92 protein-coding genes, 1 pseudogene and 1 riboswitch (1 of these 94 cut by a window edge) are annotated in these 115,343 nt (G+C 59.9%); of the genes and pseudogenes, 70 read left to right on the plus strand and 23 right to left on the minus strand.

Annotation, left to right across the window (positions count from 1 at the left end):
• Positions 1-354: 354 nt before the first annotated feature.
• The gene (tnpC, locus tag HII33_RS01020; protein ID WP_179393940.1) at positions 355-1,803 is read right to left on the minus strand and encodes an IS66 family transposase; all 1,449 of its coding nucleotides are present in this window, start codon (positions 1,801-1,803) and stop codon (positions 355-357) included.
• Between the two features lie 877 nt (positions 1,804-2,680).
• Between tnpC and HII33_RS01025 the strand changes: the two genes are divergently transcribed.
• From HII33_RS01025 to HII33_RS01040, 4 genes are all read left to right on the plus strand, one after another.
• Positions 2,681-3,967 (plus strand): replication initiation factor domain-containing protein, encoded by a 1,287-nt coding sequence (locus tag HII33_RS01025; protein WP_125708776.1) that lies wholly within the window; start codon positions 2,681-2,683, stop codon positions 3,965-3,967.
• A gap of 99 nt (positions 3,968-4,066) precedes the next feature.
• Entirely contained in the window at positions 4,067-4,309 is a 243-nt protein-coding gene (locus HII33_RS01030) for a DUF3173 family protein (protein WP_051975775.1), read from the plus strand.
• A complete protein-coding gene (locus HII33_RS01035) occupies positions 4,306-5,439 on the plus strand; it encodes a site-specific integrase (RefSeq protein ID WP_125572565.1) in 1,134 nt (377 codons plus the stop codon). Before HII33_RS01030 ends, HII33_RS01035 begins: the two co-directional genes overlap by 4 nt.
• A gap of 192 nt (positions 5,440-5,631) precedes the next feature.
• Positions 5,632-5,835 (plus strand): hypothetical protein, encoded by a 204-nt coding sequence (locus HII33_RS01040; RefSeq protein WP_179393941.1) that lies wholly within the window; start codon positions 5,632-5,634, stop codon positions 5,833-5,835.
• Between the two features lie 195 nt (positions 5,836-6,030).
• Here the strand turns inward: HII33_RS01040 and HII33_RS01045 are convergent, their stop codons facing one another.
• The 3 genes from HII33_RS01045 to HII33_RS01055 form a co-directional block, all read right to left on the minus strand.
• Entirely contained in the window at positions 6,031-6,438 is a 408-nt protein-coding gene (locus HII33_RS01045; protein ID WP_179393942.1) for a pyridoxamine 5'-phosphate oxidase family protein, read from the minus strand.
• Between the two features lie 152 nt (positions 6,439-6,590).
• A complete protein-coding gene (locus tag HII33_RS01050) occupies positions 6,591-7,712 on the minus strand; it encodes an NAD(P)-dependent alcohol dehydrogenase (RefSeq protein ID WP_179393943.1) in 1,122 nt (373 codons plus the stop codon).
• Between the two features lie 167 nt (positions 7,713-7,879).
• Entirely contained in the window at positions 7,880-8,869 is a 990-nt protein-coding gene (locus tag HII33_RS01055) for an AraC family transcriptional regulator (protein WP_179393944.1), read from the minus strand.
• A 214-nt stretch (positions 8,870-9,083) separates the two neighbouring features.
• On the opposite strand from HII33_RS01055, the gene HII33_RS01060 reads away from it, so the two are divergent.
• Together HII33_RS01060 and HII33_RS01065 are read left to right on the plus strand one after the other, a co-directional pair.
• Positions 9,084-9,761, plus strand: a complete 678-nt coding sequence (locus HII33_RS01060) for a WxL domain-containing protein (protein ID WP_179393945.1) — start codon at positions 9,084-9,086, stop codon at positions 9,759-9,761.
• A gap of 72 nt (positions 9,762-9,833) precedes the next feature.
• Positions 9,834-10,823, plus strand: a complete 990-nt coding sequence (locus tag HII33_RS01065; protein WP_179393946.1) for a WxLIP family cell surface protein — start codon at positions 9,834-9,836, stop codon at positions 10,821-10,823.
• 356 nt (positions 10,824-11,179) lie between these two features.
• On the opposite strand, the gene HII33_RS01070 is transcribed toward HII33_RS01065, so the two are convergent.
• Both HII33_RS01070 and HII33_RS01075 read right to left on the minus strand, forming a co-directional pair.
• A complete protein-coding gene (locus tag HII33_RS01070) occupies positions 11,180-12,742 on the minus strand; it encodes a PH domain-containing protein (protein ID WP_179393947.1) in 1,563 nt (520 codons plus the stop codon).
• Entirely contained in the window at positions 12,732-13,196 is a 465-nt protein-coding gene (locus tag HII33_RS01075) for a PH domain-containing protein (RefSeq protein WP_179393948.1), read from the minus strand. The genes HII33_RS01070 and HII33_RS01075 overlap by 11 nt, the downstream gene beginning before the upstream one ends.
• Before the next feature lie 145 nt (positions 13,197-13,341).
• On the opposite strand from HII33_RS01075, the gene HII33_RS01080 reads away from it, so the two are divergent.
• Both HII33_RS01080 and HII33_RS01085 read left to right on the plus strand, forming a co-directional pair.
• The gene (locus HII33_RS01080; RefSeq protein ID WP_179393949.1) at positions 13,342-13,884 is read left to right on the plus strand and encodes a DUF2975 domain-containing protein; all 543 of its coding nucleotides are present in this window, start codon (positions 13,342-13,344) and stop codon (positions 13,882-13,884) included.
• 10 nt (positions 13,885-13,894) lie between these two features.
• On the plus strand, positions 13,895-14,113 hold the full coding sequence (locus tag HII33_RS01085; protein ID WP_179393950.1) for a helix-turn-helix domain-containing protein: 219 nt from the start codon (positions 13,895-13,897) through the stop codon (positions 14,111-14,113).
• A 331-nt stretch (positions 14,114-14,444) separates the two neighbouring features.
• On the opposite strand, the gene HII33_RS01090 is transcribed toward HII33_RS01085, so the two are convergent.
• Positions 14,445-14,768 carry a hypothetical protein gene (locus tag HII33_RS01090; protein WP_179393951.1) on the minus strand — a complete coding sequence of 108 codons (324 nt, stop codon included), beginning with the start codon at positions 14,766-14,768 and terminating at the stop codon, positions 14,445-14,447.
• Positions 14,769-14,866: 98 nt separating this feature from the next.
• Between HII33_RS01090 and HII33_RS01095 the strand changes: the two genes are divergently transcribed.
• The 3 genes from HII33_RS01095 (at position 14,867) to HII33_RS01105 (ending at position 18,147) form a co-directional block, all read left to right on the plus strand.
• A complete protein-coding gene (locus HII33_RS01095; protein ID WP_179393952.1) occupies positions 14,867-15,211 on the plus strand; it encodes an iron-sulfur cluster biosynthesis family protein in 345 nt (114 codons plus the stop codon).
• 192 nt (positions 15,212-15,403) lie between these two features.
• Positions 15,404-17,623, plus strand: a complete 2,220-nt coding sequence (locus tag HII33_RS01100; protein ID WP_179393953.1) for a DEAD/DEAH box helicase — start codon at positions 15,404-15,406, stop codon at positions 17,621-17,623.
• Between the two features lie 80 nt (positions 17,624-17,703).
• Entirely contained in the window at positions 17,704-18,147 is a 444-nt protein-coding gene (locus HII33_RS01105) for a hypothetical protein (protein ID WP_179393954.1), read from the plus strand.
• Between the two features lie 279 nt (positions 18,148-18,426).
• On the opposite strand, the gene HII33_RS01110 is transcribed toward HII33_RS01105, so the two are convergent.
• Both HII33_RS01110 and HII33_RS01115 read right to left on the minus strand, forming a co-directional pair.
• The gene (locus HII33_RS01110) at positions 18,427-21,213 is read right to left on the minus strand and encodes a cation-translocating P-type ATPase (RefSeq protein ID WP_179393955.1); all 2,787 of its coding nucleotides are present in this window, start codon (positions 21,211-21,213) and stop codon (positions 18,427-18,429) included.
• Positions 21,214-21,423: 210 nt separating this feature from the next.
• Positions 21,424-22,812: a hypothetical protein gene (locus HII33_RS01115; protein WP_179393956.1), complete on the minus strand. Its 1,389-nt coding sequence runs from the start codon at positions 22,810-22,812 to the stop codon at positions 21,424-21,426.
• Between the two features lie 163 nt (positions 22,813-22,975).
• Between HII33_RS01115 and HII33_RS01120 the strand changes: the two genes are divergently transcribed.
• The 12 genes from HII33_RS01120 to HII33_RS01175 all read left to right on the plus strand — a co-directional run bounded on the left by HII33_RS01120 (position 22,976) and on the right by HII33_RS01175 (position 48,698).
• Positions 22,976-23,962, plus strand: coding sequence for a LacI family DNA-binding transcriptional regulator (locus tag HII33_RS01120; protein ID WP_179393957.1), 987 nt, complete (start codon positions 22,976-22,978; stop codon positions 23,960-23,962).
• 109 nt (positions 23,963-24,071) lie between these two features.
• Entirely contained in the window at positions 24,072-25,757 is a 1,686-nt protein-coding gene (locus HII33_RS01125; protein ID WP_179393958.1) for a glycoside hydrolase family 66 protein, read from the plus strand.
• Positions 25,758-25,771: 14 nt separating this feature from the next.
• Positions 25,772-27,022 (plus strand): extracellular solute-binding protein, encoded by a 1,251-nt coding sequence (locus tag HII33_RS01130; RefSeq protein WP_179393959.1) that lies wholly within the window; start codon positions 25,772-25,774, stop codon positions 27,020-27,022.
• Between the two features lie 16 nt (positions 27,023-27,038).
• Positions 27,039-27,947: a carbohydrate ABC transporter permease gene (locus HII33_RS01135; protein ID WP_218841885.1), complete on the plus strand. Its 909-nt coding sequence runs from the start codon at positions 27,039-27,041 to the stop codon at positions 27,945-27,947.
• Entirely contained in the window at positions 27,947-28,780 is an 834-nt protein-coding gene (locus HII33_RS01140) for a carbohydrate ABC transporter permease (protein WP_179393961.1), read from the plus strand. Before HII33_RS01135 ends, HII33_RS01140 begins: the two co-directional genes overlap by 1 nt.
• Positions 28,781-28,822: 42 nt before the next feature.
• A complete protein-coding gene (locus HII33_RS01145; RefSeq protein WP_179393962.1) occupies positions 28,823-30,454 on the plus strand; it encodes an alpha-glucosidase in 1,632 nt (543 codons plus the stop codon).
• A gap of 92 nt (positions 30,455-30,546) precedes the next feature.
• Entirely contained in the window at positions 30,547-32,817 is a 2,271-nt protein-coding gene (locus HII33_RS01150) for a glycoside hydrolase family 31 protein (RefSeq protein WP_179393963.1), read from the plus strand.
• Between the two features lie 223 nt (positions 32,818-33,040).
• Positions 33,041-34,528 (plus strand): family 1 glycosylhydrolase, encoded by a 1,488-nt coding sequence (locus tag HII33_RS01155; protein ID WP_179393964.1) that lies wholly within the window; start codon positions 33,041-33,043, stop codon positions 34,526-34,528.
• A 70-nt stretch (positions 34,529-34,598) separates the two neighbouring features.
• Positions 34,599-35,414: a Cof-type HAD-IIB family hydrolase gene (locus tag HII33_RS01160; protein ID WP_179393965.1), complete on the plus strand. Its 816-nt coding sequence runs from the start codon at positions 34,599-34,601 to the stop codon at positions 35,412-35,414.
• Positions 35,415-35,623: 209 nt separating this feature from the next.
• Positions 35,624-37,054, plus strand: coding sequence for a pyruvate kinase (gene pyk / locus HII33_RS01165; RefSeq protein ID WP_179393966.1), 1,431 nt, complete (start codon positions 35,624-35,626; stop codon positions 37,052-37,054).
• Positions 37,055-37,505: 451 nt separating this feature from the next.
• Positions 37,506-46,925 carry a mucin-binding protein gene (locus tag HII33_RS01170; RefSeq protein WP_179393967.1) on the plus strand — a complete coding sequence of 3,140 codons (9,420 nt, stop codon included), beginning with the start codon at positions 37,506-37,508 and terminating at the stop codon, positions 46,923-46,925.
• Between the two features lie 456 nt (positions 46,926-47,381).
• Positions 47,382-48,698, plus strand: coding sequence for an NCS2 family permease (locus HII33_RS01175; RefSeq protein WP_179393968.1), 1,317 nt, complete (start codon positions 47,382-47,384; stop codon positions 48,696-48,698).
• A gap of 127 nt (positions 48,699-48,825) precedes the next feature.
• Here HII33_RS01175 and HII33_RS01180 read toward each other — a convergent pair whose 3' ends face one another.
• Complete coding sequence (locus HII33_RS01180) at positions 48,826-49,689, minus strand: helix-turn-helix transcriptional regulator (RefSeq protein ID WP_179393969.1); 864 nt, start codon at positions 49,687-49,689, stop codon at positions 48,826-48,828.
• Positions 49,690-49,828: 139 nt separating this feature from the next.
• Between HII33_RS01180 and HII33_RS01185 the strand changes: the two genes are divergently transcribed.
• The 11 genes from HII33_RS01185 to HII33_RS01235 all read left to right on the plus strand — a co-directional run bounded on the left by HII33_RS01185 (position 49,829) and on the right by HII33_RS01235 (position 59,767).
• The gene (locus HII33_RS01185) at positions 49,829-50,914 is read left to right on the plus strand and encodes a Gfo/Idh/MocA family protein (RefSeq protein WP_179393970.1); all 1,086 of its coding nucleotides are present in this window, start codon (positions 49,829-49,831) and stop codon (positions 50,912-50,914) included.
• 2 nt (positions 50,915-50,916) lie between these two features.
• Positions 50,917-51,672, plus strand: coding sequence for a sugar phosphate isomerase/epimerase family protein (locus HII33_RS01190; protein WP_179393971.1), 756 nt, complete (start codon positions 50,917-50,919; stop codon positions 51,670-51,672).
• On the plus strand, positions 51,669-52,733 hold the full coding sequence (locus tag HII33_RS01195) for a Gfo/Idh/MocA family protein (RefSeq protein ID WP_179393972.1): 1,065 nt from the start codon (positions 51,669-51,671) through the stop codon (positions 52,731-52,733). Before HII33_RS01190 ends, HII33_RS01195 begins: the two co-directional genes overlap by 4 nt.
• Positions 52,734-52,773: 40 nt before the next feature.
• The gene (locus tag HII33_RS01200; protein WP_179393973.1) at positions 52,774-53,718 is read left to right on the plus strand and encodes a sugar phosphate isomerase/epimerase family protein; all 945 of its coding nucleotides are present in this window, start codon (positions 52,774-52,776) and stop codon (positions 53,716-53,718) included.
• 158 nt (positions 53,719-53,876) lie between these two features.
• Positions 53,877-54,356, plus strand: coding sequence for a PTS sugar transporter subunit IIB (locus HII33_RS01205; protein WP_179393974.1), 480 nt, complete (start codon positions 53,877-53,879; stop codon positions 54,354-54,356).
• An 11-nt stretch (positions 54,357-54,367) separates the two neighbouring features.
• Positions 54,368-55,177 carry a PTS mannose/fructose/sorbose/N-acetylgalactosamine transporter subunit IIC gene (locus HII33_RS01210; protein WP_179393975.1) on the plus strand — a complete coding sequence of 270 codons (810 nt, stop codon included), beginning with the start codon at positions 54,368-54,370 and terminating at the stop codon, positions 55,175-55,177.
• On the plus strand, positions 55,170-55,991 hold the full coding sequence (locus HII33_RS01215) for a PTS system mannose/fructose/sorbose family transporter subunit IID (RefSeq protein WP_246287250.1): 822 nt from the start codon (positions 55,170-55,172) through the stop codon (positions 55,989-55,991). The genes HII33_RS01210 and HII33_RS01215 overlap by 8 nt, the downstream gene beginning before the upstream one ends.
• A 4-nt stretch (positions 55,992-55,995) precedes the next feature.
• Positions 55,996-56,610 carry a YitT family protein gene (locus HII33_RS01220; RefSeq protein WP_179393977.1) on the plus strand — a complete coding sequence of 205 codons (615 nt, stop codon included), beginning with the start codon at positions 55,996-55,998 and terminating at the stop codon, positions 56,608-56,610.
• A gap of 23 nt (positions 56,611-56,633) precedes the next feature.
• A complete protein-coding gene (locus HII33_RS01225) occupies positions 56,634-57,350 on the plus strand; it encodes a GntR family transcriptional regulator (RefSeq protein WP_179393978.1) in 717 nt (238 codons plus the stop codon).
• 11 nt (positions 57,351-57,361) lie between these two features.
• Positions 57,362-58,864 (plus strand): metallophosphoesterase family protein, encoded by a 1,503-nt coding sequence (locus HII33_RS01230; protein ID WP_179393979.1) that lies wholly within the window; start codon positions 57,362-57,364, stop codon positions 58,862-58,864.
• Positions 58,865-59,149: 285 nt separating this feature from the next.
• Positions 59,150-59,767 carry a hypothetical protein gene (locus tag HII33_RS01235; protein WP_179393980.1) on the plus strand — a complete coding sequence of 206 codons (618 nt, stop codon included), beginning with the start codon at positions 59,150-59,152 and terminating at the stop codon, positions 59,765-59,767.
• Positions 59,768-61,431: 1,664 nt separating this feature from the next.
• Here HII33_RS01235 and HII33_RS01240 read toward each other — a convergent pair.
• Together HII33_RS01240 and HII33_RS01245 are read right to left on the minus strand one after the other, a co-directional pair.
• Entirely contained in the window at positions 61,432-62,958 is a 1,527-nt protein-coding gene (locus HII33_RS01240) for a response regulator (RefSeq protein ID WP_179393981.1), read from the minus strand.
• Positions 62,939-64,666 (minus strand): sensor histidine kinase, encoded by a 1,728-nt coding sequence (locus HII33_RS01245; protein WP_179393982.1) that lies wholly within the window; start codon positions 64,664-64,666, stop codon positions 62,939-62,941. Before HII33_RS01245 ends, HII33_RS01240 begins: the two co-directional genes overlap by 20 nt.
• Positions 64,667-64,961: 295 nt before the next feature.
• Here HII33_RS01245 and HII33_RS01250 point away from each other — a divergent pair, with 295 nt between their 5' ends.
• The 8 genes and pseudogenes from HII33_RS01250 to pgmB all read left to right on the plus strand — a co-directional run bounded on the left by HII33_RS01250 (position 64,962) and on the right by pgmB (position 74,393).
• The gene (locus HII33_RS01250; protein WP_179394678.1) at positions 64,962-65,903 is read left to right on the plus strand and encodes an ABC transporter permease; all 942 of its coding nucleotides are present in this window, start codon (positions 64,962-64,964) and stop codon (positions 65,901-65,903) included.
• An 11-nt stretch (positions 65,904-65,914) separates the two neighbouring features.
• Positions 65,915-66,835 carry a carbohydrate ABC transporter permease gene (locus tag HII33_RS01255; protein ID WP_179393983.1) on the plus strand — a complete coding sequence of 307 codons (921 nt, stop codon included), beginning with the start codon at positions 65,915-65,917 and terminating at the stop codon, positions 66,833-66,835.
• A 30-nt stretch (positions 66,836-66,865) separates the two neighbouring features.
• The gene (locus HII33_RS01260) at positions 66,866-68,431 is read left to right on the plus strand and encodes a type 2 periplasmic-binding domain-containing protein (RefSeq protein WP_179393984.1); all 1,566 of its coding nucleotides are present in this window, start codon (positions 66,866-66,868) and stop codon (positions 68,429-68,431) included.
• A 113-nt stretch (positions 68,432-68,544) separates the two neighbouring features.
• Complete coding sequence (locus tag HII33_RS01265) at positions 68,545-69,222, plus strand: DUF624 domain-containing protein (RefSeq protein ID WP_179393985.1); 678 nt, start codon at positions 68,545-68,547, stop codon at positions 69,220-69,222.
• Positions 69,222-71,222 (plus strand): annotated as a pseudogene (locus HII33_RS13735) (glycoside hydrolase family 65 protein); the annotation flags it as partial. The gene HII33_RS01265 and the pseudogene HII33_RS13735, both read left to right, overlap by 1 nt.
• Positions 71,223-71,261: 39 nt before the next feature.
• Positions 71,262-71,411, plus strand: coding sequence for a glycosyl hydrolase family 65 domain-containing protein (locus HII33_RS13740; RefSeq protein WP_343036830.1), 150 nt, complete (start codon positions 71,262-71,264; stop codon positions 71,409-71,411).
• Positions 71,411-73,708 (plus strand): glycoside hydrolase family 65 protein, encoded by a 2,298-nt coding sequence (locus HII33_RS01280; RefSeq protein WP_179393986.1) that lies wholly within the window; start codon positions 71,411-71,413, stop codon positions 73,706-73,708. The genes HII33_RS13740 and HII33_RS01280 overlap by 1 nt, the downstream gene beginning before the upstream one ends.
• A 10-nt stretch (positions 73,709-73,718) precedes the next feature.
• Positions 73,719-74,393 carry a beta-phosphoglucomutase gene (pgmB, locus tag HII33_RS01285; protein WP_179393987.1) on the plus strand — a complete coding sequence of 225 codons (675 nt, stop codon included), beginning with the start codon at positions 73,719-73,721 and terminating at the stop codon, positions 74,391-74,393.
• A 235-nt stretch (positions 74,394-74,628) separates the two neighbouring features.
• On the opposite strand, the gene HII33_RS01290 is transcribed toward pgmB, so the two are convergent.
• Positions 74,629-75,984: a PTS transporter subunit EIIC gene (locus tag HII33_RS01290; RefSeq protein WP_179393988.1), complete on the minus strand. Its 1,356-nt coding sequence runs from the start codon at positions 75,982-75,984 to the stop codon at positions 74,629-74,631.
• Positions 75,981-77,360, minus strand: a complete 1,380-nt coding sequence (locus HII33_RS01295; protein ID WP_179393989.1) for a glycoside hydrolase family 1 protein — start codon at positions 77,358-77,360, stop codon at positions 75,981-75,983. The genes HII33_RS01290 and HII33_RS01295 overlap by 4 nt, the downstream gene beginning before the upstream one ends.
• A gap of 109 nt (positions 77,361-77,469) precedes the next feature.
• Between HII33_RS01295 and HII33_RS01300 the strand changes: the two genes are divergently transcribed.
• Positions 77,470-78,165 (plus strand): DeoR family transcriptional regulator, encoded by a 696-nt coding sequence (locus HII33_RS01300; protein ID WP_179393990.1) that lies wholly within the window; start codon positions 77,470-77,472, stop codon positions 78,163-78,165.
• A gap of 246 nt (positions 78,166-78,411) precedes the next feature.
• Here the strand turns inward: HII33_RS01300 and HII33_RS01305 are convergent, their stop codons facing one another.
• The 5 genes from HII33_RS01305 to HII33_RS01325 form a co-directional block, all read right to left on the minus strand.
• Positions 78,412-79,155 (minus strand): amino acid ABC transporter ATP-binding protein, encoded by a 744-nt coding sequence (locus HII33_RS01305; RefSeq protein WP_179393991.1) that lies wholly within the window; start codon positions 79,153-79,155, stop codon positions 78,412-78,414.
• 1 nt (position 79,156) lies between these two features.
• Entirely contained in the window at positions 79,157-80,725 is a 1,569-nt protein-coding gene (locus tag HII33_RS01310) for an ABC transporter permease subunit (protein WP_425483980.1), read from the minus strand.
• A 126-nt stretch (positions 80,726-80,851) separates the two neighbouring features.
• Positions 80,852-81,023: riboswitch (Lysine riboswitch) on the minus strand.
• A gap of 62 nt (positions 81,024-81,085) precedes the next feature.
• Positions 81,086-81,823 (minus strand): ABC transporter permease, encoded by a 738-nt coding sequence (locus HII33_RS01315; RefSeq protein WP_179393993.1) that lies wholly within the window; start codon positions 81,821-81,823, stop codon positions 81,086-81,088.
• Positions 81,811-82,548, minus strand: a complete 738-nt coding sequence (locus HII33_RS01320; RefSeq protein WP_179393994.1) for an ATP-binding cassette domain-containing protein — start codon at positions 82,546-82,548, stop codon at positions 81,811-81,813. The genes HII33_RS01315 and HII33_RS01320 overlap by 13 nt, the downstream gene beginning before the upstream one ends.
• Entirely contained in the window at positions 82,548-83,510 is a 963-nt protein-coding gene (locus tag HII33_RS01325) for an ABC transporter substrate-binding protein (protein WP_179393995.1), read from the minus strand. Before HII33_RS01325 ends, HII33_RS01320 begins: the two co-directional genes overlap by 1 nt.
• Positions 83,511-83,972: 462 nt before the next feature.
• Between HII33_RS01325 and HII33_RS01330 the strand changes: the two genes are divergently transcribed.
• From HII33_RS01330 to HII33_RS01385, 12 genes are all read left to right on the plus strand, one after another.
• Entirely contained in the window at positions 83,973-84,947 is a 975-nt protein-coding gene (locus tag HII33_RS01330; RefSeq protein ID WP_179393996.1) for a mannose/fructose/sorbose PTS transporter subunit IIA, read from the plus strand.
• A 39-nt stretch (positions 84,948-84,986) separates the two neighbouring features.
• Positions 84,987-85,796, plus strand: coding sequence for a PTS mannose/fructose/sorbose transporter subunit IIC (locus HII33_RS01335; protein WP_179393997.1), 810 nt, complete (start codon positions 84,987-84,989; stop codon positions 85,794-85,796).
• A gap of 17 nt (positions 85,797-85,813) precedes the next feature.
• Positions 85,814-86,725 carry a PTS system mannose/fructose/sorbose family transporter subunit IID gene (locus tag HII33_RS01340; protein ID WP_179393998.1) on the plus strand — a complete coding sequence of 304 codons (912 nt, stop codon included), beginning with the start codon at positions 85,814-85,816 and terminating at the stop codon, positions 86,723-86,725.
• A 128-nt stretch (positions 86,726-86,853) separates the two neighbouring features.
• Positions 86,854-87,279, plus strand: coding sequence for a DUF956 family protein (locus HII33_RS01345; RefSeq protein WP_179393999.1), 426 nt, complete (start codon positions 86,854-86,856; stop codon positions 87,277-87,279).
• Between the two features lie 566 nt (positions 87,280-87,845).
• Positions 87,846-88,532 carry a response regulator transcription factor gene (locus HII33_RS01350; protein WP_179394000.1) on the plus strand — a complete coding sequence of 229 codons (687 nt, stop codon included), beginning with the start codon at positions 87,846-87,848 and terminating at the stop codon, positions 88,530-88,532.
• Positions 88,525-89,901, plus strand: coding sequence for a sensor histidine kinase (locus HII33_RS01355; RefSeq protein WP_179394001.1), 1,377 nt, complete (start codon positions 88,525-88,527; stop codon positions 89,899-89,901). The genes HII33_RS01350 and HII33_RS01355 overlap by 8 nt, the downstream gene beginning before the upstream one ends.
• Before the next feature lie 181 nt (positions 89,902-90,082).
• On the plus strand, positions 90,083-90,229 hold the full coding sequence (locus HII33_RS01360; RefSeq protein ID WP_179394002.1) for a teichoic acid D-Ala incorporation-associated protein DltX: 147 nt from the start codon (positions 90,083-90,085) through the stop codon (positions 90,227-90,229).
• Between the two features lie 6 nt (positions 90,230-90,235).
• Entirely contained in the window at positions 90,236-91,744 is a 1,509-nt protein-coding gene (dltA, locus tag HII33_RS01365; protein WP_179394679.1) for a D-alanine--poly(phosphoribitol) ligase subunit DltA, read from the plus strand.
• Positions 91,744-92,958: a D-alanyl-lipoteichoic acid biosynthesis protein DltB gene (gene dltB / locus HII33_RS01370; RefSeq protein ID WP_179394003.1), complete on the plus strand. Its 1,215-nt coding sequence runs from the start codon at positions 91,744-91,746 to the stop codon at positions 92,956-92,958. The genes dltA and dltB overlap by 1 nt, the downstream gene beginning before the upstream one ends.
• 31 nt (positions 92,959-92,989) lie before the next feature.
• Entirely contained in the window at positions 92,990-93,223 is a 234-nt protein-coding gene (gene dltC, locus HII33_RS01375; RefSeq protein WP_179394004.1) for a D-alanine--poly(phosphoribitol) ligase subunit DltC, read from the plus strand.
• Positions 93,220-94,467, plus strand: a complete 1,248-nt coding sequence (gene dltD / locus HII33_RS01380; protein WP_179394005.1) for a D-alanyl-lipoteichoic acid biosynthesis protein DltD — start codon at positions 93,220-93,222, stop codon at positions 94,465-94,467. The genes dltC and dltD overlap by 4 nt, the downstream gene beginning before the upstream one ends.
• A gap of 3 nt (positions 94,468-94,470) precedes the next feature.
• Complete coding sequence (locus tag HII33_RS01385) at positions 94,471-95,619, plus strand: serine hydrolase domain-containing protein (protein ID WP_179394006.1); 1,149 nt, start codon at positions 94,471-94,473, stop codon at positions 95,617-95,619.
• Between the two features lie 196 nt (positions 95,620-95,815).
• Here HII33_RS01385 and argH read toward each other — a convergent pair whose 3' ends face one another.
• From argH to HII33_RS01405, 4 genes are all read right to left on the minus strand, one after another.
• Positions 95,816-97,198 (minus strand): argininosuccinate lyase, encoded by a 1,383-nt coding sequence (gene argH / locus HII33_RS01390; protein WP_179394007.1) that lies wholly within the window; start codon positions 97,196-97,198, stop codon positions 95,816-95,818.
• Entirely contained in the window at positions 97,198-98,418 is a 1,221-nt protein-coding gene (locus tag HII33_RS01395; RefSeq protein WP_179394008.1) for an argininosuccinate synthase, read from the minus strand. Before HII33_RS01395 ends, argH begins: the two co-directional genes overlap by 1 nt.
• Before the next feature lie 74 nt (positions 98,419-98,492).
• A complete protein-coding gene (locus HII33_RS01400; protein ID WP_179394009.1) occupies positions 98,493-99,938 on the minus strand; it encodes an ABC transporter substrate-binding protein/permease in 1,446 nt (481 codons plus the stop codon).
• 223 nt (positions 99,939-100,161) lie between these two features.
• Positions 100,162-100,830, minus strand: coding sequence for an alpha/beta fold hydrolase (locus HII33_RS01405; RefSeq protein WP_179394010.1), 669 nt, complete (start codon positions 100,828-100,830; stop codon positions 100,162-100,164).
• A 157-nt stretch (positions 100,831-100,987) separates the two neighbouring features.
• Here HII33_RS01405 and yycF point away from each other — a divergent pair, with 157 nt between their 5' ends.
• The 15 genes from yycF to fabF form a co-directional block, all read left to right on the plus strand.
• The gene (yycF, locus tag HII33_RS01410) at positions 100,988-101,701 is read left to right on the plus strand and encodes a response regulator YycF (RefSeq protein WP_179394011.1); all 714 of its coding nucleotides are present in this window, start codon (positions 100,988-100,990) and stop codon (positions 101,699-101,701) included.
• 30 nt (positions 101,702-101,731) lie between these two features.
• Positions 101,732-103,648, plus strand: a complete 1,917-nt coding sequence (walK, locus tag HII33_RS01415; protein ID WP_179394012.1) for a cell wall metabolism sensor histidine kinase WalK — start codon at positions 101,732-101,734, stop codon at positions 103,646-103,648.
• The gene (locus HII33_RS01420; protein ID WP_179394013.1) at positions 103,638-105,008 is read left to right on the plus strand and encodes a YycH family regulatory protein; all 1,371 of its coding nucleotides are present in this window, start codon (positions 103,638-103,640) and stop codon (positions 105,006-105,008) included. Before walK ends, HII33_RS01420 begins: the two co-directional genes overlap by 11 nt.
• 13 nt (positions 105,009-105,021) lie before the next feature.
• A complete protein-coding gene (locus HII33_RS01425; protein ID WP_179394014.1) occupies positions 105,022-105,819 on the plus strand; it encodes a two-component system regulatory protein YycI in 798 nt (265 codons plus the stop codon).
• 36 nt (positions 105,820-105,855) lie between these two features.
• Complete coding sequence (locus HII33_RS01430; RefSeq protein WP_179394015.1) at positions 105,856-106,671, plus strand: MBL fold metallo-hydrolase; 816 nt, start codon at positions 105,856-105,858, stop codon at positions 106,669-106,671.
• A 451-nt stretch (positions 106,672-107,122) separates the two neighbouring features.
• Entirely contained in the window at positions 107,123-108,508 is a 1,386-nt protein-coding gene (locus tag HII33_RS01435; protein WP_179394016.1) for a S1C family serine protease, read from the plus strand.
• A 575-nt stretch (positions 108,509-109,083) separates the two neighbouring features.
• Entirely contained in the window at positions 109,084-109,488 is a 405-nt protein-coding gene (locus tag HII33_RS01440; protein ID WP_179394017.1) for an iron-sulfur cluster biosynthesis family protein, read from the plus strand.
• Positions 109,489-109,769: 281 nt separating this feature from the next.
• Complete coding sequence (locus tag HII33_RS01445) at positions 109,770-110,204, plus strand: 3-hydroxyacyl-ACP dehydratase FabZ family protein (RefSeq protein ID WP_179394018.1); 435 nt, start codon at positions 109,770-109,772, stop codon at positions 110,202-110,204.
• A 60-nt stretch (positions 110,205-110,264) separates the two neighbouring features.
• A complete protein-coding gene (locus HII33_RS01450; RefSeq protein WP_179394019.1) occupies positions 110,265-110,711 on the plus strand; it encodes a MarR family winged helix-turn-helix transcriptional regulator in 447 nt (148 codons plus the stop codon).
• 10 nt (positions 110,712-110,721) lie between these two features.
• Positions 110,722-111,672 (plus strand): beta-ketoacyl-ACP synthase 3, encoded by a 951-nt coding sequence (locus HII33_RS01455; protein ID WP_179394020.1) that lies wholly within the window; start codon positions 110,722-110,724, stop codon positions 111,670-111,672.
• A 16-nt stretch (positions 111,673-111,688) separates the two neighbouring features.
• Positions 111,689-111,919 (plus strand): acyl carrier protein, encoded by a 231-nt coding sequence (locus HII33_RS01460; protein ID WP_179394021.1) that lies wholly within the window; start codon positions 111,689-111,691, stop codon positions 111,917-111,919.
• Positions 111,920-111,929: 10 nt separating this feature from the next.
• Positions 111,930-112,895 carry a DUF561 domain-containing protein gene (locus HII33_RS01465; RefSeq protein WP_179394022.1) on the plus strand — a complete coding sequence of 322 codons (966 nt, stop codon included), beginning with the start codon at positions 111,930-111,932 and terminating at the stop codon, positions 112,893-112,895.
• A complete protein-coding gene (locus HII33_RS01470) occupies positions 112,892-113,767 on the plus strand; it encodes an ACP S-malonyltransferase (RefSeq protein WP_179394023.1) in 876 nt (291 codons plus the stop codon). Before HII33_RS01465 ends, HII33_RS01470 begins: the two co-directional genes overlap by 4 nt.
• 1 nt (position 113,768) lies before the next feature.
• Entirely contained in the window at positions 113,769-114,503 is a 735-nt protein-coding gene (gene fabG / locus HII33_RS01475) for a 3-oxoacyl-[acyl-carrier-protein] reductase (RefSeq protein WP_179394024.1), read from the plus strand.
• A gap of 125 nt (positions 114,504-114,628) precedes the next feature.
• On the plus strand, positions 114,629-115,343 hold the 5' portion of the coding sequence (gene fabF / locus HII33_RS01480; protein ID WP_179394025.1) for a beta-ketoacyl-ACP synthase II. Its footprint extends 509 nt past the window's final position; only the first 715 of its 1,224 coding nucleotides appear in the window; it begins with the start codon at positions 114,629-114,631; the stop codon falls past the right edge of the window.

Consider the following 115,343-nt stretch of genomic DNA (forward strand, 5'->3'; position numbering starts at 1 on the left):
CCTGGATATGGTTATACACTACAACCGTTTTGTTGGTGTCAATCTTAACTTGAAAGGCCTTGGTGGCAGTGCTCAGTGGCGCCCGCCGCTGGTCATCCTCTAATTTGATCCGAACAATCTCAGGTTTCTCATCCATAAAATTACCTCACCAATTTAGATTTGATGAGGCAATCATACTGCCCGGCAAGGGGCAATCATATCCGGTCTGTTATTGGGTGCTTACTATGCCCTTTCATTCGTAAGCACCCAATAACTGACCGCATATGAATCCCGCTCGTAAGGTAGGCACCTAGTAATCGACCGCTGAAATAGGCCCGCAATCTCGTCTTTTGAGATTGCGGGCCTTCGTATTCTTTAAACGATTGATTCTACGTTTGAACTGTTAGTCTTTAAATTCCATGGCAAACACGCCTCCAACGATTCCGTTTTTGCGAATGTTGGTAGCTGTGAGACAATCTCTAACAGTTGTGTGATGTAGTTCCGCGGATCGATCCCATTGGCTTTCGCGGTTTCAACCACGGTCATCCAGATGGCGTTGGCTTCGGCACCTTTTGGACTAGTGCTAAACAGCCAGTTTTTCCGGCCAATCACATAACTCTTCATGTTGCGCTCAGAAGCGTTATTACTTAAATCGATTTCCCCAAATTCTAGGACGCGATTTAATGCGACACGTTGCCCCTGCGCATACGCCAATGCTTTACCTAGACGATCTTTTGGTAAAGTCTCGACATGATCACACCACTCCCAAAAGTGCTCGATCAACGGTTTAAGCACCACTTGACGCTTTTCCAGGCGTGATGCGCTATCTAAGCCTGCCCAATTCCGTTCGAGTTCAAACATCTGATTGAGTAGCTTCAAGCCCAGCGTCATCTTCTTAGTGTTCTTGAAATCATCGAAGAACTTACGCCGTACATGCGCCCAACAACCAACGCGAGTGATTGAATCACCCAGAAGATTGTAGCCGGCGTAGCCGTCGCATTGTAGGACACCAGGAAAGCCACTGTATAAGTTCTGAGCGAATTTCCCGGAGCGAGTATTCGCATAGGCATACATGACGACTGGCGTTTCGCACCGCGTGATACTACGGGCTACCCAAATATACGACTTGCTCTGCGCCGACTTGCCAGGCTCTTGAAGTACCTGATAAGGGGTCTCATCGCCTTGGAGAAAACCTTGGCTCATCAAGTGGCTACGCATCAGGTCATAAACTGGCTTCACTAACTCGGCACACTTGATGACCCAATTTGAGATTGTGGTCTCACTTAATAAGACGCCTGCACGCTGCCAATCCTTTAATTGGCGATAGAGCGGTGTCCCGAGAATGCATTTTTGATGCAAAATCGACGCGATCAACGAAGGCGTCGCAATGCTGTGGGCAATTAATGCCTTCGGCGCGTTACCACGATAGATATGACTACATCCATCTTCAAGTTCGCAAGTCGAGCACTTGTAGGTCTTCTCATAGATTTTCTCGACAAACAAACGCCCTGGGATTCGATGAACGACCTCGCGAACAAAGTGAGTGCCTACCAATTTCAATTCATGACCATGTTCACTGTGTTCATCGGTTTTGGAAACAAAGGTGGTTCTTACCGGTAGATCATTCGCCAACAACTGCTGCCGAGTAGATTTCGGCTTTCTTAGCTGCTGCGGTTCATCATCTGTTACTGCTTCGCTTTGTTGCCCAGTTTGCGACAATATCACCGATATTGTCGTCCGAATCCCCAACATCAATGTAGTTGACAGCGTTGTCCACCGATATAAAGGCATTACCGATTGCTTGCTCCATGTTCCCTTTTCCACAAATCGTAATTTTAGTCATTATACTTCGTCTCTTTCTTTTAGTGAGTTAGGAATATCCTGATTGGCTTATTTAGTCAAGGCGATATTTCGTCAACACCCAAACAACTAGCTTGGAAATTAAATCAATAAGAAGATTTCAGAAGGCTTCGAATTTCCGGCAACAAGTAGTTGTGGCGTCATACCTTAATTGCCTTACATTGGGCCTCACAATACAAATAGCGGGTCTTCCATATGCTTGCCAAATCCTTAATAGTCTGAACTTGAACGGACCTAGGTTGACCTCAACAGCGTCAAATCCGTGATCCGAATCTCTGGTCACTGACTAGAGCAGATAAAGAACGCCGAGCACTTGTTACGAAAAGTGGTAGTAATAAAGCCTTTTAATCCATGTTATTCACTTCGAATGCGTTATAGGACTTACATTCCGTGTATATGTAAGCAGAAATTTGAATTGGCATAAATCGGAATTGCTTACGAGGTGTTCTACAAAGACGGTTAGTGACTTGGTGATTAGTGGAGGCTCAGAATTTTTGAGGAGCGTAAAGTGCCTTAAATATTAGGAAACCATTACATTTCAGAGCTTTGGTTTCAAATACGCTGTAAAAGCTGTCTGTATATGGTGAGAGCAAAAGTTCTCAAATCTTTTTGAAAGGAGGTAGCCTTGCCGCCGTGCGCGGCGTGCAGCGCGAAAGCCGCTAGCGCGAGCGGCGGCGGTCGGCGTTAGCCGGCCGTCATCAGCCCCCAGTGTCTAATAGGGGGGCGATAGTATGACAGAATAAACCTGCTAGGCAGAAATAAACCGCGCAAGACCGGCGTTTTGCTAGAAATATTACGCAAAATTAGCGTCCGATTAGTTCACATCGAAAGGAATGACAAAATGCAAAAGGATTTAACGCTTGTTAATCCACAAAGCTTCTCGTGGTTAGACGAGCTGGAAGAATTCAAAGATGCCTATGGCATCACACAGCAACAATTAGCCGATACAACGGGATATCGTCGCGAGTACATCAACGCCTTAATCAGAGGCCGAAAACAGCTCACAGCGCAAGCTAAGGCCAAATTAACGACCGCAATGCGCGTACTGACCAAACGGAACAACCTAGATTGCTGTATCGACTACTTCCGCGTCACCTTTAAGTCACACGATGCCGAAAACATCATTCAAAAGATATTTCAGATTAGGCCAGAGCACTTCTATCATGAGGACTGGGCGTTTTACGGCTACACGCATAAGCTGATCTGTGGTGAGCTAACGGTGATGCTCTCACAACAGCCAGAACGCCGTCACGGTGAATCAGAAGAAGCGTGGCTAAAACGAGACAAGGGCACGATGATTGAGTTGAGCGGCAAAGGCTGTCGCTATCTGGAAAACTACCTTAGCGGGCAAAAACGCTCGTGGTATGACGTCTTCGTGGCCTGCAAAGAACTACATGGTCACTTCAAGCGAATTGACCTCGCGATCAATGACCGTCATGGCGTCCTCGACATTCCAGAATTGATTGAGAAGTATCGAAACGACGAATACCGCTCGCGTTTCAAAGGTGGCAAAATTCATCGCTCGGATCGTGACCACAAGGAGGGAAACACCTTAGAGTTAGGCTCACGCCAAAGTGGTGTCCACATGGTGATTTACGAAAAGGACTTTGAGCAGTGGCAAAAGCAAAACGTGTTACTAGAAGACAAGTTACCGATTGAAGAACAACCAATTAAGAATCGTTTTGAAGTGCGGCTAACTGATGAACGGGCTGATTCAGGTATTGAGGCGTTACTGTCAACTCGCGACCCTGAAAAGGTTATCTTCGGCATCATCAACCATTATATTTGCTTTCTCACCCCTACCAAAAGTAAGAGTAAGCAAAGCTGGCCGATTGACCCACGATGGGCAACCTTTATTGGTGCTAATCGGGACAAGTTATCCCTAACCGTTGACCCGCAACCCTTCGACTTTACGACAACTGTTGGCTGGCTCAAGAAGCAAGTGAGTTCCTCGCTGAAACTGATTGTGATTTTAGACGAGATGTTAGGAACGCACACGCTTGATGAAATTATTGACGCTGGCAAACTAAGTCCACGGCAAATCGATTTGATTCAGCATTATCAAAATGGCAACTGTGGCGCCTACCTAGACGATTTTGAAGCAAAAGAAAAACAAAGCAACGAATGAACGCGATTGCCGCGCTGACCCGAAACTTTGCCCTAGACAAGCTAAGTATATCATGGTCAGTAAAATGCGGCGATCTCCAATTTGAAAAAGGAGAATATTATGCCAGCATACCTGACCCTGACACGGGCTGATTTAATCAAGCTGGGATACAGTCCAGCGCAAGCAAGCCGTATCATCAAAATGGCAAAAGAGTTGTTGCTCAAACGTGGCCTTGGATGGTACGGTAAGAAAGGCGTAGACCGTGTTCCAGTGGAAGCAGTAGACGCAGTATTAGGCTTGAAACTAAGCCAACTTGAGGGTGCACCAAGTGGCCTTTCCGCAGTTAAGGAGGAACTATCTTGACTACGAAAGACCATATTACAAAACAAGCGGACGGCACTTTTAGCTTCCGCGTGAGCTTAGGAACTGACAAACGGACTGGCAAGCGAATTCAAAAACGCGCCAGCGGCTTCAAAACGAAAACGGAGGCGAAAAAAGCAAGAGTTGCAATGTTGGCAGCTGGGGTCGACGATGATGAGGACATCAAGAAGACGAAGTTTGGCGAGTTTATGGAGGACGTGTTCAAACCTTGGTACAAAACCCAAGTGAAACCACGCACCTACCGCCAACGGTTAGTTTTGATGAACACCGATTATCTGACTAGGTTCAACGACATTATCATTGACCAAATTCGGCCGATTGATGTGCAACATTGGCAAGTCAGCGTACTCAAAGACTGTAAGCAATCCTATGCGCGTACCATCAACATTATGTTAGGCCAAGTGCTTGAACGTGCTAAGGCGCTTGGTATCATCACTGAAAATCCCGTGCGGGTCGTTGGCCTCATCAAAAAGAAGAAAGCAAAAATCAAGTTCTGGACGCAAGCTGACTTCCAAAAGGTACTCGCCAAAACGAATACCGATACGTATACAGGACGCTTTGATCACACGATGTTGTGGTTCATGTTTATGTCTGGCTTGCGAAGCGGTGAAGCACGGGCATTAAAGTGGACAGACGTTGATCTCGAAGCTAAGACCGTGAACGTCAATAAGACGATGGACTATCACAACCGCAACTGGTTTGAAACGCCCGCGCCAAAGACTGCCGCTAGCCGCCGCACCGTGGCGCTTGATGACGATACCGTTACGTGCTTAGGCGCGTGGCAGGACGCACAAGCGGTAATGGTGAATTCCGAGTGGGTATTCTCACTTAATGGAATTCCGTGCTCTGACCAGCAATTTATCGCCATTGTGGACACTTACAGCGATGCGGCCAAGGTTCAGCGGATTACCGTGCACGGCCTCCGCCACTCGCATGTGTCGCTGTTGATCAGCCTTGGTGAAAATCCACTCCAGATTAAAGAGCGTCTGGGGCATGAGGATATCGAAACGACACTCGGTACTTACGGTCATCTCTACCCAAACAGTAACTTTGAAGTCGCAAAAAAGCTCAACGGGATATTCTCCAAAGAGGTGCCCGATGAGCCAAAATAATTTGAAAAGGGTCAAAACTGTGCCACCGTAAAATCGATGGTGCTAGAAACGTTGATACCACGGGACGGGCGCGAAATGCGCGATTGTTCCCGGGAAATACGTGCGGGTGTGAGACGGCCGCGAACACGATGCCGATGGCACGTCGCGGTGGGTGCAGTACAGCTAACTGGCAACTGAATGGAGGTCACAGAGATGGCAACAACGGGTCAATGTCCGTGGTGCGGTGGCACCGATTTTGTCGAAGCGAAGCATATGCCTTACCAGAATATCGCCCCAGAGAGCAGCACGCTGGCGCTCGTCGGCCGGGGCGACTTGCGGTATACGGTGTGCCGCGACTGTGGCACGATCGTCCGGACCTATGTCTCGGATGTCGCGAAAGTCCGGCGGTGGCGCTGACGCGTCGAACATGACAGGGGCTGTGCCATAACGCGGTTTTAGCCCAGAGTATAAGAGAGACCCCCTGCAAAACCCGAACTTAGGTTTTGCAGGGGGTCTCTCTTATACGGCTAGGGCGTTGTGTTATGGCACGTAACGTTCTGGAATAGTCGTGCCACCAGGGGTTATGTCACAATCCCGTTCGTGTGCGATGCGCTAGAAGGTCAGCGTGTCATCGCCGACCTGGGCTTCATCGAAGGTCGCCGCAAAGACAGCCATGTTCTCGCGGTATTCCGGCGAGAAGCGGGCGAAGCTCGGGTACTTCGCGTCCATCGCCGCGAAAAAGGCGCTGCGGTCGGCCGCCGCTTCGCAGTGCGCGCCGGTGACGCGGATGGTCTGGAAGTTGACCGGGACGGTCTCGAAGGAGACCGTCGGGTTGGCCTTCAACTCGGCGACCTTGGCGGCGGTGCCCGCGGTGCCGAAGTAGATCGTGTTGGCCTGATCCGGGAAGTGCATGAAGAAGACGAAGCGAACGCTTGGCGTGTGGCCGGCGGTCGTCTCAGTCGCCAAGGCGATCATTTCAGCGTTGGCGAGCAGGTCGTGGTACGTTTCTTGAGTGGACATCGATAAGCCTCCTGTGGTTAGATTCAGGCTCAGTATAGCACACCGGTAAGCGCAGCCCTCAGCCAAACCTGAGTGCGGGTCTTACTGAGGGCTGCGCTGACACTGTAGGCTAAAACCGCGCTATGGCACAGTCCCTCGAGCCCGTGCCGCGCTTATTCGCCGGGCACGTAGGTCTCGTCGATCACCAGCACGGGCTTGATCGTCTTGCCCGAGCGGGAGTCAGCGTTGGCCTCGTTGATCTGGTCGAAGGAATAGAACTTCTCGGTCTTGTCGAAGTCGAACAGGCCCATTTTGTAGAAGTCGATCAGACGCGGGATGTCGATCTGCGGGATGGAATCGCCCATGTTGACGCCGACGATCTTCTTGTCGTCGACGCACAGGTCGTTCCAGGTGTCCACGTCGATGTGATGCGGGGTGACGGCGATGGTCGCCGTCGTGCCGCCTTGCGCGAGGACTTTGATCGAGCTCTCCATTACCGCGGTGACGCCGGTGGTGTCGACTGCCCAGTCGACGCCGCGGCCACCGGTCAGGTCCTTCACGGCCTGAACGACGTCGATGCCCTTGGAGTTGATCGTGTCCGTCGCGCCGAGTTCCTTGGCCAGCTCGAGGCGGGAATCCACGATATCGATGCCGATGACCTTGACGCAGCCGGAGATCCGGCCAGCCATCATGGCCGCCAGACCGACCGCACCGGTCCCGAACACGGCGATGGTGTCGCCGGGCCGCGGCTTCAGGGTGTTCAAGACGGTGCCGGAGCCGGTCACGTAGCCGCAACCCAGCGGACCGAGCTTGCGCAGATCCAGGGCCTTATCGACTTTGACCGCGTTGCGCTCGCGAACGACGGTCGTGGTGGTGAAGGAGCTCTGGTCGAACATGTCGGCGATGTGCTGGCCGTTTTCGGTAAAGTGGCTGGTGCCATCTGGTCGGATCCCGGATAGGTTGTTGTGCGCGTAGTTCTCGCACTGCGTCGGGATACCCTTCAGGCAGGACTTACAGTTCCCGCAGGCGTAGAAGGACAGGACCACGTGGTCACCGGGCTGGAACTGGGTGACTTCCGGCCCGACCTTCTCCACGATCCCCGAGCCTTCGTGCCCGAGCACGATCGGGTAGTCGATGATGGCGTCGCCGATGCGCAGGGCTTCGTCGGAGTGGCAGATCCCACTGGCGACCATGTGCACCTGGATATCGTCTGGGCCCATCTCGGCCAACTCGATATCGTCTTTGATCTCGAAGTCGGCGTTTTGCTGCTGAACAACTGCTGCTTTGATCTTCATCATGAACACTCCTTTGTGAGGGTTTTACGTGTTCATTATTTCACTTATTCGAAAAATTGCAAGCGTTTCCACTCATGCCTGTCGATCTGCCCTGAGTCATATCCTTTGTTCACCCGACCGATGCCGCACCAGCTCAGGCTTTGCGGCCGATCTATAGTGGAACAAATTTACAGGTCGGGGATGCCGGCTTCACGGTCGGCGGCGGGGGTGCAGCCGAAGCAGGCGGTGTACTTCGAATAAAAAAAGCTGGTGTTCGTCAACCCGACCGCGGCGATGACGTGGCGGATCGGCTGGCGGGTCGTCTGGATCAGCTCGCGGGCGCGCAGTAAGCGCTCCTCCGTCAGGGCCTGGCTGAACGGCTGCCCGACTTCGCGGCGAAACAGGTTGCTGAGGTAGTTGCGGTTGTACGCGAGCTGGTCGGCGAGCTGCGCGAGGGTCACCTGGGCGTAGTCCGTCTGGATCGCGGTCAGCATAGTCATCGCAATGGTCTGCGCCGGGGTCAGCGCCGGCTGCGGTAAGTCGGCCAACCCACGGGCGAGCTGGGCGACCAAGACTGTGGTCTCGGCGGCCATGATCGTCTCCCCCAGCGGGCGGGGCTGCAGGTATTCTTCGATCAGGCGTTGCAGGGTGGCCTGTAGCTCGCCGGTGCGTGCGGCCGGGTAGAGGACGTAGCCCGCAGGCGGGGCGTCGGTGCGCTGGGCACGCTCAAAGGCGGCGCGCACGTTGCGCTGACGCAGCAGGGCGTCGAAGTGGGCGATGGAGAGTTGAGGGTCGTGGAGCAGCACGTTGATCAGCAGGTCGCCTTCACCCAACGCGTCGATCGCGTGCCGGCTGCCGCGGTCGATCAGGAGCAGGTCGCCGGGGCCTAGCGACACGGGGGCCCCGTTGACCTGCTCCTGGGCGTGGCCGGCGAGCATGTAGTTGAGCTCAAGGAAGTCGTGGGCGTGCAGTGGGTACGGCGCGAAGCGGTTGTGCTTGCTGATGACCAGATCGCGGTGGCGAAAAAAGGTCTCGTTGAGGATCGGGATGCGGGCCCGTTCGCTCGATGCGATGTTCAAAACGGTCGGGGGCAAGTCGTCGGCGACCTGCGCGTCGCGACGTTGCGCGATCTCGACCGGGGTCAAGGCGCGTAGGGTCTGCCAAATGATCGGTGCCATAGCGCACCTCCTTCATAATGCCTTCACCGTAGCGCCGCGACCTTGGTGTGTCAACGTTTCGCGCCGATCGCCGGGTTAAATAACAAACTTTTTAATCATAAATTTCTACATATTCGCATTAAAGTTGACGAAAAATAACGTGAGCGATTACACTGGTCCCAACGCCGAGAAAACGGTTTCTCGGCGCAGCAATCAGCCAAAGGAGGCAAGTCAGATGAGGAGAAGCAGTTGGCTCGGCCTGATCGGCGGGGTGCTGATCGGCGTGGCCGGCGGTGTGCCGGTGGTCGCGGCGACCGGCCCGGGTAATGCCGGCGAGAACATCGCGGCGGCGGTGGTCGGGGCCGGGTTCACCGTCAGTGAGGCCGGTGACGCCGACGCGGCCAGCGACGCCACGGTGGAGCTGAGCGCCGGGGCGCTGACGTTGGACGCGGTCCCGAATTTCCACTTTGCGACGAAGCCGGTCGCTGACATTATCACCGGTCGCGCGCTCACCCTCGCGCTGGGGGACGGACCGCGGACCGCGGCTAATTATGACGGCAACGACGACGGCGTGGCGGTCGTCACCGATTACCGCGGCACGAACGGGGGCTGGACCCTGTCGGCGGAGGCTGCGGCGTTCGAACGGGTGGGCGGTGACGTCAGCGATACGCTGTACTTCAGTGCCTTTCCGATCACCGGGAAGGCGACTGGTGACAATATCGGGGCGCTGACCAGTGGGGCTGAGTTGCTCGACGGCGGCCCGGTCATGGCGGCGGCCCCAGGCTTCGGGACGGGGACGACGACGTGGCGGCTCGACTCAGCGACCGTTGAGTTGCTCCAGAGCGTCGCGGCTAAGGCTGGGCAGTACCGCTCGACCATCCAGTGGCGCTTATCGACCACCCCGCAGCCGTGACCGCCAGGTGCCGCGATGCGGCACCTACATAGACTGAGATGCTGCGTTGGAAGCGAAAAGGGGCGACCGATGATGCGACGCTGGTGGTGGATGATCGGATGGTTGTGGTGGTTGGTGTGTGCCGCGCCGGGGCATCCGGTGCAGGCGGTCGGCGCGGGGTTCACGGTGACACCGCAGTTGCCGGCGAATCAGTTGGATCGTGCGGCGGGCTTCTTTGACCTGCGGGTGACGCCCGGCGTTGCCCAGCCGCTGACTGTGGTGGTCGCTAACCGCACGGCGACCGCCAAGCGGTTGCAGGCCCAAGTCGTGACGGCCTACACGCAGGTCAACGGCGTGGTCAGTTACGCCCCGGGTGCGCCACGGGATGACAGTGCCCAGGTGCGGTTGAGCGAGATCGCTTCTAAGCCGGTCACCTTCACCCTGGCGGCGCACCAGGCGCGCCCGGTGACCATGACCGTGGTCCCACCGGCGAGTGGGTTCACCGGCCAGGTGCTTGGGGCGCTGATCGTTCAGGATCGCTCGACATACGCGGCAGGCGGCAGTGCAGCCGGGTTCGGCGTGCGTAACCAGTTCACCTTGGCTGTGGCGGTGCAGTTGCAGGTGAGTCTGACGAAGGTCGCCCCCCACCTCCGGCTGGGCCCGGTGCGCCTGGGGACGCAGGCGACGCGGCCGGCGGTGCTCGCACAGGTTCAAAACGATCGGCCGCGCCTCTTCGGTCAACTGGCGCTGACGGCGACGATCACGCCGACCAGCGGGGGCCCGGCCGTCGCTCGGCGACAGGTGCACGACTACGCAATGGCGCCGAACTCCCACTTCGACTTCGCCGTCTGGCCAGCGCAAGACCTCGCGCCGGGGCGCTACTGGTTCACCCTGACGGCCACTGCCGGTCAGGCCACCTGGCGCTTCCGGCGCGCCTTCACCGTGGGCCAGACGCTCAGCAGCCAGGCCCAGGCGGCGGGGCGGCAACGCCTGTGGGCCGCGGGGTGGCTCGCGGTGCTTACCTTGGCGCTGGTGCTCTGGCTGGGGTGGCGGCGCCGCAAGCGCCGGGGCCTCGGTGCGTGAGTGCGGCAAGGCAAAAAAGGGCCGTGCCATCACGCGGGTTTAGCCTAGAATATAAGAGCGGTTCCCTGACCCGAATTTAGGGTTGCAGGGAACCGCTCTTAATAAGGCTTGCGCTGCCCGGTCGAACGCAGTGCGTGACCGGCAGACAAGCGTTAGAATGCCGAACTGCGGCCTCCGGCATCGCCGGACGGAAGCATGGGTACTTACTGCGGAGTCCGGCAACGCCGGACGGAAGCACGAGCACTTACTGCGGAGTCTGGCATCGCCGGACGGAAGCACCGGCGTTGCCGCCATGGCACGTCATGGTCTGGAACAGCCGTGCCACAAGATGGGTGTCACAGCCCTTTTTTTGGCAGTCATGCGTCTGGCTGGTACCACGCCCACACGGCGGCGATGGTCGGCTGCGCGAGGTACTTCACGTCGAGCGACGCCAGCCCATTGCCCTTGCGCAGGTTGATCGTCAAGTGTCCGAGCCCAGTGCGGGCGAGCCACACCGGCTGTTTGCGTTCCAGTGACTGGATGTTGGCGCGGCGCAGGAAGAGGGTCTCACGTGACCACACGTGGCCGATCTGACACACGAGTCGGTCGCCGTCGAGCTGGACCACTCCGGTGTGCCGCCCGGCGAGCCAGCCGAGCGGCCCGGCGAGCAGTGTCAACGCCGCGGCCCCGCCGGCCACCCAAGGCGTCCAGGCGCGCCACCACCACCAGCTGGCGGCGATCGCGAGCAGGCCGATGGTCGCCCAGGTCAGCGCCGCGTTGCGGGCGTAGCGCCACGGGGTGCGCGGGCGGGCCAGCGTTGGCAGGTCAGTCGGCAGCCAGGGAATGAAGGGGCGCATCGTCGGCAACAGCGCGGCGTCGGCGACGACCGGCAGGAGCACTAGGTCATCGTCGCTTTCGTCCGCCGCGGCGCTGGAGGCGGTCAATCCCTGCACCGTGCTTAGGTGGAAACACTGGCGCAGGATGCTGGCCTTGGCCCGCACGGCTTGGATGCGCGGGCGCTGAACGCTGACCGCGTCGCGCTTGAGCAGCCCACGCTCTGCGGTCAGCAGGTCACCGCGCCGCGTCAGGGTGAAGCGGTAGTATTTTTGGATCAGGTTAAAATACGACAGGGCAAAACCGATCAGCAGGACCAGGATCACCAGCCCGACCAACAGGGTGACGGCCAGATGGCTCAGCGTGGTGCCCAGTGCGTCGACCCACGCCTTAGGAGCGAGGTCCTCCAGCTTGTTGACCACCCACAGCAGCCCGGAGATGATCGGGATCACCCCGAGGCTGGTCAGCGCGTAGAGGTTGAGCGCGTGGGCGTCAGCGGTGTAGCTGTCGTCTGGAGCGCCGGTCAGCAGCGGGGCTGGGTCAGGAGTCGTCGGCATCGGCTCGCTGATCGGCGCTTCGGGCGCTGCTGGTTCAGCGGGCCCTGCTGCGGTCACGTCGGGCGAACCGCCGGTGGCGACATCAGTGGCCCCGGCGACTGCGACACGCATGCGCCGGGCCTCGATCTGCGCGGCGACTTGGACCGGCACGGCGTCGAGCACCGCCTCAGCCTTGTCGCTGTCTTGACCCGAGGTCTCGATGCTCAGCCGCTCCAGGCCGAACGGGGTGAGGAAGAACCACTGCTGGCGCTGCAGTGTCTGGATCTTGGTGTAGGGGATGTGGCTGGTGCGACGCTTGAACAGGCCGCTGCTGACGGTCAAGGCGTCCGGCCCCAGCGTGTAGGTGAAGCGCCAGTAACGCACGCCGGCGGACAGGGCGGCGATGGCGACCAGGATCCCGAGGAGGCCGAGGTCAGTCAGCCCCTCCATGCGGGTGAAGCCACCTTTGAAGTCGCGCAAAAAAGCGAGCAGGGCTAGCGGGGTCCAGGTGAGGAGCCGGCCGCCGATCAGCATCACCAGCGCGAGCGGGTGCAGTCGCTTAGGCGTCATCGCGCGCCTCCTGTGCCAGCCGGAGGATCAAGTCGCGCAAGGTGGCGGCCGTCGCCGTGGTCACCCCGGCGATCGCGTCCGTCGTCGCCGCTGTCTGGATCTGCACTTCCTGCAGCCCGTTGGCGCGCAGGATCGGGCCGGCCTCTAGCGTGACGTTTTGGATCCGACTGATCGGGATCGCCGTCTCCTTGCGCACGAGTGCCCCTTCACGCAGGTACACGGCGGTGTCGGTGATCCGGTAACGCCAGTACGCGTAGCGGTAAGGGATCAGCAGCGCCTTGCTCCCGGCGTGCAGAACGAGGACCGCGGCCCCGATCAGCACCACCCACAACGGCCAGTGCCATAGCGTATGCCCCAGCCAGGCCACCGCGGTGACAGCGCCCCACCACCCCGCGGTCAACAGCGTCCCGATCCACCAGACCCGGCGGATCGCCGCCGGTAGTCGTTCTTCCATCGTTATCTCCTCCTGTCTCGGTCGGTGACCAAGTTACTGCGATAATAGCAGAAAGTCGATGGTCGTTCAAATTTTCACATTGGTCGTGCATATCGTCTGACGATATGATATTATCGTTTTGCGATAACAAACAGGGGGTGGCGACATGAATGGGGCAGACTTAGTTCAAGGGCGCACGCGTACCGCCGTGCGCGTGCTGAAGTGGGCGTTCGGCCTGATCCAGTGGGGCAACGTGGGCATGGCGATCGGATGGCCGACATGGCTGATCCTGCAGGCACGCCAGGCCAAGATCGGGCCGTGGCTCCCGGCCAACCACTGGCTGCCGATGGAGACGACCACGATCACGATCACCTATCCGGATCGACCGAAGTGCGTGCACACGTACGTGGGGATGGGATTCTTCGTGTGCTGGCTGATCGGGATCGTGCTGGGTTGTGTGGCGGGGTTCTTGATGTTTCGGGCGTTGCGGCGGCTGTGCCAGGCGATCGAGGCCGGCGTCTTCTTCACTGCAGGCAACTTGGCGCTGTGGCGAACGGTGGTGCGCATGGCCCTGGCGCAGTGGGGGCTGGCCGCGCTGGGTGGGCACCTCGATGCGACCGGTCTGTTGTTGGTGGTCAGCGGCTACGTCTTGGCGGTCTTGTTCCGGTATGGTCTGGCGCTTCAAGACGACGCTGACCAGATGATATAAGGATATCAAGATGATCAAAGTTACCTTAGACCAGGTCATGCGCGCACGCGGCATCAGTAGCGTCGAGCTGGCCCAAGCGATCGGCATCACGCCGGCGAACCTCTCCATCCTCAAGACCGGTAAGGCCAAGGGGATCCGGTTCAGCACGTTGGCCAAGCTCTGCCAGGTGCTGGACTGCCAGCCCGGCGAGCTGCTGGCGGCAGAAGACACGCCGGCAGACGCCAAATAGGCCGAGCGGCTGAGACATAAAAGCGTTTTGGCCCAGAATATAAGCGTGTCCTCCGGCAAACCCCTAGGTTTTGCTGGAGGACACGCTTACTCGGCTTGCGCTGCCCGCTCGAACGCAGTGAGTTACGGGCAGACATGCGTTAGAACGCCGTGCTGCGGCCTGCGGCTATGCCGGACGGAAGCACTGGTACTCACTGCGGTCTTCGGTATAGCCGGACGGAAGCACGGACGGCGCTTTGTGACTCGTCTTGTTTTGGAATCGTCTTGCCGCTATCGTGAGCCGCTGATGATGGCTCAGCCCTTGGCCGATCGGGCGTCGAATCAGAGGCCGCTCAGACCAGCGGCCGCGCGACGAGCTCGATCAAGCCCTTGTGCAAGGCGACGTTGATGCGGTCGATCGGCTGCTCGAGGATCTTCTGGTATTCCTCCAAAACGTCATACGGCAGGGGTGTCATGGCGTGGAGGTCGTCGATCACGTCGGCTACACGGTCGGCCTTGGTCAGGTCGCCGAAGATGTCGATCTTGCTCAGGCAGTCTGTCAGCAGTGCAGACAGCTGCGCATCTGGTTTACCGCTCAGGTCGGTGATGACCACTTGCTGGTGGTTCAACGGCTGGTGCTCGAACTGGATCACTTTTAACGCGCGAAACACATTCATAGCGCTCACCTCTTGTTTTATTCGATTGTATGCCTAAGTGCTGCCCAAAGACAATGATTTGTGCATCATGCTACGATGGAAGGGAAGGAGGCGATGCAATGCATGAATTGACGATGACCCCAGAAGCTCAGGAGAAGATCAGCGATTGGCTCCCTGCAGATCGCGCCCTGGTGCTCGACCTCGATGACGGGGTCGGCCCGTTCTCCAAAGCGGGTGTCTGCAGCCTGGACGTGTCGTTCCGGCTGTTGGCGGTGCCACGAGACGACTTGGCGGCGCCGTACACCGAGACGGTGAGCTCCCCTGTCGGCCCGGTCCACATCAAGGACTACACGGCCAACTACTTCACTGAGGCCCCCCGCCTGGCGCTGCAAGGCAGCCGGCTGGCCCTGAGCAACAACACTGGACTGGTCGACTCTAACGTCGAGCGCGTGTTGGTGGATTGACGCCCCACGAAGATCGGTGCCCTGGACCCCCGGGGTGCCTTTTTTTGTCCCCAGAGCGGCGGACTCGCGGGCTTAGCGGGAACCGCAGCTCGACGAGCCAGAGCGGCGGACTCGCGCCGGCTAGACCCGCGTGTACAGATAGTGTAAAGTGGCCTCAACGGCGGCCTGACCACAGGCGCCAAGGAGGTTGGAATGACGATCGAACGACCGGATCGCGCCGCACTGGCAACGGCGATCCGCACAGCCCAGCAGACGCAAGTGGCGCTGGAGGCGTGGCAGGCCAAGTTGACCACCGCCATGGCCGCCCCGTTTGACCAAGCGCGGCAGTTACACGACGCTGCGGTGCAGGCGGCGGTGGCCGCAACGGTGCTGCCACCGATCATCGCGGCAGATTCCAAGCCGGTCACCCCGGCGCTGGCGGCTGCTGGCATCACGACGCTCGGCGAGTTGCAGGCGGTGATCTACACCGAGGCGAACGTGGCGGGATTGAGTGCAGCGACGTGCAAAAAACTGCGGCAGTTCTGCTCGGACCAGGTGACCGCAGTCGCCGAGTCGACGCCGCTGCGCCTCGACTTTGACCGCGACCCGCAGCATAGCGCCGATCTGTGCCGCAGCGCGCTGGCGTGGCCAGTGTTGCAAGTGGCGCAACAAGCGCTCGCGCCGGTGGCGGACACTGTCGCTGCGCTCGGCCTGACCGTGGCGACGTTGCCACTGAACCGGCTGACACCGCTGGGGTGGTGGCTGACCGGTGCGACCCGCAAGGCGCAGCTGGCGACAGCGGCGACACAGGTGATCGCTGCCGCCCCGGCCACCGCCCAAGCGCTGGCGGATGCCGTGGCCCCGCTGGTGGCGGCGCAACCGCTGGCGCTCGACGCGGTGCGTGCACGGTTCGAAGCGGATGCCGCGAGTTTTTATGCCTTATTCGAGCAGCTGGAACTCGCTGGGACGGCCCCGACGGCGGTGGCGCTGGATCCGTTCGCCGACTTGATTCAAGCGGCGCCGACCGCCGCAGACCCGACGCAAGCGGCACTGCAGACCCTGGTGCGCCGGGTAGGGGCGATCGACTACACCAACCCTTACCTGACGGCCACGCTGCGTGGCTGGCAGGCGTTCGGCACCCGCTACGCGCTGGCGCAGCGCAAGGTCTTGCTCGGCGACGAGATGGGCCTGGGCAAAACGCTGGAGGCGCTGGGCGTGATCACCAGTCGCCTGGCAGCCGGCGACACGCACGCGCTGGTGGTCGCGCCGGTCAGCTTGCTGACGAACTGGCGCCGCGAGGTCCGCAAGCACACGACGCTGGTGCCCCGCATCCTGCACGGGGACGACCGCGCCGCGCAGCTAGCCGCTTGGCAGGCGCAAGGCGGGGTGGCGGTGATCAACTACGATCAGCTGTGGCGGCTGCCGGCTTCGGCGCTCACCGCGGTGGACGTGCTGGTGGCCGATGAGGCGCAAGCGCTTCTGAACCCGCAGGCCAAGCGGACGCAGGCGGTCACGCGCTTGGCCCGGCAGGCTGACACGGTGATGTACATGACCGGCACGCCGATCCAGAACCGGCTGGAAGACATGCTCAACCTGATCGCGCCGCTACAGCCCGCGATCTGCGCGCAGCTGGCGGCCGGGCCGCAGCTCTACGCCGAAGACGCCTTCAAGCGCGTGGTCGCCCCGGTCTACCTCCGCCGCAACCGGGCGGATGTGCTCAAGGAGCTGCCGCCGCTGGAACGCCAAGACGTCTGGGTCGATTTTTCCCCAGCAGAGCGTGCCCAGTATCAGGTGGCGGTGCACGACGGGAACTTCATGGCGATGCGCCAGGCCGCCTGGCTGCCCACCGAACCGGCGGCGCAGGCCCCTAAGCGTGCGTGGCTGGTCAACTTGGCGCAAGAGGCGGTCGCCAACGGCCACAAGGTGCTGGTGTTCTCCTACTTTCGGCGCGTCCTGGACCTGGTCGAGCAGGACCTCGGGGCGTTGTGCTTGCCGCCCATCACGGGCAGCTTGAGCCTTGGTGAGCGTCAGGCCCTGCTCGATGAATTCGTGGCCCGCCGCAGTGGGGCGGTGCTGTGCGCACAGATCCAGACGCTGGGCCAAGGCGTGAATTTGCAGGCCGCCGACACCGTGGTGTTCGCCGAGCCGCAGCTCACCCCGGCGACCGAGGCGCAGGCGTTGTCGCGCGTCTACCGCATGGGTCAGACACGTTCGGTGACCGTCTACCGCCTACTGACCGAGCACGCGATCGACCAGCTGATCCGTGCGCGCGCCGCTCACAAGCAAGCGGTCTTCGATCAGTTCGCCAAGGACTCTTCGGTGGCGGCAGCGACCGAAGACGCGACGGCCCAGGCCAGCTCCGCGTTGCTCAGCCAGCTGGTCGCGCAGGCTGCGGCCCAGGCGCGCCCAGATGCGGACTGGGACCAGTACTGACGAACTGGGCTTAAGACGGATGCCGGTAAAAGCGGTTCCATGCTATAATTGTCCCAGCATGATCTGGAGGGGGTGGCGTGATGGCCAAGCGAACACGGGCCACGCAGCGTCAGGCGAAGAAGCCAGGGACAGAGAAGAAAGCGAGCGCGGCCGGGTTGGGGGTCGTTGCACTGTTAGCGGTGCTCAAGCCGCTGTTCACCGGGATCAAGGCGGTGATCGACATCGGGTTCGACGGGACAGACGGGTTCGATCGGTTCGCGGTCGGGAACCCGATGATCGCCGGGCTGGCGATCGGAACGGTGATCGCGGTCGCAGGCTGGTTGGTGATCCGCAAGCTCCGGCCGCGGAACCTGCACAGTCAGACGAGCTACGCCGCTAAGGAAGACGGCTACACGACATCGGCACCGACCCTGACGCGCGCAGATCGCACGCCGATACGGCGCAACCTGCTTGGCATCGGCGTACTGGTGATCGCGGTGGTCGGGCTCGTCTTGGGGCTCGTGGCGGCGCTGATGCTGGCGTGATCGGGGCGCTGAGCAGTGGGTTCGGCGGGCTGGCCCTGCCGTAGTGGGGTAGCGGTCGGACCACGCGAGAAACAAGACGAGATAAACGGGAGGATGAGCCATAATTAACGGCTCAGGAATGAACCAAGACTATTCCAGAATAGTCCGAACAAAAAGCAACGCCCTAGCCGTATAAATCAGGCTCCCCACAAAACCTAAGTTCGGGTTTTGCAGGGAGCCTGATTTATACTCTGGGCTAAAACCGCTTTTTGTCTCAGCCGCCTTTGTCATCCCGTCGCGTCACCGGCGCATGGCCCACCAGAGCTCCTTGAGTCCCGACAGGACGAAGGTCGGGATCGCCGGCAGGAAGATCACGGCGAGGTAGAGCTCGGCGCTCAGCGGGGCGGTCCCCATCACGGTGTTGAAGAATGGGAACAGGGTGACGAGCAGCGAGGTGACGGCGGCGAAGCCGACGGCGATCAGGAGCTTGCCGTTTTCGAACGGGTTGCGGCGGAACAGGGTGCGGGTGCTGCGGGCGTCGAAGACGTGCCAGAGCTGGCCGAAGACGAGGGTCAAGAAGCCCAGCGTCTGTGCCTCAGACGCGCGCATCCCTTGGTGAGCGCCCCAGAGGAAGGCGACGTAGACCAGCCCCCCCATCACGATGCCGCGGAGGAAAATGCGCCCGAGCATGCCGTCGAGGATCGAGGCGCGCACGTTGCGCGGTGGCTGCCGCATCAGGTCGGCCTCGGGCACATCATAGCCCAGCGCGAAGCTCGGCAGGGCATCGGAGACCATGTTCACCCAGAGCACCATCAGCGCCGTCAGGGTCGGGACGGTCGCGGCGACCTGACCGACTTGGTGCGTCATCAGGAGCACCCCGAACAGCAGGGCCAGCACCTCGGCAACGTTGGTGGTCAGCTCGTGGCGCATGAAGTTCTTGATGTTGCCAAAAATCGTGCGGCCAGCCGCGACGGAGTTCTCGATGGTGGTGAACTTGTCGTCGAGCAGGATCAGGTCTGCGGCGTCTTTGGTCACCTCGGTCCCGTTGATTCCCATCGCGATGCCGATGTCGGCGGCGCGCAACGCCGGGGCGTCGTTGATCCCGTCGCCGGTCATCGCGACGATCTCATCGTGGCGCTGCAGGGCGTGGACGATGCGCTGCTTGTGCTCTGGCGAGACGCGCGCGTAGACCCGGATGTCTGGGACGATGGCGTACAGCTCGTCATCGCTCATCGCTTCGAGCTCGCGGCCTTCCACCACGCGGGCCGTGTCGTCTTCGACGATCCCCAGCCGCGCAGCGATCGCGCGGGCGGTCACCGCGTGGTCACCGGTGATCATCACCACCTGGACCCCGGCTTCATGCAGCGTGCGCACGCTTTGGCGCACTTCCGGGCGCGGGGGGTCGATGATCCCGGCCACGCCGAGCAGGGTCAGGTGTTGCTCCAACTCGGCGACGCTGCCGTGCAGTGCGAGCTCGCGGTCGATGTCACGCAGGGTGACGGCGATCGTGCGCAAGGCGTCGCTGGCGAACCCGAGTACCTGGGCCTCGACCGCTTCGCGCGCCGCGTCGATCGCCAGCAGGCGGTCGCCTTGCTCGACCCAGTCGGTGTGCGCGAGCACCACGTCGGGGGCGCCTTTGGTCAGCACCTGGTACTGCTCGCCGTCTTTGATCACAACGCTCATCATCTTGCGTGTCGAGTCGAAGGGCAGCACGCGCACGAGGTCGATGTTGCGGCCGGTGTTCTTATCTAACAGGGTGTCGCGCTCGATATCGACTTTGTGACCCATCACCACCAGCGCGACGTCGGTCGGGTTGCCGAACGGGGCGCTGCGACCGTCGTCGTCTTCGACGATCGCCGCCTCGTTGTTCAAGACGCTGGCGAGCATGAAGCGCTCGTAGCTGGCGGTGTGCGCCGGGTCATCGGGCAGGATCTCACCGATCGGCTCGTAGCCGTTACCTTCCACTGTGTAGGTCGCGCCGTTGGCGTAAAATCGGGTGACGGTCATCTCGTTTTTGGTCAGTGTGCCGGTCTTGTCCGACGCGATGAAGCTGGTGGACCCCAGCGTCTCCACTGAGTTCAGCGACTTGATCAGGCCGTTGTTCTTGGCCAGCATGGTCGCGCCGATCGTCAAGACGATCGACAGCACCGCCGGCAGGGCGTCCGGGATCGCGGCGACGGCTAAGGCGATGGCGGTGGACAGCGATTCGGCGACCGCGGCGAACGACAGTGTGCCGGTGGTCTGGTACGCCTTGAATAGCTCCAGCCCGAGGGTCAGGAACACGATCGCAATGGCGACGATCATCAGCTTCTTGGTCAGCGCTGCGATGGTGCGCTCGATCGGGGTCTTTTTGTCCACGACCTGGTGCAACAGCGTGGCGATCTTGCCCAGCTCCGTGGTCATGCCGGTGCCGACCACGACGCCCAGCCCGTTGCCGTGTGTGACCATCGAGCCAGAGTAGCCCATGTTCGTGCGGTCACCCAGCTCGGCGTCGCCGACCAGCGCATGGGTCTGCTTCGCCACCGGCTCGGCCTCGCCGGTCAGGTGGGCCTCGTTGACCTGCAGCTCGGCCCGGTGCAGCCAGCGCACGTCGGCCTCGATGAAGTCGCCGGTGCGCACGGAGATGATGTCGCCGGGCACCAGCGTCTCCGCCGGGATCTGCCCCCACTCGCCGTCGCGCAAGACGTTGGCGTGGTGGTCAGCCATCGACTTCAAGGCGTCCAGCGACTTCTGCGCGTTTTGCGCCTGCCAGAAGCCCAGCCCCGAGTTCACGAAGATCAGGATCAAGATCGCGATGCTCTCGTAGATCGCGGCCATCCCGTGGGCGCGGTTGCCCGTCACCAGCAGGTCGTAGGCGGCGCTGCCCCAGGCGAGGAACACGGCGATGAACAAGATGATGACCAGCGGCTCCTTGAGTGTGTCGAGGAACTGGCGCCACGCGCTAGGCCGCGGTGGCGTCGGTAAGGCGTTCGGGCCGTGCTGATCCAGGCGGGCTTGCGCTTCGGTCTGAGTTAACCCGTGCGTGCGGTCCGTGTTCAGTTGGGCCAGCACGTCGGCCTTGTGTTGTGCGTATGGGGCTTGTGACATGAAACAATTCCTCCTTTGGGGGTGGTCGACCGGTGGCTGAGACCGCGCAGACGCGGACCAGGCCAAAAAGGGCGCAAGCGACAAGAACCTTTCCTCCCCGGGAAAGTGATTCTTGAAGCTTGCGCCCAACCGATGGTTCGTATTGATTTGTTATAGCTAGCTTAACGTGTTGCGAATAATGCTGTCAAGCTATTTGACCCGGTGAACTGGTCAGTTGCCGGCGGCTTGCGCCCAGATCGCCGTGGTGAGCTTGGCGTCATAGCGGTAACCTTCGACTTCGCCTTCGGCCACCGCGTAGTGGTACCACGCGCCTTCGCCGGTGCTGGCGTCGTAGCGCAGCTTGGCGCCGTCGCCCAGCATGATCTGAAGCTCGATCACGTTGCCGTGGACCGTGGCGGGCTCCGGGAACTCGAGCAGGTCGACGGCCAGTCCCTCGGCTGCAAAGTCTGATGTGATCGCTTGCTTGAACTGATCGACCGTCAGCTTAGGCGCGACGATCTTGGCCGCATCGCGCGTCAGCTTGGCCGTGTCGGCTGCGGTAAAGTCCTTCATCAGGTTGCCGCTGGCGATCTTGTTCCCGTCGCGGGTGAGCGTGTACGCGCCGCTCAGGGTCGCCGTCAGCGTGCACTTGAAGTTGGCCGACAGGGCCTCACCCGAAAAATTCAGCGTACCGATATCGGCGGTGTAGGTGGTCCCGCTGATCTGGTCGTGATCGACGAAGAACGCTCGCACTTGATCGAGCCGGCTGCGATCGTAGCCGCTCGCCTTGGCGTAGGCGAGCAGGACACGCTTTTGCCGGTCGCTGGCGCTTAGGGCCTTAAGGTTATCGAGCTCAGCGGCCTTCTTGTCCACTGCGGTGAGCAGCGTCTGGTAGGCCGCCTTGAGCCCGGCGTACTTCAGCTTCGCGACATAGGTTTTGAAGGCGGTCAGCTGCGCGAGGGTGACGCCGGACTTGAGCGTGCCGTCGTCGGCGATCACGGCGACTTGCTTCTTGAGCGCCTCGCGTTCGGTGATCTGGGCCTTGGCGAGCGTTGTCGCCTTCAGCAGTGCCACGTTCAGCGTGGCGTTGACGGCCCGCGCTTTCGCGGCCGCCTTAGTCACGGTCGCCGTCGTCACCTCGTCTTGCACGATCACGTCGGTGTGGGTGGTCGCACCGGTCAGGACCGGCGACTGGAACAGCGCGTTGACCGCCGCCGTGGCGGTCTGGGCGGTGCGCAGCGTCTTGATCTGCTTGGTCAGCTTCGCCTGCGCCTGGGTGAAGGCGGTGTACTTGGCCGCGGTCGCCTTGTCGGTGGCCTCGGCGTACGGCTTGGCGGTGGTGGTCAGTTGGTCGGCGTCTCGCTGAAGGGCCGTCACCGTGGTGGGGGTCACATCGGCTTGGAGATAGGCTTGCTGGTCGTCCGTCCAGCTCTTGGTGATCTTGGTCTGGAGCGTTGCCTGATCCTGCTTGAGTTGCTTGAAGACAGTGGCGGCCTGGGCCTGGCGGTGGGCCGCCTGATTGTGGCGCACGAGCAAGAAGCCCCCGACGGCCAACAGCAACAAGACCACGAGTCCGATGACCGCAAAGATCACGCGATTGCGGCGAGTCATTCTTTTCATATTCTTCCTCCTAATATTACGATATGTAGAATACCATAATTTGGTTTTCAAAGAACGGGCAAAGATGCGGTACCCCCCAAACTTGTTTTTTAAGCGCTTACTATTGTCACGTCTAACCGCGTGTGCTATATTACTTACGTAAACGTTTACCTGGAGGTCGACTATGCCAACAATTAAAGATATTGCCACAATGACTGGCGTATCGATCGCAACTGTTTCACGTGTGCTAAATAACCAAGGGGGTTATAGCGAAGAGACGAGAGAAAAAGTTGAGAATGCAGCGCGTGAGATCAATTACTACCGTAACGAAATGGCGGCGAGTCTAAAGAAGAGTTCGGCGCGAATTATCGGATTGATCATGCCTAACGCACCAACGCTGTTCTACGGTGACATCGTGGAAGGTATCGAAACGGTTGCAAGCCGCAATAACTATAGCGTGATTATCACGCACGCAGGTCAAGACGGGACTAACTTGATGGACTGCGTGAGCCTGATGGCGGAGCGGCGAGTTGAAGGCCTTGTGATTGCGTCGATGTCTCTAAACAAATCTGTGGAAGAGCAAATCAAGAACCTGACTTTTCCAGTGGTACTTGTATCCACTTGTGCTGGGACGGACATTCCATTTATCAAAGTTGACGACGAATCCGCAGCTTATGATGCGACTAATTATTTGATTGAGCACGGACATCAAGAAATTGCAATTGCAGGACCTAATCTGAGTGATCAGATTGCGGGGTTGCCGCGTGTCACAGGCTATCGTCGCGCAATGACTGATCACGGTTTAGTTGTCGAACCGGAGTGGATTCACCCTGGGACTTTTTCATTTGACTCTGGAATTGCCGCGATGCATGCGTTTTACAATCTAGCTCACCGACCGGATGCCGTTTTTGCGGTTTCTGATGATACAGCCTTAGGGGTCATGAACACCGCCATGAACCTAGGCTTACGGGTGCCCGAAGACCTTGCGGTGATTGGGTATGACAATACTAGAATCGCGAGCATGGCAAACCCTGCATTGACGGCCGTTAGTCAGCCTTTTTTTGAAATGGGGGCCAAAGCGGTACAGAAGATGATTGGTGCAATCGATTCAGGTCGTGAAATTGATTCGGAAATTCTACACCATCGTATTTTTGAACGGCGTTCTGTCTAAGGCTTCAAGATGGGTCATTGGACACAGTTACTGTAGATAGTTTGTCGATGGCAGTAAGAAAAAATTTTTTAACGTAAACGTAAACGTTTACGTAGATAGGGGGATTAGTTTGAAGGCGACGCTTGATAAAGTTCAGTATACCTACTCGGACCAAATAAAAGTGCAGATCATGCTAGATAAGGCACCCGAGTCGCTCCACTTTCGTTTTTATCGATTGATGGACTGTATCTTGACTAAAACTGTCGGAAAAAGTGAATTCGGTTCTTTGACGTTTAGCTTTTCCGCAACTGTACTGGCATTAGATTCTCAGGCTGCTAACGGAATGCTGTTGATTGTTGAGGCAGAGGGTGCAAGTGGGCAGTTGATTGATTCAACGTCAGTCGTGTTTGATATTGTGGCGTCTCCATACCAGACGCCGAGATATGGTTTTGTGAGCGATTTTAGTACGCGAGTCGATCCAACGCGAGTAATTTCCTCGCTACGTAGATATCATATTAATATTGTCCAATATTATGACTGGATGTATAGGCACCATCAGTTGTTGACCGATCAACCGGAATACGATGATGCGATGGGCAAACATATTTCTTTCAACACCGTCAGCGGACTGCAAGAGGCGGCTCATGCCGCTGGAATGAAAAATATCGCTTATGCTGCGATTTACGGTGCTCAACCGGAGTATGCTGAGTCACATCCAGCGGAGCGACTCTACAGCATTAGGGCGCAACCGTTAAACTTTCTTCCTCAGATTGCGTACATGGATGTTCATCTTAGTAGCGGTTGGGCACAACACATTGCCAATCAGTTCGTAGCGACGCTTGAACAGGGATTTGATGGATTACACCTTGACACATACGGCTTTCCAAAAGAGGCGTTAAGCCACGATGGACAAGTAAGGTATCTGCGTGATGACATTCCAGCGTTGATCCAGATGTTACGACGTCGGTTAGATCTCAATGACGCGACAAGGAATAAGGCAACAATTTTTAATAACGTCAATGGTTGGCCGTTGTCTGCTACTGCTCAAGCACCAACTGAAGCTAATTACATTGAGGTATGGTCGCCTCATGACACGTTATATGATCTCTATTTGTTGATTCAGAAGGCAAGAGCCATGGCACCGACGAAACCTGTCATTTTGGCTGCCTATCTCCACCAGTTTTTGGGTATAGATGAACATTCTCCAGTCAGCGACGTTGATGCTGCGTTGTATTCAAGCTTACTAACGATGGCTACAATCTATGCTTCCGGTGGGTTTCACCTGGCCTTGGGCGATGATGCTCGAATCTTGACGCAGGCCTACTATTCGGATAATGCGCCAATGTTTGGTCCAGTTCAAGAGCGATTCCAGTCATACTTGGATTTTGTCGTTCAGAATGAAGCCTTACTCATCGCCCCCGAGCTAGTGGACGAAACAGAAGCAGTAGTGGACGGGATTAATGACGAGATTGTCTTGCAGGGTGTGTCGTACGCGTCCAAACCGGTTGTGGGTCGGGTGTGGGTATTGGTCAAAAAAACTAAGACGTTCGAAGTCATACATTTGATCAATCTCGTCGGAGCAGCGCATACGCAGTGGGCAGAGCGCAACGAAGGGCACCCTGACCTGTGTGAGCATATTGTCATCAGAGTCGAGTCGGTTGCGCGCAGACCCAAGCGTGTGTATAGTGCGTCACCCGATTCATCGAACTGGAAGGAATTGTCGTATCAGATATTCGAGTCAGAACGAGGCATTTTTTATGAAATTGCAGTACCACAGCTGTTGATCTGGAATTTGATTTATATTGACTACGACTAAAGGAGCGAATAAAAATGAAAAAACAGCAGCTTATGTTTACCTCACTTTTCATTGCCACGATTCTTGCAGGATGTGGAAGCAAGTCAACTCAGACGCCTCAGCAGTCATCTGATCAGAAGGTGACGATCACGATGTGGCAGACTTTTTCGGATGTGGAGACCAAGGTTTTTGACCAGAAAGTGATTCCTGCGTTTGAGAAGGCTAATCCAAATATCAAGGTAAAAGCGACGCGGATGCCTTCCGGTGATGAGTACAACCAGCAGATTATTCAGGCGGTTTCTGGCAATAGTGCGCCGGATCTCGCACGAGTTGAAGTTACGGCGGTTCCTAAATACGCCAAGTTAGGGGCATTTTATCAAATTGATAAACAGAAGGACTTTGAGCAGTTCTCTAAGCAACTAGTCAAAGGACCGCTGAGCACTAATCTTTATGAGGGTCATTACTACGGGATTCCGCTGGATACGAACACGCGGGTCGCAATCTATAATAAAGCACTTCTGGCCAAGGCGGGACTTAAAACACCGCCCACTGATTTTAAGTCCTTGATAGATAAAGCTAAAGGTATTGTGGACGATGAGACATTTGTCTTTGGCCCGGCCGGGAGTAGCTCTTGGGGGCTGATGCCGTATTTCTACTCACTAGGCGGAACATTTGCCAATAAAAAGAGCACCAAGGCAACGGGTTATCTCGACAGTAAGGCTAGTATTCAAGCGATGAAGACGCTCGTTGAGTGGAATAAGAAAGGGTATATGGGCAAGTCCTTGACTGGCGGCCTTGGGACTTGGGAAGGTCTGAACGGTGGAAATTACCTGATGATCGACGACGGTCCATGGTATGCGCAGGCGAATAAAAAGACTGCCAATCAGGTGACCTATGCGCTTTTTCCGAAAGGTAAAGCGGGTAGCCTCGAAGTGATCGGTGGGGAAAACACTGTTATTTTTAATAGCAGTAAGCACAAGGAAGCCGCATATAAGTTTGCAAAGTACTTGGCCTCTGACAAGGCACAGACAATTTTCGCTAAAGAACTCGAGATGCTACCGGTTAACCGAACAACCAGCAAAAAGCCAGTCGTTCAGGACAATGAATTGATGGCACTGTATTCCAAACAGCTTGACACCGCAGTATCGCGAATCCCATCGGCAAAGTGGGAACAAATCGACAAGACTATTTCATTAGCGTTTGAGAACTGCCTAGTGAAAGGCGGCGATCCAGCAGCAACGTTAAAGGATGCCGCTATGAAGGTTGATACTTATCTAGCTGAGTAGGATGGGAGACGGCATAATGGCACACACGAAACAACGAAGGGAGAATATGACCGCGCTGATGTTTATTGGTGTGGGGCTCTTTCTCTTCACGGTATTCATCTTCTATCCACAGGTTAAAAATGTCTATATGGCATTCACGAATTACAACATTATGCCAGGCTCTGAAAATCGATTTGTCGGGTTTGAAAACTTCAAATCAATGTTTGCAACTGGCGGGACATTCGGTAATAGCGACTCGTTTATGTTGGCATTACGAAACTCCGTACTTGCGGTGCTAGTTACCGTGCCAGGGCAGCTTATTCTTGGGTTGGTAATTGCGATCATGATCGATCGAGTTAGCCATGGTCGTTTATTTTATAAAGTGATGCTATACATTCCGGTAATCTCTAGCTGGGTCGTGGTTTCAATCCTGTTTAAGTATCTGTTCCAAGATACTAAAGGCTCGCTGATTAACTATTATCTACTCAAACTGAATCTGATCAGCCATCCTGTCGCCTGGCTTCAGAACACATGGACCGCCAGTGCGGTAATCTGGGCTTTGTGTATATGGAAAGGCGTTGGTTGGGTAATTATTATTTACAATGCGGCCATACAGACCTTGCCGAAGGAACTGTATGAGGTGTCATACTTGGAAGGTGCGAATCCGATTCAGCGGTTTTTCTACATTACGCTGCCCTTGTTGAAAAAAACGACGATTTATGTGGTGGTTCAGCTGACAATCGGGGCATTCGGCATAATGATACAGGTGATGCTGATCACGGCAGGTGGGCCGATGGGAACAACAGAAACGCTAAACAGTTATATGTACAGCAAGGCGTTTACTGAATTCCAGTTTGGCTACTCGTCGGCGGTCTCACTGGTGATGGGGGCAGTTGTAATTGGAACTACGCTGCTTCAGCGAAAGTTAATGCGGGAGGAGAAGTAATGAGAAAAAAGCAACGCTCTTTACAAATTTTTCTTCACGTTATCCTTATCGGTCTTGTCCTGTTCTCGATCTTCCCGTTCTTGTACATGCTTGCAACGGCAATGACTGAGGATTCGTACACAATGCCCTACCCGCCGGTGATCATTCCGAAATCGTTTTACTTTGGTAACTTTGTATCTGCATGGACTTCCAGCAACTTTGCTAGATTTTTTATGAACAGCTTATTTGTCTCCACAGTCTCCACGATGCTGACTATTATTGTGTCGGTGATGTCTGCCTATGGTTTTGCGAAGATCAATTTTACGGGTAAGAATATCCTCTTTAACCTGTACATTTTTTCCATGATGATTCCAGCGGTTCTATCGCTAGTTTCACAGTATACCGTTCTGAACGCTGTGCACCTAATCGATACTTATACGGGTTTGATTCTGCTCTATGTTAGTGGCGGGATCGCAGGAAACATGTACTTTCTAAAGGGATTTATCGAGGATATTCCCGCGGAATATGAAGAGTCGGTGTATATTGACGGCGGTAGCCGATGGACAGTCTTGCGCCACGTTATCTTGCCAATGTGCAAGTCCTCGATAGCGACCTTGGCCATCTTGTCGTTCATGGGTTCATGGGATGAATTTTTCTCGGCTTTGACCATTATAAAAACAGAGTCCAAACGAACATTGCCGATTGCGATCAAGATGTTTCAAGGGCAAAATGCGACGCAATGGGGATTGGTTTTTGCAGCGTCGCTTATCGCTTTGGTTCCAATACTGCTGATCTTTATCACCTTCCAAAAAGCATTTGTGAAGGAAAACGAAGGCGGCGGAATCAAAGGATAAACGGCGATCTAGCTATGTAATGTAAATAAAAGAGGTAATTGAATGACGACTGGTAAATGGTGGCAGAACGTTGTAATGTACCAGATTTACCCACGCTCCTTCCAAGATAGTAACGGGGATGGAGTCGGCGACATCCCTGGGATCATCTCACGCTTAGATTATCTGCAACAGTTGGGTGTCGGAGGGATCTGGCTTAGTCCGGTCTATGCGTCGCCTAACGATGACAACGGGTACGATATTTCGGATTACGAAGCGATCATGCCGGAATTCGGCACGATGGCGGATATGGAACGACTGATTGCAGAAGCCAAGGCGCGTGGGATTCGGATCGTGATGGATTTGGTTGTGAACCACACCAGCGATGAGCACCGCTGGTTCGTAGAGGGCCGAAAAGCCAAAGATGCACCGTATCACGATTTTTACGTCTGGCGCGATCCGGTTGAAGGGCAGGATGTTCCGAATGATCTGCGTTCGACGTTTAGCGGCCCAGCTTGGACATATGACCCGACGGTTGGCCAGTACTATCTGCACCTGTTCAGCCCGAAGCAGCCGGATCTGAATTGGGCCAATCCAGTGGTGCGGCACGCTGTTTATGACATGATGAACTTCTGGATTGCTAAGGGGATCGGTGGGTTCCGCATGGACGTGATCGATTTGATCGGTAAGGAACCCGATAAGATGATCACGGGCAACGGCCCAAAGCTTCACGATTACTTGCAGGAGATGAATCGAAACACATTCGGTGGTAAAGACTTGATGACAGTGGGTGAGACCTGGGGCGCAACACCTGAAAATGCCAAGTTGTTCTCAGACCCGGCGCGGCATGAGCTGTCAATGGTCTTCCAATTCGAGCACAGCGGGCTCGACCAGCAGCCTGGGGGTGAGAAGTGGGATCTCCAACCGCTGGCGATCCCCAACTTGAAACGCGTCCTTTCCAAATGGCAGACGACGTTAGGCGAGCGGGGTTGGAACAGTCTGTTCTGGAATAATCACGACCTGCCGCGAATTGTGTCGCGTTGGGGCAACGATCAGACTTATCATGACCAGAGCGCGAAGCTATTTGCGATCCTGCTGCACATGATGAAAGGAACGCCTTACATCTATCAAGGCGAAGAAATCGGCATGACGAACTATCCAATCACCGATGCCTCAGAGATTGATGATATTGAGAGCCTGAATCTTTACAATGAACGGGTTCAAGCGGGTTATGATCCAGCCGGTGTGATCCACTCGATTAATGTCAAAGGGCGAGACAACGCACGGACCCCAATGCAGTGGGACGCTAACGATGGGGCGGGTTTCACCACCGGTAAGCCATGGCTACACATTAACCCGAACCATGTACAGTACAACGTGGCGAGCGAGGTGGCCGATGCGGACTCAGTTTGGGCGACCTATCAGCAGTTGATTGCGCTACGTAAGCAGAATGATCTGGTAGTTTGGGGCGATTATGCGCTGCTGGAAGATACCGCTGATGACGTGTTTGCCTACTACCGGACGGATCAAAGTCATCGGTGGCTGGTTGTTGCCAACATCTCAGCGGAGCCGAATGCGTTCACGTTGATGGATCAGGCTGAACGGCTGATCATCAGCAATTATGCGGACACAGCACTGACTGGTGGCGAGCGGCAGTTGCGGCCGTATGAGGCATTCGTGGTTGAAGTGAAGGCATAGACGACGCCTTGATAGGCAAAAGTGGGTCCTTTCGAGGGCCTGCTTTTGCCTAAAATGGGAATCGTCTCGAACTAACCGAGTGAGGGATGAAAATGAAAAACAATGTATTGACGGATGGGCACTATCGCATCACCGTCTTAACTGACGGTTTGTTGCGCTTGGAATATTCAACGCAGGGCCAGTTCGTTGACCAGCGTACGATTCAGGTCACCAACCGGAGTTTTCCAGTCTTTGACTACACGGTGATCGATAAAGCTGACCAGCTTGAGATCATCACGAAGGAACTGCATCTGTTTTATGATAAGCAGCCCTTCTCGCCGAGCGGCTTGGTGATCCAGATGACCCCGGCTGACGAGCGTTATGGCGGGACGTACCGTTACGGCGATCACCCGAACACCTTGAAAGGGACCGCCCGGACGTTGGACGGCTGTGACGGGGAGACACCGCTGCAGGATGGCATCATTTCCCGAGAGGGGTTCGCGCTGCTGGATGACTCCGAGACCATGCTGTTGGCTGACGATCAGATCCTGAGTGCCAAGGCGACTCAGTCAACGGATCTGTATTTCTTTGGCTACAACCATCACTACAAGACAGCGCTACATGACTTTTATCGGTTAAGCGGCGCAACACCGCTGCTGCCGCGGTTTACCTTAGGCAACTGGTGGAGTCGCTACTGGCCGTATACTGAGGCGAGTTATCTGAAGCTGATGGACCGGTTCCGCGCCGAAGAGATTCCGCTATCCGTCGGTATGATTGACATGGACTGGCATCTGACGGACATTCCGCAGCAGTGCGGCAGTGGCTGGACGGGTTACACGTGGAACAAGCAGCTATTCCCGGACCCAGCCCGGTTCCTGAACAAGTTGCACACGCTCGGAATGCAAACTAGCCTCAACGTGCACCCGGCTGACGGGATCCGTCCGTTTGAAGCGGCTTATCCAGCAGTGGCCGAGGCGCTGGATCTGGATCAAGTCAAAGGGGAACCTGCGTCCTTTGATTTGATGAACCTCAACTTCCGCCGCGCGTACTTCGAGCTGGTGCACCATCCACTTGAAAAAGAAGGCGTCGACTTCTGGTGGATCGATTGGCAGCAAGGTACGGTGTCCCGCGCCGCGGATGTCGATCCGCTGTGGTTGCTCAACCACTACCACTATCTGGATCACCAACTGCATCATGCCGACGGATTAATTCTCTCACGGTATGCCGGCCCTGGTAGTCACCGTTACCCGGTCGGCTTCTCAGGTGATACGATCATCAGCTGGCGTTCTTTGGACTTTCAGCCGTACTTCACGGTAACTGCTTCCAATATCGGTTATGGGTGGTGGAGTCACGACATTGGTGGTCACATGGGCGGCACGCGCGATTCGGAACTCACGACGCGCTGGGTTCAACTGGGGGTCTTCAGCCCGATCAACCGGCTGCATAGTTCAGCTAACCGTTATTCTGGCAAAGAACCGTGGAAATTTGATGCCCGCTATCACCAGACCATGGCTGAGTATCTGCGGTTACGGCAACGCTTAGTCCCGTATCTTTACACGATGAATGTGCGGGCGCATGAGCAAGGTGATCCGTTGATCGAGCCGATGTATTATGCTTATCCGCGCGATGACCGAGCGTATCAGTACCGTAACCAGTATCGATTCGGGACTCAAATGATGGTCATGCCGATCACGACTCCAGAGCGACCCGCGCTTCAGTACGGGACTGTGAAGATGTGGTTCCCAGAAGGCGACTGGCGGGACATGACGACCGGTTGGCACTATCCGGGCAATACCGAAATGACCGTCAACCGCCGGCTGGAAGACTATCCGGTCTTCGTTCAGGCCGGTGCGATCGTGCCGATGGTCGGCGTCGATCAATCTGCAGACTTCGGCACCGCATTACCGGATGTGATCGACTGGTGGGTCTACCCTGGTGCGGACAATACGTTCGCGATGGTCGAAGACGACGGTGATCGACGTGTCGTGTCAACGCTGCACTTAAACGCGAAGATCAATCAAGTCAGCCTGTCCGTGACCGGGGACACGACGATTCTGCCTGTCCAACGCAAGCATCGCGTCATCGTCGTCGACCGTGGCGTCCAGACGACATGCGCAATCAGCGATGGCGGCGTGGTCGACTTACCACAGTCTGATTCTCAAGCGACCCAAGCCGCGATGTCGGCCGTGCTTGATGAACGAATCAAGCGACCAATCAATGGCTATGACTTCAAGGGTGAGCTGGCCGACAGGCTGACCACGCTGAAGGGGACCGCGTTGGATGACTATCTTCAGACGCTGACAGATCGCGATTTGGCTGCGCTCTACCACGAACTCGTACGGGTGTCTAGCTGCTCCGGGGTCGCACTCAACCTCCAAGAATAGGATTGGCCGCATCGCTTAATGTCACGGCGCTTTATCTTGAGGTGTTTGACGGGCTTGGGGCCTGCGGTTGATACGGATAAATATTTTTTGCCGAAAGCCGAGTCGTCTCGCTTTCGGCTTTTTTGAGGCCGTCAATTCTGACCGCAACCGCTTGCAAAAACGTCCCATTCACCCGGCTCGGTTTGGTACACTGAGGATAGTGACACTGAAAGGATGGGATAGCATGGCTTTTGACCAGCAATTTCTGTGGGGCGGCGCGACCGCTGCGAATCAGTACGAAGGGGGCTACCTGGACGGTGGCAAGGGGCTGAGCACGTCGGACGTGCTGACCGCCGGCGCCTATGACCAGCCGCGGCGCGTGACATGGCGCGATCCGGCGACCGGTGAGACCGGGTCGACGCCGTTCGTCTTGTTTGCCGGCGGCCGCCAGGTCCCGGAAGGCGCGGAACCCGCCGTGATCGATGGCGAGTACTATCCGAGCCACACCGCGACGGATTTTTACCACCATTACAAAGAAGACATCGCGCTGATGGGCGAGATGGGCTTCAAGTGCTTCCGGCTCAGCATCAACTGGGCGCGCATCTTCCCGAACGGGGACGACGCGACGCCGAACGAAGAAGGGCTGCGCTTCTACGACCAGGTCTTTGACGAATGCGCGAAGTACGGCATCGAGCCGCTGGTCACCCTGTCGCACTACGAGACGCCGCTGCACCTGGCGATCAAGTACGGGGGCTGGACTGATCGCCGGTTGATCGACTTCTTCGTGCGCTACGCGACCACCGTGTTCAAGCGCTACGTCGGTAAGGTGAAGTACTACTTGACCTTCAATGAGATCAACATGATGGAACACTCAGCGTTCATGGCCGGGGGGATCGTCGACGGAACGCCGCAGAACAAGGCGCAGGGCGCGCACAACCAGTTCGTCGCCAGTGCGCTGGCCGTGAAGGCGGCCCACACGATCGATCCGGCGCTCCAGGTCGGGCAGATGCTTGCGTACGGGCCGCTGTACGCCTTCACCCCGGACCCAGCGGATCAGCTCAAGGCACTGCTGGCGATGCAGCCGACGCTTTTTTATGCCGACGTGCAGACCGGTGGCCACTACCCGAAGTACCAGCTGCAAAAATACGCGCGCGAAGGCATCGAATTGGCCGACACACCGGAAGACTACGAGCTGCTGGCGCAGTACCCGGCCGACTTCCTGAGCTTCTCCTGTTACGGCTCCAACGTTGTGACGACGCATGACGACGTCGGTGAATCGGCCGGCAACCTGATGACCGGGGTGAAGAATCCGTACTTGAAGACCAACGCCTGGGGCTGGGCGACCGACCCGCAGGTACTGCGCATTGCGCTCAATCAGCTGTACGACCGCTACCACAAGCCGCTGTGGATCGTGGAAAACGGGATCGGATGGGCTGACGAGCTCACGGCGGACGGCAAGGTCCACGACAGCTATCGCATCGAGTACCTTCAGGCCAACCTAGCGTCCATGCGCGATGCCGTCACCCTCGATGGGGTCGAGCTGATGGGCTACACGATGTGGGGCTGCATCGACTTGGTTTCCGCGGGGACCGGCGAGATGAAGAAGCGTTACGGCTTCGTCTACGTTGACCGCGACGACCGCGGCAACGGAACACTGGCCCGGACGCCGAAAGATTCCTTCTACTGGTACCAACGAGTGATCGCCACGAACGGCTCGGACCTCAGCAACTAAGTGGGATGGGGCTTGAACGCACCGGGTTCAGACCCCATCGTGCGCGCCTCGAAGACAAGGAGTGTTGACCATGTCGATCAAGCTGATCGCATTAGATATCGATGATACGTTACTGACCTCTGACCAGACCATCCTGCCGAGCACCAAGGCGGCGGTCGCCGCGGCCTTGGCGCGTGGAATCAAGGTCGTGCTCTGCACCGGCCGCCCGCTGGCCGGCGTTCAGCCGTTCCTCGACGCGCTCGGCATCACCGGGCCCGACCAGTACGTCGTCACCTACAACGGCGCGGTGATCGAGACCGTCGCCGGGCAGGTCGTCGCGAAGCGCCTGATCGACCGCGCCGGCTACGAGACGCTGACGGCGTACGCCAAGGCGCAGCACCTGCCGTTCAACGTGCTGGATGAAGACAGTGTGATCTACACCGCCGACCGTGACGTCGACGCGATCACCGTGGTCCAGGCGTTGGAAAACCAAGCGGGCATCCTGATCCGCGACCCGGAAGACCTGCCGGCGGACTTTGCGATCGCCAAGGGCCTCTTCGTCGGGGACCCCGCCCAGCTGGACGCCGCAGAACCCGCGGTGCACGCGGCGTTTGACGCCGACTATTCGGTCATTCGCGCTGGGCGCTACTTCCTCGAGGTGATGCAGGCCGGCGTGGACAAGGGCCAGGCCCTGCGCGACCTAGCCGCGCTGCTCGGGTTCACGCGCGACGAGCTGATGGCGGTCGGGGATGAAGGCAACGACCTCGCGATGTTCGCCGCGGTCGGCACCGCCGTCGCAATGGGCAACGGCAGCGACATCGCCAAGGCTGCCGCCGGCCACGTGACGGGCACCAACGACGAAGGTGGGCTAGCGGCCGCCATCGAGCGGTTCGCGCTGACGGACTGAGCGATCCGGACACGAGCGCCTGGGGACACCAAGTGGTGGCGCCAGGCGCTTTTTGCCGGCGGCGGACCGGTCGGCGCCGGCAACGGGGGCATTTTTTTCGCGGAATCCCTAAAAAGTTTGTAAATACAGCCGAAATTCCTTAGAATTAGGCTGTGATGCTTATCACGCATTAGACGGCAACTGCCACAACTATATGGAGGAATACAAGTATGCGTAAGACGAAGATCGTCTCCACCTTGGGCCCTGCGTCCAATGACCTGGAAACGATTAAGGCGCTAATCGGCGCCGGTGCTAACATTTTCCGGTTCAACTTCTCTCACGGTGACCACGAGGAACAGCTCGGCCGTATCAACCTGGTCAAGCAGGCGATGAAGGAGACCGGCGTCAAGGTCGGCCTGATGCTCGACACCAAGGGTGCTGAGATCCGGACGACCGCTACGACCGACGGCGGCAAGGTGGAATACGACAAGGGCGACAAGATCACCCTGACGATGAACACCGGTGCGCTGAGCCACAAGGGTGCCATCGACATCACTTATGGCGGCCTGTACGACGATGTTGAGCTCGGCCACCACGTGCTGTTCGACGACGGGTTGCTGGACACGGTCATCGTTGACAAAGACGCAGCGAACCGCGCCCTGATCCTGGAAGTGCAGAACCCAGCGATCCTTGGCTCCAAGAAGGGTGTCAACTCCCCTGGTGTCTCCCTTCAGCTGAAGGGGATCACCGAAAAGGATAAGGATGACATCCGCTTCGGCGTCGCTCAGGGCATGAACTTCATCGCCGCCTCCTTCGTCCGCAAGACGAGCGACGTGCAAGAGATCCGCGACGTGCTGGCTGAAGTCGGCGGCGAGGACCTCATGGTGATCCCAAAGATCGAATCTCAAGAAGGGATCGACAACGTCGATGCCATCCTCGAGATGTCCGATGGGATCATGGTTGCTCGTGGCGACATGGGGATCGAGATCCCTTACGAAGAGGTTGTGGCGGTTGAGCAGATGCTCATCCACAAGTGCAACCTCGTCGGCAAGCCAGTCATCACCGCGACGCAGATGCTTGACTCCATGCAGGAGAACCCACGCCCGACGCGTGCTGAAGTGACCGACGTGGCCTTCGCCGTCCTTCAGGGGACCGACGCCACCATGCTGTCCGGCGAATCCGCGAACGGGGACTACCCGATCGAATCCGTCCACACTATGGCGGTCATCGACGAACGGGCCGACCGCATGCGCCCGTTGCACTCCCCAGTGCTTGAAGAGCTGAAGACCTCTGGCTCCATCACCACCACCACCGCGATCGCTGCCGTTACGGCTGCAGAACGCGTCAACGCCAAGGCGATCATCGCGCTGACCGCTAGCGGCTACACCGCGCGTCAGATCTCCCGCCTCAAGCCTGAAGCGCCGATCACCGCGGTGACCTACGACGAACGCACCGCTTCTGCGCTGCTGCTGTCCTGGAACGTGACCCCGATGGTCCTCGAAAAAGGGGCAGACTTCGAAGCCCTCGTCGCGAAGGCAGAAGCCAAGCTTGTGGCCGATGGCGTCCTGGCCGAAGGTGACGCAGTCGTTATCGTGGCCGGCCTGCCGCTCTACGAACCAGGCTCCACCAACAATGTGATGGTCCGTCGCGTCGAGAAGTAAGCGACCGCTGACCGATGAAGAGCCCTCATTTTGAGGGCTTTTTTGTTAGAAAACGATGAGAAAGAAAATTTTCATTTTGGCGGGTTGACCGTTATCTGACATTATCACGGGGGCAATACCCTGGCAGTATCGTTCAGGCCAGATCGACCGCATGACAAAATAAATATCTCGATAATGACGCCAAATTCGGGCGCCGTTGAGGGGACGAAACGCTGATCGAGTTGCTGGTGAATGACAGCAACTCAATCAGCGTTTTTGTTATATATCGGGATCATATTGCGTCGTGATCTTGCACACGATCGTTACCGACAGACGGTTGATCTGACGATTTGGCTTGGGGCAATGTATCCGCTTTTTTGGCGAGGTGATATACTCTGCTGTACCGTTTATCAGTGTTATTTTAAACGGTATGTTGATCGAAAATTTCCCGTCTGGGAGGGAGGAACTTGTCGTGTTAGAAAAGTTGAATAAGCAGCACGAACGGGTGGTAAGGGACACGGCGGAAACGCACGTCCGTTACAAGTTGTATAAGCGTGGGCGCAACTGGGTCGTCGCTGGCCTGATGACGGTCGTCTTCGGACTGGGCGCCTTCACCGCCCCGCGGATCGTGCGGGCGGATGAGGCCGTTGCACCGCCGATCAGTGCGGTGAAGGCAGAGGATGAGACGTCGTCTGCTGAGGCGAGTGATGTGGTCCCGGATCAAGTGGACGACGTGGTGTCCGCATCTAGCAATGTGGCAATCGCGCCGCCGGTCGAGGCCAGCACTGAGCACGATGAGGCCGAAGCGGCACCGGCAGTGGCGACCGCCGATCCCGAACCGGAGGCCCTAGCCGCAGCGGAAGCGGCGACATCAGCGGCGCCGACGCCAGAAGCAAACTCAGCCAGTACGCCAGAGCAACCGGCATCGGACGTCACGACTGCAGCAGAACCAACAGTGGTTGCCGCGGCGGAGCCGCTACCGGCGCCGGCGCCATTAGCAGCGGCCGTTCCAGCGCCCGCGGGTGTGATCACTGCGCCTCGGAATATCAACAACAGTGCGGCGATCCGCGAGCAAGCACGGCTCGCCGCGCTGGCGCTTACAACGTCGATCGAAGGTGCGTCGAATTATGCGACGAGCACTAACGGGCAGTATCGTGTGATCACGAGGTGGATCGGCAACAGCGCTAATTTGACACAGGCGCAGATCACAACGACTAATCTTGACTATCGTGGCCATCCGATCGTACCGAATTACCAACTGAACGTCACGAATGTCAGGGAAGTAGACGGCGTCATACAGCTGACGCCAAATTCCGTTATCACTGTGACGATCCCGGTCGGTACGGTTGTCGGCAATACAACGATCCATAATTATGCGTTCAACGTGATCGGTTATCCGAGCCTAAACCTTGCGCCAATTGGGGCTGGATACACGGCGGATCCGACCAAGCCGACAGTGACTAACTCACTTCAGGGGGACATGTCTGTCTATACCTGGCATACGTTGACGTTGTCCGCATCAGTGTCTGTGAGTGGCGGGGCGAATAACATTGGGGCTGAGGGCGTTATGGTGTACTTCAAAACGCCCTTGGCACCGTATGCTGGCACGCAAGATTTTCAACCTTCGGTGATTCTTGCCTACTTTGACGCGCCGACGAGCTACCAACTGACTCCAAAAATCACTTCTCCATTAACGAATGCTGCCACGCTCAGTGGGACTGGGACCGCGACTGGGGATACGATCACCGTGCGTGCGATCGGTGGGTCTCAGACCGTGCAGACCACCGTCGGGTTAAACGGGACTTGGTCGGTCAACCTCGCCGCGATTGGGTTGACGGCTAATCAGGACCTATATGTCGTTGAGTCCAACACACTTGGTGATGAACCGGGCGGTTATATTGTTCAGCATGCGACAGCAACGCGAACGATCAATTACCGCGATGCGGCGGGCAATACGGTCAGTCCATCTGTGACGCAGACATTGAATTTCACACGGTCAGGATTTTTGAATCCAACGACGATGGCTGCTGACTACGGTGCTTGGACTGCGGATGCTAGTAGCACGTTTGTGGCGGTTGGCTCGCCTAATCTTGGAGACAAGTATACGACAACTAAGACTGTGGGCGCGTTGGCGGTCACAGACCCCACAGCACCGGCGCGCGTTGTCAATGTGATTTATAATCCGCTGTTTGCAACGATCGGGCCTGATGATTCCAATACCACTGGAGTTGCGCTGGAGACCCTACGCCGAGAGGTCACAAAGACTATTCATTACGTGAATGACGATGGGACTCAAGCGGCACCGGATTCTGCCACGACATTGAGCTTCACACGCGTTGCAACAGTTAATTTAGAGACGAAGCGCGTGGTTGGTTACACTGCTTGGACAGCGGTGACGGAGAATGCCTTCGCAGCGATCGTCTCACCGTCGATCATGACTAAGATCGCAAGCAAGTTTGCTTCGCAGGTACAGACCGTCTCGGCTTCTGACCTCAACAATCCAACGATCAGTTATGAGGAAACGATCGTGTATTTCCCCGACCAGGTCAGAATAGAACCTGGGATCGGTGCTGATGAAGGCGACGCAGTCTCTGGGGACGATGAAGATCCACGGCGTTACCCTGAGTCGGTCAGCACCGCAGAGCTGACTAGGGTCATCAAAGAGACAGTGCGCTATATCGACGCCAGTACAGGGAATGAGGTCTATGATGACGACGTATTTGAACTGACCTATACGCGCGGTGGGATCATCCGGTTTGACTATGATACCGCGGGGCAGTTAGTGGCGACACCAACACTGGCAGATTGGGAACCGTCACAGTCGACATTTCAGGCGGTGATCGGGCCTTCGAAGGATGGGTTTGTGATCGCTGGCGATATCGAGGCAGTGACGACGACCCCGGAGACAGCTGACTTGACCCGCACAGTCTGGTACTATCCTCAGACCGAATTGGTGCACACTGTGACGGTGACGACAACTTTTGATATGCCAGTCACAGCAGCGGTACAGCGACAAACGATCGATTTTTCTCGCCAGTTGATCCTGACGCTTGATGTTGAGTCGGGAGATACGACGGTCAGTCTCGGTGCTTGGACGCCTGATGTAGCTGGGACTGAGCTGGTCGCAGCACTAGGCACGAACATGCCGATGCCAGACAACGGAGACCCAGTCTGGGCGGCCGGTTGGCGCGCAGCTGTGGTGATCACAGTGAATGACGTACCGGTCGGGGACGGCACGGACCAAGCGATTCAACTTAACAGGACCACTGCGACAGGTGATTCGCTCGCCGTCACATTGAATGGGTTGACGACTGAGATCGATCGACTTGTCACTTACACTGACACGCTAATTCACATTCGCTATATTGATATGAACGATGGTGGGCGTGTGATTGCGGTCATTCACACGACAGAGACGCAGACTGACCCAACGCATTATGGTGATACTTTGATCACAGTTGGTCCCGCTACTGGATCTTATCATTTAGAAATAGATGCGGCGAATATGGCGGATGAAAATGGGTCGATTGTTGATGGTAATGAGCGGTTCACCGCTCAACCAGGACAGACCGTGACCGTCGAACTAAGGCATAAGCTACTGGTTGAACCATTGTCGATCCGGCGTGGGATCCGCTACGTTGTGGAAGACGGTGCCGTTGAGCCGGAAGAACCGTTCGTGATCCAGACCGCGTCCTGGGAACAGATCACAGATCTGTACGCACAAGCATATGGGGATCAGTTGAGTGCGCCGGTTGAGGCAATCATTTATCGACAGCTGAGCGGCTACCTGGCGCTCCCAACACCAGTCATTCCGGAATATGTGGCGAGTCAGGACGAAATTGTTGCAGTTGGTCCTGCGCCTGGAACGACAAGCTTGCGCCCAACAGATAATCTAACGTTCGAAGTGATCTACACTCGCAATGTGTTTACCCCGGCGAATCCAGGTAGTGAAAAAGTCAGCGCAGAGGTCACATGGACCATTGCCCATATCGATGCGTTGACGGGTCAGCCGTTAACCGTGCCGGGATACGTGCCAGCAGAGCTGAAGTTCACGCGCACCGTAACGGTCAACACGGATGGGACAAAGACGTATGCAGATTGGACACCGGAGACTACGGAGAAGTTTACGGACTATGTAGTCCCTGACATCACAGACTACGTGCATACCCAGGGGTCTCTGCTTGGAGGGACGGTAGATGGCGATTCCGGACCTCAAGTAACGACAGTCAAGTATTATCCGGCCGTTGTGACGGTGACACCGGATCAGCCACAAACCTTGGGAACGGCGACCATTGCAGACGATGACGAAAGTCCGAGATATCCAGCTGGTGTGTCGGCGGATGACCTTAACCGAACGCTCACGCGGACGATCGTTTACTGGGATGTCCTTAACGGAACGGTTCTTCGTGAACTGTCAGTTCAAACTGTCAAATTTGAACGTGTCGGCACTGTGACCTTCGTTCAAGATGGGCTACCCGTGGTCACCTATGGGGATTGGCAGCCGGTGACAGAGACCTTCCAAGAAGTGGTGCTCGATCCGGCGGATAAGGAGATCGGGGAGTTGTTCACATTGCAGACGAAGGTGTCCGCGATGACTGTCGGTGCGAGTGACGCTGACTTGACGGAACATGTTAACTATTACCCGACCACCGTGACGATTCAACCTGATCAGCCAGTGACTCAAGGTGATGAGCTGAATCCGGATGATGAGTTCAGCCCTGAATACCCATCGGGTCTTCAGCGGGATGATCTGAACCGGTCCGTGACGCAGACGATCCGGTTCGTGGACCCCGTCAAGAACACTGAGTTACAGCCGAGTGTGGTGGCCGGAAGTCTCGACTTCAACCGTGTCGCAACAGTCAACTTACAGAGTGGGGAGGTCATCTATGGGGAATGGACGCCAGTCACGGCTGATCAGTTCCCTGCGTTTACTGCCATCCCAACGACCTTGAATGACCTGACCGCAGATAAGCAGACACTTGCGCCGACGTCGCCGCTAAAGGACGGTGAGTTGGCTAATGTGACCGAGACCGTCAACTATGTCAGAAAGCCGATCGCTGAGATTGTTGTCACGCCAGATGATCCGAAGAATGAAGACGATGACGTCTTCCCAGACTACGTTGGCGTTCAAAAATACCCAGATGGCGTCAAAGCGGACGATCTGAATCGGATTTTTACCCGGATCATCCACTACCTGAACGGAATGGATGGGACGACGCCCGTCACCAGTAGCGTCACCCAGACACTGACCTACAGTCGGCGCGCAACGATCAAGTATGCGTTGGATGATCAAGGTAACTTGACTGGTGAGGCGCCAGAAGTGATTTATGGCGACTGGACGGCGGTTGCTGCGAGTGAGTTTGTGAGCCAGGAGTCGCCAGTGCTGCCGGATCTATTCACAACCAAGCCGACGACGACGGCGCTAACGCCGACGCAGGACCAGGTCGAGGCGGGAACTCCGATCGAGCAGAAGGTCTTCTACTATCCGGTCATGGTCACAATCAACCCAGACGATCCTCGGGACGAAGGGGTCATCAATTCTGAAGATCCAGATAGCCCAGAGTGGTCGAGTGGTCTCACGGCGAAGGATCTGAACACGGCAGTGATTGAGCAGATCACTTTCGTGGGCCGGCGTAACGGAAATACAACACTGTACAGTGATCAGAATGGCACAGTTCGGGGACCGCTGGAGAAGATGTTGGACTTTACGCGCCAGGCAACGTTGAACCTTCAGACGGGGGCAGTCGGTTATACCGATTGGCAAGGCGTGACCGACGATAACTTTGCAGCCGTGACGTTACCTGAAACGCTTTACGATGATGAAGGAGATGAATACGTTCCGTTAGATCCAGAAATTGCCGCGATCGCCTTGGATCTGACCCAAACAGAACTCGCACCAATCATTTCTCGGATCGCGCTGTACGGCATGCCACCATATAAGACGCTGGAGATCGGGCCGCAACCCCCAGTCGCTGTCGATGATCCAACTGGGCCGAAAAATGCGGGCGACTTGACCAACTCCAAGGATACGTTGGGGCAGCAATACCCGGCAGGGTTGACCGCTGCGGATCTGAATGTGACGGTGACTCTGATCGGTCGCTACATTGTTAGCGATGGTGGCGCTCCTGCACCAGCTGAGACAACGCTGACGCTTGCCTTCGAGCGCGGGGCCACTGTCACCTGGACGGGTGAAACGGATGAGGAGCTGGCCAAAGCGACCGGAGTTGTGGTTTACCATCCGTGGCGTGCAGTGACGAAGGACCTGTTTGATACAGTGACGAGTCCGACGCTGGCAGATTACTTTGCAGATCTATTGGCGGTTGCTGACCGGGATGGCCTCGCATTTCTGAATGCTAAGGACAAGTTTGATGATCAGGTACCACTGGTGGTAGAAGTCACCTACTACCCAACCACCGTGACCGTCACCCCGGACAAGCCGGCCAAAGCCGGTGATCCGGTGATCACCGACCAGGTCGATGGGCCGAAGTATCCGGGAGGTGTGGATGAAGACGCGTTGCACCAGACCGTGACGCGCGTGATCACGCGGATCAACGGGGCAACAGGGGCAGTGATCGAGACGATCACGCAGACGTTGCATTTTGACCGTGAAGCGACCCTGACCTACACGAGTGTGACCGACCTACCAACCCCGACCTACAGTGAGTGGGCCGCGGTCGCCGGGGAGGACGGTGAGTTCGATCAGTACACGCCGGTCACGGTGGTCGACATGATCGCCGATAAGGCTGAGATCGCGGCGGCTGTGCCGACCGTAGACGAGATCGAGCGTGGCCAGGTCGATCCAGAAGACGTGTGGTACTACCCAAGCATCGTCGTGGTCACGCCGGACCAACCGGGGATCGCCGAAGAAGCGGTCTTCCCCCAGGGACCGAGCCCAGTCTATCCAAGTGGTGTGACAGCAGATGATCTGAACCGAACGCTTACCCGGGTGATCACCTACGTCAACGTGCAGACCGGTGCGGTGCTGGGCACGGCGTCGCAGACGCTGAACTTTAAGCGCACGGCCACGCTAGTCTACACGACGATCGCCGATAAGCCGACCCCGGGTTACAGCGCATGGACACCGGTCGATAACGAGGCGAGTGAGTTTGAGCAGATCGCAGTGCCGAGCTTCGACGGTGTGATCGCGTTGCAGCCGACCGTGGCGGCCCAGACGCCGACACAGGCGGAGATCGCTGCGGGGGATGAGTTACCGGTCACGGTGAACTTCTTCCCGACGACGATCACGGTGACGCCAGATCGGCCGGGACCAGAGGGCGAGGACATTTTCCCGGGCATCGACGGCCCGACGTACCCGGCGGGGACCGATACAGCGGATCTGACCAAAACCGTTGAGCGCCAGATCATCTACCACGATGCGGTGAGTGGCGTGGAGGCGTTGGCAGAGACGCAGACCTTGACGTTCACGCGCACCGCGACGCTCGCGATCAACGCAGATGGCACGGTCACCGTCACTGGTTACAGCGACTGGGCCGCGACCGAGGACACCTTTGCTAGCTTCACCGTTGCCCCGCAGCCCGACCGCGTCGCGAACCGCAACACAGTGGCCGAGCGCACGCCGACGAAGGCCGAGCTTGACAGTGAGGGGCCGGTGCTGATCGAACGGGTCTATTTCTACCCAACGACGATCACGGTCGGACCGGACAACCCAGGGGTGACCGGTGAGGGGATCTTCCCCGAGATCCCGGGGCCTGAGTATCCGGCCGGTGTGGAGGCCAAGGACCTGACGAAGACGGTCACGCGCACGATCACTTATGTGGATGCGATGACAGGTGATGCGGCACTGGCAACGACGCAAACGCTGACGTTTACGCGGACCGCGGTACTGACGGTCAACGCAGATGGCACGGCGACGTTCGATCGGTATTCCGAGTGGACCGCCGTCGAAGATACCTTTGCGAGTTTCGACGTGGCGCCTAAGCCGGACCGGATCGCCAGTGCGGCAACGGTGGCGGCGTATGCGCCGACGCAAGATGAGCTCAACGGAGACCGAACCTTTGCCGTGACGGTATACTTCTACCCGACGACGGTCACGGTTGGCCCGGATAATCCAGGGGTGACCGGCGAGGCGATCTTCCCTGAGATCCCGGGGCCTGAGTACCCAGCCGGCGTGGAGGCCAAGGACCTGACGAAGACCGTTACGCGCACGATCACTTACGTTGACGCGATCACAGGCGATCAAGCGCTTGCGACAACGCAATCGCTGACCTTTACCCGGAAGGCGAACTTGGCGATCGGTGCGGATGGCAAGGCGATGTTCACGGGTTACACGGACTGGACGGCAGATGATGACGCGTTTGACCGCTTCGATGTGGTGGCCCGGCCAGACCGATTGGCGAGCCAAGATGTGGTGGCGGCATACGCACCGACGCAACAAGAACTGGACGAGGACGTTCCGTTCGCGGAGACCGTCTACTTCTACCCGACAACGGTCATCGTGACGCCGGAGAAACCTGGTGAAGAAGGCACGGAGATCTTCCCGGAGATCGGCGGCCCGACGTACCCAGGCGGCGTGACCGCTAAGGATCTGAACCGAACAGTGACCCGGGAGATCATTTACCTGAATGCCACAACGGGGGTTGAGATCACGCGCGAACTTCAAACACTGGCCTTCACCCGTGAGGCTACGCTGACCTTCAGCGAGGCCCGCACAGACGCGACAGTCAGTTATGGTGATTGGACTGCGGTGACGTCGGCGACCTTCGCTGCGCATGTTGTTGTTGCCCAGGCCGGCTTAGTGGCCGACCGCGAGACAGTGGCGGCCTACGCCCCGACGCCGGCAGAGATCGAAGCCGGCCAGGCGCCAGCGGTGACCGTGCGGTTCTACGCGGAACTCGTGACGGTCACCCCGGAGCAGCCGCACGAGGAAGGCGATTCGGTGACCCAAGGGGAAGAGGCCGGGCCGAAGTACCCGTCTGGCGTCACCGCTAAGGACTTGAATAAGACCGTCACGCGCACGGTCACCTACGTGAATGTGCTGACCGGCGCGACGCTCGGTCAGCCGGTCACGCAGACCCTGACGTTCAAGCGCGACGCGACGATCAAGTACGTGGCCGGCGGGGCGCCGGTCGTGACCTATGGTAGCTGGCAGGCAGTCGACGCTGACGGCCACACCTTCGGGCAACTCGCGGCCCCGCACTTTGACGGCGTTCTGCCGCTCAAAGCGGCGACGGCAGCGCACACGCTGACGGAAGAAGAGATCACGGCGCAGAGTGCTTGGAAAGAGCTGTTGGCCTACTACCCACAGACGATCACGGTGACACCGGATAAGCCAGGCACGGCTGGGGAGCGGATCGTGGATGATCCGAACAGCCCGTTGTACCCAGCAGGGGTGGACGCCAAGGCCCTCAACCAGCAGGCGATCCGCACGATCCATTACCGCGATCAGAACGGCCGCACGCTCGCCCCAAGTGTGACGGTGACGCTCGGTTTCCACCGTAGTGCGACCCTGACTTTCGATGAGGCAGGTAACGTGACCGTCGTCTACGCACCATGGCAGGCGGACACTACCAACACGTTCCCAGCCGTCACCAGCCCGCTCGTGCAGGGCTTCGTGACCACGCAGACCAGCCTTGCCGCACGCCAGGTTGCCGGCCCAGGCACGACGGAAGAGATCGTGCGTTATGTGCCGGTCAAGGCCGACCCTGAGCCGGGTACAGATCCGGGTCCAGATACAGATTCAGAACCGGCGACAGAACCGGCACCAGCACCAACCGTGAAGGCCGCCCCGCAGTCGCGCCCGGCCAAAACGGTCGGCCGGCTGCCACAGACGGGGGACCGGGCCACGACTAACGTGACAGCGCTCGGGTTGATCCTGCTGAGCCTGGTCGGAACGCTCGGCGCAGTCGTGGGCAAGCGGCGGAAGCGGCGCTGATCCCTGGAGGGTAAGCGGGCCCTGCCAGACACGCGCTAGCAGGTGACATGCAATGAAGGAGGCGAAGGCATGCATGAGCGATATAATGCACTGCAGCTGCCGCGGCGACCACCTCGCAGCAGGGGCCAGGCGCTGCACAGGCGCGCCGGGTCACTAGGCGGGTGACCGCGTGGACGCTGGGCTGACTGGCCTGAGATTGTGAGCGGCGGTCGGCGGCCTGGATGGTCAGCTGATTGCTGAGGACACTTAACGATATCGAACCGATCGCGTGGCGGCCAGCGCCGAGATCTAGCGCTGGCCGTTTTTGGGTGCGCATTGTCGTGCGATGGCGCCGATCCCGAACATTATTCGGGGTTGGTCGTGCTGACCGAATCTTGTTTACTTATCGTTCGAATGAAGGTAAGATAAGAGGTGCGTTTCAGAAATAATGTTCGTGTTTTGGAGGCATAATTGCATATGAAAGAGAAGTTACTGGCTTACTTCGAGATCGATCAGCTCCACACCACGGTGCGCCGTGAAGTGCTGGCGGGGTTCACGACCTTTATCTCGATGGCCTATATTTTGTTCGTTAATCCATCCGTACTGGGGGCTTCGGGGATGGATAAGGGCGCGGTGTTCACCGCGACCGCCTTGGCGTCGGCCTTGGGCTGCCTGATGATGGGGATCCTGGCGAAGTACCCGATCGCCACGGCCCCAGCGCTTGGGATCAACGCGTTTTTTGCCTACTCGGTCTGTATCGGGATGAAGATCCCGTGGCAGACGGCGCTGGCCGGCGTGTTCGTCGCCTCGCTGATCTTCATTCTGATCACGGTCTTCAAGCTGCGCGAGATGATCATCGACGCGATCCCTTCTGATCTGAAGTTTGCGATCTCCGGGGGGATCGGCCTGTTCATCGCCTTCCTTGGCTTGAGCGATGGTGGTCTGATCGTCGCCAATAAGTCCACGCTGGTCGGCCTCGGCTCGTTCAACACCGGCACCACGTGGCTGACGGTGTTCGGGTTGGTCGTCACGGCGATCCTGATGGTGCGCAAGGTGCCGGGAGGGATCTTCATCGGGATGGTCCTGACGACGGTCCTCGGGTTGGCGACCGGGCTGATCGCGGCGCCGACTGCGATCGTGTCGGCGGCCCCGTCGCTTCGACCGACCTTCCTCGTTGCGTTGAAAAACGTGCCGAACATCAACTCCCTGCAGCTGGTGGTCGTCGTCTTAACGTTCCTGCTGGTCACGTTCTTCGACACGGCGGGGACGCTGGTCGGACTGGCGAACCAGGCGGGCTTCATGAAGGACAACAAGATGCCGCGTGTCGGCAAGGCGCTGGCGAGCGATTCGACCGCGATGCTGGTCGGTTCCTTACTGGGTACCAGTCCGGTCGGGGCCTTCGTCGAAAGCTCTGCAGGGATCGCCGTCGGGGGCCGGTCCGGACTGACGGCGGTCACCACGGGGATCTTCTTCCTCTTCGGTCTGTTCTTCTCGCCACTGCTGGCGGTCGTGACGACGCAGGTCACCGCGCCGGCCTTGATCATTGTCGGGGTGCTGATGGCCCAGTCGCTGCGCCAGATCAACTGGGGCGAGCTGGAGATCGCGATCCCGTCGTTCCTGATCCTGCTCGGGATGCCGCTGACCTATAGCATCTCCGACGGGATCGCGCTCGGGTTCATTTTCTACCCGATCACGATGATCGCTGCCAAGCGGGGCAAGGAAGTCTCGCCGATCATGTATGGCCTGTTCTTCGTTTTCCTCGGCTTCATGTGGATCCTGAACGCCGGGGCCTAAGCCGCTCACTCGACCACCTTGAGGGCGCCAGTCATGGCGCCTTTTTTGTGTAGGACGACCACAATAGTCGCCTGATCCGGCGGCACAATGCGGCGGATCAGGCGACTGGCTTGGTGTGCGCTTCAGCTCAGTGGGCCAAGAGCGCTTTGCGATATTTCAAGGGCGAGGTGCCCATTTTTTGCTTGAATTCGTGCTGGAAGGTCTTGACGCTTTGAAACCCGCACCGCGTGGCGATCTCGGCCATCGACTGGTCGTTTTCGACTAGGAGGTAGCTGGCTTTCATCAACCGGTATTCGTTCAGGAACTGCTTGAAGGTCGTGCCGGTGTTGCGTTTGAAGAAGCGGGTGAAGTATTGGGCGTTGAAGCCGGCGAGGTCTGCGACGTCTTGGAGCGAGATCGGCTCGAAGTAATGGCTCTCAATGTAGTCGTAGATGGGGATCAGCTGCTGGATCGTCGCGTTGGCGTGCGCGTTGTGCTTGACCGCACTAGCGATGGCCGGCGTGTGGCGGTGAGGGACCTCGCGCTCGACGAGGTCAAGCAGGGTGTAGAGTTGGCTGAGCATCTGCGCGGGTGAGTGGTGCTGCGTCTCCGCTTCGAACAGGGCGAACAGGCACCGGTTCAGCTTGTCCGTGACGGCAGGGGGCCACTGGCGACTGTGCAGCGCGCAGGACTGAAACAGGGTAGCGAGCTGGGCGTTGGTCAGGTGCAACAAGGTGGCGTCATAGATGCTGAGGTTGAACTGGAATACGTTGCGGAGACTGTTCGGTGTGGTCAGGCAGTAGTGGGGAACGCCGCTGGGAATGATGAAGATCTCGCCGGCGCTGACAGTGTAGGTCTGCCCCAAGCACCCCAGCTTGGTCTGGCCTTGGCGGGCCTGAATGATCTCGATCTCTTTGTGGCGGTGGGGGGCCACTGGGGCGAAGCCGTTGCCGGCCAGACAGCGGCCGGGCAGGCTGCCCGGCCATTCAGGGATTTCAATATAGCTGGACATGAGGGCCTCCGGTACGTGGTTTCGCCGTGATGCACGATAAAGTCAATTTTCAGGCCAAGGCTGTACGTGCTTCGGGAAATAAGCGTTTTCAGGAGGGATTATACTACGGATAGCTTGAAAATTCTAGGAGGACACAGAGATGACATTACGGATCGGGATTATTGGCTGTGGCGGGATCGCCAACGGGAAACACTTGCCGGCACTGCGTGAGGTCGATGGGGTCGCACTGGTCGCTTTTTGTGATCTGATCCCTGAGCGGGCGCAAAAAGCCTGTGCGGAATATGGGACGGCTGAGGCTAAGTGGTACACGGATTATCGCGAGCTGTTGAAGCAGCCGCTCGATGTGGTGCATGTCCTGACGCCTAACTCGCAACACGCACCGCTGACGATCGCCGCGTTGGAAGCGGGTTGCCACGTGATGTGTGAAAAGCCGATGGCGAAGACTTACGCAGAGGCACAGCAGATGCTGGCGGCCGCCAAGCGCACGGGCAAGAAGCTGACGATCGGCTACCAGAATCGCTTCCGGCGGGATTCCCTGTACCTGCACCAGATCTGCACGGAAGGGCAGTTGGGCGATGTCTATTTTGCGAAGGCCCATGCGGTCCGCCGCCGCGGGGTCCCGACCTGGGGCGTGTTCCTTGATGCCGAGGCCCAAGGCGGCGGCCCGCTGATCGATATCGGGACGCACGCGCTCGACTTGACGCTGTGGATGATGAATAACTACGACCCGGCGTATGTGGTGGGGACAACGTACCGGCAGCTAGGCGACAATGAGAACGCCGCGAACGCGTTTGGCCCCTGGGACCCGCAACAGTTCACCGTTGAGGATTCCGCGTTCGGGTACATCGTGATGAAGAATGGCGCCACGATCTTTCTGGAGTCGAGCTGGGCACTCAACACGCTGGATACGCGCGAGGCGCAGACGACACTTTGCGGCGCCAAGGCCGGCGCGGACATGCGCAATGGGTTGACGATCAACGGCGAGGATCATTCGACGCTGTACCAAAAGCAGATCGACCTGTCGACTGGTGGCGTGGCCTTCTTCGACGGGGCGACCGATCGGGCCGAGGTGACTGAAGCGCAGCAGTGGATCAAGGCGATCGAGACTGACACCGAGCCGTTGGTCAAGCCGGAAGAGGCGATCGTCGTGACCCGGATCTTGGAGGCACTCTACCAGTCCGCTGCGGCCGGCCGCCCGGTCTACTTGGACGAGAAGGGAGAATAACGATGAAATCAGCATTGCAGTTGTGGAGCGTGCAAGACGCGATGAAGACGGATTTGCTGGGTACCGTCGAGGCTGTCGCCCAGATGGGTTACGCTGGCGTGGAATTCGCGGGGTACTTCGGAGTGTCGGCGCAGGCGTTGCGGCAGCAGTTGGTCGCGTCTGGCCTGCAGGTCTGCGGGAGCCACTTGGCCTTGGCGCAGATCCAGGATCATTTTGACGAGACCCTCCGGTACGAGGACACGATCGGGAACCATCTGTTGGTCGTCCCGTACCTGCCCGTCGAGTCGGCCACCGCGTGGCAGCGAACTTGCGAGGAGATGGAGGCACTGGCACGGCGGGTCCGCGCCGCCGGGTTTCAGCTCGCGTATCACAACCACTATCATGAATTCCTGAGTATTCCGGGCCAGGACCTGTTGGATGAGCTGTACCAAGCGGCGCCGTCGCTTGAGTTCGAAGCTGACCTATACTGGCTCGCCTATTCAGGCGTTGACATCGATGCCTGGGTCCAAGCGCACCGCCAGCGGCTGGTTATGTTCCACATGAAAGACATGGCCGTGGTCAACGGCGAACGTGAAAGTGTCGTGCTGGGTACCGGGACGCTGCCGCTGGTGCACTACGTCGATCTGGCGCGGCAACTTGGGCATACGTGGTCGGTGGTCGAGCAAGAAGCCTTCACGTATCAGCCGCCGATGGTCGCGGCCGCGCAGGATGCGACTTGCCTGAATCGGCTCCTGCAGTCCGGTGAGGCCCGCCTATGAGTGCATTGACAATGGGGGTGATCGGCTACGGGGGGATGGGCAGCTACCACTGCCAGACGCTGATCCCCGCGGAGCCGAATGTGAAGCTCGTCGGGGTGTACGATATCGCCCCGGCGCAGCGGGCTGCCGCGACGCAAGCGGGCCTCAAGGCGTACGCCACGCTGGATGACTTGCTGGCGGATCCGGGGATCGCGTTAGTCCTGATCGCCACCCCGAACGACACGCACAAGGCGCTTGCCATCGCGGCGCTGGAGCACGGCAAACACGTGATGGTGGAGAAGCCGGCGATGATGTCCTCGGCCGAGTTCAGCGCGGTCCTGGCGGTCGCCGACAAGGTGGGGCGGCAAGTGTTCGTGCATCAGAACCGGCGGTGGGATCCAGACTTTCGGGTCGTGACGGCGATGGTGCAGGCCCAACTGCTGGGCGATGTCTTTCACATCGAGTCGCGGATCCATGGTGCGAACGGGATCCCTGGTGACTGGCGACACGATCGTGCAGCGGGCGGGGGCATGGTCCTAGACTGGGGCGTGCACCTGCTCGATCAGCTACTGTTCCTGTTTCCTGCTCCGATCAGTCGCGTTCAGGCGCGGTTGAGTCACGTCCTGGGCAACGAGGTCGAAGACGGCTGTACTGTTGAGCTGACCTTTGCCACTGGCCTGACGGCGTTGATCGAAGTGGGTACGACTAACTATGTCAAGCTACCCCGGTGGTACATCCAGGGCACGACCGGCACGGCTTTCATGCGGCACTGGGAGCAGACCGGCGAGGTGGTGGTCGCGACAGGCGTTGAGACGCAGGCCCCTGCACCGATCAAGGCCGGGGTCGGGTTGACGAAGACGATGGCACCGCCGACAGAAGGCGCGGTCCGGCACGTTCCGTTCCCAGCACCGGCCGTACTTGAACCGAGCATCTACCAGAATATCGTCTCGGTGCTCAACGATGGGGCGACCCCGATCGTGAAGAACAGTGAGGTGCTGCGCGTGCTGCGGCTGATGGAGACGATCTTTGCCGCGGCAGCGGCTCACCAGAGCCTCCCGTTCGACGCGGTGCCCGGACAGTAGGGTCGACGGGCGCGCGTTGACAAGAGGAAAGGAGATCAAGATGAAATTTGGGTTTTTGACGGGGTGCCTGCAAGGCATGACGTTGGAACAGAAGATGGCGTACGCCCATCAAGTCGGGTTCACGGCGCTCGATGTCTCGTGTTGGCCGCGCGTGAACGCGCGTGACTACGCGGGAAGCGATATCGACGTCGAACACCTGACGGAGGCGCGCATCGCGCAGCTTCGCGCGGCAGAGGCAACCTACGAGGTCCAGTTCTCGTCCTTAGCCTATTATGACAACATGCTACACCCCGATCCCGTGATCCGTGCGCGTTATGAAGCGCACCTCAAGGCGGTGATCGTGGCGGCCGGGCGCCTCAATGTGCCGTTGGTGGGCTGCTTCGTCGGTAAAGATCAGACCAAGCCCCTGGACGAGAACTTCGACGAGTACGAGGCCCTGTTTACCGAGTTGGTGCAACTAGCTGAGGCGAATCACGTGAAGCTGATGGTCGAAAACTGCCCGATGCCAGGGTGGCAGGCAGACGGCCTGCCGGGGACGATCTCGTATTCGCCCGAGCTTTGGGATGAGATGTTTCGCCGGGTGCCCAGCGCCTCGTTGGGCTTGAACTTCGATCCGTCGCACCTTCGCTGGCTGCATATCGATGAGTTGCAGGCGCTTCGCGACTACAAGGACCGGATCTTCCACATCGACGCCAAAGACGTTCTGGTGGATGAGCAGGCCCTGCGGCGGTACGGGCTCTTCGGCAAGAAACTCCACCGAGCGCACGAAGAGGACCTGGGCTTCTGGACTCCGGTGATCCCGGGGCTCGGTGACATCAACTGGAGCCAGTTTTACGGGGTGATGCAGGAGATCGGGTTTGCAGGTGTCCTCAGCATTGAGCACGAGGACCGGCGCTTCGCTGCGGATAACCAGGCGGTGGCGACCGGCCTGGAGTATGCGTATCACCACCTGGCCCCGATCATCACCGGCTTTCAGTCTAACTGATCAGTTGAAGTGTGGCCTTGTAATGCCTGAGCGGCGAACCCCGACTCAGGCATTTTTTGTGCAATAAGCGTTTACAAACCTCGGCGCATGGTGTAGGCTTACGTTGTTAACATGTTAATATATTAAGTAGAACGATGAGCGGATGGAGGAGAGAATATATGCCAGTTGTAAACACGCGCGTGGATGCGCGGATGGTGCACGGGCAGGTCGCGGTGATCTGGACCCCGGCGCTGCAGACGCAGCGGATCATCGTGGCGAACGATGAGGCGGCGGCCAGCGAGATGGAGCGGGCCAGTTTGCGGATGTCGGCGCCGGCGTCGATGTTTCTGAGCGTGCTGACGGTCGAACAAGCCGCCGCGAACCTGAACACGACGCGCTACGGGGATCAGCGGATCTTCCTGGTCTTTCGGACGGTGGACGACGTCAAGCGCTTCAAGGTCTTCGGCGGCCAAGTGGCGGAGCTGACGATCGGCAATATCGCGCACAAGGACGGCTCGCGTGCGCTTCGGCAGTCGGTGAGCGTGACAGACGATGAGATCGCCACGGTGGATTGGTTGGTCGATCACGGCACGCCCGTATTTTTGCAGACGGTCCCGAATGATCCGCGACAGGATTTTCAGGCCGTCGCTCACAAGTGAGGTAATCGAAAATGAGCCAAGGAATCGCGATCTGGCAGATCGCTCTGCTGACCTTATATGCATTCTTTAGTATCAATGAATCGTTAATGTTGAATCTTGGGTTCATCCGACCGGTTTTCGCGGGTGCGATCACCGGGGCGATCATGGGTGACCTGAAGCTGGGCCTGATGGTCGGTGGGACCATGGAGCTGATGCAGTTGGGGATCTCCGCGTTCGGCGGGGCATCGATCCCGGACTTCTTCCTCGGCGCCGTGGTCGGCACGACGTTCGGGATCCTCGCGGGCAAAGGCGTCCAATTCGCGATCGGGGTCGGGGTGCCGGTCGGGCTGCTGATGTTGCAGCTCGACATCCTCGCCCGTTTTGCCAACACAGCGCTGCTACACCGGGTCGATAAGGCCGTGGAGGCGGTCGCGCCGAGGAAGATCGAGATGTGGACGCTGATGGGGTCCGTTTTCTGGGGCCTGTCACGCGCGCTGCCGGTCTTGATCATCCTGTCGTTCGGTCAGCCGGTGGTCAACACGTTGCTGCAGATCATGCCTGACTGGCTGATGGGTGGCCTCAAGGTTGCCGGTGGGGTCCTGCCGGTCGTCGGGATCAGCATCCTGCTGCGGTACCTGCCGACGAAGGACTTTGTGCCGGAACTGCTCGTGGGCTTCGTGCTGGCGGCTTACCTCAACGTGCCGATCTTAGGGGTCACGTTGGTCGGCTTAGCGGCGGCAGTCTACGACTTCAAGAAGCATGGCAAAGACCGGGAGGCTGCGGCAGTGACTGCACCGGCCGCGACGGCAAGTGATGAAGGAGGATTTCAGGGTGATGAATGAGCCGAATAAGACCGCACAACAGAAGATCACGAAGAAGGACCTGTGGGCGGTGAACTGGCGCTGGGCGCTGGCGAGCCAGATCCAGTGGAACTACGAGCGGATGGAAAGCAGTGGCTACCTGTACTCGATCCTGCCCGTCTTGAAGAAGCTGTACGGGCACGATAAAGACAAGTTCCGCGAGATGATGAAGGCGGAGAATCAGTACTACAACACCGCCGCCAGCATGGGCCATATCGTGCTCGGGCTGGACATCGCCGTGCAGGAGCAAGAAGGGATCGGCGCCAAAGACATCGTGCCGGGCCTCAAGACCGGGTTGATGGGCCCGCTTGCTGGGGTCGGCGACTCGATGTGGGGTGTGATCTGGGGCACGATCTGGGGCTCGCTGGCCTGCGCGTTTGCGGTCAAAGGCTCCCCGGTCGGTGTCTTGATGTGGCTGATGGCGAACTTGTGCATCTATGTGCCGTTCCGGTTCTGGAGCATTTTTGCCGCCTATAACCAAGGGGTCAAGCTGGTCACGACGATGAAGGACAAGCTCAACGCGATGACCAAATCCGCGACGATGCTTGGGGTCATGGTCGTCGGCGCGATGATCCCGACGGTGGTCAACGCCAAGGTCCCGTTCGTCTACAAGAACGGCGGGATGAAGATCGTGTTGCAGGACATGCTCGATCAGATCATGCCACACCTGATCCCGGTCTGCCTGGTCGCCTTGGCGTACTGGCTACTGGGTCGCAAGCACATGAACTCGAACCGCGTGATCTGGATCATGCTGGGCCTGAGCATCGTGTTGTATTCACTGAAGATCTTGGGGTGACGGGATGCAGGAACATGCAGTTAAGGCACAAGCGCGTGAAGTGGGTCTGATCATCGTCGGCAACTTGGCGATGGGACTGGGGTATGCGAAGTGGATGGTGCCGAACCATATTATCAACGGTGGGGTGACCAGCCTGTCGCAGATCGTGAACCATTACTACCCGATCAGCGTCCCGATGGCCAACAACTTGTGGCTCGCCTTCCTGCTCCTGTTGACCTTACTGTTCCTAGGGCGCGAGGTGTTCTTGAAGTCGGTGTTGAGCAGCGTGGTCTACTCGGCCAGCTTCACGGCGTGCTTCGCGTGGGCGCAGCCGCTCACGATCACCCCGTTGGTCGATCTGCTGATCGCCAGTGGGTTCATCGCCTTTGGCTACTACGCGTGCCTGTCCTCGCACGCCTCAACGGTCGGGGTGGATGTGTTCGCCCTGATCATCAAGAAATACCGGCCAGCGGTGAACCTGAGCCGGGTGATCCGGTATTTCAACTATGGGATCCTCGCCCTTGGCTTCGTCGCGTTCGGCTTCTGGTCGATCGCGTACGGCTTGGTGTTTGCCTTCATCTATTCGCACGAATTAGACTGGATGCTACACCATTTCAAGTATAATAATAGTAATGACTGACAGAGAGATTCGGAGGGTGACCCATGGCCGCAAAATATGAACGCATCAAACAAGACATCATCAGCGAGATCCAGTCCGGGCAGTTCCAGCCGGGTGACAAGCTGTATTCCGAAAGCGAGCTGAAGCGTAAGTACGACGTGAGTTCGATCACGGCGGTCAAGGCGCTGCAAGAGCTCGTGAATGAAGGCTACGTCGTCCGCTATCAGGGGAAGGGGACCTTTGTCTCGAAGCGCAAGCGCCGCGAGCTGATCCAGTACACCGACCTCGAGCACAGCCCGGCAGCCGAAAGCGTGACCGTCTTGGATGTTGCGCTGGTCGACCCAGACGAGCTGCCGGCGGCGATCGACGCGCAAGCGCCGTATGTGGCGATCGTGCGGATCAAGAAAAACGGGGGCGTGCCGTACAACTACATCACGAGCTACGTCGCCGCGGATCTGATCGACCCTGCGCACCGCACGGCCAAGCAGCTGAGCTCGGTTTATGACCGCGTCGCCGCGGACAGCGGGCTTGACCTGCTGCGCCAGAATTTTCGCCAGACGGTCAGCGTCGTCTACCCGGTCGACGGCGATATCGCCGAAGCCCTGAGCATCACCGACGGGCCGGCGATCAAGCAGGTGATGTTCAACTATGCGGCGGATGGGCGCCTCCTCGAATTCACGACCAGCTATAAACGCTGGGATTATTACACGGTCCTGTTCGAATCGCCCACGATTGCGCAGGGCGGCCCGGGCCGCGAATAGGATGTGACACAATGACAAACGAATCGACCCAGCCCCTGCACCTGTTCTTGCTGGCGGACCTCCATGTGGGGAGCCACCGTCAGACGGAAGCCAAGGTGCGCAAGGGACTGGCCAACATGGCCCGGATGGATCCGACCGCCATGTACTTGATGAACGGCGACGTGACGACCGCGGGGCGCGTCAGCCAATACCAGGCAGTGTGGCAGGCGCTGACTGATTGCCTGCCGGCGTCGGCCGACGTGCTGATCAGCCTAGGCAACCACGACGTCCGCGGGCCTTACCCTGCCGATTGGAACAACGATCCTGACAGCGACCCGACGTATTTTCGGGACGTCGTCGTGCCGGAGTACACGACGAACTACCTGATGCCGCACACCGGTGCACGCCAGCTCTACTTCAGCGTGACCCGCGGCAGCTACCAGTTCATCGTGATGAATACGGAAAAAGGCCTCAAGGACTCGGCTGATTTTTCCCGCGCACAGCTCACCTGGCTGGACCAGCAGCTGAGTGCGGGCGAGGCGGCGGGCTTGGTGAACCTGGTGGTCGTCCACCAGGCGCTGCGTGACACGCACTGGCGCAGCAACTTCGGCGGCGGCTTCGGGCGCCAGGATGCGGTGGTCAAGGACATCCTGCGCGTGCATCCGAACACCTTCGTGCTGTCCGGGCATATCCACAATGGCCTGGGCGTCTGTGAAGTCGTCAGTCGTGAGTACGGTACTTGCATCGATCAGCCGGCCTACACCGTGAGCGAAAATGGGCACATCGGCCAGGGTCTGGGCTACTACTGCACGCTGAGCCCGACCGCGATGACCTTTGCGGCGTGGGACTTTGTCACCATGACGCCGCTACCGGCGTATGACTTCACGCTGCAGCCGGTCACACTGGCCGCGGCGGCGGTCGCCCTGGACGCGCAGCTGATGGCGACCCCGACGCCGGCGTTGACCGCCAAACGCGCCGCCATCACACCGTTGATGCAGCGGCAGTACGATCAGCACCTGTTCAACGATCCAGCCACCGATGAAGCGACCGGTGCGCCGGCCACCGCGCTGTACCCAGCTGCGGTGCAGGCTCAGGTCCAAGCGGCGGTCGCCGGGGTCACCCCCGTGGTCGTGGCGGCACCGCTCGACATGGACGCGTACGCGGCGTACTTCGGCCGGCGCGATCGGCTGGTCGCGCAGCTCAAGGCGGCTCACGAGCAGGCGATCCAGCGGCTGACCGCGGTGCAGCAACCGGAGCTCCAGCTGAGGCTCAAGGCGGTGATCGCCCGCGCGGATAAGGTCTGGCCCGCCTTGGCGACGATGGATGACCAGGCGCTGGCAACGGAGCTGGCGCAGTGGACGCACGCCGTTAACGCGCCGGATCGCGTGACCGATAAGCAGCGCCTGCGCACCCTGCTCACCGCGTCGCTGCCTGATCCGCTACGGCGCCGAGCCGAAGCGGCGCTGGCCGATCCGGCCGCGACGCAGGCCCGCATCGATGGGCTCACGCAGCGACTGGCGGCTTATCGCCACTGATGCGAGGCTGAGCCAAAACGCGGGGTGAGCCCAGAATATAAGCGCCAATGGGGCTGTGCCATGACGCGGTTTTAGCCCAGAGTATAAGAACGGCCCTCCGCAAAACCCGAACTTAGGTTTTGCGGAGGGTCGTTCTTGTACGTTTTGCTCTGCCCGTTCGCACGCAGTGCGTGACAGGCAGACAGCCGTCCCGCTGCGCCTAATTGCGGAGGCCACCCTCCGCCTCGAGGCCGAAGTCTGACCCCCGACAGGATGCGATAATGGAAGCATCTTGGAGGGATGACGATGAGAAAGTTATGGGTGCTGGCCCTGGCCGTGCTGGCGGCGACCTTGCTGGCGGGGTGCGCGAGCCGTGCTTGCCACAGTCGCAAGCAGGCGCTCGCGGTGGCGAGCAGGCGGCTACAGGCACGCTATGGGCAGGCGTTCACGTTGGTGCGCGTGACCCACTACCGGCACGGGGCGTTGCAGGCGACATTCGCGCCGCGCGCCACGCCAACGCAGCCGACGCGCGTGACGCTGACGGCGCAAGGCACATTCACCGATGACTACCGCAAGTACCAAGTCCTGCCGGCGCTGCGCCGCGAGCTGGCCACGCGCCTCGGCGCGACCGCGCAGGCGACGTCACTCGCCTGCGACTTAGTCGGCGAGACGCACCTGAAACTCCCGGCGACGATCGGGTTGGACGACTACCTCGATAACGTCGATCCGCTACCGGTGATCACGGTGCACCCGGCGGCTAACAGAACGGCGGCGCAGCTTCAGCCGGTGTATGACGCGCTGTGCCGGCGCTTCCCCGCGTTTCGGTTGCGGGTCATCCGCGCGCACCAGCGGCGCGTGACCGTGACCCAGGCGCTGCACCAGCGCTGGTTGACACCTCGCGAGCTGCAGGCGCAGCTGGACTGAGCGGCGTGCCGCTAGAGTCGGCGCTGGACGCGCCGTTGGCCTAGCGTCGGCTCACCACCGCTAGTGGACTGGACGATCGGCCGCTGTGAACACCAGATGGGGCTGGGCCATAACGCGGTTTTAGCCCAGTGTACAAGCGCGGCCCTCAGTAAAACCCGAAACTTGGGTTTTGCTGAGGGCCGTTTTTGTACGACGAACCCCTAACGGCCTCGTTCTGTTATTAATTCGCATTCTATAAACCGAATTTCTGCGATATAGAGTGATCCGCTTCACTTTTGATGTGTTATTATAATTACGTAGTTGAACTGTTAGTTACGCATCATCAGGAGGAGCATTAAGAAAAAGTATTCGTTTCTACAGCGTTCAGTTGTCCTAGCTGTAAGCACCCTTGCTTTGCTTTTACTCGCCACTCCCCATACTACTCAAGCAGCAACCTCAGAGTCTCCATCTTCAGAACAAACAGTTTTGACTGAGCGCGCTAGCCAAGATTTTGAAACTGCATCTCAATTACCAGTAGAATCATTCCAGAACGATTTCATTCCAGGCCCCGCAGCTTATATGCAGACAGTCCTTGCTCGCTCCGGATCGCTCCCTTCAAGCATCGCTGACTACAAGAAACTTGGTTACAAAAATATTGTTTACAGCAAGTGGACAGGCCTATAAAAATGTCATGAGCACTAAGTCAAAACGGATTGCGACTTTTATGGCCGAACAGCTAGCCGGCGTGATTCCTGCCGCCAGAATTCCCTTAGCCCTCTATGATCTTAGTCAGGTTGTTAAAACACAACACCCCGATATTTGGCCTACCGTTAATGCCAGAATGATTTCCGCAACATCTCCACGCGGTATTCAAGTTCTAATTGGAGAAGAATCGTATACCAGATACTACACAAACAGCGCCCGCACAAAGCTCTTAAAGACTGTCCATCACACCACTTTTGTTGGGTAGAAAGGCTGTCACGTATGACTAAATACTCCATTTTTTTCATATCATTCTGCATCATAATGATTATTATTTATGCCACTGATGCAGGCCCCTGGTTCGGCGTCCCCGTTGGAATTATAGGGATCGTAGGCACTATCTATTTCGAGTTTGTCGAAAAAAAAAGGCGCTGATGCGGCTCAAACACTGAGCTAAAAGTCGAGCCATTTTAGCAATACCCCCGCCTAAAGATGGCAGGGGTATTTTGTTGCCATTCGCGAGCGAGTGACCGTGACGACCCCAACAGCTTGCCACCCGCCGCGACCATCGAAGGCAACCTAGAGGGCGGGACAACTCAAGTATCCTTCCGCAAAATTGAAGAGGATGACTAATATAGCGTGCATTCGTGAGTCGAAACGAGATTATCGCTCACTCATCTAGACTCGCAATGTAAAACAAAAAAGGCCAAAAATGGCCTCTTTTTTCCTGGTTTTATGCAAAAGTGATCACACTTCTAAGTCGAGTGTATCTAGCATCTGTCGCAGATTCAGCAGCTCATCTTTCGCAGCGGAATTGATAGCCTGGCCTTCGGTGCTGTAATCTTTATCAGTGCTTCGCATTGCATCAGCAAGCACATCTGCCATTTCGGACGACGGGGGCGTTGCGTTATGGTACGTCACGTTCTGGAATAGTCGTGCCACCAGAGGCTCGCCGGCGGTGGCTTTTGACTCGGCGCCTCGGCTCACCGTTGCCGGCGAAAGGCCATCGGCGTGAGCCCGACTTCGCGCTTGAAGAGGCGTGTGAAGTAGGAGAAGTTGGTGTAGCCGAGCGACTCGGCGATCTGATTGATCGGGCGGTCGTCGGCCAGGATCATGCGTTGGGCAGTGTCGATCCGTTTTTTGATGATGTAGTTGGTCAAGGAGAGCCCGAACTCGCTCTTGAACAACTTGGCCGCGTAGTCGGGGTTCAAGAAGACGATCTCCGCCAGGCGGTCGCGGGTCAGCTCCTCTTCGAGGTGGGTGTCGATGTAGTTCTGGAGCCGGCGGGCGACGCTGATGCTGGAGTCTGCGAACTCAGCGTACGAAAAGGCGCTGCTGGCGGCAAATGCGATGAAGCGCTCCATGATCTCGATGCTGTTGAGCGAGTTCAGGTACAGGCTGGCGTACTCGCGCGACGAGAACAGCTTGTGCGCCTGAATGTTATGGCGTTCCAGCGAGACGTAGATTAGCTGGAGCAGGTCCTCACGGAAGTTGCGCAGGGTGCGGCGACTGAGGTGTTGCGCTTGGGCGCAGTGCTTGAGGTACTGGTGGCAGTAGCGGCCCAGCGCATCGACGTCGCGTTGGGCGATCAGGTCGCCCAGATGCTGGAGGTCGGGCTCGCGGTGGTCGAGGTCCAAGCGGTGGTACTGGGACAAGAAGTTGATGCTGTTGCGGTGCACCGCCAGGTCATCGCTCATCGCGGTCAGCTTGCGGGTGGTGTCCGGTAGGCGCTCAGCGGTGGCCATGGTCCCGACGAACAGGGCAAAGTGGGTCTGCTCCGGCTGCAGGATCATCTGCAGCTGCTGGCTGATCCGGTCGCGCTGCTGGAACAGGTCTTCGACCGGTCCGGTGTGCTTGGCCGCCTGGAGCAGGATTAACAGGCGGTGGTTCTCATCCGGGCTGGAGAAGCAGACGTGGAAGGCGCCGTCGCCGAAGGTCTGGGGCTGAGCGGTCAGGTGCTGCAAGAGGATCGTGGTGTCGTGGCTGAGCTCGGGCTGGACCAGGATGGGCAGGAAATAGTCGTCGGCGATGCGCGCCAGGAGGTCGGGGCTGGCCTGGCCGTGGAGCACCTGGCGCCAGTCGTTGGCGATCAGCGCCACCGGGGCCTTGGCCTTGGCGGCGGCCGCCTGTTGCTGACGGCGGATCTTTTTGACCGCTTTTTGAAGCACAGCGGTGAAGCGCTCGGGGATGATCGGTTTGAGGTAGTAGTCGAAGCTGCCGAGCTCGATCGCCTTTTGGGCGTAGTTAAAATCCGCGTAGTTGGTCAAAAAGATCATCTCGGTATCGCGCTGCTGCTGGTGGCGCAGCCAATCCAGGAGGTCCAGACCGCTGCCTTGGGGCATCTCGATGTCCGACACGATCAGGTCGATGGTCTGCGCCGCCAGTAGCGTCTGCGCCTGGCGCATGTTCGCCGCGGCGAGGACCGTACTGAAGCCGAGCGCCGGCCAGTCGATCGTCTGCTTCAAGACGTTGATCACGAACCGATCATCGTCAACTAATAGGACTTTCATCGTCGGAGCCCTTCCTTTCTGTCGCGCGCTGGACCGGGAGCGTCAGGTCGATGTAGGCCCCGCCGCTGTGGCGGTTGCCGAGGTCGAGGCGGTAGCTCTTATTGAACAGCAGGTCCAAGCGGTTGATGACGTTGTTGATGCCGATGTGGTGCTCGTTCAGCGCGATCAGGTGGTCGTTGCGCAAGGCGGCCAGGATCTCCTCCGGGAAGCCTGGGCCGTTGTCTTGGATGTGGATCGCCAGGACGTCGCTGTTGTGCGCGCGGATCTCCCGTGCGTCGATCTTGATCTGGGTCTGGTGATCGAAGGAGACGGCGTATTTGACCGAATTCTCGACGAAGGTTTGCAGCATCAGCGGGGGCACGAGGCACTGGGCCACGTTCGGCGCGACTTGGATGTCCGCCTGGAGCATGTCGTCGCCGTAGCGGATCCGCTGGATCTTGAGGTACTCGTTGACATGGGCGACTTCCTGGTGCAGCGGTACGAGCTCGGCGCCGGCGTGCAGCAGGTAGCGCATGTACCGACTGGCGGCGAGCAGCAGCGCCCCCATGTCCTTGGTCTGGTCCATCTGCAACATGCTGTACAGCGTGGTCAGGATGTTGAGGTAAAAATGCGGCCGGACCTGTAGCTGCATGAACTGGATCTGGGTCTTCTTCTGCTGGATCTCGTTTTCGTACAGAGAGACCTTCAGGGTGCGGACCTGCTCCATTAGGGTGTGGAACTGCGCGTTGACGCTTTCGAGCTCCTGGATCCGTGAGTTCTGCAGGGGTGTCGCGCCGGGTGTTGCCTGCAGCAGGGTGACGGTCGAGGCGAACGCGCGTAGCGGCACCACGAAGTTGCGCCACAGGTAGAAGACGCCGAACATTGCGACGAACGCGATCAGCATCATCAGCGCCATCAAGGCGAGCTGGATGAAGGTGAACTGTTCAGTGCGGCTGGATCGGTTGAGCACGACGTTCAGGGTGAACGGCAGAGTATCGGCCTCGTCGTGGCGCTGGATGAAGCGGGCCGGGGTGCGGGCCCGCCCCTTGTAGCGCGCATCCGTGCGGTCGAGCAGGTCCTGGCCGTTGAGGGTCAGGTACGTCAGGTCGTGGGGGGACAGATAGGCCTTCTGAAGCGGCGCGGTCAGCGCGTTGGCCTTGACCACGCAGAACATGACGACGTTTTGGTATTTGACCTCGTGGGCGAGGTAGCGCTGGGCGTGGATCGTGATCGCCGTCCAGGGCTCTTCCAGGACTTTGGCCTTAGTGGCCCAGTTGGCGATCAGGCGGCCCTTCAGCTGGTCGTACTGGTCGTAGCTGATCTCCAGCGGTGACACGTTGGTGAAGTAATCGGTGTCCGGTGAATAGTAGAAGAATTGGTAATCCTTGCCCGTCGAGTACTGAAAGTCAAAGACGCGCTGGCGAATGTCCGTCAGTGGCGCCAGCAAGTCGACGTTGTCGGCGACCGGGTCGATCTGGGTCATCGCCACGAGGCTGGGTTCGTGCACCACGGAGTAATCCATGAAGTGGTCGATGGCCTTGAACTTGGTGGCGACGTCGTCGAGGTAGAGCCCGATCGTGTTCTCCAGCCGCTGCAGCTGTTCGGTGCGGGAGGTGCGGATCGTCGCGATAATTAATAAGATATTCAACACACAGACGACGATCAGACTCGCGATCAAAACGCGCAGATAACGATTGATCGAATGCCCCTTGGCCTGGTCCGCTTGCATCCCCGTTCCCCCCTCGGTGGGAGTGGCGCCCCGCGACCCTGCGGCGCGCGCCCCCCTGCTTATTCCAGTATACCCCCCTGAAGCCGGCCGGCCTGACGCAATCCGGAGATTCTTTGACACTTTACGGAGGCGACCCCGATTTTCTGCTAGCCCGGCGGCGGGTCCGACCGGCGGGCCGCCGGTGCACCTCCGAAAAGTGTCAAAATGCGACTTTTCCGTTATAGAAATAAAGAAAGCGCAACCAATATACTGGTTTAAGAAAGGAGGGGGAGGTATGGACGTCCAAGCAGTGCCAATGACCGATCCGGCCGCTGTGGCCAAGGCAAGACGGAAGCGCCAGCGTCAACGGGACTTCAAGAAGAGTCTTCCATTATACGTGCTATTGTTACCGTCTGCGATCCTGTTGCTGATTTTTGCTTACGTGCCGCTGTATGGGCTGGTCATGGCGTTTCAGAACTACTCACCTGCGCTCGGGGTCTTCCACAGCCCGTGGGTCGGGCTCAAGAATTTCACCCAGTTCTTCAATTCGTATCAGTTCCCCATCACGCTCAAAAACACACTGGTGATCAGCGTGTACAGTCTGCTTGTGAACACGCCGCTGCCGGTGGGGTTGGCGATCTTGACCAACCAGATGCGCCGGCAGGGGTTCAAGAAGGTGTTCCAGGTCATCTCCTATCTGCCGCACTTCATCAGTATTATGGTCATGTGTGGGATGATCCTGATCTTCTTGTCCCCGCAGTCGGGGTTGTTCGCCAACCTGTTCCGGTTGTTCGGGGCCAAGCTGCCTGACATCATGTCGAGCGCGAATGCGTTCTCGCATGTCTATGTTTGGACGGATGTCTGGCAGAACCTGGGGTGGAACAGCATCATCTACATCGCGGCGCTGTCGTCGATCGACCCGACTTACTACGAGGCGGCCACGATGGACGGCGCGACGGCTTGGCAGAAGATCCGCAACATCGACATCCCGATGGTGATGCCGACCGTGATGATCATCTTGATCATGAGTGTCGGGAACCTGCTGAACGTGGGCTTTGAAAAAGTCTTGCTGCTACAAAATCCACTGAACATGCAAGGCAGCGAGATCATCTCGACGTATGTGTACAAGATCGGGCTGCAGAATTTTCAATACAGTCTGTCGACTGCGATCGGGCTGTTCAACACCGTGATCAATGTCATCTTGTTGCTCGGCGTCAACTGGATCTCCAAGAAGACAACGGACACGAGCCTGTTTTAGGAGGGGAAGTCATGTCAACACCTTTTTCAAGCAAGGCTAACGCGGCGAAGCGTGTGAAACTGACAGGCCGAGACCTCGCGTTTCAGCTCTTCATCTACGCGTTCGCCGTGCTGATGATCCTCGTGATCATCTACCCACTGTGGTTCATCATCATCGCCTCGTTCAGCAATCCGGCGGATGTCGCCAACGGCCGCGTGTGGTTCTGGCCGCAGAACCTCGACTTCAAGGGGTACCAGGCCCTGTTCGATCAACCGATCATCTGGCGCAGCTACGGGAACACGATCCTGTACACGGTGCTGGGGACACTGTTCGGGCTGGCGGTCAACATCCCCGCCGGCTACGCGCTGTCCCGCAACGACTTGATGGGCCGCAAGTGGATCAACGTGTTGTACGTGATCCCGATGTTCATCAGCGGCGGCCTGGTCCCGATCTACTTGACGGTCAAGGGTGTCGGCCTGCTGAACAGTTTCTGGGTCATGATCATCCCGTTCGCTGTTTCGCCGTATAATATCATCGTTGCGCGCACGTTCTTCCAGTCGAGCATTCCCGACAGTCTATGGGAGGCGGCGCAACTGGACGGCGCCGGCACGTTCCGGTACTTCTTCCGGATCGTGCTGCCGCTGTCCAAGGCGGTGCTCGCGGTCCTCGGCCTGTGGACGGCGGTCGGGATCTGGAACCAGTGGTTCAACGCCTTGATCTACTTACAAAACGAGAACCTGCAGCCGCTGCAGCTGATCCTGCGCCGGATCCTGATCTCGAACCAGCAGATCGCCGGCAACACGACCGGGCAGCTGGCCGCCGAACTGCAGCAGCTCTCAGACATGATGAAGTACGCCTCGATCGTGATCTCGACGTTACCGATCATGTGCGCTTATCCGTTCTTGCAGAAATACTTTAACCAGGGTGTCATGTTAGGATCCGTCAAGGGATAGTCAAAAACTTTTTTTGGGAGGGTTTTACAGATGAAATTGAGTAAGCGAGTGCTGGCAAGTGGTCTGTTGCTAGCAGCCGGTGTCGGGGTACTGGCCGGTTGCAGCAGCAAAGCGGATGATAGTGGGACGGACAAGTCGGGGACCCCGTCTTACCGGATCGCGACCGTTCGATGGTCGGATTGGGGCAACGATTTTCTGAAGGGGTTCGTCGCCAAGTCCGAGAAGCAAGCGGGGATCAAGGTCAAGTGGGACACCTACTTGAACGCGGATTGGGGCGATAAGAAGTCCGTCGTGATGTCTGGTGGCGACTTGCCCGACGCGTTCTGGGGCGACATCTGCCTGAGCGACGCCGAGATCGCCAAGAACCAAGACAGCTTCATCCCACTGGAAAAATACATCGAAAAAGACATGCCGAACCTGCAACGGGCCTTCGAGAAGGACCCGAAGCTCAAGGCGATGGTGACCTCCCCAGACGGGCACATCTACAGCCTGCCGAAGAAGTCGCCGATGCGCCCGACGATCACCAACCAGCTGTTCATCAACAAGACCTGGCTGGATAAGCTGAACTTGGAGATGCCGACCACCTACACCGAATTCATCAATGTGCTGACGGCCTTCAAGAACAACGACCCGAACGGCAACGGCAAGGCAGACGAGATCCCGTACGGGGCGGGGAACGATGATGCGATCTTGAACTTCATCCAGCCATTCGGCATCACCTCGCCGAACCCGGCAGCGCAGAACATGGTCATGCAGAACAACAAGCCGGTCTATCAGCCGACGACCACCAACTACAAGAAGGGGATCGCGTGGATGGCCGACGCCTACAAGAAGGGCCTGATCGATCCGCAGATCTTTACGGAAGACGCTTCTCAAGGCCAGGCGAAGGTCCAGGCCAAGACCCCGATCGTCGGTGTTGCCGCCGGCTGGACCGCGGATGCGATCTTCGGCGCCAACGCCAAGCAGTACGTGGCGCTGCCACCGCTCAAAGGCCCTGACGGCAAGCGTTACGTGAACTCCGATCCGGACCACTGGAACTACTCCCGTAACGAGCTCATGGTCACCACGCACGCGAAGAACGTGGATAAGCTGATGAAGTGGGCCGACAAGTACTACACCAACGATGCGACGATCCAGACCTACTACGGGTCCTTCGGTGTCGGGACCAAGAAGCTCGATAACGGCGACGTTGAAGTCCTGACCCCACCAGAAGGTCAGTCCTCTGACATCTTCGCCTGGACGAACTCCTTCCGCGACTTCGGCCCGAAGTACTCGGATCCAAGCTTCGACGCCAAGGTCAAGCTGCCCGCGTCTAACGGGGACTACGAGAAGCTGCAACTGGACAAGCAGTACAAGCAGTACGCTCGGCCGGCCTTCCCGAATGTCACCTTCTCGCCAGAAGAGCTGCAGACCACGTCTCAGCAGTACACCGACATCAGCACCTTCGTGACGACCCAGTCCTCTCAGTGGGTCACCAAGGGTGGCGTCGACGCCGGCTGGGATAGCTACATCAGCAAGCTGAATCAGATGGGCCTCAAGGACTTCGTCAAGATCCAGAAGAAGGCCTACGACCGCTACGAGAAGAGCTTAGATTAACGTCTAGGGCGACCCGCCCTTGATGGACGCCAAAAAACGAGGCAGGGCGAGCGCGTGACTTGCCAGCCTCGTTTTTGCCGTCTCAGACTACGAAGAAACCGGAGGAACACGCGATGAAATCATCTGCTGGGGCCCGCATGAGAAGCATCTTGAGCTACGGAAGCCCATTCATGCAACTGCTCGAAAACATCACCAATCTGCTGCTGCTCAACGTCTTGATCCTAGTCGGGGCCTTGCCCCTCGTGACGATCGGCCCGGCGCTGATGGGCGGGCACACGGTGATGGCCAAGATCCTCGCCAATGAGGAGGCCCATGTGATCCGCGATTACTGGCGCGGTTACAAGGCGAACTTCAGGCAGGGGCTGGTGCTGGGCCTCAGTGGGCTGACGGTGGCCGGGCTCGTGTGGCTGGATTGGCACTACATGGACCGCCTCCCGGTCGTCGTGCACCTGGCGGTCGGCGTGATGCTCCTGTTCGTTGTGGTGGTGGCCGGCTTGATGCTGGCGCTGCTGCCGAGCTACCTGAGCCGTTACGCAGAGCGCATCCCGCACGCGATGCGCAACGTGATGATTATCCTAGTGCACCACCTCGGTTGGGCGCTGCTGTTGGCCGCGATCGCGGCGGCCCCGCTACTGCTCGTCCAAGCCGGTGCGATCGGACTGTGGACGCTGCTCTACTGGTTCAGCTTCCTCGGCTTCGGCGTGGCGGTCTGGCTGCAAGGGCTGGTGTTCCGCCGGATCGTGACGTTGATCGAAGCAGGCCAGTCCCACACCAGTCAGGAGGAAGGGTAATGAAGGACGCTGATTGGCAACTACGCGCCGAGGGCTATGACCCAGCGGCGGTGACCGAGACCGGCAACCGGTTCCTGCTGGGCAACGGTGCGATGGGCTACCGTGGCACGCTCGAGGAGTACACCCGCAGCGAACAGGTCGCCTTGAACCTCGGCGGGGTGTACGACCAGCACGGCGACCAGTGGCGCGAGCCGGTCAACGCGCCGAATCCGCTGTTCACGCAGCTGACCGTTGCCGGCCAGCCGGTGTCGGCGCTCACGCAGACGCCGGCGGCCCACACGCTCACGCTGGCGATGCACCAAGCGACGCTGACGCGCCGGAGTGAATTCGTGGTCGATGGCGTGCGGGTGGTGATCCGCAGCGAGCGCTTCTTGAGCGCCGCGGATCAGGCGGTCGGAGCGATGCAGTATTCGGTCGAAGCCGATGCGGCCGTCGCCGCGACGTTGACCTGCGGGATCGACCAGGCGGTCTGGGATATCAACGGGCCGCACCTGACCGGGATGCAGCTGACGCCGACGGCCCACGGCTTCACCCTGGCTGCTACGACAGGGGAGCTGCACCGGCACGTGACGGTCTGGCAGAAGCAGTTCTTGTCGGTCGCCGGCACGCCGACACTGGTCGACACGCCACAAGGGCCACAGGCCCGCTACGCCTTGCAGCTCGCACCGAACGTCCCGGTCACGCTGACGGTCCTGTTCGGGGTGGGGGTGGACGCGCAGATCCCGGCGGTCGCCGCGACGATGCAGACGGCCACCGCGGCAACGTATGCGCAGTGGCGCCAGGCGCATGTTGCGACCTGGGCCGACCACTGGCGGCACAGCGACATCGAGATCGCCGGCGCCCCGGCCGACCAGCTGCACCTGCGCTATAGCATCTATCAGTTACTGGCGATCGCCCCGCACGGTGCCGCGGCGCAGTCGATCCCGGCGCGCGGGCTGTCCGGCCAGACGTACAAGGGCGCGATCTTCTGGGACACGGAGATGTTCATGCTGCCGTTCTTTCTGGCGACGGACGCGCAGACGGCGCGCAGCCTGGTCAACTACCGGATTCAGGGGTTGCAGGGGGCGCGGGCCAAGGCGCAGGCGTATGGGTTCCGCGGGGCGTTTTACGCCTGGGAGAGCCAAGAGAACGGCTTCGACGCGTGCTCCGATTATAACGTCACCGATGTCTTCACGAAGCGGCCGATGCGCACGTACTTCCGGGACAAGCAAGTGCACATCTCGGCGGCGATCGCCTTGGCGCTGTGGCAGACCTACGACTGGCTCGACGATTTGACGGTGCTGACCGACGGTGGCGCAGAGGTGATCCTCGAGTGCGCGCGGTTCTACCTGGACTACGCGAGGCGCGGCCTGCTGAGCGGCGTGGTCGAGGTCGCCGACGTGATCGGCCCGGATGAGTACCACGAGCGGGTCACGAACAACGCCTACACGAACAAAATGGTGGCGACGACCTGGCAGCTCGCACTGGCGACCATCAAGACCCTGCAGGCGCAGGCACCGCAAGTGGCCACGGCGCTGATCGATCAGCTCGACGCCCAAACGATGCTGGATGCGCTGCCGGGCGCGCTCGCCGCGCTGCGCGGTCCGCGCACCAACGCGGATGGCGTGATCGAGCAGTTCGACGGCTACTTCGCGCTTGAGGACTGCTCGGTCGCCACGGTCCGTAGCCGCCTGCTGGATCCGCACGAGTACTGGGGTGGCGCCTATGGCGTCGCCGCCCAGACGCAGGTGTTGAAGCAGGCCGACGTCGTGATGATGCAGGCGCTGTTCCCCGCCGACTACACCGCCGGCGCGCAGCGCGCAGCTTACGATTAATACGAGCCGCGCACGGAGCATGGCTCATCGCTGAGCTGGAGCATGTATGCGATCGTGGCTGCACGGCTGGGGCGCACGGCGGCCGCCCATGACTTTTTCGCCAAGACGGCGACGGTCGATCTGACTGGGGCATCGAAGCAGTGGGCGGGCGCCATCTACATCGGCGGCACCCACCCGGCGGCGAACGCCGGGGCGTGGCTCGTCGCCCTCCGCGGGTTTGCGGGGATGCGGACTGACGGTTCGATGCTGACGTTCACCCCGCACTTGCCAGCGGGCTGGCAGCGGATGCGCTTTGCGGTCAGCTACCGCGGGCGGGATTACCGCGTCGAGTTGACGCCGACGCAGACACAGATCAAAGAAATGGAGAAGGCATGATGGCAAAACAGGCAGATCAGTATTTTGACGTGGCCCCTTGGACGGTCACGGAAACGGGGTTCGACCCTGAGCACGGGCGGGTGGCGGAATCGATCTTCTCCGTCGCCAACGAGTATTCCGGCGTGCGCGGTACCTTCGAGGAGGATTACAGCGGCGACACGCTTCAAGGCAGTTACTTCAACGGGGTCTACGAATACGCACCGGCAGACCCGTCGATCCAGTACGCCGGCATCCAAAAGCGCGGCCACTTCATGGTCAACGCCGTCGACTGGCTCGCCTTGCGCCTCGAGATCGACGGGGAGCGGCTCGACTTGCACACCGTCGCGTTCAGCGACTTCACGCGGACGCTCGATTTGCGCACCGGGCTGTTGACCCGGTCGCTGGTCTGGACCCTCGGGGATGGTCGCCAGCTGGCCCTGCGCTTCGAGCGCTTCGTCTCAATGGTGACCGCCAGCGCCGTCTACCAGCGGGTGACGCTGACGCCGGTGAACTTCTCCGGCGAGGTGACCCTGACGACGACGCTCAACTTCGACACCCGCCATGGCAACAGCGCAGACTCATACTGGGAGGACCTGCGTGACTTCAACGACCCGATGCGCTTTGGGCTGCTCGCCAAGACCAAGGGGACGCGCAAGCGCGTCTTCTCCGTGGCACGCCTGACGCTGACCGGCGCGGCGGCGGCCACCAACGAGCCCGTCGCGGCGGTCCGCGTGGTCGGTCGGAAGCTGACGCTGCCGCTGAGTGAAGGTGAGGCGGTGACGCTGGAGAAGCGCGTGACGAACATTGTGGAAAAACGCCCGACCGTCCCGAACGACGAGCTGTGGGCGACGGGGCGCGCCGCCAGCGACGCTCAGCCGGCGTTCGCGGCGGCGCTGGCCGCCCAGACGGCCTATTGGACAGACTTCTGGGCCCACAACGACATCGAGATCACCGGTGACGATGAGAATCAGCAGGGGATCCGCTTTTGCATCTTCCAGATGGCCCAGACCTACCACGGCCAAGACGTGACCAACAACATCGGCGCCAAGGGGCTGACCGGCGAGGCGTACGGTGGGCTGGCGTTTTGGGACACTGAGACCATGTGCCTGCCGTTCTACCTGTTCAACGACATCCAGGCGGCCAAGAACCTGGTCGAGTTCCGGTACACCACGCTTGAAGCGGCCAAGCGCCGCGCGAAGATGGTGAACTGTGAGGGGGCGAGCTACCCGATCTCGACGATCAACGGGGACGAGTCGACGAGCCTATGGCAGCACGCCAACACGCAGCTGCAGCCGAGCACGGCGGTCGCCTACGCGATCTGGCATTACGTGCACCTGACTGATGACACCGCGTTTTTGAACGGGCACGGGAGCGAAATGCTGGTCGAGATCGCCCGCTTCCTGTATTCGCGCGGCGACTGGAACCGCAAGCACGAGTTCAGCTTCTACGGCGTGATGGGTCCAGATGAGTTCCAGGTGATGGTCAATCACGATGCCTACACCAACTACATGGGGCTCAAGACGTTCGCCTACACGCTGCAGGTCGTCGCGGCGATGAAGGCCGGCGCGCCGGATGCCTATGCTGCCTTGGTCGCCGCGACCGGGGTGACTGACGCGGAGCTGGCGCACTGGCAAGACGCCAGCGATCACATGGTCTTTCTCGGCGACAACAACGGGATGATCGAGCAGCAGCAGGGCTTCTACGACCTGCCGCACGTTGACGTCGACCAGATCCCGATCAGCGACTTTCCGCTGTACGATCACTGGTCCTACGACCGGCTGTTCCGCAACGACATGATCAAGCAGCCGGATGTGCTGATGTTTCAGTTCCTGTACAGCACAGACTTCTCGCTGCGTTCGAAGCGCCTGAACTATGAGTACTACACGCCGCGCACGATCCACGAGTCCTCGCTGTCGCCGTCGATCCACTCGATCATGGCCCAGGAGCTGCATAAGCCAGACGACGCCTACAAGTTCTTCCAGTTCGCGACTCGCATGGACCTGGATAACTATAACCGCAATACCCGCGATGGGTTACACACGACCTCGATCGCGGCGGCGTGGCTGAACATCGTGTACGGCTTCGGCGGCCTGCGCAGCGACGGTCCACTGCTCACCCTGGCGCCGGGGTTGCCGGCGCAGTGGCAACGCTATGCGTTCCGGATCAACTACCGCGGTGCGAACATTGCGGTGACGGTCGACCGCACGCAGGTGACCCTGACCGCTACGGCGCCAGTCACGCTGAAGGTCTACGATCAAGTGCAGACCGTGACCACGACGCCGCTGACGTTGGCGCTGCCGGCGCAGTGGCAAGCATAAGGAGGAAAATATGCGACTTAAAGGATTTGTTTTTGACCTCGACGGGGTGATCACCGATACCGCACGCTTCCACTACCAGGCGTGGGCCAAGATCGCCGAAGATGAACTCGGTATCCGGATCACGCCGGCGGTCAATGAGGGGCTCAAAGGCGTCAGCCGCATGGACTCCCTGGAGGTGATCCTGAAGTACGGGCATCAAGAACACGACTACACCGAGGCGCAGAAGGTCCAGTTCGCCACGGCCAAGAACGATTATTACGGGCAGCTGATCGATCAGATCTCGCCGGAAGACATCCTGCCGGGGATGAAGGCCTTCCTCAACGCCTTGCGTCACGGCGGCTACGGGATCTCCCTGGCGTCGGCCTCTAAGAACGCGCCGCGCATCCTGACCGGGCTGGGGCTGACCGACTACTTCAATGCGATCGTCGACCCGGCGACGCTGCGCCACGGCAAGCCGGACCCGGAGATCTTCGCCCGTGGCGCGGAGCTGCTGGGGCTTGCCCCCGGCGAGGTCGTTGGACTCGAAGACGCTGTCGCCGGGGTCCAGTCGATCAAGGCGGCCGGCGAGTTCGCCGTCGGGATCGGGGACCGGCAGTTGCTGGCGCAGGCGGACCTCGTCTTCCCGTCGACGGCCGACGTGTCGCTGGCGGCGATCGAGACCGCCTTTGCCGAGGCGCAGGGGTGACGAGCGGCACGGCTGATGCCCTCGGTTCGCGACCTGCGTGAGGCGATGATCACCGTTGGCGCGGCCACTGGGGTCGGGGCCGGGCCAGCCGGTCGGTCATCGGTCACAGCCGACGCTGACTGGTCGGCGCATGCGATCGCGCAAAGCGCTCCCCGAGAAATCTCGAGGAGCGCTTTTGGCGTTCACTGAAGGCGGTCATGGACTGAATCGAAGGCGCCGTTAGACCGGGCGCGATTCAGTCGGTCGCGTCCGCGGGGGCCTGTTCCTCCGCCAACAGTTTTTGGTCGTACAGCCGGAAGAACGGGTAGTAGATGACGATGGATAACCCGAGGTTGATGAAGGCTAGGATCACCGCTGGCAAGTTACCGCCGGTCCCCAGCCAGGCGCCCACACCGACAGGGAGCACCCAAGCGATCGCCGTGTTGACGGCACCGACGATACCAATCTTGATCGCAAAATAGGCGAGGGAAGCCGAAATGATCGGGTTGATCAGGAACGGAATGATCAGGTAGGGGTTGTAGACGATCGGGGCCCCGAAGATGATCGGCTCATTGATGTTGAAGACGGCCGGAATGATCGCGGTGTGCCCAAGCACTTGGAGCTGCTTAGACTTCGCCCGGAAGTTCATCAGCAGGGCTAACCCCAGCGTGCCACCAGCTCCCCCTAAGAAGACCCACATATTGATGAAGTCGCCCGCGAAGACGTTGTGCGCACCGTTGATGTTTTCGGTCAGCGCAACGAGCAGGATCGGGTTGATGAACGAATTCTTGATGATCGCAGTGCCGTGTACCCCGACGATCCAGAGGAGGTGGATCAGCAGTAAGATGACGACCATCCCCAGCCAGGAACCGGTCAGGTACTTCACGAAGCCGAACGGTGCGGCCAGCAGCGCGTGGACGTCGGTGCCCAAGAAGCCGAGCACGGTGACCATGGCGATGACGACCAGCGCCACGAGGATCAGTGGGATCAAAGACGCGAAGGAGCGACTGACCCCGGCCGGGACCCCCTCAGGCATTTTGATCGTCAGATCACGGTTCACGCAGAACCGGTAGATCTGAACCGCTAAGATGCCCATGACGATGGAGATGAAGATCCCGATCCCCCCGAAGCGGGTCACCCAGCCGTTGGCCAAGGCCAACCCGTTGACAGAGCCAGTGTTGGCCACGACTTTGGTGGTGACCCCGACGGCATTCCCGTTCTGCCAGACAATCGACGGAATGGTCATCAGGAAGGCGAACAGCGACAGGATCGCGCCGGTGAAGGAATTGAGCTTGTCCTCGCCGTCTTTGCGGTACTCCTCAACGTAGTAGTAGCCGACTGCGAGCGCGTAGTAGATGGCGATGGTGCCGAGGGCCATCGTGTTGCCCACGGAGTAGAAGGCCGAGAAGCGCAGGAGCGTGTTTTGGAAGAATGATGCCGCAAAGGGGAAGATGCTGGGTAAGTTGTTCAAGATCAAAAAGATCGAGGCGACGATCGTGAAGGGGACAGCGGCCAGGCTAGCGTTCATAATGCCGCGGATGACCTTCGTGTTGGCGATCTTGTTGAGTGGTGGTAGGAGCTTGGTCTCCAAGAACTCAAAGAATTTATTCATGACTGATGACTCCTTTCTTCGATGACATGCTTGAACCAGTAGTAGCTGTCTTTGGGGTAGCGTTGCATCGTCTTCACGTCGTCATCGGTGCGATCGACGAAGATGAAGCCGTAGCGTTTGCGAATCCCTTCGTGCACGCTGATCAGGTCGATCGACGACCAAGGCAGGTAGCCTTGAACGGGGACCCCGTTGGCGCGCGCTGCATCGATGGCAGCTAAGTGCTGCGTCAAGTAGTCGATGCGATAGTCGTCGTGGACCTGGTGATCGGCGGTCAACTCATCGTAAGCCCCGAGCCCGTTTTCGGTGACCAAGATCGGCAGGCCGTAGCGGTCATTGGTCTGCTCCAGTGACGTTTGCAGACCGAGCGGATCGACGGTCCAGTTAAAGGCGTTCTTCTTGAGGTAAGGATTGGTGACACCCTTGTAGAAGTTGGGTTCGTAGACATCCTCGGATTGCTGATCTGACACCCCTGCAGCCCGCGCCTCACCGGCTTGGGGGAAGCTGACAGTCGCCGTGGTGTAGTAGTTGAAGCCGATGAAGTCGGGCCGGTTGTCGGCCACTAAGGCGCGGTGTTCCGGTAAGATCGCGAGGTCGATGCCCAGCTGGGCCAGGTGAGCTTTGAAAACTGGGTTGATCTGGCATTTGACAGAGAAATCTAAGTACGCCCAGTTGCGGATCGCGTTGAAGTCGAGTGCCGCCCGAACGTCCTCGGGTCTGGCAGTCAGCGGGTAGACATATGAGATATTCGGTACGGGCCCGATCTGCCCGTCGGGGATGAGCGCGTGACATTGCTGGATCGCGTATTTTTCTGCGATCATCATATTGTAGAAGGACCGGTAACGGCCCTCGTTGGTATCGTGGCTGCCGATGATCTTGGTGTCCGCCAGTAACATGATATTGGGTTCGTTGATCGTTAGCCAGTATTTCACGCGATCGCCGAAGTGCTCGAACAGCACGCGCGTATATTGACGGTACGCGTTAATTGTGGCAGGATTGTGCCACCCGCCGGCTTGCTGAAGTGCGTCTGGCAAGTCAAAATGGTAGGTGGTGACGATCGGCGTGATGTTGAGGGCCAACAGGGTGTTGATGACATCGTCGTAATGCGCGAGGCCCTTAGGGTTGATCGTACCATCGGCAGCCATGATCCGGGTCCAGGCAAATGAGAGACGCAAGGCGTTGACACCCATCTCGGCTAGCAACCGAAAGTCTTCCTTGAAGCGGTGGTAGTGATCGACGGCGACCGTAAAATCAGCGATGGTGTGATCGGTTCGCTGACGCGTGTCTTGAACAGAGGGTTGCTTGCCGTCAACGGCGACGGCGCCTTCAGTTTGGTGAGCGGAAAGGGAAGCGCCCCAGAAAAATGGTGGTTGTGTCATAATATCCTCCTGATTTGATTACGCTTTCAGTATACGGAAGGCGTGCCCGAATGCGACAGACCCGAACATATCCTGGGATATATGGTAAATTGAGGTGGAGGGAAACTGGATGAGAACGACAGAAAGTGCAGTGATCGCAAGGCGCAACCGTGAGTTAGCTTTCCTGAAGCAGCAGGTCCACACGACGACCAGCGCGCTGGCAGCGCAGTTCGATGTCTCCTTGATGACGATCAACCGTGATCTGCATATGTTCATCAAGAAGGGGCTCGTGCTACATGACTACGGCGAAGTGGTATGGGTCGGCGACCTCGGGGCCAGTAGTCAGATCAGCGACGCAAGGGCACAGGAACTGATCCCTCGACTGAGGACTGCGGCAGGTGACGCGCACCGCGTGTTGATGAGCACAAGCCCGCTGACAGCGGCGCTGGCGTACACACTTGCGGGGCAGGGCATTCACTTCATGACGAATCAGTTGGTCCAGCCCCCGAGTGGTGTAGATCCGTTCGACCAGTTGCCGGTCCTAACGGGCGGCCAACTCGAACGGTTCGATGGTCAGCAGAGCTTTTCGGGCGACACCGCCATTCAGGCCATCAAGCACTTTGACGCCGATCTGGCCTTGATCTATGCCGTCGGGTACTCGGCGCGACTGTTGACGACGAGTACGCTGTATGAGTCTGTGGTGGCCCGAACGATGCTAGAAAGTGCGCATCAGGTCATTGTCTTCTTGGCGGACGGCGCGCGGGGGCACGAGGCGAACTTTATGATCGTCAAGTCGGAGCGGCTGGCGCGGGTCCAGGTGATCTAGCGCTGGCTCGTGCCGCCTAAAGGGCTGGAGACTGCGCACACCGTCTAGGCGCAACGACTGAACTGCCGACGCCGACCGTGCGTCGGTTTTTTTGGGCGGGTGAGGCTCGCGGTGTGAGCTAGCGGTCAGGCGTATGCGCCCGGCCGTAAGTGGTGGCCCGAAGCGCGGTGCGAGCACCAAAAAATCCGGTAAGCTCCGCGGGGGTGACCCGTTCTTACCGGATTGAGGCTAGATCTGTGGCGTGGCTCACGCCCGGTTCAAGTAGCGCTTCAGGAATTCCTGCGTCCGCAACTCTTGTGGGTGGTCGAACAGCTGCTCGGGCGTGCCGCTTTCGGCGATCACGCCTTGGTCCATGAAGACGACGCGGTCGGAGACGTCGCGCGCGAAGGCCATCTCATGCGTGACGACGATCATCGTCAGCCCGGTGGTCGCCAGCTGTTGCATCGCGTTCAACACGTCGTCGACCATCTCGGGGTCTAGCGCGCTGGTTGGCTCGTCGAACAGCAGGACTTCCGGGTCCATCGCCACGGCGCGCGCGATCGCGACGCGCTGCTTTTGGCCGCCGGAGAGCTGGGCGGGCTTGGCGTTGACATAGGGTGCCATGCCGACTTGCTGGAGCAGGTCGAGCGCGTGGGCCTTGGCCTGCGCGGCGTCACGGTGCAGCACGGTCTGCTGCGGCGTCATCACGTTCTGGAGCACGGTCAGGTTATTGAAGAGGTTGAAGCTCTGGAACACCATGCCGACCTTAGCCCGGTACTGCGGCAGGTCGAAGTCGCGCGCCAAGATGCTCGCACCGTGAAACAGGATGTCGCCATCCGTCGGCGTTTCGAGCAGGTTGAGGTTGCGCAGTAGCGTCGACTTGCCGGAGCCGGAGCGGCCGATGATAGAGACGACTTCCCCGGCCGCAACGGCGAAGTTGATGTCGGACAGGACTTCGTGGGCCCCGAACGTCTTCTTGAGGTTCTGGATCTGAATGATCGGGTCTGTCATGCTACTTCACCTCCGGCGTTTCGACTTGCATCTGGTTGGTCATCACGTTGTAGTTCTTCGGCCCATCCAAGTGTTTTTCCACCAGCCGGAACAGGCGGCTGATCGAGAAGGTCAACAGCAGGTAGATCGCGCAGACGATCAGGTAGGTGTGGAAGAACTGGAAGTTCTGGCCGGCCACCGTCTGGGCGGAGAAGAATAGCTCGGACACGGAGATGATAGACAGGACTGAGGTGTCCTTGATGTTGACGATGAATTCGTTAGTCACCGACGGCATGGCGTTACGCACGGCCTGCGGCAGGATCACCTTGACCATGGTCTGCAGGTGGGTGAACCCAAGCGCTTGGGCAGCTTCGAACTGGCCGGCGTCCACGGAGATGATGCCTCCGCGGATGATCTCAGAGATGTAAGCCCCGGTGTTGATCGACACGATCAAGAGCGCGGCCAGCGTGCGATCCATGTTGATCCCGAAGGCCTGCGCAGCGCCGTAGTAGAGCACGGCGGCCTGGACGATCATTGGCGTGCCCCGGAACACTTCGATGTAGACAGACAGCAGCCAGTTGACCAGGCCCTGCAAGCCGCGCTTGCCCAAGGTCTTGGGCTTCGGCATGGTGCGGACGATCCCGACCAGCAGGCCGATCAAGAAGCCGACCATTGTGCCGATCAGCGAGATCAAAAGCGTCATCCCGGTCCCGCGCAACAGCATTGGGCCGTACTGCTTCAGAATCGCCACCAGCCAGTTGCCGTCGCTGGTCGTGTCCGGTTGAACGGCGACGGCGGTCTCCATCATCTTCGCGCGTGTCTTGGCCGAGACCTTTGCCAGTGCGGCGTTGATCGCCGCCTTGTCCGGGTCGCCTTTGCGCAGCCCGATGGCGAGATCCACGTCTTCCGGGCTGGTCTTGAACCCGTTAGCCTTGGAGAAGGTGAGGTACGTCAGGTTCGGGTTCGCGTTTTGGGCGGTGATCCCTTCTGGCACTTCGGAGACATAGCCATCGATGGTGCCGGACTCCAGTGCAACGCGCATCGCTGGGAAGTTGTTCATCGCCGCTTCCTTGATCGCGCCTTTCATCTGATCGATCGCCTCGTAGTGGAAGGTCGAGAGCTGTGCGGTGATCTTCGCGTTCTTGAAGTCACGGATACTGGTCGCCTTGGCGAACTTGCTGTCGCGCCGCACGACGACTGTCAGCTTGGAGGCGTAGTAGGTGCGACTGAAGTCGATGGTCTCACGGCGCTCTGGGGTCGGGGACATCCCGGCAATGATCGCATCGATCTTGCCGGAGGTCAGTGCGGGTGGTAGACCGTCCCATGAGGTCTTGACCACGACGACTTTTTTGCCCAACGCCTTGGCGATCTTCTTGGCCATCTGGACGTCGTACCCGTTGGCGTAGTCGCTGGAGCCTTGGATCTTGACGGCGCCGTTGGCCGCAGTCGGTTGCGTCCAGTTGAACGGGGCGTAGCCGGCTTCCATGCCGACCTTCAGGGTGCCGGCGGCGTGCACCGGCTGGGGGGTAGCCGCCAGCGCGAGCGTCAGGGCGGCCCCGACGCCGAGCACCGCGGCCCAGATCTTCTTCATCATGATAGACATTGCTCCCTTCGTGTGTGGACGGTCGCCCGCCCGATTACCGTTGGGAAATAGAGAACGAAAAAAGGCCCTTGTTTGAGAATGCAAACAAAGGCCAACGTGGATTTCTGTAGTAACCAGAATCATAGCGCTCCGAAGCATGTGCTTCGACAGTCCAGCGGCTTTCGCCCACTGGCCCAACTCGCGCGCCCCTAATGACGCGTGGGTTTCGGCGGGGGTGCTTACGGCTGAGTCAACGTGGTTAGGCACTCATCAGCGTTCGTCACCACCCGCGACCTCTATTTCTTGGTGGTGTATTCAAATGTCTGTGCTTGAGTCTACCGGTTGTGCGGCGGGATGTCAAGGCGGCGCTCACCACTTGACGACTCGCCGTTCGAGCCAGCCCAGCGCCGCGAACAGCGCGAAGGCGACGGCGGCCAAGACGATGATCCCGGCGTACATCGCCGGGTAGTCGAGTCGGTTCCATTCGTCCATGATGAAGTAGCCCAGCCCGTAGTTCGTGCCGTAGACCTCGGTGAAGAACAGCGTCGCCAGCGCGGTGCCCAAGGCGATGCGCATCGCGCTGATCACCGCGCTGAGGCTAGCCGGCCAGGTGACGTCGCGCAGCAGGGCCCAGCGGCTGGCGCCGAGGACCTCTAGGCTGCCGTACACCGCCGGCGGGATCTGCCGCACCGCGTCGCGGACGGAGATGATCACCTGGAAGACGGTGATCAGGGTGATCATTGCGATCTTCGAGCCGTCGCCCAGCCCGGCGATCAGCATCACGACTGGCAGAAACGCGATCTTCGGGATCGGGTAGGTAAAATACACCAGCGGGTCCATCAGTCGACCGAACTTGGGGAGGCGGACGATCGCGATCCCGATCGGCACGCCGATCACGGCGGCAAGCATTAGGCTCCACCCCAGCCGGTACAGTGAGAAGTAGAGGTGCCACCCGATCTGTTGGGCCCCAAGCTGTGGCATGGCGGCGTAGACCACCCAGGGCTGCGGGAGGACCGCCCGCGCGAGCAGGGTCGCCGCGCCGCACCACAGGAGGTGCAAAACAATCAAGGCATAGCCAGTGTTGCGCCAGCGCGTCAGTCGGTCCATGCGTGCGTCACCTCCTCGCGTAAAGCGGCCAGGGTCGGGTAGTAGGCCGCCGTGGTCGACCGCGCCTGTCGCGGCACGGCCGCCAGCGGGTTAGGCCACCCTCGGCCTAACCCGTTGTGCAGAATCAACAGGTGATCGGCGAGTTGCAGCGCCTCTTCTAGGTCGTGGGTGATCAGCAGGGTGCTGGTCGGGCGGGTCTGCCACTGGGTGAGAAACAGCGTGTAGGCGCGCTGCTTGACCACGGGGTCGAGGGCCGAGAAGGCTTCATCTAAGAGGATCAAGTCCGGCTGAAGGGCAAACGCGCGGGCCAAGGCGGCGCGTTGCGCCTGGCCACCGGAAAGGGCCTGCGGGTAGGCATCCGCCACCGCAGCGATGCCGAGGGCGTCGAGCAGCGCCGTGACCGTCGCCCGCGTCGCGGCGGTCACGCGCCCCTGGCGGATGCGCGTGGCGATCAGGACGTTCTGCCGCACCGTGCGCCACGGGAGCAGGCCATAATCCTGCGGGACTAACGCCAGAGTGTGCTGTTGCACCGACAGGGGCTGATCGTTCAGGGTGACCGTGCCGGTGAACGGCAACGTCTGAGTCAGCGCGCGCAGCAGGGTCGTTTTGCCTGCGCCACTGGGGCCGACCACGGCGAGGATCGCGTCGGTGGGGACGGTGAAGCTGAGGTCATGTAGCACGGGCGTGGCGGTGTAGCCTACCGTCAGCCCCGTCACCGTCAGCATCAGTTCGCCTGCACTTGCAGGCTGTAGCGACTCGGGTCCACCGCCGTCTTGAGGACGCCTTCGCGGTGAGCGTACTCGAAGGCCGCCTTGAGCGTGGCGGTCGGGATCGCCTTCGCCTTGGTGTAAGGCAGGAGCTTGACGTCGGCGAGCACCGCCGCCGGGTAGCCGATGTCATCGACCAGGATCGACTTGAAGTCGGCGGCGGTGCCGGCGTTGAGCTTGGCGACCGCCCGGTTGTATGCGGTGTAGAAGCGGCGACGGACGGCGGCGTCTTTGGCGACCTTAGGCGCGAAGGCCATAATCGTGGTCTGGTAGTGCGCCGGGTCGCTTTGCGCGATCACCCGGCAGCCTTTGGCCTTGGCCATCGCCATGAACGGATCGGGCACGATGATCGCGTCGACTTTGCGGTCCACGCACAGCTGCACGCGCGCCGGGACCTGTGCGACCTCAGTCACCTTGACGTCAGCCTGTGAGAGCCCGGCCTTGGCGAGCGCCTGGTAGAGGTAGAAGGTCGGCGTCTGCCGTGGCATCGTCGCCACGGTGCGCCCAGCCAGATCCTTGAGGGATTGGATGTCCGGCTGGTTGGTCAGGATGCCGAAGCTCCCCGTCAGCCCGCTACCGCTCTGCCACCCCAGATCACCGTTAACGTAGCTTGCCAGCGTGACGACATCGGAGACTGCACCGTCCAGCGCGCCAGCGGAGACCGCCGCGTCGCGTTCCTTGGGGGACTTGAACATCTTCAGGGTCACATCGAGGTCAGCCTGCTTGAAGTAGCCGGCCGCCTGCGCGACGTACAGGGGGATCGATTCGGGGGCGGACATGGTGCCGATCGTCAGTGCTGTTGCGGCGGTCGACTTGGCGCTGGAGGCGCTTGAGTTCAACTGGTCTTCCTTGGGCGCACAGGCGGTCAGCAGACAGGCGAGCGCGACACCAAGCCCCCATACCCAATGATTCTTTTTCATGTGAAAAACCCTCCATTAACTTTTCGTTTTTTGACTCTGATCACGGACCACAAGCGGTCCAACCTGTACATTTTATCACGAGTGAATGAGAATTAGGGGACCACGCGGTGAGCGCGACGGGTGGTTGAGCCACTTTGAGCAAAACCAATTTAGTAGTTTCGTCCAAATTTTCACTAAATAAAATGAGATAAAACCGTACGGTTACGCTTTTGACCGGACATTTGGTGTCTGGGTGAGCAAGAACGCGTACTTTTCTCAAAAAATTGGTGCTGACAATTCCCAGTGGTATAGCCCTTTCATGAAAACGCTAAATTTAATTTAACAAAGTGATTGCATTCGATGAAAATCATTGTCATACTAGCTTCTGGGAGTTTCTAGCGACCGATTTGGCAGCGCGTTGGACTGCGAATTGATAGCGCTTTAGTGGAAATTCACCAAAATATTATTAGGAGGCGACAAACAATGGTCGGAATCATTCTTGCCAGTCACGGGCAATTCGCCGCTGGCATTAAGCAATCTGGTCAGATGATCTTCGGTGAGCAAGAAAAAGTCGAAGTTGTGACGTTCATGCCGAACGAAGGTCCAGATGATCTGAAAGCACACCTTGAAGAAGCCATTGCAAAGTTCGATCCGGAAGACGACGTATTGTTCCTCGTGGACCTTTGGGGCGGCTCACCATTCAACCAGGCTAACGGGTTGTTTGAAGCGCACAAAGACAAGTGGGCGATCGTTACCGGGTTGAACCTGCCAATGTTGATCGAGGCTTACGGGTCTCGCCTTTCCATGACTTCCGCGCAAGAGATCGCGGCACACCTGGTCGAAGCCGGGCGTGACGGGGTGAAGATCAAGCCAGAAGCACTGGAACCTAAGCCAGCTACCGCGCCCGCCGCTGCACCTGCAGCATCTAATGGGGGCAAGCCTGGGAAGCTGGAATACGTGCTTGCACGTATCGATTCTCGCCTGCTGCACGGCCAGGTCGCAACGGCTTGGTCCAAAGACGTGAAGCCAACGCGGATCATCGTCGTATCTGACGATGTGGCTCGGGACAAGCTGCGTAAGCAACTGATCACCGACGCGGCACCAGGTGGTGTCAAGGCGCACGTTATCCCAGTTGATCAGATGATCAAGATCGCCCAAGACGATCAGCACTTCGGCGGTGAACGGGCCCTGCTCTTATTCGAGACACCACAGGACGCGCTGCGTGCCGTTGACGGTGGCGTGCCATTGAAGACGATCAACGTCGGTTCGATGGCCCACTCTGCCGGTAAAGTTCAGCCGAACAAGGTACTCGCGTTCGACCAAGACGATATCGACACCTTCGGCAAGCTGAAGGCTAAGGGGATCGACTTCGATGTCCGCAAGGTCCCAACGGACTCCAAGGACAGCATGGAAGGCATCCTCAAGAAGGCGCAAGACGCCCTCAACGCTGCGAAATAATAATTTGATTTTTAACCGGGAAAAAAGGAGGACACTAAAATGTCTTTGAACTTTATTCAAATCATCCTAGTCCTCATCGTGTCGTTTTTTGCTGGCATGGAAGGGATCCTCGATGAATTCGAGTTCCACCAGCCAGTGATCGCGTGCACGTTGATCGGCTTAGTGACCGGCCAGCTTGTTCCTTGCCTGATCTTGGGCGGGAGCCTCCAGATGATCGCGCTTGGTTGGGCGAACATCGGCGCTGCGGTCGCACCAGATGCTGCTCTGGCATCCGTTGCATCAGCTATTATTCTTGTACTTGGTGGCCAAGGCAAAGCGGGCGTTAACTCCGCGATCGCGCTGGCCGTTCCGCTGGCCGTTGCCGGTCTGCTGCTGACCACCCTGGTCCGCACCCTGGCGACTGCGGTCGTGCACATCATGGACCGGGCTGCTGAAGAAGGGTCGTTCTTCAAGATCGAACTCTGGCAGGTCATCGCGATCTGCATGCAGGGTCTGCGTATCGCGATCCCAGCCGGCTTCATCCTGGCTGTGGGTTCCGGCCCTGTGAAGTCCCTGCTCGATGCGATGCCGACCTGGCTCGTTGATGGTCTGGGCATCGGTGGTGGCATGGTCGTCGCCGTTGGGTACGCGATGGTCATCAACATGATGGCGACCGCTGAAGTATGGCCATTCTTCGCGATTGGTTTTGTTCTGGCGACGGTTTCCCAGATCACCCTGATCGGCCTTGGGGCGATCGGTGTCGGTCTGGCGCTGATCTACCTGAACCTCTCCAAGATGGGCGGCTCCAGCAACGGTTCCAGCAGTAATGGCTCCGGCGATCCTGTCGGCGACATTATCGACAACTATTAAGAAGGAGGTTGGCGAAAATGGCAGATAAGATTACGTTAACGACTAAAGACCGTTGGGCAGTATGCTGGCGTTCGACCTTCTTGCAAGGGTCTTGGAACTACGAGCGTATGCAAAACGGCGGCTGGACCTACTCTTTGATCCCAGCCCTGAAGAAACTCTACACGACCAAAGAAGACCGTGCAGCTGCTCTCAAGCGGCACATGGAATTCTTCAACACCCACCCGTACCTGGCTTCTCCAGTTATCGGCGTGACGCTGGCACTGGAAGAAGAGCGTGCGAATGGGGCCCCGATCGATGACGTCACGATCCAAGGGGTCAAGGTCGGCATGATGGGCCCGCTGGCCGGTGTCGGCGACCCAGTGTTCTGGTTCACCGTTCGACCGATCTTGGGTGCCTTGGGTGCATCCCTAGCGATGGCCGGGAACATCATGGGCCCGATCATCTTCTTCGTGGCTTGGAATGTGATCCGGATCGCGTTCATGTGGTACACACAGGAATTCGGCTACAAGGCTGGGTCCAAGATCGCAGACGACATGTCTGGGACCTTGCTGCAAGACGTGACCAAAGGGGCCTCGATCCTCGGGATGTTCATCCTGGGTTCTCTGGTCAACCGCTGGGTCTCCGTCAAGTTCACCCCGACGGTGTCGACGGTCGATCTTTCCAAGGGCGCTTACATCGACTGGGACAAGCTGCCTTCTGGGGCCGAGGGGATCCACAAGGCACTGTCACAACAGGCACAAGGGTTGTCCCTTGAAAGCCAAAAGGTCACGACCTTGCAGGCGAACCTGGATCAGCTGATCCCGGGTCTGGCCGGTTTGCTCGTTACCCTGCTGTGCATGTGGCTCCTCAAGAAGAAGGTGTCACCGATCGTGATCATCTTGGGCCTCTTCGTGGTCGGGATCCTGGCTCACGTTGCGGGGATCATGTGATCTCTGATCCACTCATCAAGGAGGTTGGGGCGACCCGACCTCTTTTTGAGTCTTAGCATGGCGCGGTGTTGGCGCGTATAATGAAGTGACGCAGGTTGCGCCAAGCCACAGAGAAATAGGGGGACACCATGGTTGAATCACTGAATACCAAAGTTGACATGGTCACGGAGGCGACGAGCTTCCTCGGGATGCCGGCATACGGCAAGATCATGATCGGCGACAAAGGGTTCGAATTCTACAACAACACGAAGGCCAAGGATTACATTCAGATCCCGTGGATCGAAGTGGACCACGTGGATGTGTCGGTGGTGTTCGGCGGCAAGTGGATCCCGCGCTACGCGGTGGCCACCCGGCGCAACGGCGTGTACACGTTCGCGTCCAAGGACCCTAAGGCCGTGTTGCGGGCGGTTCGGGAGCACATCCCGGCCGATCGCATCCTGAAGTCGCTGAGCTTCTTTCAAGTCCTGCGCATGGGCGGACAGAACCTCTTCAAAAAAGAGACCTGGACGGGGATCGGGCAGCGCCTGACCAGCCGTCGCCGGCCCCGCAAGTGACACCTGGCACCGAGCACACGCACCGCGTGTTGCGCGGTGCTTTTTTGTCCCAGAGCGACGCAAGGCCGCACTTAGCGGGCCGGGTAGCCTGTCTACCGCATGTCAGCCCGTAACGCGCCAGCGCGAACGGTCTGATCAAGCTAAGCGCGTTGCGCCCGCACTTAGGCGCGATGTGCTTATCGTCGCTAGACGCGCCCGCGTTGGCCTTGTGTCGCTCGACGATGCCAGAGCGACGGACGCGCGGACTTAGCGGGCCGGGTAGCCTGTCTACCGCATGTCAGCCCGTAACGCGCCAGCGCGAACGGTCTGATCAAGCTAAGCGCGTTGCGTCCGCACTTGGTGAGGCCCGATATCGTCAGCCCCCGAAGCATCACGTTCCCGCGCCCCCTTGCCTCAGGCCACCTGAGCCCTCCAAGCGCCACAAGTGACAATACTGTTATTAGGCCATCGGCCCGTCAGCGTGGTATGCTGGGGCGTGTTTTGGTGGCACAGTCTCTTTGGGGGGCTTGCCGGCGCAAGACGGTGGGCGGTGCAAGCGCCCGAGCATAAACCGGGAGGGACGGACAATGACGCAGACGATCTTATTGGTCGAAGACTCAGCCAGCCTCACCGCGTACCTGACGCCTGAATTGCAGTTCGAAGGGTACCAGGTCTTGCTGGCAACGGACGGGCAGGCGGCGTGGGAGACGTGGCAGGCGCAGGCGGCCACGATCGATCTGGTGTTGCTGGATTGGATGATCCCGAAGATCGACGGGCTCGGCGTGATGCGCCGGATTCGGAAGCAGTCGGCCGTGCCGATCATGATGATGACCGCGCGCGACTATGTGGGCGATAAGGTCGCGGGGCTTGATAATGGCGCAGATGATTACTTGACCAAACCGTTCGAGATCGAAGAGCTCCTGGCCAGGATCCGGGTGCTGATCCGACGCAACCGGGTCCAGTCTGCGACCCAGTATGTGGTCGGGGACCTGACGCTCGACACCAAGGCGCGCCAGGTCCACCGCGGCGGCCAGCTCGCCCAGCTGACGCAGCGCGAATACGACCTGCTGCTGGTGCTGGTGCAACACGCCGGGCAGGCCCTGACCCGCGACGAGCTGCTAGACGCGGCGTGGGGCACCGAGTTCGACGGGCAGACGAATATCATCGACGTGTACATTCGCTACTTGCGCCAGAAGCTGGAACGCCCAGGGACCGCACCGCTGATCCACACGGTGCGCGGTGTCGGCTACATGCTGCAGGCGACGAATGAATAAGGCCGCGCGCAACTCCTACGCGGGGCGGATCACCCGGACCTATGTCTTGCTCCTGAGCGTGGTGGTCACCGTGATCAGCCTGGCGATCGTCGGGATCGTCGGGTACCACTTGATCAAAAGCAAACAGGATGACTCTGCCCAGTTGATGACGGACCTGCAGGCGTCGTTCGAAGACGGTCAACCCGACTGGGACGCCTGGGAGTACTCCAGCTACCGGGCGCGACGGGCGTTCGTGCGCGTGAACGTGGTGGGCGCGACGACCGATAAGACCTATTATTTTCGCAAGACCCAGCGCTTCTTGGGCAACTCGCTGATGACGATCCCGCTGGCGCCTCATGTGCAGTACCAGGAGAATCAGGGGGTCTATTACTACCGCGAGGCGCAGGTCCACCGCAACGGGCTGACGTATGACTACGAGATCTGGATGAGTCTGAATAATATGATCGAGCTGTCGCGCCTTTTGATCACGGTGATCCTCGGCATCACCCTGGTCGGGTTCATCGGTGGCGCGTGGGCGATCTCGTTTTTGGCGCGGCGCCTGAACCGGCCGCTGGCGGATCTGACCGCCGCGGCGCACGGGATCGTGGCCAAAGATGAGGTGACGTACCACGAGTCGTTGCCAGTGCCGCCGGGGCCGGCGGAAGTGCAGGAGTTGTCGGTCGAGTTCAACCGGCTGCTTCACTCGCTGAACGCGCAGGTCCTGCGCGACAACCAATTCGTCTCCGACGCCTCACACGAGTTGCGGACGCCACTGACCGCGATCCGCGGACATGTCGGGCTGATCCGCCGCCACCGCGACGCGCACCCGGAGATCGTACCGGAGTCGCTGGCGATCATCGAAGACGAGTCGCAGAAGATGCAGCAGCTGATCGAAAGCCTGCTGGCCCTGTCGCGAATGGATCACGCGCAGATCACGCGGACGACGCTGGACCTCGCGCAGTTGATCCCGCGCATGGTTCACCGCTACCAAAGCGACCAGCCGATCGAGTTGGCCCTGCCGGCCCAACTGTTGGTGCAGGCCAACGCAGAGAGTATCGAGCATATTTTGATGTGCTTGCTGAACAATGCGCACAAGTATGCCCCTGACCAACCGGTGGTGATCAGTGCAACGGCCGGGGCGACGCATGTGCAGCTGACGGTGGCCGACCGTGGGCCGGGGATCCCGGATGCAGACAAGGCGAAGGTCTTCGACCGCTTCTACCGGGTCGATCGCTCACGGGCCAAGCATATCCCGGGTAGCGGGCTGGGGCTGGCGATCGCCGCCCGGCTGGCCGAGCTGAACGGGGGTAAGATCCGCGTGGTCGATAACACGCCGACCGGGAGCCGGTTCATTGTCACACTGCCGGCGGGCCATTCTGAAAGTCTCTAATCTTGTGCTTATAAACCATTGAATGCAACGCCGACCAACGCCAGCTAGACTGAAGACGTTGGTTTTTTTGATCCAAACCGCGCAGCGCAACGGCCAGCATAGGCTCGAGTCGTCTGCGTTGGGGAATCACGCGGATGGTGGGATAATGCGCGTGAAACATTGAACAACAAGGAGGCACACGATGCAGACGCTCAAACGCTGGTGGGCACACCCGACCACGCAATTCGTCGCCAAGACCCTGGGTTACGCCGCCATCATCCTGGTGCTGGTGTATCTCTACAGTTACCGGGGCGTCGGCGGCGGGCACTTTATCTACAACGAGTTCTAGGAGGCAATCATGAAATCCATTATCGAAATGATCGACGACATCGCGCGGTCGCACCCGGACTGGCCGGCCGTCGACGTCCTCGGCGCGGTCCACACGTACGGCGAACTGCACCAGGCGGCCACGGCGATCGCCGCAGACCTTGCCGCGCGGCCGCTTGCGGCTGGCGCGCCGATCATGGTCTACTGTGATCAGAGCTTCGAAGCGATCGCCACGTTCCTGGGGTGCGTGAAGGCCGGGCACGCTTACATCCCGGTCGATACGCATTCACCCAGCGACCGGCTGGTGATGATCACGCAGATCGCCCACCCGGCACTGACGATCGCCACGGTCCCGCTGCCGATCGCTGTCGCCACGCCGGTGATGACGCCAGCGGCGCTCGCTCAGGCGATGGCGGCACCGGCCGCAGTCGCGCCAGCGGTCACGATGCGCTGGTCGGATAACTTTTATATCATTTTCACCTCCGGGACCACCGGGCAGCCCAAGGGGGTCCAGATCAGCCACGCGAACCTGAGCAGCTTCGTCGCGTGGATGACGCGCTTCGACCTGCCGAGTCGGGCGCGGGTGCTGACCCAGGCGCCGTTCTCCTTTGATCTATCGGTGATGTCGCTGTACCCGACGCTGACGACCGGTGGCTGCCTGCAAGTGTTGCCGAAGGAGACGACGGCCGACCTCAAGGCGCTGTTCAAGACGTTGCGCGACTTGCCGCTCGAGGTGTGGGTCTCCACGCCGAGTTTCATCGAGCTGTGCCTCTTAGCCCCGGACTTCGACGGCGCGCATCACCCGGAGCTGCGCCAGCTGTACTTCTGCGGTGAGGAGCTGACGCACGCGACAGCGGCCAAGCTGCTCGAGCGGTTCCCGCGGGCCCAGGTCTTCAACACGTACGGGCCGACCGAGGCGACCGTGGCGGTCACCGCCATCGAGATCACGCCGGCGGTGCTGGCGGAGCACGACCGGCTGCCGATCGGCTACGCCAAGCCGGACACGACGCTGAGTTTGGTGCCAGACACCGTGCGCCAGGAGGACGGCCAGGCGGTTGGGGAGCTCTACATCAGCGGCCCCAGCGTCTCCAAGGGCTACTTGAATCGGCCGGACAAGACGGCCGCGGCCTTCGTCTCGGATCACGGGGAGCAGGCGTACCGGACCGGGGACCTTGGGTTCATCGCCTCGGACGGGCTGATCTTCTACCGCGGCCGGACCGATTTTCAGATCAAACTCAATGGCTACCGGATCGAGCTGGAAGAGGTCAATCACTACCTCAACACCGCCCCGATGATCCGCCAGGCGGTCGCGGTGCCGCGCTACAACGCGCAGCACAAGGTCGCACAGATGCTGGCCTTCGTCGTGCCGGCAAGCGACGGGGACGCGCGCGAGCTGACCCGGGCGATCCATGATTACCTGCAGACGGTGATGATGCCGTACATGATCCCTCAACGCTTCGTGTACCGCGACAGTTTGCCCGTGACGGCGAACGGTAAGGTCGCCATCAAGCAGCTGATCGCGGAGGTCAACGCCTGATGCCGAATTTGCAACCCTACGCGGATCCGCAGTACTTCCTGATCCTACTGGTCGCGCTGGTCCCCCTGATGGTGGGGCTGTACCACGGCCACCGACTACGGCTGTGGGAGACTGTGGTGTCGCTCGCCTTCATCGTGCTGATGTTCACCGGACACAAATGGGGCGAGGGGCTGGCGCTTCTGGCCTATGTGGCCTGGCAGTTCCTGCTGGTCCTGGGTTACGCCCGTTACCGGCGCGCCCATAACGGGACGGCGACCTTCGTCGCGGCCGTCTGTGCGAGCATCGCGCCGCTGGCGGTGGTGAAGGTGACGCCGGCGGTCGCAGGGCACCCGTCGTTGCTGGGCTTTCTCGGGATCTCCTATCTGACCTTCAAGTCGGTGCAGGTGCTCATGGAGCTGCGCGACGGCGCGCTGAAGCAAGTGAGCGCGGTAGACTTTGGCCGCTTCCTGCTGTTCCTGCCGACCCTATCCTCCGGACCGATCGACCGCTACCGGCGCTTCGTCGCGGACATCGCCGGTGCGCCGGCTCAGGCGGATTACGTCGCCATGCTCGGCCGGGCCGTGCACTACCTGTTCTTGGGGTTCCTGTACAAGTTCATCCTCGGGTACGCGTTCGGCACACTGATGCTGCCCAAGGTCGCGCAGGCCGCATTGGTCCACGCCGGGCCGCTTGGGCTATCGTGGGGGCTGGTCGGGTACATGTATGTCTACTCGATGTACTTGTTCTTTGACTTTGCTGGCTACAGCCTGTTCGCCGTCGCGATCAGCCTCGTGATGGGGGTCGACACGCCGATGAACTTCAAGCGCCCCTTCGCTGCCGGGAACATCAAGGAGTTCTGGAATCGCTGGCACATGACGTTGAGCTTCTGGTTCCGGGATTTTGTCTTCATGCGCACGACCTTCTTCATCATGAAGCACAAGTTGATCCGTAACCGGGTGCGGGTCTCGCAAGTCGCCTATCTGATCAACTTTCTGGTGATGGGCTTCTGGCACGGCGTGACCTGGTATTACATCGTGTACGGGCTCTTCCACGCCGTCGCGATCATCATCAATGACTACTGGCTGCGCTTCAAGAAAAAGCACCGCCAGCAGCTCCCACATAACCGGTGGACGCAGGCCTTGGCGATCTTCATCACGTTCAACGTCGTCTGTTTCTCGTTTTTGATCTTCTCAGGGTTTCTCGACAAGCTCTGGTTCTGCCCACCACACCGCTGACACTGACACTGACCATAAAGGAGCGTTCATCATGGATATTCAATCGACTGTTAACAACATTCTGCTAGACCTGACCGGCGAAGACTTCAGCACCCGCGGTGACGAGAACCTGTTCGACACCGGCCTGCTGGACTCCATGGACACGGTGCAGCTGCTGCTGGAGCTGCAAGACCAGCTCGGCATCAGCGTCCCGGTCTCCGAATTCGACCGCAGTGAGTGGGAGACCGCCAACAAGATCGTGGCCAAGGCGGCCAGCCTCGCATGAAGCAGCGGTTGTGGCAGATCTTCGGGCCGGTGCTGTGCGCCGTGCTCCTAGTCGCCGGCCTGTTGCTCGCGCCGCTGCCGCTGGGCCGGTTGTCTCACGGCGCGCTGCGCTCGGCGGCCGTCTCGATGTCACCGAACGTGCTGGCCGGGGAGCGGGCAAAGCAACAGGCGCTGGCGCTGGATTACGTACCGTTCTTCGGCTCCTCGGAGCTGTCGCGGCTCGATCCGTTCCACCCGTCAGCGCTGGCGGCCAAGTACCACCGCAACTACCGGCCGTTTTTGGTCGGTGCGGCTGGGACTCAGTCGCTGACGCATTTTCTCAGCGATCAGTCGATGCTGACGCAGCTGGCCCACAAGAAGGCGGTCTTCATCGTCTCCATGCAGTGGTTCACCAAGCGAGGCCAAAATCCGCAGGCGTTCACCTTCTTCTATTCGCCGCTGCAGACCATCACGTGGCTCCTGCAGGCGCGTAACACGGTCGCGGATCGCTACGCGGCGCGCCGCCTGCTGACCATGCCCGCCTGCCGGGACCAGCAGATCAAGTCGGCGCTGCTCACCGTCGCTGGCGGTCAGCCGCTGTCTCACTTGAGTCGCCAGTTGCTGACTGCGCGGCTTCAGATGCTGCGCAACGAAGACGGGCTGTTCTCGCGCTTCGCGGTCACGCCGAACGAACGCCGCCTGGCGCGGGCTGAGAAGCTGCTGCCCGCGACCGCGACGCCGGCCCAGCTCGAGGCGCTGGCGACGGCGGTCGGCCGGGCCAACACGCGGACCAACACGCTGGGCATCGATGACCAATTCTACCGCGCCCGGTTGGCCGGCGGTCGGCTGGCGAAGCTCAAAGGGAGCCAGCGCCACTACGATTACCGCTTCGGGCCAGAGTACAGCGACTTTCAACTGCTGTTGACCCAGTTCGCCCGCCACGACATCGACGTGCAGTTCGTGATCCCGCCGATCAACGCGAAGTGGGCGGCGTACACGGGGCTGTCGATGCCGAAGTACCGACAGGCAGTCACTAAGCTGCGCACCCAGCTGCGGACGCAAGGCTTCACCCGGGTCTTGGACCTCAGCGAGGACGGGGATCAACCGTATTTCATGCAAGACACGATCCACATCGGCTGGCGCGGTTGGCTGCGGATGGATCGCACGGTCGCACCGTTCCTCGCCGGTCCGCGGCAGCCGGTGCACTACCGGCTCGACGACCGCTACTTCACGAAGAGCTGGCGGCAAGCCACGGTGGGAGGGTGAGCGATGAGACGAGCGAAGCATCGCCGGCCGCGTTGGCTGGCAGATCTAGTCGTGGTGGCACTCGCGGTTGGGCTGTTTGCCGGTGGCTGGTGGCTGGGGCGCATGACGGCCCCGCAGCCCGCCCCGATCCGACCGGTCCGCCCGGATAGCACCACTAGCAGCCAGGCGACAGCCCCGTCGGCGCAGGCGGCCACGACGTTCGATGCGACGGCGCAGCGCGACCTGGGCGCCCAGTTAGCCGCGCTGAAGGTGTCCGGCACGGCGCTGATCATTCGTCACGGGCGGGTGATCGCCCAGTACGTTCACGGACTGGCGAACGCGGCGACCGGCCGCCCGAACACCGTGACCACCATGTACGAGATCGATTCGATGCAAAAAAGCCTGACCGCCGGCTTATTCATGCGGCAGGTCAACGCCGGTCAAGTCGCCTTGACGACCCCGCTGGCGCAGTTTTTCCCGCGCTTCAAGACCAGCCCGCAGATCACGATGGCGCACTTGTTGCACATGACCTCCGGCTTGCGGACCAAGGGCGTGCTGACGCCGCGGTACACCACGGATGCGGCACTGGTCCAGGCGAACGTCGCTAAGCTGATCAACGAGCCAGCGGTGCGCGGCCACTACCAGTACACCCCGATCAACTACCTGCTGCTGGCGGGGATCGGCGAGCAGCTCACGGGCCAGACATACGCGCAGTCGTTCCAGACGGTCTATGTCGAGGGCCTGAAGCTGGCGCACACGCGCTTCGCCTATGCGCTGCGCGCAGACGACCCGGCGGCGGTCGGCTACACCACGACGGCGTACACCGATCCGCAGCGCGTCAGTGACAGCCGGCTCCACGCAGAGCTTGGGACCGGGCAGGTCTTCATGTCCGCATTGGACTTCTATCACGCTGCGCGGGCCCTCCTGTCCGGTCAGCTGCTCGGACGCGGGCGCGACGCGCTGTACGACGCGAAGGCGAATTACAGCGGCGGCTTCTTCATGCGCAAGGGGTTCGTGCAGACGAACGGGACCGGTTACGGCTTCTTCAGTACCGCACGCTTCACCCCCGACGGGCAAAACGCGATCGTCCTGCTGAGCAACGTTCAGGCAAAGAACCGGGCGACGGTGAACAATACCGTCGGCCGCCTCTTCACCCAGTACGCCCTGAAGTGACAGGCGCCGGAAGGCAAAAGTATCGGGTTGTGACATAACCCCTGGTGGCACGACTATTCCAGAACGTTACGTGCCATAACGCAACGCCCTAGCCGTATAAGAGAGACCCCCTGAAAAACCTAAGTTCGGGTTTTTCAGGGGGTCTCTCTTATACTCTGGGCTAAAACCGCGTTATGGCACAGCCCCGTCCCGCAGATCAGCGTGCGGCGAGGAGCGCTCGCGCCTGGCTGACCTCCTGGCGCACATTGGCGACTGCTGTGCCGCCGAGGCTGGTGCGACGGTTGACCGCGGCTTCAGACGAGAGCTCCGCGTAGACGTCTTGGTCGATCTCTGGTGCGGCGGCTTGCAGGTCAGCCAACGGCATGTCCTGCAGGCTCTGGCCGGTCTGAAGACCGTGGAGCACCAGTTCGCCGACGATCGCGTGCGCCTTGCGGAACGGCACACCCTTGGTGGCGAGGTAATCCGCCAGCTCCGTCGCATTGCTGAAGTCGCGGATCGTGGCGTCGTGCATGCGTTCCTCATGCACAGTCAGCGAGTCCAGCATGCCGGTGAAGATGTGGACCGAACCCAGGATCGTCGTGTAGGCGTCGAACACAGGCTCTTTATCCTCCTGCATGTCCTTGTTGTAAGCGAGTGGCAGGCTCTTCATCGTGGTCAGCAGGCCCATCAGCGCGCCGTACACACGCCCGGTCTTGCCGCGCGTCAGCTCGGCGAAGTCCGCGTTTTTCTTCTGCGGCATGATCGAGGAGCCGGTCGAGAAGGCGTCGGACATCTCGATGTAGTTGAACTCGTAGGTGCACCAGAGGATCAGCTCCTCGGCGAGGCGCGAGAGGTGCTGCATCAAGATCGCAGCGTTGCTCAGGAACTCGAGGGCAAAATCGCGGTCGGACACGGCGTCCAGCGAATTGTGGTACACCGCGCTGAAGCCTAGCTGCGCGGCGACGAACTCACGGTCGATCGGGAAGGTGGTGCCGGCCAAGGCGGCGGCGCCCAACGGCAAGATGTCCGTGTGCTGCTGATTGAAGGCGAAGCGCTCGTAGTCGCGCTGGAACATCTCGAAGTAGGCGAGCAGGTAGTGGCCGTAGGTGATCGGCTGCGCGTGCTGCAGGTGGGTGTAGCCTGGCATGATGGTGTCGGCGTGCTGATCGGCCTGGGCCACCAGCACGCTTTGGAGGTCAGACAGCGCCTGCATCAGCTCCGGCAGGCGGTGCCGCAGCCAGAGGTGAAAATCCGTGGCGACCTGGTCGTTGCGCGAGCGGGCGGTGTGGAGCTTGCCGGCGACGGGCCCGATCAGATCGGTCAAGAGGCGTTCCATGTTCAGGTGGATGTCCTCATTGGCGACGGTGAAGGTCAGCTCACCGGCTGCGAGCTGCTGTTGCAGCTGGTGCAGGCCGGCCGTGATCGTGTCGGCGTCGGCTTGCGGGATGATGCCCTGCTGGCCCAGCATCGCGACATGGGCGAGGGAGCCTTCGAGGTCCTCTTGGGCCATCTGTTGGTCGAAGCCGATCGAGGCGCCGAACTGATCGACCCACTTCGCGGCTTTGGCGGTGAAGCGACCGCCCCAGAGTTTGTCCGTCATTAGTTGTCCTCCGGTGCCTGAGAGTGCACGTGGTTGACCTGTTCGTACACCGTCGCCGGCAGGGTCCAGAGCTTGATGAAGCCGGCGGCCGCTTCCTGGTCGAAGGAGTCGGCGCTGGTGTAGGTCGCGAGATTCTCGTCGTACAGCGAGTTGGTGTCGGACTTACGGGCCACCGCGGTCGCATTGCCCTTGTAGAGCTTCATCTTGACCACGCCGTTGACCACCTTTTGGGTCTCATCGATGAAGGCCATCAGCGCGTCGAACAGCGGGGTAATCCACTTCGCTTCGTAGATCATGTTGGTGAGTTGCTGCTCGATCAGTGGCTTGTAGTGCGCGACGTCGCGCTCCAGGGTCAGGTTCTCCAGCTCGTGGTGGGCGGCCATGATCACCGCGGCCCCCGGCGCCTCGTAGACTTCACGGGACTTGATGCCGACCATGCGGTTCTCGATCTTGTCGATGCGGCCGATGCCGTTGGCGCCGGCGATCTGGTTGAGGGCTTTGATCAGGTCCGCCAGGCCCATCGGCTCACCGTCGATGGCCACCGGCAGGCCCTGCTCGAAGGTCAGGTCGAGGAAGGTCGGCTGGTCTGGGGCCGCCTCAGGGGAGACGCTCATGCCCCAAGCATCGTCTGGCGCCTGGTTCCATGGGTTCTCGAGGATCCCGGCTTCGTTGGCGCGGCCCCAGAGGTTGGCGTCGATCGAATACGGCGACTTCTTGCCGATCGGCACTGGCACGTTGTGTTCCTTGGCGTAATCGATCTCTTCTTCGCGGGACCAGTGAAAATCGCGGATCGGGGCTTCGATCTTCAGGTTCGGATCGAGGGCGTGGATCGCGGCTTCGAAGCGGACCTGGTCGTTGCCCTTGCCGGTGGAGCCGTGGGCGATGGCGGTCGCGCCGTGGTCGTGGGCGATCTTCACCAGGTGGTCGATGATCAGCGGCCGAGACAGGGCGGAGACCAGCGGGTAGTCGCCTTCGTACAGGGCGTTCGCCTTGATCACCGGGGCCACGTACTGGTCGGCGAATTCCTGCTGGGCGTCGATCGCGTAGCTCTCGATCGCGCCGACCTGCAGCGCCTTTTGCTGGATGAAGTCCATGTCTGCGCCGGGCTGGCCGACGTTCAAGCAGACGGCGATGATGTCATAGCCCTTGTCTTGCAACCACGGGATCGCCACGGAAGTGTCCAAGCCGCCAGAGTATGCCAATACGATTTTTTCAGTCATGCGTGATTCCTCCAAATGATAATAGGGTGTGGGGTGTCATCTCTCGGGCTGTGCCCGGCTTTGAGGTGAGATGACTAGTTGAAGCGGCGTTCGACCAGGCCCAAGGCGCGGGTCAGGATGAAGGTCATCGCGAAGTAGATCAAGGCGACGATCATCATCGGGAAGAACGGCTGGAACGAGGCGCCTTGGACGGTCGAGCCTTCGAACATCAGCTCGGAGGCACCGATCACGGACAGCACGGACGATTCCTTGATGTCGGTCACGAACTCGTTGCCCAAGGCCGGCCAGATGTTCTTGACCGCCTGTGGCAGCACCACATACTGCAGGGTCAACTTGTTCGAAAGCCCCAAGCTGCGCGCCGCTTCAGTCTGGCCGACCGGCACGGAGTTCAGGCCGGAGCGGATGATCTCGGCGACATAGGCGCCGGAGTTGATGCCCATCGCGATCGCGCCGGCGGTGAAGGCGCTGAGGCTGATGCCCAGGACCTGGGTGCCGAAGAAGACGATGAAGGCCTGAACCATCAGTGGGGTGCCGCGAATGAATTCGACGTAGACCACGGCGATCGCCTTGAGGAGCCACAGCTTAGACGTCCGCATCAAGGCGAGCAGCGTGCCGAGGACCGTCCCGGCGATGACCGTCAGGATGGCGAAGAGCAGCGTGTTGAGCGCGCCCTTGACGAAGAAGCTCCCGTACTTGGTCCAGAACCCGTCACTCTTGTTCTGCAGCGTGTAGGCGTCATCGAGGTACTTGGCCCAGAGCTTCTTGGCCTTCATGTCCTTGATGGTCGAGTTGATCTGCGCGGTCAGGGCGGTGTCGCCCTTCGGCAGCGCGACAACGGTCGGGGACGCTTCGGTGGCAAAATGCGGGTCGATCATGGTCAGGCTCTTGTTCTTCTGCACGTAAGCGCCGGCGATGATGCTCGACATGACGCCGGCATCCAGCTTGTTATAGGAGACCTGGGCGACCACGTCGTTGGCCTTCTGGAGGCTGGTGATCTTGGCGCCAGGCAGCTGGGCCTTGGCGATCGCCTCTTGGGTCGTCTGCTTCTGTGCCCCGACTGTGGCACCGGAGAAGTCGGCGACGTTCTTGTATTTGCCCTTGTCGGACTTGCGGATCACGACGATCTGCTTCTCGTACATGTAAGGCTCGGAGAAATTGACCTGCTTGGCACGCTCCGGGGTCTTGGACATCCCGGAGATGACCATGTCGACCTTGCCCGTCTTCAGCGCGCCGATCAGGGCGTCGAAGCCCATTTCCTTGATCTGCAGCTTGACGCCAGCGTCTTCAGCGATCTTCTTGGCCAGATCCACATCCGCCCCGACGATCGTGTCGGCACCGTCGACAGTCGCGTGGAATTCCAGCGGGGCGTAGTCAGCGCTCAGGCCCACGACGATGTAGCCGCGCTTCTTGATGCTGTCCATTCGGCTGCCGGTGGCCGCCTGTACTTGGTTCGATTGACTACTAAAGCCGATCGCGATCAGCGCGATCAGGGCGAACAGCCACTTGACTAACTTCTTCATCCCGTGCAACTCCCTGTAATTGAATTTTAAATGAATATAAACCCAATCCAAAGAATATGCAAATGTTTTGTGGAAAAATGCAATAAATATTCACGCTGAAGGCAGGATCGATCACCGGTACGGCCGTGCCGCCACAACGCTCGTCTGCCACGCAGCCCCTGATCTAGGCTGGGCCGCGCGCCAGGCGCCAAGGGTGCATCACCGTGGTGGGGCGAGTGCGCCGTCAGACCGCCAGCGGCCGCAGGAAGGGCCAGATCAGGCGGAAGAAGAAGGCGCCGTCTTTGACATAGCTCGAATGCGTCGCACCGGGGACGATGATCCCGCGGGCGCGGGGGATGTGACGGATGATCCGGCGGGTCTCGCCCGGTCGGATCACGTCGTGCTGACCGGCGAGGACCAGCGTCGGCACGTGAATATTATTCAGCTGACGAAGCGTGATGTGCGGGTGGCGGAGCATCAGGCGCAGCAGCGGATCGCGCGTCTTGGCGTAGGCGATCCAGGTGGCGGCCCAGGCCAGCGGCCGCACCCCGGTCGGCGTCAAGTTGGCCCCGGCGACGATCAGGCGGCGCACATCGCGCGGCCAGGTCGCGGCCAGCAGCAGCGCGGTGATCCCGCCGTCGGAGAAGCCGGCGACCACCGTTGGGCCGAGGTGGAGGGCCTGAATGAAGCCGTGCACATCCGCCGCCATCAGTCGGTAGTTGCGGGGCACGGCCCCGCCGCTGGCGCCGTGCCCACGGGTGTCCAGCGCGTAGACGCTGAAGTGCGGGGCCAAGCGGGTGATCGCGCCGGTGAACAGCGTGTGGTCCTCGCCGTTGCCGTGGAGCAGGAGCAGCGGCTGGCCTTGGCCGGTCTGGGTGTAGTGGAGCGTGATGTCATTGATGTTGATCTGCATAGCGGTCACCTCTGCCTTCATTGTACCCGTTTAGGGCCAGCATGGCGTCGTTGACCAGCGTCAAAAAATGCGACTGGCCGGCGGTTTGGCCCCTTTTTGCTCCGCTGCCCCAAAACCGCTATAATATATAGTAACTACGGACTAATGGAGGCCAAGCATGGCAAAAAAGATCCTTGTGGTAGACGATGAGAAACCGATCTCTGACATCGTCAAGTTCAACCTGGCAAAGGAAGGCTACGATGTCGTCACCGCCTATGATGGCGAAGAAGCACTGGCCAAGGTGAGCGAAGAAGAACCAGATCTGATCCTGCTTGATCTGATGCTCCCGAAGATCGACGGACTGGAGGTCGCGCGCCAGGTGCGCAAAGACCGCGACACCCCGATCATCATGCTGACGGCCAAGGACTCCGAGATCGACAAGGTCCTTGGGCTGGAACTCGGCGCGGATGACTATGTCACCAAGCCGTTCTCGAACCGTGAGCTGGTCGCGCGCGTGAAGGCGAACCTGCGGCGCTCCGGTGCGGCGGCCGCGGCGGCGCCGGAGGTCGACGACGAGAATAAGGAGCTGTCGGTCGGCGACTTGACGATCCACCCGGACGCCTACACGGTGACGAAGCGCGGCGAGAAGATCGAGCTGACGCACCGCGAGTTCGAGCTCCTGCACTACCTGGCCCGCCACTTGGGTCAGGTGATGACGCGGGAGCACTTGCTGCAGACGGTGTGGGGCTACGACTACTTCGGCGACGTGCGCACGGTCGATGTGACGGTGCGGCGCCTGCGGGAGAAGATCGAAGACAACCCGTCGCACCCCGAATGGCTCGTGACGCGCCGTGGCGTGGGCTACTACCTGAAGAACCCGGACCAGGAGTAGCGCGCCGCACCCTTTCTTTGGAGTTACGTGATGAACAAGAAGATCCGCTTCTTTCAATCGATCCACTTCAAGATCGCGCTGGTGTTTATCCTGTTACTGCTGGTAACCGTGGAGATCATTGGCGCTTATTTTGTTCGGTCGCTTGAACAGCAGAACATTGAGACGTTCAAGACCAGCATCAACATCGACCCGTACTTGCAGGAAAAACTCGCGTCGGACCTCCTGAGCGAGGACGCCGACACGGCCAACGCGAGCATGAAAACGACGATCAGCCAGGCGGATGTGGCCAACACCGCAACGGTGACGGTGGTCGACGCGAAGGGCACCGTGCGGGCGAACAGCAACCTGAACAACCAGAATGACGTCGGCCAAAAATCGGCGTCAAGCAACGTCAAGTCGGTGCTGTACAACGGCCAGCTCTTCGAAGGCTATGAGTACGGGGCCAGCACGGGCTCGCAGTACACCAAGATCATCCCGATCAAGAACCCGAACGCGACCGGTGACGGGAACGCGGTGATCGGGGTGGTGGCGATCACCGCGTCGATGGAATCGGTGTACGCGAACATCAACAAGATCGTCAAGATCTTCTTGATCGCGTCGCTGGTCGCCGGGCTGCTCGGGACGCTGATCTCGATCGTGATCTCCCGGGCGATCACCCGGCCGATCGACGAGATGAAGAAGCAGGCGATCCGCATGGCCCGCGGGGACTACTCCGGGCAGGTGCGGATCTACGGGCAAGACGAGCTGGGGCAACTGGCGGTCGCCGTCAATAACCTCAGCGTTCGGGTCGAAGAGGCCCAAGAGGCCAGCGAGGCGGAGCGCCGGCGGCTGGACTCGGTCCTCGCCCACATGACCGACGGGGTGATCGCGACCGATCGCCGCGGTAATGTCATCATCATCAACGAGACCGCGCTGGACTTCCTGAACACGCGCAATGAGGACGTGATCGGGGTCTCCATCTTGAAACTGCTGACGATCGACAAGGACTACACGTTGCGCGACTTGTTGGAGACGCAAAAAGAGCTGCTGCTCGATTTTTCCGAGCAACTGGACCACGAGCTGATCCTGCGCGTCGACTTCAGCCTGATCCAGCGCGAGACCGGGTTCATCTCCGGGCTGGTCGCGGTGCTGCACGACGTCACGGAGCAGCAGAAGAACGAGCGGGAGCGCCGCGAGTTCGTCTCGAATGTCTCCCATGAACTCCGGACCCCACTGACGTCGATGCGCTCGTACATCGAAGCGCTGTCCGACGGCGCGTGGCAGGACCCGGCGATCGCACCACAGTTCCTCAAGGTGACGCAGGAGGAGACGGACCGCATGATCCGTATGATCAACGACCTGCTCAGCTTGTCGCGGATGGACTCCGGGACCAGCACGATCGAGCTGGAGACGATCAACCTCAACGAATTCTTCAACTACATCCTCGACCGCTTCGACATGATGCTCAAGACCGACAACGAGCACGCGTCCAGTGACAACAACACGCGCCACACGCCGGGGCTCTTGCCCGGCTCGGAGAAGAAGCACTACACGATCCGGCGCGAGATCACCAAGCGCGACTTGTGGGTCGAGATCGACCAGGATAAGTTCATGCAGGTGGTCGACAACATCATGAACAACGCGATCAAGTACAGCCCAGACGGTGGGGTGATCACCGCCCGCCTCCTGGAGACGCATAACCATGTGATCCTCTCGATCACCGACCAGGGGCTGGGGATCCCGCGCCAGGACATCAACAAGGTGTTCGACCGCTTCTACCGGGTCGACAAGGCGCGCTCCCGCCAGCAAGGGGGGACCGGGCTGGGCTTGGCGATCTCCAAGGAAGTCGTCGAAGCGCTCGGCGGGCGCATCTGGGTCGATTCGCAGGAAGGCAAGGGCAGCACCTTCTATATCTCGCTGCCGTACTCGCCGATCACGGATGCGGGAGGTGACTGGGATGAAGCTTAGCGGATGGATCTTACGCATCAGCCTGATCGCGATGGTCACGCTGAGCCTCGTCTTCTCGTTTTTGATCTGGCAAAACCCGTCGCGCCTCGGCCGCCAAGAGACCAACGTGACCGTCAAGACCACGAAGGACCCGAACGTGGCCCAGCAGGCCAGCCACGTCTTCTCGCCGACCACGGCGTATTACCAGCAAGACGACCGGAAGACCATGCTGTTCACCGCGGATGGGGCGATCACCGACAAGCTGCGCACCGCGATGACCGACTGGCAGCTGACGAAGATGGGGCCGGCCAAGAAGCTCTCGGCCAGCGATTACACGACGCTGTTGGCGACTCACGAGTCGCTGCAGTTGCTGTACGCGGGGCCGGTCGCCTTTGACCGGTTCAACCGGACGTTTTTCGCCCAGCGACTGACCACCGGTGACCTCGACTTCCAGTTCACACGCATCCTGGTCGACCTGACCGGGGCGGGGGAGCAGCTCCAGTTCATCAACGACCGGACGCGCACCGTGCACACCGCGCCGGTGACCGGGGCCAAGGTCGCGCCGGTGCGCGACCTGGTTCGGCGCGCGGCGACCACCGGCTTTGACATCACGGAGATGCGCCTGTCCGGGCGGGAGGTCGCGACATTCAACACCGCGATCAAGGTCACCCCGTACACGTTCCTCCTGGACCAGCAGAGCGCCAACCACTTCGTCTCGCTGTTGATGCCATCGAACTCCGCCAGTGCGGTGGATACCCGTGAGATCGGGGCCGAGACGGTCTACACGCGCGGGGCGAGCCAGCGCTTGACGCTGGACACCGACACTGGTGGCATCCAGTTCGAAGACGCCACGGTGACCACCCGCGATCAGACGCTAGCGACCGCGCTGCGGCAAGGCTATACCAGCCTGGGTAAGCTCGGCCTGCAGGGGCTGAACACGATGCGCTACTTCGGCTACGACACCGCGACGCGCACGGTGACGTTCCGGGCCTGCGCCTTGGGCCTGCCGATCTTCAATGCGAACGACAACGGCGTGGTCACGACCGCCAACACGCAGTCGGGGCGGCAGCTCAACTTCTCGATGTACAACCTGACCGTGGCGATCCCGACCACGCAGGCGGCGGTCAGCCTACCGAGCACCGCCACGGTGTTCGCACAGCTGCAAGGCGCCGGCTACGACGTGAGCGCGCTGCAAGATATGGTGCTCGGGTACTACTGGAAGGCGGATTCCGAGTCGAGTCAAGTCGTCTCGCTGACGCCGACGTATTTCGTCAAGATCAACGGGCTGTACAAACGCTACACCCAGTGGGTCGATCCGACCGATGAAGCTGCCACCGCCAGTGAGGTGAAGGGGGCCAGCACCGGCCAAGCGTTGCAATAGGAGGTGAGGACACATGGACTTTCGCCGGATCGAAATGATCTTCTTGATCGTCTTTGTCGGCTTGAATATTTTTCTGGGGATGAGCTTCTTTCAGAGCCAGCAGGTGGACCTCGCGACCTCGAGCGGCGGGACGACGGAGATCATCGCGGATATCCGCCGCGATCAGATCAAGCTGCCGAAGCTGAGCACGAAGACGCCGACCGGGGGGTATCTGGCCAGCACCAGTAGCGGTGAGCTGGCCAGCGAAGTGCGCAAGCTCGACCACCAGTACCCGCGCTTCACCGCGACCGATTACACCGTGATGACCAGCACGCTGGACACCACCGTGACCGTCAAGCGGGCAACCGCCGTTGAGACGCTGACCAAGTGGCTCACGAGCGAGAAGAACGTCCTGCACGGCAGTGAGTATGTCTACGCGGCGGGCTTGTCAGGCACGAATAGCTACGTGTTCGTCCAAAAAGTCGGCGGGCGGCTGATCTACGACCCGCGGGCCCAGATCACCTTCACCGTGGCGAACGGGCGCCTGACGAGCTACACCCAGACGTACCTCGCCCAGGTGGACGTGCTGCGCGCCGACGTGACCCTGTGCAGCGCCCAAGACGCCGTCGTCACGCTGTACCGGGAAAACGAGCTCCCGAACAACGCGACCGTGCGCTGGACCCAGCTCGCGTACACCTACCTGCTGGACGCCAAGGGGGCGACGGTCTACATTCCCGCCTGGTTCGTCGGCGTCGAGAGCCAAGGCTCGAAGAACGTGACGATCAAGAAGGTCAACGCGATCAACAAGACCGTGCTCAAGACGCGCGACTGAGGCGCGGGGATCAATCGACATCAAAGGAAGAGTGCAATGACTGAAGATTTTGGCATGCGTGTCTCGGTACTGGCATCCAGCAGTTCCGGGAACGCGACGTACATCGAAACGCCGGGGCACAAGGTGCTCGTCGACGCCGGGTTCTCGGGCAAAAAAATGACCGAGCTGATGGCGAGTATCGGTCGGGACCTGAAGGATGTGGACAGCCTGTTCATCACCCACGAGCACACCGACCACTGTAAAGGCGTCGGCGTGCTGGCGCGGCGGTACCCCAACCTGACCGTCTACGCGGATCAGGGGACCTTTGACGCGCTGCCGAGCGGCCTGGGCCAGTTGCCACAAGACCGCTTGCAGGTCTTCGACACCGGGACCACGATGAGCCTCGGGGACCTCGATGTCGAGAGCTTCGGCGTCTCGCACGACGCTGCGGCACCGCAGTTCTACCAGTTTCACCACGCCGGCAAGCGCTTCGCGATCCTGACCGACACGGGCTACGTGTCCGATCGCGTCGAAGGGACCATCCGCGACGCGGACGCCTACGTGATGGAGTGCAACCACGACCTGGAGATGCTGCGCATGGGCCCGTACCCGTGGCCGCTGAAGCAGCGGATCCTGGGCGACTTCGGCCACTTGAGCAACGAAGACGGGGCCAACGCGATCATGGACATCATCGGGCTCCACACCAAGCGGGTGTACCTTGGCCACCTGTCGCCGCACAACAACGTCAAGGCACTGGCGCACATCACCGTCGCCAACATGCTCAAGGCGCAAGGGTTGGGCGTCGGCCATGACTTCGAGATCTTCGACACGGATCCGGCCATCGCCGACCCGCTGTTCACCGTCGGCGCGTGAGCCATCAGAACGGAACGGGGACAACCGTCAGAGTTGTCCCCGTTCCGTTTTTGGTTCCAGAGCGCAGGACTCGCGGGTTTAGCGGGACGGGTAGCATCGCTCAGTGCGTTGAGTCCGCACTTAGGCGCAACGTGCTGAGCGTAGCTAGACGCGCCCGCGTTGTGGGGCCGTAGCTCGACGAGCCAGAGCGCAGGGCCCACGGGCTTAGCGGGACGGCTCGGTCAGACCGGGCCACCCCGGCGGGACGGTCCGACCGTGCAGGCTCGATATCGGGTCAGGGTGGCTGCTTAGCCCCCAAACATGACAGCACGCGGCGGCGCGTGGTAAGGTGAACCCAACCGATGGGAGACGTCACGTTAAAATCAGGTGGCCTTCATAGTTTCGTCAAATCCCCTTAGTATGATTAATAATGTAAGCAAGGGCATCTCTTGATCGAAAGGAATGGTCTAAGATGGATAACAATCAAACCAATAATTTTGAAGAAACGCCGCAGACCCCAACCACGCCAACGCGCCAGCCGCGGCGCGGGATGCGGCAGACGGCGATCGTCGTCGCCGTCGCCGCGATCGTCGGCGGCGGGGTCGGTGGCGGCGTGGGCTACTGGGCCGCGGGTCGCAATACGACGACGAACCTCGGCGTGACGACCACGACGCAGAAGGCCGGCACCACGCAGGTCTCGAATGTCTCGGTCAACCAGAACTCCGCCTCCCAAGAAGCCTTCGCGAAGGTCGAAAAAGCGGTCGTGTCCGTGGTCAACCTGCAAAACGCACAGAGCACGAGCAGTGGCCTGGATTCGTTCGGCGGCCTGTTCGGCTACGACTCGGATTCGAATTCGAATAACGACGCCAACTCGGGGGCCAGCCAGTCCTCCGGGTCGAGCAACTCGGATTCCTCGAACCTTGAAGAATACAGTGAAGGCTCTGGGGTGATCTACCAGAAGAAGGACGGCAAGGCCTACATCGTGACGAACAATCACGTGGTCGAAGGCTCCGATGCGCTTGAGGTCATCATGAGCGATGGCACTAAGGTGACCGCCAAGCTCGTTGGGACCGACTCGGAGACGGATCTGGCGGTGCTGTCGATCGACGGGAGCAAGGTCTCGACGGTCGCAAGCTTCGGTGACTCCAGCAAGATCGCCGCAGGGCAGACCGTCCTGGCGATCGGGTCGCCACTGGGCTCGCAGTACGCGACCAGTGTGACCCAGGGAATCGTGTCGGCGAAGAGCCGGACGGTCGACGTGACAGATGAGACCACCGGTCAGACGACCGGGCAGGCGACCGTCATCCAGACCGACGCGGCGATCAACTCCGGGAACTCCGGTGGCCCGCTGATCAACCTGTCTGGGCAAGTGATCGGGATCAACTCGATGAAGCTCTCCGGGAGCAGTAACTCCGAAGCGACGATCGAAGGGATGGGCTTTGCCATCCCGAGTGATGAAGTCGTCTCGATCATCAACCAGCTGGTTTCCAACGGTAAGGTCGTGCGGCCGGCGCTCGGGGTGACCGTGCGTGATCTGTCCACCGTGTCGAGCACCCAGCAGGAATCCGTCTTGAAGCTGCCGAGCAGCGTCACCGGCGGGGTCGTCGTGGCCGGCTTCACCGATACCAGCATCGCCAAGAAGGCGGGGCTCAGTCAGTATGACGTGATCGTCGCCATCGACGACACCGAAGTCAACAGTGTCGCGGAGCTGCACACCGCGCTGTACAAGCACGCGGTCGGGGATACGGTCAAGGTCACCTATTACCACGAAAGCACGAAGAAGACCGCCAACATCAAGCTGACGCAGACGACTGAAGAGCTGACCAGCGCCGATGATTCGAACACGTCCAGTAACTGATCTACACGCGCCTGCGTGACACGTAAGCACTGCCCCCTGATACGGGGGGGCAGTGCTTTTTTTGCTGGATATTGGCGGCGCTGTTGGCCGGAATGTTCAGGTCGCGGCCCGGGGTGTGGATAGCGAATGGGGACAAAATCGGCGATAGCCTGTGGATAACTCTGTGGATAGTGTTCATAACTAGGCTGAAGCGGTGTGGATGAGGTTATCCACAAGCGGGGAAAACGCTGGGGATAAAACTTTTTGTTTGCTCACCGAACGCGTGTACGGGCTGATACATCAGGCTTTAGACGCTTGTTGTTCGTGAAATCGCCGCGGCGTCAGGTGTGGATATCTGGCACCCGCCGAGAAAAACCTTGATTTTTGCGCGCACCGAATCTGGTGTCAAACTGATAGCTGACCACCAGCGATTGGGGGTCGCGCGCACGCCTTGGGGATAACTTTTGGGGATAGGCTGTGCTTGCTGTGGGCGAGCCGGTCAGCGACTGGGGAACAGTAAGTGGAATTTGACAGTGTGGGCCAAAAGGCATACGATGTGGGCATAAAGGTTGTACACAACCGAAGGAGGCCATCACATGGAGATCACGATCAAACCAGAAGCGCAGGCGTACTTGGCGAAGAAGGTCCCAACGGCGGCGAAGGTGTTCCTGGCGTTAGATGACGGGAGCAGTAAGTACTCGAAGCTCGGCGGGTCCTGTGCGATCGGCAACAAGTTTCAGCTGGTGCTCTCGCCGGTGGCCGACGCCGATTACGCGGAGCCGATCGACAACGCAGCGGGACTGACGCTCACGACCGGGGTGCCAGAGACGATGTACCTCGGCCACGGCCTGATCCTCGACTACCGGCTGGGGATGCTGGCACTGCGCGACGACAGCGGAGTACTCGATGGCGCCGTGACGGTCAGTGAAGCCGCCCCGTTGAGCGCAGACGAACAGGCGCGGCGGCGGGAGATGAAGGCACTGGGCGGCCAGATCTGCTGACGGCGGCCCCAAGTGTGGCTGACTGAGTTGACCGCGAAGGACCCTGCAACCGGCATCTGGGTTGCAGGGTCCTTCGCGTCGGCGGCCTGCTTCCGTGAGCCGCCCGGTTGGGGGGCGCCGCGTCAAAAAAACGACGCGCCGCAGCCCATGGCTGACGCGGATTGCAGGCGCTCGGCCACGCTTAGACTGGCGAAAAAGGTTTGACAATCAAATTTAATCTCGCTATGATGTGAACCATCCAATCCCAGTCGGTTGGAATTTTGGTTCATGGAGGCGATGTGATGACGGTCATGGAGACGGCGGAGATCCAAGCACTGATCCCGAACCGCTATCCGATTTTTTATATCGACCGGGTGACCCAACTCGATCCCGATCACGCGATCACGGCGGAAAAATACGTCAGTGTCGCAGAAGACCACTTGTGCAGTTACTTGCCGGCGGCGCTGGTGATGCCCCCGACGTTGATCATCGAGACGCTGGCGCAAGCCGCGTCGGTCCTGATCCTGAAGTCACCGCGCTTCGCGGGGCGCACCGCCTACCTGGCGAGCGTCGATGACTGCCAGTTCCTGGCGGCGGTCCCAACGGGCAGCGTGCTGACGTTGGCGGTCGAGATGGGCAAGGTCCGCGACACGATGGGCGTCGTCACGACCCAGGCGCGGATCGGGACGCAGGTAGTTGCGACCGCAGAGCTCCACTTTATCGTGTCAGCGGCTTGACAAGGGTTTTGGCATGACCGATACTTTGAATATCAAACATTCTATGCGGAGGCATCGATCATGACGGCAAGCCCGACGATGAAGCGGATCAACCACAAACTTGAGAAGGTCTACAAGGACATCTTGCGGATCGAAGAAACAGAACTAAAAAAGAGTCAATTCAGGGACCTCAGCATCAAGGAGATGCACACGATCGATGCGATCGGCCTGCACCAGAAGCCATCCTCCAGCGAAGTGGCGACCCGCCTGTCGGTGACCCAAGGGACGCTGACGGTGGCGATCAACAACCTCGTGCGCAAGGGCTATGCGGTCCGCGAGCACGGGGCGCCGGACCGGCGGGTGGTCAACCTCGCCCTGACACGCAAGGGCCGGTTGATGTTCCGAGCGCACCAGGCGTTCCACCAGCAGATGGTTCAATCCTTCGTCCAAGGGTTCGATGAACAGGAGGTGCGGCTGATCGAGGCCGCGCTGGACAACCTGATGGGGTTCCTGACGGCGCAGAAATGAGGCAGGGCTTTTGCGGATCATTCAAACAGCGGCGGCGGTGCCGCCCCAACGCGTCACCAATTCGGACTTAGCGGCCCTGATGCCGACGACCGACGCCTGGATCACCAGCCGGACCGGGATCCGGACGCGCCACGTCGCGACCACCCAGACCAACTACGATCTGGCGCTGGCCGTTGCGACGCAGTTGCTGGCGACCAGCGACTACACGGCGGCGGACCTAGATTTTATCCTAGTGGCGACGATGAGTCCCGATTACCAGACCCCGGGCGTCGCCAACCGGGTCCAAGGGGCGCTGGGCGCGGTGAACGCGCTGGCGTGTGACCTGAACGCGGCGTGCGCCGGGTTCGTCTACGGCCTGGAAGTCGCGGCGGGGCAGTTGGCCCGCGGGGCCCAAGCCGGGCTGGTGATCGGCAGTGAAGTCCTGTCGAGCCTGCTCGATTGGACTGACCGCAGCACCGCCGTTCTGTTCGGCGATGGCGCCGCCGGGGTCCTGGTGACCGCGGCCGGGCCTGCACCGCTCAGCCGGTTGCGTAGCTTCGGCCAAGACGCGATGCAGCTGACCGCCGGCGGCCGGACTAACCACAGCCCGTTCGCCCAGACGCCAGCCTTAGCGCCAGCCTTCGCGATGAACGGCCGGGCGGTCTACCACTTTGCGACGACCACGGTCGCCGACGAAGTGCTGGCACTGCTGGCGACGGCGGGCCTCGCCCCGACCGCGGTGGATGGCTACTATGTCCACCAGGCCAACGTGCGGATCATCCAGTCGCTGGCCAAGCGCCTGGGGGTGGCCCCCGAGCGGCTGCCCCATAACTTAGCGGAATACGGCAACACCAGCGCGGCCAGTGTGCCGCTGCTACTTCACGACGCACGCATGAGCGGGCGTCTGACTGACGGACAACAGATCATCTTATGCGGTTTTGGCGGCGGCTTGAACGTCGCCGCCATGCTGCTCACGACATGAAAAGAGGACAAACCAAATGACAAACACCGAAATTTTTGGCAAAGTACAAGCGATCATCGCCGACCAACTCGACAAGGCGCCGGAACTGGTCACCCTGACCACCAATTTCAAGGACGACTTGGAAGCCGACAGCCTCGATGTCTTCGAAATCATCAACGAGATCGAGGACCAATTCGATATCAGCATCGACACGGACGAGCAGATCAACACCGTGCAAGACCTCGTGGCCTTCATCGCGAAGGCGTAAGGAGGCGGCTATGAGTCCACTGTTCGAACGTCTAGGCGTGCGCTACCCGCTCTTTCAAGGCGGGATGGCGTGGGTCGCAGAGGCCCACTTGGTGGCCGCAGTGTCTGAGGCTGGTGGGCTGGGCATCATCGGGGCGGGCCACGCCCCAGCCAGCTACGTGCAAGCGCAGATCCAAGCGGTCAAGGCGCGCACTGACCGGCCCTTCGGCGTCAACGTGATGCTGCTGTCGCCGTTCGTCGAGGAAGTGATCGACGTGGTCGTCGCCGAGCACGTCGCGGTGGTCACCACCGGTGCCGGCGACCCAGCGCGTTACCTGAGTCGTCTGCAGCAGGCCGGGGCGATCGTGCTCCCGGTCGTGCCGTCCGTGGCCTTGGCCAAGCGCATGGCGCGCGCTGGGGTCGACGGGGTGATCGCTGAAGGGATGGAATCCGGCGGTCACATCGGCAGCATGACCACGATGGCCTTGGTGCCGCAGGTGGTCGATGCCGTTGACCTGCCGGTGATCGCCGCCGGCGGGATCGCCGACGGCCGTGGGTTGGCCGCCGCGCTGATGCTGGGCGCAAGCGGCGTGCAGATGGGCACGCGCTTCCTCAGCGCGAGCGAGACGCAGATCCACGCGCACTACAAGCAGGCGGTGGTCAAGGCCAAGGACGTCGACACCCTGGTGACCGGCAAGTACGTCGGCCACGCGGCCCGCGTGCTGAAGAACCCGATGAGCCGCAACTACTTGAAGTTAGAAAAATCCCTGGCGCTGTCCGGAGCGACGGATCTCTCGGCGGTCGAAGCGCTGGGGAACGGCAGCTTGCGCAAGGCCGTTCAAGACGGCGACGAGCAGACCGGCTCCTTCATGGCCGGGCAGATCTCTGGATTAGTCCACCAGGTCGAACCCGCCGCGGCGATCATTGCGGATGTGATGACCGGGGCCCAAGCGCTACTGCAAGGCAGCCCGATGGCCGAACAGGTGACGCCACGATGACGACCGCCTATTTATTCCCCGGCCAGGGGAGCGAGACGCCGGGCATGGGGTGTGACCGTTTCGATGAAAGTTTGATATTCAAAGAAAATATTCTCGCGTGTGACGCGGTGTTGCCGTTCGATCTGCCGGCATTCCTGTTCGGGTCTGCCCCGCTGACCGACCACCCAGACTGGCTCCAGCCTGCGCTGGTCGCGTACGCCGTGGCTGCCTACCGCGACGCGGTGGCGCACGGCCCGCAGCCGGCGTGGCTGGTGGGGCTCAGCCTCGGCGAGTACGCCGCGCTGATCGCTAGCGGTGCGCTGTCGCTCGCCGACGGGATGCACCTGGTCAGCGTGCGCGGCACGGCGATGGCCGCGGCCAGTCGGCAGACCCCTGGGGGGATGCTCGCGGTGCGCGACGCCACCCCGGCGATGCTTGCGGCACTGACCGCCTGGCCCGATGTCTGGGTGGCGAACCGCAACAGCCCGCGGCAGACGGTGCTCGGGGGCACGCTCGACGGGCTGACCCGCGTCCAGGCGCAGCTCAAGGCGATGGGGGCGCGCGGCCTGCGACTGCCGACCACCGGGGCGTTTCATACCCCGCTGATGGCGCCGGCCGCCCCGGCACTCGCCGCGGCGCTGGCGGCCACCGCGCTCGATGCGCCGCACCCGCCGGTGATGAGCACGACTGCCCTGGCCCCGTTCACCGCAGGGACGATGGCGACGACGCTGGTCGATCAGATCAGCCACCCGACGGACCTTGCCGGCGCGGTGACCCGACTGGTGCAGGCTGGGGTCACGACGGTCGTCGAGCTGAGCGAGCGGCCGCTGTTGAGCCGCCTGGCACAGGCGACCGAACCGGCGCTGACGGTCCAGAACTGGAAGGAGACATGAGATGAAACTGACAGGTAAAGTGGCGCTGGTCACCGGCAGTAGCCGGGGGATCGGGGCGGCGATCGCGCGGCGGCTGGCGGCGGCTGGGGCAACGGTGATCCTGAATGCCAGTCGCACGGTGCCGACGGCGTTGGTCGCCGAGCTGGCAGCGTACGGCCATCCGGTCACCGCGCTACCTGCGGCGATCGATGACCCACAGGCCGCCCAGGCGATGATCGAGGCCGCCTTGGCCGAATACGGCCGACTCGACCTGCTCGTGAACAACGCCGGGATCACCGATGACGGGCTGGCACTGCGCATGACACCGGCGCAGTTCGCCCAGGTGGTGAACGTTAACTTGAACGGGACGTTCAATGTCACGCAGCCGGCGTTTCGCGCCATGATGAAGCAGCGTAGCGGCGTGATCGTCAACATCGCCAGTGTGGTCGGACTGACCGGCAATGTCGGTCAAGCCAACTACGCGGCCAGCAAGGCGGGCCTGATCGGACTGACCAAGACGCTGGCGCGCGAAGGTGCGCTGCGCGGCGTGCGGGTCAACGCGGTGGCGCCAGGGATGATCGACACGGCGATGACACAGGGCCTGGCCGACAAGGTCAAGGCGGCGTTGCTGGCTGACATCCCGTTACACCGCCTCGGGCGACCGGAAGAGATCGCCACCGCCGTCGCGTTTCTCGTCGACAACGACTACGTGACAGGTCAGACACTGACGGTCGATGGCGGGTTGACAATGCAATGAAGCGCGTGGCGCTGGGCCCCAGATCGACGCGGGGCCACGATCGCGCAGCACGATCGCACCGCTAATGGCCATGCAGGCGCGCTTGCGGCGCCGGGTTAAGCGGGCACTTGAAAGGAGAGACGTCCATGAGACGAGTCGTCGTCACAGGGATGGGCACGGTCAACGCCTTAGGCAATGACGTGCCCACAACGATGCAGGCGGTGGCGGATGGCCGGATCGGGCTGGGCCCGATCACCAAGTTCGCCGCCGACGCCACAGGGATCCACGTGGCGGGAGAGGTCAAGGGCTTCGACCCGACACGGCGGATCGCGGCCAAGCTGGTCAAGCGCTTGGATCTGTTCACGCAATACGCCCTATACAGCGCCATCGAAGCGGCAGCGCAGGCGGCCCTGACGGCTGAGGCCGTCGACCCGGCGCGCCTTGCCGTGATCTACGGTTCCGGGATCGGCGGGCTGGGGACCATCCAGACGCAAGTCACGAAGATGAACGCCAAAGGGCCGAAGCGCGTCTCGCCGATGTTCGTACCGATGGCGATCATCAACATGGCGCCGGGCGTGATCGCCCAGCACTTCGGCGCGCACGGCGCCAGCTATGCCGTGGTCACGGCCTGCGCGTCGGGGACCAGCGCGATCGGTCAGGCGATGCAGCAGATCCGCAGCGGGGCCGCCGATATTGTGATCACCGGCGGTGCAGAGGCCTCGGTCAACCAGATCGGGATCGCGGGTTTCGCTGCCCTGACGGCGTTGTCACCGGCGGCGGACCCGACCCAGGCGAGCCTGCCGTTCGGGGTGCACCGCAGCGGGTTCGTGATGGGGGAAGGCGCCGGGACCCTGATCCTGG

Source organism: Lacticaseibacillus absianus, assembly GCF_013407595.1.
GTDB classification, from domain to species: domain Bacteria; phylum Bacillota; class Bacilli; order Lactobacillales; family Lactobacillaceae; genus Lacticaseibacillus; species Lacticaseibacillus absianus.

What these genes read in the sequence shown, in the direction of transcription:
- HII33_RS01025 (WP_125708776.1), top strand. Translation starts at nt 2,681, where the DNA reads ATGCAAAAGGATTTAACGCTTGTTAATCCACAAAGCTTCTCGTGGTTA.
- HII33_RS01030 (WP_051975775.1), top strand. Translation starts at nt 4,067, where the DNA reads ATGCCAGCATACCTGACCCTGACACGGGCTGATTTAATCAAGCTGGGA.
- HII33_RS01040 (WP_179393941.1), top strand. Translation starts at nt 5,632, where the DNA reads ATGGCAACAACGGGTCAATGTCCGTGGTGCGGTGGCACCGATTTTGTC.
- HII33_RS01045 (WP_179393942.1), bottom strand. Translation starts at nt 6,438, where the DNA reads ATGTCCACTCAAGAAACGTACCACGACCTGCTCGCCAACGCTGAAATG.
- HII33_RS01050 (WP_179393943.1), bottom strand. Translation starts at nt 7,712, where the DNA reads ATGAAGATCAAAGCAGCAGTTGTTCAGCAGCAAAACGCCGACTTCGAG.
- HII33_RS01055 (WP_179393944.1), bottom strand. Translation starts at nt 8,869, where the DNA reads ATGGCACCGATCATTTGGCAGACCCTACGCGCCTTGACCCCGGTCGAG.
- HII33_RS01060 (WP_179393945.1), top strand. Translation starts at nt 9,084, where the DNA reads ATGAGGAGAAGCAGTTGGCTCGGCCTGATCGGCGGGGTGCTGATCGGC.
- HII33_RS01065 (WP_179393946.1), top strand. Translation starts at nt 9,834, where the DNA reads ATGCGACGCTGGTGGTGGATGATCGGATGGTTGTGGTGGTTGGTGTGT.
- HII33_RS01070 (WP_179393947.1), bottom strand. Translation starts at nt 12,742, where the DNA reads ATGACGCCTAAGCGACTGCACCCGCTCGCGCTGGTGATGCTGATCGGC.
- HII33_RS01075 (WP_179393948.1), bottom strand. Translation starts at nt 13,196, where the DNA reads ATGGAAGAACGACTACCGGCGGCGATCCGCCGGGTCTGGTGGATCGGG.
- HII33_RS01080 (WP_179393949.1), top strand. Translation starts at nt 13,342, where the DNA reads ATGAATGGGGCAGACTTAGTTCAAGGGCGCACGCGTACCGCCGTGCGC.
- HII33_RS01085 (WP_179393950.1), top strand. Translation starts at nt 13,895, where the DNA reads ATGATCAAAGTTACCTTAGACCAGGTCATGCGCGCACGCGGCATCAGT.
- HII33_RS01090 (WP_179393951.1), bottom strand. Translation starts at nt 14,768, where the DNA reads ATGAATGTGTTTCGCGCGTTAAAAGTGATCCAGTTCGAGCACCAGCCG.
- HII33_RS01095 (WP_179393952.1), top strand. Translation starts at nt 14,867, where the DNA reads ATGCATGAATTGACGATGACCCCAGAAGCTCAGGAGAAGATCAGCGAT.
- HII33_RS01100 (WP_179393953.1), top strand. Translation starts at nt 15,404, where the DNA reads ATGACGATCGAACGACCGGATCGCGCCGCACTGGCAACGGCGATCCGC.
- HII33_RS01105 (WP_179393954.1), top strand. Translation starts at nt 17,704, where the DNA reads ATGGCCAAGCGAACACGGGCCACGCAGCGTCAGGCGAAGAAGCCAGGG.
- HII33_RS01110 (WP_179393955.1), bottom strand. Translation starts at nt 21,213, where the DNA reads ATGTCACAAGCCCCATACGCACAACACAAGGCCGACGTGCTGGCCCAA.
- HII33_RS01115 (WP_179393956.1), bottom strand. Translation starts at nt 22,812, where the DNA reads ATGAAAAGAATGACTCGCCGCAATCGCGTGATCTTTGCGGTCATCGGA.
- HII33_RS01120 (WP_179393957.1), top strand. Translation starts at nt 22,976, where the DNA reads ATGCCAACAATTAAAGATATTGCCACAATGACTGGCGTATCGATCGCA.
- HII33_RS01130 (WP_179393959.1), top strand. Translation starts at nt 25,772, where the DNA reads ATGAAAAAACAGCAGCTTATGTTTACCTCACTTTTCATTGCCACGATT.
- HII33_RS01135 (WP_218841885.1), top strand. Translation starts at nt 27,039, where the DNA reads ATGGCACACACGAAACAACGAAGGGAGAATATGACCGCGCTGATGTTT.
- HII33_RS01140 (WP_179393961.1), top strand. Translation starts at nt 27,947, where the DNA reads ATGAGAAAAAAGCAACGCTCTTTACAAATTTTTCTTCACGTTATCCTT.
- HII33_RS01145 (WP_179393962.1), top strand. Translation starts at nt 28,823, where the DNA reads ATGACGACTGGTAAATGGTGGCAGAACGTTGTAATGTACCAGATTTAC.
- HII33_RS01150 (WP_179393963.1), top strand. Translation starts at nt 30,547, where the DNA reads ATGAAAAACAATGTATTGACGGATGGGCACTATCGCATCACCGTCTTA.
- HII33_RS01155 (WP_179393964.1), top strand. Translation starts at nt 33,041, where the DNA reads ATGGCTTTTGACCAGCAATTTCTGTGGGGCGGCGCGACCGCTGCGAAT.
- HII33_RS01160 (WP_179393965.1), top strand. Translation starts at nt 34,599, where the DNA reads ATGTCGATCAAGCTGATCGCATTAGATATCGATGATACGTTACTGACC.
- pyk (WP_179393966.1), top strand. Translation starts at nt 35,624, where the DNA reads ATGCGTAAGACGAAGATCGTCTCCACCTTGGGCCCTGCGTCCAATGAC.
- HII33_RS01175 (WP_179393968.1), top strand. Translation starts at nt 47,382, where the DNA reads ATGAAAGAGAAGTTACTGGCTTACTTCGAGATCGATCAGCTCCACACC.
- HII33_RS01180 (WP_179393969.1), bottom strand. Translation starts at nt 49,689, where the DNA reads ATGTCCAGCTATATTGAAATCCCTGAATGGCCGGGCAGCCTGCCCGGC.
- HII33_RS01185 (WP_179393970.1), top strand. Translation starts at nt 49,829, where the DNA reads ATGACATTACGGATCGGGATTATTGGCTGTGGCGGGATCGCCAACGGG.
- HII33_RS01190 (WP_179393971.1), top strand. Translation starts at nt 50,917, where the DNA reads ATGAAATCAGCATTGCAGTTGTGGAGCGTGCAAGACGCGATGAAGACG.
- HII33_RS01195 (WP_179393972.1), top strand. Translation starts at nt 51,669, where the DNA reads ATGAGTGCATTGACAATGGGGGTGATCGGCTACGGGGGGATGGGCAGC.
- HII33_RS01200 (WP_179393973.1), top strand. Translation starts at nt 52,774, where the DNA reads ATGAAATTTGGGTTTTTGACGGGGTGCCTGCAAGGCATGACGTTGGAA.
- HII33_RS01205 (WP_179393974.1), top strand. Translation starts at nt 53,877, where the DNA reads ATGCCAGTTGTAAACACGCGCGTGGATGCGCGGATGGTGCACGGGCAG.
- HII33_RS01210 (WP_179393975.1), top strand. Translation starts at nt 54,368, where the DNA reads ATGAGCCAAGGAATCGCGATCTGGCAGATCGCTCTGCTGACCTTATAT.
- HII33_RS01215 (WP_246287250.1), top strand. Translation starts at nt 55,170, where the DNA reads ATGAATGAGCCGAATAAGACCGCACAACAGAAGATCACGAAGAAGGAC.
- HII33_RS01220 (WP_179393977.1), top strand. Translation starts at nt 55,996, where the DNA reads ATGCAGGAACATGCAGTTAAGGCACAAGCGCGTGAAGTGGGTCTGATC.
- HII33_RS01225 (WP_179393978.1), top strand. Translation starts at nt 56,634, where the DNA reads ATGGCCGCAAAATATGAACGCATCAAACAAGACATCATCAGCGAGATC.
- HII33_RS01230 (WP_179393979.1), top strand. Translation starts at nt 57,362, where the DNA reads ATGACAAACGAATCGACCCAGCCCCTGCACCTGTTCTTGCTGGCGGAC.
- HII33_RS01235 (WP_179393980.1), top strand. Translation starts at nt 59,150, where the DNA reads ATGAGAAAGTTATGGGTGCTGGCCCTGGCCGTGCTGGCGGCGACCTTG.
- HII33_RS01240 (WP_179393981.1), bottom strand. Translation starts at nt 62,958, where the DNA reads ATGAAAGTCCTATTAGTTGACGATGATCGGTTCGTGATCAACGTCTTG.
- HII33_RS01245 (WP_179393982.1), bottom strand. Translation starts at nt 64,666, where the DNA reads ATGCAAGCGGACCAGGCCAAGGGGCATTCGATCAATCGTTATCTGCGC.
- HII33_RS01250 (WP_179394678.1), top strand. Translation starts at nt 64,962, where the DNA reads ATGACCGATCCGGCCGCTGTGGCCAAGGCAAGACGGAAGCGCCAGCGT.
- HII33_RS01255 (WP_179393983.1), top strand. Translation starts at nt 65,915, where the DNA reads ATGTCAACACCTTTTTCAAGCAAGGCTAACGCGGCGAAGCGTGTGAAA.
- HII33_RS01260 (WP_179393984.1), top strand. Translation starts at nt 66,866, where the DNA reads ATGAAATTGAGTAAGCGAGTGCTGGCAAGTGGTCTGTTGCTAGCAGCC.
- HII33_RS01265 (WP_179393985.1), top strand. Translation starts at nt 68,545, where the DNA reads ATGAAATCATCTGCTGGGGCCCGCATGAGAAGCATCTTGAGCTACGGA.
- HII33_RS13740 (WP_343036830.1), top strand. Translation starts at nt 71,262, where the DNA reads ATGCGGACTGACGGTTCGATGCTGACGTTCACCCCGCACTTGCCAGCG.
- HII33_RS01280 (WP_179393986.1), top strand. Translation starts at nt 71,411, where the DNA reads ATGGCAAAACAGGCAGATCAGTATTTTGACGTGGCCCCTTGGACGGTC.
- pgmB (WP_179393987.1), top strand. Translation starts at nt 73,719, where the DNA reads ATGCGACTTAAAGGATTTGTTTTTGACCTCGACGGGGTGATCACCGAT.
- HII33_RS01290 (WP_179393988.1), bottom strand. Translation starts at nt 75,984, where the DNA reads ATGAATAAATTCTTTGAGTTCTTGGAGACCAAGCTCCTACCACCACTC.
- HII33_RS01295 (WP_179393989.1), bottom strand. Translation starts at nt 77,360, where the DNA reads ATGACACAACCACCATTTTTCTGGGGCGCTTCCCTTTCCGCTCACCAA.
- HII33_RS01300 (WP_179393990.1), top strand. Translation starts at nt 77,470, where the DNA reads ATGAGAACGACAGAAAGTGCAGTGATCGCAAGGCGCAACCGTGAGTTA.
- HII33_RS01305 (WP_179393991.1), bottom strand. Translation starts at nt 79,155, where the DNA reads ATGACAGACCCGATCATTCAGATCCAGAACCTCAAGAAGACGTTCGGG.
- HII33_RS01310 (WP_425483980.1), bottom strand. Translation starts at nt 80,725, where the DNA reads ATGAAGAAGATCTGGGCCGCGGTGCTCGGCGTCGGGGCCGCCCTGACG.
- HII33_RS01315 (WP_179393993.1), bottom strand. Translation starts at nt 81,823, where the DNA reads ATGGACCGACTGACGCGCTGGCGCAACACTGGCTATGCCTTGATTGTT.
- HII33_RS01320 (WP_179393994.1), bottom strand. Translation starts at nt 82,548, where the DNA reads ATGCTGACGGTGACGGGGCTGACGGTAGGCTACACCGCCACGCCCGTG.
- HII33_RS01325 (WP_179393995.1), bottom strand. Translation starts at nt 83,510, where the DNA reads ATGAAAAAGAATCATTGGGTATGGGGGCTTGGTGTCGCGCTCGCCTGT.
- HII33_RS01330 (WP_179393996.1), top strand. Translation starts at nt 83,973, where the DNA reads ATGGTCGGAATCATTCTTGCCAGTCACGGGCAATTCGCCGCTGGCATT.
- HII33_RS01335 (WP_179393997.1), top strand. Translation starts at nt 84,987, where the DNA reads ATGTCTTTGAACTTTATTCAAATCATCCTAGTCCTCATCGTGTCGTTT.
- HII33_RS01340 (WP_179393998.1), top strand. Translation starts at nt 85,814, where the DNA reads ATGGCAGATAAGATTACGTTAACGACTAAAGACCGTTGGGCAGTATGC.
- HII33_RS01345 (WP_179393999.1), top strand. Translation starts at nt 86,854, where the DNA reads ATGGTTGAATCACTGAATACCAAAGTTGACATGGTCACGGAGGCGACG.
- HII33_RS01350 (WP_179394000.1), top strand. Translation starts at nt 87,846, where the DNA reads ATGACGCAGACGATCTTATTGGTCGAAGACTCAGCCAGCCTCACCGCG.
- HII33_RS01355 (WP_179394001.1), top strand. Translation starts at nt 88,525, where the DNA reads ATGAATAAGGCCGCGCGCAACTCCTACGCGGGGCGGATCACCCGGACC.
- HII33_RS01360 (WP_179394002.1), top strand. Translation starts at nt 90,083, where the DNA reads ATGCAGACGCTCAAACGCTGGTGGGCACACCCGACCACGCAATTCGTC.
- dltB (WP_179394003.1), top strand. Translation starts at nt 91,744, where the DNA reads ATGCCGAATTTGCAACCCTACGCGGATCCGCAGTACTTCCTGATCCTA.
- dltC (WP_179394004.1), top strand. Translation starts at nt 92,990, where the DNA reads ATGGATATTCAATCGACTGTTAACAACATTCTGCTAGACCTGACCGGC.
- dltD (WP_179394005.1), top strand. Translation starts at nt 93,220, where the DNA reads ATGAAGCAGCGGTTGTGGCAGATCTTCGGGCCGGTGCTGTGCGCCGTG.
- HII33_RS01385 (WP_179394006.1), top strand. Translation starts at nt 94,471, where the DNA reads ATGAGACGAGCGAAGCATCGCCGGCCGCGTTGGCTGGCAGATCTAGTC.
- argH (WP_179394007.1), bottom strand. Translation starts at nt 97,198, where the DNA reads ATGACGGACAAACTCTGGGGCGGTCGCTTCACCGCCAAAGCCGCGAAG.
- HII33_RS01395 (WP_179394008.1), bottom strand. Translation starts at nt 98,418, where the DNA reads ATGACTGAAAAAATCGTATTGGCATACTCTGGCGGCTTGGACACTTCC.
- HII33_RS01400 (WP_179394009.1), bottom strand. Translation starts at nt 99,938, where the DNA reads ATGAAGAAGTTAGTCAAGTGGCTGTTCGCCCTGATCGCGCTGATCGCG.
- HII33_RS01405 (WP_179394010.1), bottom strand. Translation starts at nt 100,830, where the DNA reads ATGCAGATCAACATCAATGACATCACGCTCCACTACACCCAGACCGGC.
- yycF (WP_179394011.1), top strand. Translation starts at nt 100,988, where the DNA reads ATGGCAAAAAAGATCCTTGTGGTAGACGATGAGAAACCGATCTCTGAC.
- walK (WP_179394012.1), top strand. Translation starts at nt 101,732, where the DNA reads ATGAACAAGAAGATCCGCTTCTTTCAATCGATCCACTTCAAGATCGCG.
- HII33_RS01420 (WP_179394013.1), top strand. Translation starts at nt 103,638, where the DNA reads ATGAAGCTTAGCGGATGGATCTTACGCATCAGCCTGATCGCGATGGTC.
- HII33_RS01425 (WP_179394014.1), top strand. Translation starts at nt 105,022, where the DNA reads ATGGACTTTCGCCGGATCGAAATGATCTTCTTGATCGTCTTTGTCGGC.
- HII33_RS01430 (WP_179394015.1), top strand. Translation starts at nt 105,856, where the DNA reads ATGACTGAAGATTTTGGCATGCGTGTCTCGGTACTGGCATCCAGCAGT.
- HII33_RS01435 (WP_179394016.1), top strand. Translation starts at nt 107,123, where the DNA reads ATGGATAACAATCAAACCAATAATTTTGAAGAAACGCCGCAGACCCCA.
- HII33_RS01440 (WP_179394017.1), top strand. Translation starts at nt 109,084, where the DNA reads ATGGAGATCACGATCAAACCAGAAGCGCAGGCGTACTTGGCGAAGAAG.
- HII33_RS01445 (WP_179394018.1), top strand. Translation starts at nt 109,770, where the DNA reads ATGACGGTCATGGAGACGGCGGAGATCCAAGCACTGATCCCGAACCGC.
- HII33_RS01450 (WP_179394019.1), top strand. Translation starts at nt 110,265, where the DNA reads ATGACGGCAAGCCCGACGATGAAGCGGATCAACCACAAACTTGAGAAG.
- HII33_RS01460 (WP_179394021.1), top strand. Translation starts at nt 111,689, where the DNA reads ATGACAAACACCGAAATTTTTGGCAAAGTACAAGCGATCATCGCCGAC.
- HII33_RS01465 (WP_179394022.1), top strand. Translation starts at nt 111,930, where the DNA reads ATGAGTCCACTGTTCGAACGTCTAGGCGTGCGCTACCCGCTCTTTCAA.
- HII33_RS01470 (WP_179394023.1), top strand. Translation starts at nt 112,892, where the DNA reads ATGACGACCGCCTATTTATTCCCCGGCCAGGGGAGCGAGACGCCGGGC.
- fabG (WP_179394024.1), top strand. Translation starts at nt 113,769, where the DNA reads ATGAAACTGACAGGTAAAGTGGCGCTGGTCACCGGCAGTAGCCGGGGG.